The 106,768-nt window shown below is 50.7% G+C and carries 99 protein-coding genes and 2 tRNA genes; 47 read left to right on the top strand and 54 right to left on the bottom strand.

Annotated elements, in window-relative coordinates:
- From VMX96_03070 to VMX96_03050, 5 genes are all read left to right on the top strand, one after another.
- A partial coding sequence (locus VMX96_03070; GenBank protein ID HUU62890.1) for a hydantoinase/oxoprolinase family protein occupies positions 1–874 on the top strand: 874 nt, incomplete at its 5' end.
- 37 nt (positions 875–911) lie between these two features.
- Complete coding sequence (locus tag VMX96_03065) at positions 912–3,110, top strand: hydantoinase B/oxoprolinase family protein (GenBank protein ID HUU62889.1); 2,199 nt, start codon at positions 912–914, stop codon at positions 3,108–3,110.
- Positions 3,111–3,119: 9 nt separating this feature from the next.
- Positions 3,120–3,668, top strand: a complete 549-nt coding sequence (locus VMX96_03060; protein ID HUU62888.1) for an acetone carboxylase subunit gamma — start codon at positions 3,120–3,122, stop codon at positions 3,666–3,668.
- Positions 3,669–3,845: 177 nt separating this feature from the next.
- Positions 3,846–5,087, top strand: a complete 1,242-nt coding sequence (locus VMX96_03055; protein ID HUU62887.1) for a CoA transferase — start codon at positions 3,846–3,848, stop codon at positions 5,085–5,087.
- Between the two features lie 21 nt (positions 5,088–5,108).
- Entirely contained in the window at positions 5,109–6,326 is a 1,218-nt protein-coding gene (locus VMX96_03050; GenBank protein HUU62886.1) for a CoA transferase, read from the top strand.
- Between the two features lie 406 nt (positions 6,327–6,732).
- On the opposite strand, the gene VMX96_03045 is transcribed toward VMX96_03050, so the two are convergent.
- The 3 genes from VMX96_03045 to VMX96_03035 all read right to left on the bottom strand — a co-directional run bounded on the left by VMX96_03045 (position 6,733) and on the right by VMX96_03035 (position 9,230).
- Complete coding sequence (locus VMX96_03045) at positions 6,733–7,566, bottom strand: hypothetical protein (protein HUU62885.1); 834 nt, start codon at positions 7,564–7,566, stop codon at positions 6,733–6,735.
- A gap of 403 nt (positions 7,567–7,969) precedes the next feature.
- Positions 7,970–9,019, bottom strand: a complete 1,050-nt coding sequence (locus VMX96_03040; protein ID HUU62884.1) for a tyrosine-type recombinase/integrase — start codon at positions 9,017–9,019, stop codon at positions 7,970–7,972.
- Between the two features lie 40 nt (positions 9,020–9,059).
- The gene (locus VMX96_03035) at positions 9,060–9,230 is read right to left on the bottom strand and encodes a MerR family transcriptional regulator (GenBank protein ID HUU62883.1); all 171 of its coding nucleotides are present in this window, start codon (positions 9,228–9,230) and stop codon (positions 9,060–9,062) included.
- A gap of 88 nt (positions 9,231–9,318) precedes the next feature.
- On the opposite strand from VMX96_03035, the gene VMX96_03030 reads away from it, so the two are divergent.
- Complete coding sequence (locus VMX96_03030; GenBank protein HUU62882.1) at positions 9,319–9,984, top strand: hypothetical protein; 666 nt, start codon at positions 9,319–9,321, stop codon at positions 9,982–9,984.
- Positions 9,985–10,068: 84 nt separating this feature from the next.
- Here VMX96_03030 and VMX96_03025 read toward each other — a convergent pair whose 3' ends face one another.
- The 6 genes from VMX96_03025 to mtaB form a co-directional block, all read right to left on the bottom strand.
- A complete protein-coding gene (locus VMX96_03025; protein HUU62881.1) occupies positions 10,069–11,082 on the bottom strand; it encodes a tyrosine-type recombinase/integrase in 1,014 nt (337 codons plus the stop codon).
- 102 nt (positions 11,083–11,184) lie between these two features.
- Positions 11,185–11,260, bottom strand: a tRNA-Arg gene (locus VMX96_03020).
- Between the two features lie 128 nt (positions 11,261–11,388).
- Positions 11,389–11,943 (bottom strand): O-acetyl-ADP-ribose deacetylase, encoded by a 555-nt coding sequence (locus VMX96_03015; GenBank protein HUU62880.1) that lies wholly within the window; start codon positions 11,941–11,943, stop codon positions 11,389–11,391.
- A 76-nt stretch (positions 11,944–12,019) separates the two neighbouring features.
- Complete coding sequence (locus VMX96_03010) at positions 12,020–13,201, bottom strand: acetyl-CoA acetyltransferase (protein HUU62879.1); 1,182 nt, start codon at positions 13,199–13,201, stop codon at positions 12,020–12,022.
- 17 nt (positions 13,202–13,218) lie between these two features.
- Complete coding sequence (locus tag VMX96_03005) at positions 13,219–14,658, bottom strand: OB-fold domain-containing protein (GenBank protein ID HUU62878.1); 1,440 nt, start codon at positions 14,656–14,658, stop codon at positions 13,219–13,221.
- Positions 14,659–15,083: 425 nt separating this feature from the next.
- Positions 15,084–16,343, bottom strand: a complete 1,260-nt coding sequence (mtaB, locus tag VMX96_03000) for a tRNA (N(6)-L-threonylcarbamoyladenosine(37)-C(2))-methylthiotransferase MtaB (GenBank protein HUU62877.1) — start codon at positions 16,341–16,343, stop codon at positions 15,084–15,086.
- Between the two features lie 479 nt (positions 16,344–16,822).
- Here mtaB and fabF point away from each other — a divergent pair, with 479 nt between their 5' ends.
- Both fabF and recJ read left to right on the top strand, forming a co-directional pair.
- Complete coding sequence (gene fabF, locus VMX96_02995) at positions 16,823–18,064, top strand: beta-ketoacyl-ACP synthase II (GenBank protein HUU62876.1); 1,242 nt, start codon at positions 16,823–16,825, stop codon at positions 18,062–18,064.
- Positions 18,065–18,066: 2 nt separating this feature from the next.
- Positions 18,067–19,758: a single-stranded-DNA-specific exonuclease RecJ gene (gene recJ / locus VMX96_02990; GenBank protein ID HUU62875.1), complete on the top strand. Its 1,692-nt coding sequence runs from the start codon at positions 18,067–18,069 to the stop codon at positions 19,756–19,758.
- A 319-nt stretch (positions 19,759–20,077) separates the two neighbouring features.
- Here recJ and lgt read toward each other — a convergent pair whose 3' ends face one another.
- Positions 20,078–20,941 (bottom strand): prolipoprotein diacylglyceryl transferase, encoded by an 864-nt coding sequence (gene lgt, locus VMX96_02985; GenBank protein HUU62874.1) that lies wholly within the window; start codon positions 20,939–20,941, stop codon positions 20,078–20,080.
- Positions 20,942–21,366: 425 nt separating this feature from the next.
- Between lgt and xerD the strand changes: the two genes are divergently transcribed.
- From xerD to uvrC, 4 genes are all read left to right on the top strand, one after another.
- Positions 21,367–22,278, top strand: a complete 912-nt coding sequence (gene xerD / locus VMX96_02980; GenBank protein ID HUU62873.1) for a site-specific tyrosine recombinase XerD — start codon at positions 21,367–21,369, stop codon at positions 22,276–22,278.
- Positions 22,279–22,552: 274 nt separating this feature from the next.
- A complete protein-coding gene (locus VMX96_02975) occupies positions 22,553–22,744 on the top strand; it encodes a hypothetical protein (GenBank protein ID HUU62872.1) in 192 nt (63 codons plus the stop codon).
- A 3-nt stretch (positions 22,745–22,747) separates the two neighbouring features.
- A complete protein-coding gene (locus VMX96_02970; protein ID HUU62871.1) occupies positions 22,748–23,080 on the top strand; it encodes a hypothetical protein in 333 nt (110 codons plus the stop codon).
- 6 nt (positions 23,081–23,086) lie between these two features.
- On the top strand, positions 23,087–24,925 hold the full coding sequence (gene uvrC / locus VMX96_02965; protein ID HUU62870.1) for an excinuclease ABC subunit UvrC: 1,839 nt from the start codon (positions 23,087–23,089) through the stop codon (positions 24,923–24,925).
- Between the two features lie 161 nt (positions 24,926–25,086).
- Here the strand turns inward: uvrC and VMX96_02960 are convergent, their stop codons facing one another.
- Positions 25,087–26,076: a nitronate monooxygenase gene (locus VMX96_02960; GenBank protein ID HUU62869.1), complete on the bottom strand. Its 990-nt coding sequence runs from the start codon at positions 26,074–26,076 to the stop codon at positions 25,087–25,089.
- A 326-nt stretch (positions 26,077–26,402) separates the two neighbouring features.
- The gene (locus VMX96_02955) at positions 26,403–27,164 is read right to left on the bottom strand and encodes a DUF72 domain-containing protein (GenBank protein ID HUU62868.1); all 762 of its coding nucleotides are present in this window, start codon (positions 27,162–27,164) and stop codon (positions 26,403–26,405) included.
- A gap of 72 nt (positions 27,165–27,236) precedes the next feature.
- On the opposite strand from VMX96_02955, the gene VMX96_02950 reads away from it, so the two are divergent.
- On the top strand, positions 27,237–27,878 hold the full coding sequence (locus tag VMX96_02950; GenBank protein HUU62867.1) for a protein-L-isoaspartate(D-aspartate) O-methyltransferase: 642 nt from the start codon (positions 27,237–27,239) through the stop codon (positions 27,876–27,878).
- A 53-nt stretch (positions 27,879–27,931) separates the two neighbouring features.
- On the top strand, positions 27,932–28,090 hold the full coding sequence (locus tag VMX96_02945; GenBank protein ID HUU62866.1) for a hypothetical protein: 159 nt from the start codon (positions 27,932–27,934) through the stop codon (positions 28,088–28,090).
- Between the two features lie 591 nt (positions 28,091–28,681).
- On the opposite strand, the gene VMX96_02940 is transcribed toward VMX96_02945, so the two are convergent.
- The gene (locus tag VMX96_02940; protein HUU62865.1) at positions 28,682–29,254 is read right to left on the bottom strand and encodes a YIP1 family protein; all 573 of its coding nucleotides are present in this window, start codon (positions 29,252–29,254) and stop codon (positions 28,682–28,684) included.
- 439 nt (positions 29,255–29,693) lie between these two features.
- Here VMX96_02940 and gatB point away from each other — a divergent pair, with 439 nt between their 5' ends.
- The 4 genes from gatB to VMX96_02920 are packed head-to-tail and all read left to right on the top strand — an operon-like array spanning position 29,694 to position 33,183.
- A complete protein-coding gene (gene gatB, locus VMX96_02935; protein ID HUU62864.1) occupies positions 29,694–31,172 on the top strand; it encodes an Asp-tRNA(Asn)/Glu-tRNA(Gln) amidotransferase subunit GatB in 1,479 nt (492 codons plus the stop codon).
- A 2-nt stretch (positions 31,173–31,174) separates the two neighbouring features.
- Positions 31,175–31,396: a preprotein translocase subunit SecG gene (secG, locus tag VMX96_02930; protein HUU62863.1), complete on the top strand. Its 222-nt coding sequence runs from the start codon at positions 31,175–31,177 to the stop codon at positions 31,394–31,396.
- A 4-nt stretch (positions 31,397–31,400) separates the two neighbouring features.
- On the top strand, positions 31,401–32,207 hold the full coding sequence (locus VMX96_02925) for an SAM-dependent chlorinase/fluorinase (protein ID HUU62862.1): 807 nt from the start codon (positions 31,401–31,403) through the stop codon (positions 32,205–32,207).
- 34 nt (positions 32,208–32,241) lie between these two features.
- Positions 32,242–33,183: a prenyltransferase gene (locus tag VMX96_02920; protein ID HUU62861.1), complete on the top strand. Its 942-nt coding sequence runs from the start codon at positions 32,242–32,244 to the stop codon at positions 33,181–33,183.
- Positions 33,184–33,274: 91 nt separating this feature from the next.
- Here the strand turns inward: VMX96_02920 and VMX96_02915 are convergent, their stop codons facing one another.
- The 16 genes from VMX96_02915 to VMX96_02840 form a co-directional block, all read right to left on the bottom strand.
- Positions 33,275–33,676 (bottom strand): FHA domain-containing protein, encoded by a 402-nt coding sequence (locus VMX96_02915; protein HUU62860.1) that lies wholly within the window; start codon positions 33,674–33,676, stop codon positions 33,275–33,277.
- A complete protein-coding gene (locus VMX96_02910) occupies positions 33,673–34,758 on the bottom strand; it encodes a serine/threonine-protein kinase (protein HUU62859.1) in 1,086 nt (361 codons plus the stop codon). Before VMX96_02910 ends, VMX96_02915 begins: the two co-directional genes overlap by 4 nt.
- Before the next feature lie 139 nt (positions 34,759–34,897).
- Positions 34,898–37,333: an FHA domain-containing protein gene (locus tag VMX96_02905; GenBank protein ID HUU62858.1), complete on the bottom strand. Its 2,436-nt coding sequence runs from the start codon at positions 37,331–37,333 to the stop codon at positions 34,898–34,900.
- Between the two features lie 80 nt (positions 37,334–37,413).
- Entirely contained in the window at positions 37,414–39,147 is a 1,734-nt protein-coding gene (locus tag VMX96_02900) for a hypothetical protein (protein HUU62857.1), read from the bottom strand.
- 536 nt (positions 39,148–39,683) lie between these two features.
- Positions 39,684–40,658 carry a lipocalin-like domain-containing protein gene (locus VMX96_02895; GenBank protein ID HUU62856.1) on the bottom strand — a complete coding sequence of 325 codons (975 nt, stop codon included), beginning with the start codon at positions 40,656–40,658 and terminating at the stop codon, positions 39,684–39,686.
- Between the two features lie 255 nt (positions 40,659–40,913).
- Complete coding sequence (locus VMX96_02890; protein ID HUU62855.1) at positions 40,914–41,135, bottom strand: hypothetical protein; 222 nt, start codon at positions 41,133–41,135, stop codon at positions 40,914–40,916.
- 637 nt (positions 41,136–41,772) lie between these two features.
- Positions 41,773–42,087: a YbjQ family protein gene (locus tag VMX96_02885; protein ID HUU62854.1), complete on the bottom strand. Its 315-nt coding sequence runs from the start codon at positions 42,085–42,087 to the stop codon at positions 41,773–41,775.
- Positions 42,084–42,311: a hypothetical protein gene (locus VMX96_02880; GenBank protein HUU62853.1), complete on the bottom strand. Its 228-nt coding sequence runs from the start codon at positions 42,309–42,311 to the stop codon at positions 42,084–42,086. The genes VMX96_02885 and VMX96_02880 overlap by 4 nt, the downstream gene beginning before the upstream one ends.
- 71 nt (positions 42,312–42,382) lie before the next feature.
- Positions 42,383–43,801, bottom strand: a complete 1,419-nt coding sequence (gene cysS, locus VMX96_02875; GenBank protein HUU62852.1) for a cysteine--tRNA ligase — start codon at positions 43,799–43,801, stop codon at positions 42,383–42,385.
- Positions 43,798–44,271 (bottom strand): 2-C-methyl-D-erythritol 2,4-cyclodiphosphate synthase, encoded by a 474-nt coding sequence (ispF, locus tag VMX96_02870; protein HUU62851.1) that lies wholly within the window; start codon positions 44,269–44,271, stop codon positions 43,798–43,800. The genes cysS and ispF overlap by 4 nt, the downstream gene beginning before the upstream one ends.
- A gap of 8 nt (positions 44,272–44,279) precedes the next feature.
- Entirely contained in the window at positions 44,280–44,954 is a 675-nt protein-coding gene (gene ispD / locus VMX96_02865) for a 2-C-methyl-D-erythritol 4-phosphate cytidylyltransferase (protein HUU62850.1), read from the bottom strand.
- Positions 44,955–44,957: 3 nt separating this feature from the next.
- Positions 44,958–45,842: a PIN domain-containing protein gene (locus VMX96_02860; protein HUU62849.1), complete on the bottom strand. Its 885-nt coding sequence runs from the start codon at positions 45,840–45,842 to the stop codon at positions 44,958–44,960.
- Positions 45,843–46,458: 616 nt separating this feature from the next.
- A complete protein-coding gene (locus VMX96_02855) occupies positions 46,459–47,079 on the bottom strand; it encodes a VTT domain-containing protein (protein ID HUU62848.1) in 621 nt (206 codons plus the stop codon).
- A gap of 332 nt (positions 47,080–47,411) precedes the next feature.
- On the bottom strand, positions 47,412–49,841 hold the full coding sequence (locus VMX96_02850) for an AAA family ATPase (protein ID HUU62847.1): 2,430 nt from the start codon (positions 49,839–49,841) through the stop codon (positions 47,412–47,414).
- Between the two features lie 22 nt (positions 49,842–49,863).
- Positions 49,864–50,241, bottom strand: coding sequence for a MerR family transcriptional regulator (locus VMX96_02845; protein HUU62846.1), 378 nt, complete (start codon positions 50,239–50,241; stop codon positions 49,864–49,866).
- Between the two features lie 86 nt (positions 50,242–50,327).
- Entirely contained in the window at positions 50,328–51,248 is a 921-nt protein-coding gene (locus VMX96_02840; protein HUU62845.1) for a DnaJ C-terminal domain-containing protein, read from the bottom strand.
- Between the two features lie 145 nt (positions 51,249–51,393).
- Between VMX96_02840 and VMX96_02835 the strand changes: the two genes are divergently transcribed.
- Positions 51,394–51,873, top strand: coding sequence for an Hsp20/alpha crystallin family protein (locus tag VMX96_02835; GenBank protein ID HUU62844.1), 480 nt, complete (start codon positions 51,394–51,396; stop codon positions 51,871–51,873).
- Between the two features lie 151 nt (positions 51,874–52,024).
- Here VMX96_02835 and VMX96_02830 read toward each other — a convergent pair whose 3' ends face one another.
- Genes VMX96_02830 through coaE form a run of 3 tightly spaced genes read right to left on the bottom strand, consistent with a single transcriptional unit; the run spans position 52,025 to position 54,631 of the window.
- A complete protein-coding gene (locus VMX96_02830; protein ID HUU62843.1) occupies positions 52,025–52,615 on the bottom strand; it encodes a CoA pyrophosphatase in 591 nt (196 codons plus the stop codon).
- Between the two features lie 25 nt (positions 52,616–52,640).
- Positions 52,641–54,026: a CoA-binding protein gene (locus VMX96_02825; protein ID HUU62842.1), complete on the bottom strand. Its 1,386-nt coding sequence runs from the start codon at positions 54,024–54,026 to the stop codon at positions 52,641–52,643.
- A complete protein-coding gene (gene coaE / locus VMX96_02820) occupies positions 54,023–54,631 on the bottom strand; it encodes a dephospho-CoA kinase (GenBank protein HUU62841.1) in 609 nt (202 codons plus the stop codon). Before coaE ends, VMX96_02825 begins: the two co-directional genes overlap by 4 nt.
- A 245-nt stretch (positions 54,632–54,876) precedes the next feature.
- On the opposite strand from coaE, the gene amrS reads away from it, so the two are divergent.
- From amrS to VMX96_02785, 7 genes are all read left to right on the top strand, one after another.
- The gene (amrS, locus tag VMX96_02815) at positions 54,877–55,911 is read left to right on the top strand and encodes an AmmeMemoRadiSam system radical SAM enzyme (protein ID HUU62840.1); all 1,035 of its coding nucleotides are present in this window, start codon (positions 54,877–54,879) and stop codon (positions 55,909–55,911) included.
- Positions 55,911–57,227, top strand: coding sequence for an AmmeMemoRadiSam system protein A (amrA, locus tag VMX96_02810; GenBank protein ID HUU62839.1), 1,317 nt, complete (start codon positions 55,911–55,913; stop codon positions 57,225–57,227). The genes amrS and amrA overlap by 1 nt, the downstream gene beginning before the upstream one ends.
- 153 nt (positions 57,228–57,380) lie before the next feature.
- The gene (locus tag VMX96_02805; GenBank protein ID HUU62838.1) at positions 57,381–57,554 is read left to right on the top strand and encodes a hypothetical protein; all 174 of its coding nucleotides are present in this window, start codon (positions 57,381–57,383) and stop codon (positions 57,552–57,554) included.
- 121 nt (positions 57,555–57,675) lie between these two features.
- On the top strand, positions 57,676–57,915 hold the full coding sequence (locus VMX96_02800) for a CopG family transcriptional regulator (protein ID HUU62837.1): 240 nt from the start codon (positions 57,676–57,678) through the stop codon (positions 57,913–57,915).
- Positions 57,902–58,171: a type II toxin-antitoxin system RelE/ParE family toxin gene (locus tag VMX96_02795; protein HUU62836.1), complete on the top strand. Its 270-nt coding sequence runs from the start codon at positions 57,902–57,904 to the stop codon at positions 58,169–58,171. Before VMX96_02800 ends, VMX96_02795 begins: the two co-directional genes overlap by 14 nt.
- A 59-nt stretch (positions 58,172–58,230) precedes the next feature.
- Entirely contained in the window at positions 58,231–59,133 is a 903-nt protein-coding gene (locus VMX96_02790) for a tetratricopeptide repeat protein (protein ID HUU62835.1), read from the top strand.
- Positions 59,134–59,675: 542 nt separating this feature from the next.
- On the top strand, positions 59,676–60,980 hold the full coding sequence (locus VMX96_02785) for a replication-associated recombination protein A (GenBank protein HUU62834.1): 1,305 nt from the start codon (positions 59,676–59,678) through the stop codon (positions 60,978–60,980).
- Between the two features lie 17 nt (positions 60,981–60,997).
- Here the strand turns inward: VMX96_02785 and VMX96_02780 are convergent, their stop codons facing one another.
- Positions 60,998–61,528, bottom strand: a complete 531-nt coding sequence (locus VMX96_02780) for a GIY-YIG nuclease family protein (GenBank protein ID HUU62833.1) — start codon at positions 61,526–61,528, stop codon at positions 60,998–61,000.
- A 141-nt stretch (positions 61,529–61,669) separates the two neighbouring features.
- On the opposite strand from VMX96_02780, the gene VMX96_02775 reads away from it, so the two are divergent.
- From VMX96_02775 to VMX96_02755, 5 genes are read left to right on the top strand one after another with little or no spacing between them, the layout of a single operon-like run.
- The gene (locus tag VMX96_02775; GenBank protein ID HUU62832.1) at positions 61,670–62,437 is read left to right on the top strand and encodes a DUF72 domain-containing protein; all 768 of its coding nucleotides are present in this window, start codon (positions 61,670–61,672) and stop codon (positions 62,435–62,437) included.
- Positions 62,438–62,474: 37 nt separating this feature from the next.
- Positions 62,475–62,951 (top strand): signal peptidase II, encoded by a 477-nt coding sequence (gene lspA / locus VMX96_02770; protein HUU62831.1) that lies wholly within the window; start codon positions 62,475–62,477, stop codon positions 62,949–62,951.
- A gap of 4 nt (positions 62,952–62,955) precedes the next feature.
- Complete coding sequence (locus VMX96_02765; protein ID HUU62830.1) at positions 62,956–63,855, top strand: RluA family pseudouridine synthase; 900 nt, start codon at positions 62,956–62,958, stop codon at positions 63,853–63,855.
- A gap of 49 nt (positions 63,856–63,904) precedes the next feature.
- Entirely contained in the window at positions 63,905–64,420 is a 516-nt protein-coding gene (locus VMX96_02760; GenBank protein ID HUU62829.1) for an RDD family protein, read from the top strand.
- Between the two features lie 5 nt (positions 64,421–64,425).
- On the top strand, positions 64,426–64,611 hold the full coding sequence (locus tag VMX96_02755; GenBank protein HUU62828.1) for a glutamate--tRNA ligase family protein: 186 nt from the start codon (positions 64,426–64,428) through the stop codon (positions 64,609–64,611).
- A 111-nt stretch (positions 64,612–64,722) separates the two neighbouring features.
- Here the strand turns inward: VMX96_02755 and VMX96_02750 are convergent, their stop codons facing one another.
- On the bottom strand, positions 64,723–66,411 hold the full coding sequence (locus VMX96_02750) for a glutamine--tRNA ligase/YqeY domain fusion protein (GenBank protein ID HUU62827.1): 1,689 nt from the start codon (positions 66,409–66,411) through the stop codon (positions 64,723–64,725).
- Between the two features lie 468 nt (positions 66,412–66,879).
- On the opposite strand from VMX96_02750, the gene gltX reads away from it, so the two are divergent.
- From gltX to VMX96_02720, 6 genes are all read left to right on the top strand, one after another.
- Entirely contained in the window at positions 66,880–68,469 is a 1,590-nt protein-coding gene (gltX, locus tag VMX96_02745; protein ID HUU62826.1) for a glutamate--tRNA ligase, read from the top strand.
- A gap of 41 nt (positions 68,470–68,510) precedes the next feature.
- A complete protein-coding gene (locus tag VMX96_02740) occupies positions 68,511–68,708 on the top strand; it encodes a hypothetical protein (protein ID HUU62825.1) in 198 nt (65 codons plus the stop codon).
- A 42-nt stretch (positions 68,709–68,750) separates the two neighbouring features.
- Positions 68,751–68,824, top strand: a tRNA-Gln gene (locus tag VMX96_02735).
- 40 nt (positions 68,825–68,864) lie between these two features.
- A complete protein-coding gene (locus VMX96_02730; protein HUU62824.1) occupies positions 68,865–69,611 on the top strand; it encodes a hypothetical protein in 747 nt (248 codons plus the stop codon).
- A 135-nt stretch (positions 69,612–69,746) separates the two neighbouring features.
- A complete protein-coding gene (locus tag VMX96_02725; protein HUU62823.1) occupies positions 69,747–71,018 on the top strand; it encodes a hypothetical protein in 1,272 nt (423 codons plus the stop codon).
- Positions 71,019–71,021: 3 nt separating this feature from the next.
- Positions 71,022–71,435 carry a Zn-ribbon domain-containing OB-fold protein gene (locus VMX96_02720; protein HUU62822.1) on the top strand — a complete coding sequence of 138 codons (414 nt, stop codon included), beginning with the start codon at positions 71,022–71,024 and terminating at the stop codon, positions 71,433–71,435.
- A 290-nt stretch (positions 71,436–71,725) separates the two neighbouring features.
- Here VMX96_02720 and VMX96_02715 read toward each other — a convergent pair whose 3' ends face one another.
- Positions 71,726–72,442 (bottom strand): hypothetical protein, encoded by a 717-nt coding sequence (locus VMX96_02715; GenBank protein HUU62821.1) that lies wholly within the window; start codon positions 72,440–72,442, stop codon positions 71,726–71,728.
- A gap of 24 nt (positions 72,443–72,466) precedes the next feature.
- On the bottom strand, positions 72,467–72,853 hold the full coding sequence (locus VMX96_02710) for an FxsA family protein (GenBank protein ID HUU62820.1): 387 nt from the start codon (positions 72,851–72,853) through the stop codon (positions 72,467–72,469).
- A gap of 548 nt (positions 72,854–73,401) precedes the next feature.
- Here VMX96_02710 and VMX96_02705 point away from each other — a divergent pair.
- A complete protein-coding gene (locus VMX96_02705) occupies positions 73,402–73,962 on the top strand; it encodes a DUF6125 family protein (protein HUU62819.1) in 561 nt (186 codons plus the stop codon).
- A gap of 62 nt (positions 73,963–74,024) precedes the next feature.
- Here VMX96_02705 and VMX96_02700 read toward each other — a convergent pair whose 3' ends face one another.
- Both VMX96_02700 and VMX96_02695 read right to left on the bottom strand, forming a co-directional pair.
- Complete coding sequence (locus VMX96_02700; GenBank protein HUU62818.1) at positions 74,025–74,687, bottom strand: class I SAM-dependent methyltransferase; 663 nt, start codon at positions 74,685–74,687, stop codon at positions 74,025–74,027.
- Between the two features lie 89 nt (positions 74,688–74,776).
- Entirely contained in the window at positions 74,777–76,708 is a 1,932-nt protein-coding gene (locus VMX96_02695) for an aldehyde ferredoxin oxidoreductase N-terminal domain-containing protein (protein HUU62817.1), read from the bottom strand.
- Between the two features lie 104 nt (positions 76,709–76,812).
- Here VMX96_02695 and VMX96_02690 point away from each other — a divergent pair, with 104 nt between their 5' ends.
- Positions 76,813–77,409: a transglutaminase family protein gene (locus VMX96_02690; GenBank protein HUU62816.1), complete on the top strand. Its 597-nt coding sequence runs from the start codon at positions 76,813–76,815 to the stop codon at positions 77,407–77,409.
- Here VMX96_02690 and VMX96_02685 read toward each other — a convergent pair.
- From VMX96_02685 to VMX96_02670, 4 genes are all read right to left on the bottom strand, one after another.
- A complete protein-coding gene (locus VMX96_02685; protein ID HUU62815.1) occupies positions 77,403–79,625 on the bottom strand; it encodes a molybdopterin-dependent oxidoreductase in 2,223 nt (740 codons plus the stop codon). The two genes, VMX96_02690 and VMX96_02685, sit on opposite strands and share 7 nt — an antisense overlap.
- 13 nt (positions 79,626–79,638) lie before the next feature.
- Positions 79,639–80,196 (bottom strand): DUF6125 family protein, encoded by a 558-nt coding sequence (locus tag VMX96_02680; GenBank protein ID HUU62814.1) that lies wholly within the window; start codon positions 80,194–80,196, stop codon positions 79,639–79,641.
- A 2-nt stretch (positions 80,197–80,198) separates the two neighbouring features.
- A complete protein-coding gene (locus VMX96_02675; protein ID HUU62813.1) occupies positions 80,199–80,750 on the bottom strand; it encodes a DUF6125 family protein in 552 nt (183 codons plus the stop codon).
- A 442-nt stretch (positions 80,751–81,192) separates the two neighbouring features.
- Positions 81,193–84,729 (bottom strand): PAS domain S-box protein, encoded by a 3,537-nt coding sequence (locus tag VMX96_02670; protein HUU62812.1) that lies wholly within the window; start codon positions 84,727–84,729, stop codon positions 81,193–81,195.
- 650 nt (positions 84,730–85,379) lie between these two features.
- Between VMX96_02670 and VMX96_02665 the strand changes: the two genes are divergently transcribed.
- The 8 genes from VMX96_02665 to VMX96_02630 all read left to right on the top strand — a co-directional run bounded on the left by VMX96_02665 (position 85,380) and on the right by VMX96_02630 (position 93,817).
- Positions 85,380–85,799, top strand: a complete 420-nt coding sequence (locus VMX96_02665; protein HUU62811.1) for a zf-TFIIB domain-containing protein — start codon at positions 85,380–85,382, stop codon at positions 85,797–85,799.
- A gap of 29 nt (positions 85,800–85,828) precedes the next feature.
- Complete coding sequence (locus tag VMX96_02660; GenBank protein ID HUU62810.1) at positions 85,829–86,392, top strand: LemA family protein; 564 nt, start codon at positions 85,829–85,831, stop codon at positions 86,390–86,392.
- Between the two features lie 58 nt (positions 86,393–86,450).
- On the top strand, positions 86,451–87,677 hold the full coding sequence (locus VMX96_02655; GenBank protein HUU62809.1) for a M48 family metalloprotease: 1,227 nt from the start codon (positions 86,451–86,453) through the stop codon (positions 87,675–87,677).
- 83 nt (positions 87,678–87,760) lie between these two features.
- Positions 87,761–89,353, top strand: a complete 1,593-nt coding sequence (locus tag VMX96_02650; GenBank protein HUU62808.1) for a long-chain fatty acid--CoA ligase — start codon at positions 87,761–87,763, stop codon at positions 89,351–89,353.
- A gap of 128 nt (positions 89,354–89,481) precedes the next feature.
- Positions 89,482–90,927, top strand: a complete 1,446-nt coding sequence (locus tag VMX96_02645; protein HUU62807.1) for a hydroxymethylglutaryl-CoA synthase — start codon at positions 89,482–89,484, stop codon at positions 90,925–90,927.
- A gap of 24 nt (positions 90,928–90,951) precedes the next feature.
- On the top strand, positions 90,952–92,148 hold the full coding sequence (locus VMX96_02640) for an acetyl-CoA acetyltransferase (GenBank protein ID HUU62806.1): 1,197 nt from the start codon (positions 90,952–90,954) through the stop codon (positions 92,146–92,148).
- A gap of 61 nt (positions 92,149–92,209) precedes the next feature.
- Positions 92,210–93,367, top strand: coding sequence for an acyl-CoA dehydrogenase family protein (locus tag VMX96_02635; protein ID HUU62805.1), 1,158 nt, complete (start codon positions 92,210–92,212; stop codon positions 93,365–93,367).
- A 174-nt stretch (positions 93,368–93,541) separates the two neighbouring features.
- Positions 93,542–93,817, top strand: coding sequence for a hypothetical protein (locus tag VMX96_02630; GenBank protein ID HUU62804.1), 276 nt, complete (start codon positions 93,542–93,544; stop codon positions 93,815–93,817).
- Between the two features lie 31 nt (positions 93,818–93,848).
- Here VMX96_02630 and VMX96_02625 read toward each other — a convergent pair whose 3' ends face one another.
- The 12 genes from VMX96_02625 to VMX96_02570 form a co-directional block, all read right to left on the bottom strand.
- Positions 93,849–94,607: an SDR family oxidoreductase gene (locus tag VMX96_02625; GenBank protein ID HUU62803.1), complete on the bottom strand. Its 759-nt coding sequence runs from the start codon at positions 94,605–94,607 to the stop codon at positions 93,849–93,851.
- A 201-nt stretch (positions 94,608–94,808) separates the two neighbouring features.
- Positions 94,809–95,855, bottom strand: coding sequence for a 4Fe-4S dicluster domain-containing protein (locus VMX96_02620; protein ID HUU62802.1), 1,047 nt, complete (start codon positions 95,853–95,855; stop codon positions 94,809–94,811).
- 352 nt (positions 95,856–96,207) lie between these two features.
- Entirely contained in the window at positions 96,208–96,468 is a 261-nt protein-coding gene (locus tag VMX96_02615) for an FAD-dependent oxidoreductase (GenBank protein ID HUU62801.1), read from the bottom strand.
- 50 nt (positions 96,469–96,518) lie between these two features.
- The gene (locus tag VMX96_02610) at positions 96,519–98,072 is read right to left on the bottom strand and encodes an FGGY-family carbohydrate kinase (protein ID HUU62800.1); all 1,554 of its coding nucleotides are present in this window, start codon (positions 98,070–98,072) and stop codon (positions 96,519–96,521) included.
- 63 nt (positions 98,073–98,135) lie between these two features.
- Positions 98,136–99,209 (bottom strand): (Fe-S)-binding protein, encoded by a 1,074-nt coding sequence (locus VMX96_02605; protein HUU62799.1) that lies wholly within the window; start codon positions 99,207–99,209, stop codon positions 98,136–98,138.
- Positions 99,199–100,632, bottom strand: a complete 1,434-nt coding sequence (locus tag VMX96_02600) for an FAD-binding oxidoreductase (protein ID HUU62798.1) — start codon at positions 100,630–100,632, stop codon at positions 99,199–99,201. Before VMX96_02600 ends, VMX96_02605 begins: the two co-directional genes overlap by 11 nt.
- Before the next feature lie 88 nt (positions 100,633–100,720).
- Complete coding sequence (locus VMX96_02595) at positions 100,721–101,128, bottom strand: PaaI family thioesterase (protein ID HUU62797.1); 408 nt, start codon at positions 101,126–101,128, stop codon at positions 100,721–100,723.
- A gap of 286 nt (positions 101,129–101,414) precedes the next feature.
- Positions 101,415–102,089: a class II aldolase/adducin family protein gene (locus VMX96_02590; protein ID HUU62796.1), complete on the bottom strand. Its 675-nt coding sequence runs from the start codon at positions 102,087–102,089 to the stop codon at positions 101,415–101,417.
- Entirely contained in the window at positions 102,058–103,590 is a 1,533-nt protein-coding gene (locus tag VMX96_02585; protein ID HUU62795.1) for an FGGY family carbohydrate kinase, read from the bottom strand. The genes VMX96_02590 and VMX96_02585 overlap by 32 nt, the downstream gene beginning before the upstream one ends.
- Positions 103,580–104,578 carry a 2-hydroxyacid dehydrogenase gene (locus tag VMX96_02580; protein HUU62794.1) on the bottom strand — a complete coding sequence of 333 codons (999 nt, stop codon included), beginning with the start codon at positions 104,576–104,578 and terminating at the stop codon, positions 103,580–103,582. Before VMX96_02580 ends, VMX96_02585 begins: the two co-directional genes overlap by 11 nt.
- A gap of 114 nt (positions 104,579–104,692) precedes the next feature.
- Positions 104,693–106,231, bottom strand: coding sequence for a nicotinate phosphoribosyltransferase (locus VMX96_02575; protein HUU62793.1), 1,539 nt, complete (start codon positions 106,229–106,231; stop codon positions 104,693–104,695).
- A gap of 73 nt (positions 106,232–106,304) precedes the next feature.
- Positions 106,305–106,768 (bottom strand): glycosyltransferase family 2 protein (locus VMX96_02570; GenBank protein HUU62792.1); only part of this gene is annotated, 464 nt, incomplete at its 5' end.

Here is a 106,768-nt window from a genome sequence, read left to right as displayed (position 1 = left end):
CGATGTCCTGGGCGTCGACCCCTATTACCTCGCAGAGGGGGTGTATAAGCTCATCAACAGCACTATGAAGGAGCACATCAGGGCAGTGCTCTATGCTCGGGGATTCTCCCCGGCAGATTATCACCTTCTGGGCTATGGCGGGGCTGGCCCGATGCACCTCGCTGGCTACACCGAAGGCCTGCCCTTCAAGGGAGTGGCCACCCTGCCCTACGCAGCGGCCTTCTCTTCATTCGGTTCTGCTGCGGTGGACATCAGCCACCGATACCAGAAGTCCACCACGGTTATGATTCACTATGGCGCTGACGAAAGCTGGAAGATGATGATGGGACAGGGGATGCTCAATCCTGGGTGGGAAGAGCTGGAGAAGCTGGCACAGGCTGACTTCGCTGCCGAGGGTCTGCCATGGGAGCAGGCCAGGGTGCGTCAGATAGCCTACGTGCGCTACGGGAGCCAGATGTCCGACTTGGAGGTGCCATCACCTGTCTCTCGCATAAACAGCGCCGAGGATATGGACAAACTCATCGCTGCATTTGAGGACCTATATGAGAAGGTGTTTGCTGGCGTGGCCAAGCATCAGCGGGCAGGATATTGGATCTTCGAGCTGGGGCTCACCGCCTCTATTCCCAAGGTCAAGCCTAAAATAGTTAAGAGATCTCTGGAGGGAAAGGATCCACTACAAGAAGCTATCAAGGGGGAGAGGGAAGTGTACTTTGACGGCGAGTGGCACAGGGCCGTTATCTACGACATGGACCAGATCAGACCGGGGAACGAGATCGAGGGGATAGCTGTAGTTGAGGCTCCAGCCACCACCTTCTTCCTCCCGCCGGGGAGACGGGCCAGGATGGATGAGTGGTCGCTGCTGTGGCTCACCTGAGGATTCCCCAATTGGGAAACAGCGATCAGAGGAGGTTATGATGAGCGAGAGCAAAGGAATAGGAGAAGGCGGGAAGACCCTCAAGCAGATGATGGAGGAAAATGAGAGGCTGTACTGGGAGACTGGTTGCTATGCTGGCATCACCGAGCCTTACCTACTCAGAGAGGACCCTGTCAAGAGCGAGCTTTTTCATTCCCGGATAATGGCATCTTTGATGGCGGGCAGGGAGACTACCCGTATGATATCCGCTTCACCTTTTGTGCGAGAGGTGGCCGAACTCTGCCTCGGATTCTATACCGCTGATGGAGCCAGCATCGCCCAATCGACCGGCATCCAGGCTCACATCATGCCGATGGGTGAGTGCATACAGTGGATGATCAAACAGAACTACGAGCAGGACGTGGGCATAAATGAGGGCGACCTGTTCATAGCCAATGATCCCGTTATCGCCGGCATGCACCCTGCTGATGTCTACGATATCCTGCCGATTTTCTGGGAAGGCGAACTGGTGGGCTGGGTTTGCACGGTGATTATGGAGATGGATATTGGCGCAGTGAGCCCGGGATGCATGCCCACGGCAAATGCAGAGCGGGGCTCGGACGGATTGAGGTTCTGTTGTGAGAAATGGGGGGCCAATGATCTTCTCAGGAGAGACTTCGAGCTCAAGATCGAGCTCAGCCTGGATATGGCGGATATGTTTCTGTTAAATCGCAAGGGGGCCATAGCAGCCAATATCAGGGTGCGCGAAGAGGTCAAAAACATAATTCGTGAATTCGGACTCGACTACTACAAGAGGGCCACGAGGGAGCTCATAGAGGAAGAGCGGCGCAACCAGCTCGCCCGCGTTCGGCAGAGGACGGTTCCCGGGCGCTACCGAGATGTGGTACCTGTTGAACTTGATATGGCAAAGCAACCAATTTCCTGGCTCCCTGCCAATCGGGATACCATACGGCTAATCCCCATACAGACTGACATCTTGCCGTCCGGGCGTCTGGTGCTGGATTTCGAAGGGACTGGCGAGTGGGGATGGCACCCCTTCAACGGAACTCCCACCGGCCTGCGGGGTTGCTTCTCAACAGTCCTGACGCAGACCATCTCGTACGACGGCCGTTCCAATCTAGGAACCCTTCTCGCCTGCGAGATTAAGGAGCCAGCTGTCGATTCCTTGCTGAACCCAAGTGAGATCAAGAGGCTGGCGACCGCGGACCCATGGGCCCCAATATTTGATCTGTTCGGCCTGTGGCAAAGTATGTTAGGGATTGCCTATTATCTGCGTGGGTTCAGGGAGGAGACGTTCAACTGGCGTTCCAGTGCTGGCTGGCAGATGGCTGGCTACGACGCACTGGGTACCAAGCGCCCTCTGTTGGCTGCCGAAACAGGTACCTTCGGGCCTGGGGCTACGGGGGTTGGCGATGGGTGCGATTGTGGGGGGTGGATAGCCACCCAGCTAGTTGATATGGGCAATGCAGAAGTGTGGGAACTCTTCGTACCCCAGCTGGAGATGACACGGCGATTTGAACCCTACTCCACTGGGTACGGCAAATTCCGCTCCGGCGTGGCACTAGCCAGTGTCACGCTGCTTCACAGAGTAACACAGACTATTGCCAGTGGGGCCATTGGGACCGCTTCTGATGGCATCATCCCCAATCTCGGCCAGTTCGGTGGCTATCCCGGCGGCAAACGAAATACCCTCCTGGTTCGTTACGATAATCTACAGGAATTGATAGAGAATAGGCAACCACTTCTCCACGAGCTGGGCCATCCCGCCGAGTGGAAGGATAGAATTCAGGGCCAAGTCACCAACGTGGGCCTTATACCACCACCGATACTGGTCTATGATGGCGACGTACTTGTTACCGACACGGCTTCTGCCGGGGGACTGGGTGACCCCATTGAGAGAGAGCCGAGGAGAATTAAAGATGACCTAGATGAAGGATTTGCCACTGATTGGATGGCCAGAAATATCTACTGCGTCGACGTGATCTTCAACGAGATGACCGAGGAGTGGCAGATCGATGAGGCTGCCACCAGCAAACTGCGCGAAGCCAAGAGAAAGGAGAGATTGTCGCGCGGTGTGCCGGTAGAGCAGTGGTGGCAGAAGTCCCGTCAGAGGCTGATGGAGCGTAATCTCGACGGCAAGATTCTGGAGATGTACCAGAGTAGTATGAGGCTTAGCGAGGCCTTCACCCAGGAGTTCAAGGACTTCTGGGCGCTGCCCGATGATTTTAATCTGTGAGGTGATGAAATGCCATACAGCAAAGAGGATTTGAGAGACCTTTACGACGGCAGGCTCCCCTGGCACAAGACCTTCGAAATTATGAGCAAGCCCAAGGACGACGATAGATTCGACAAGTATGTCGAGATCCTCCAGGAGCGCGTTCCCTGGCTGGAGAGGATACTGCTGCCCCTGGGCGAGCACCTCTACGTAGTGGACAAGGCCGGAGAGCGGATCGTAAAGTGCGACTGCGGGCATGAGTTCGGGGACTGGCGGCAGAACTGGAAGCTGAACGCTTTGATCTTCGCCAGAGACGATACCGAGAAGTTGGAGGAGATTTATCCCGGCCTCAAGTGCCCCGACCCCAACCTGTGCGAAGTGCGGGAGTTCTACTGCCCGGGGTGCGGCAGTCTGCTCAAGGTGGAGGCTGTACCCGTAGGTTATCCGATCATCTTCGATGCCCTGCCCGACATAGATAGTTTCTACAGGGAGTGGCTGGTAAGGCCGCTTCCCGATGAGAAAGAGTTCCGGGATATGACTTACCAGATCACCAGGGAGTGGGGACGTGACATCGCGTAATGTGCCCTGATAGCTAGATCGAGAGAGGTAAGATTCTCTGGATGTTTAGGCCCTTTTACTCAGCGTCACTTCGTCGCTTCGCTTACCTGCTTAACAGAATTCAAGGAGATGCATGATCCCGATGATCAAGAGTCTGGTTTGCCTACTATACTTATATGAAGTGGAGGAGAGAAGGGGATGAAGAAGATGCTGGAACCATACCACGTTTTAGACCTGACAGACGAAGAAAGTATGGCTTGTGGAAAGATTCTTGCCGACATGGGAGCAGACGTTATACAGGTGGAGAAGGTAGGTGGTGCTCTGGCCAGGCACAGGGGGCCCTTTTATCATGACATTGTAGACCCAAGCAAGAGCCTCCTTTTCTGGGCATACAATACCAACAAGCGTTCCATCACCTTAGATATAGAAACCGCCCAAGGCAAGGATATGTTCAAGAGGCTGGTTAAAGGTGCTGACGTCGTCATTGAGTCATTCGAGCCCGCGTACATGGACAACATAGGTTTGGGCTATTCAGTACTGAGTGAAATAAAGCCAAGCCTGGTCATGACCTCTATCAGCGGTTTTGGTGGAACAGGTCCCTATGCACACTATAAAGCTCCTGATATAGTGGTTGCCGCTATGGGAATGATAATGGCGGTCACCGGTGAGCCCGAGGATAGTCCGTTTCGAGTGAGCGTTCCCCAGTCTTATGTGCAGGCAGCCATACAGGCTGCGCAGGGGACCATGGTGGCTCTATACCACAGCGCCGGAACTGGTGAAGGGCAACATGTTGATGTCTCAGCACGGGATACTTGGATTTTCATATCTCTGGAGTATTTGCCGCAATGGATTGCCGCCAGGCAAGTGCTAGATAAGCCGGGGCGAGGGCTAACTATTCGAAAGGGTCTGAGAATGCCAATTCTATGGGAGTGCAAAGACGGAGACGTAGCTTTTCTCTTGCTAGGGGGGCAGCCAGGGGGAAGGAATAATCGGCTACTGGTTGAGTTTATGGATAGGAAAGGGATGGCCCCGGAAGCGTTGAAAGCAAAGGACTGGTCGCAGTGGGGTATCGGGGAAACCGCCATGGAAGAATTTACCTATCTTTTTCAGGTACTGGGAGAATTCTTCAAAAGCCAGACTAAGGAAGAGCTTTGGGAGGAAGCCCTGAAGGAGAAGATTATGCTCTACCGCTTAAGTGATACCAAGGATTTGGTGGAAGACGAACAGCTTCAGGGAAGAGACTTCTTTAGGACGGTTAACCACGAGGAGTTAGACGACCAGGTTACATATCCAGGGGCCTTTGCTCTATTTTCGGAGACCCCTATTGGCGAATGGCGACGTCCTCCTCTTATTGGTGAGCATAACCAGGAGGTCTACGAGGCGGAGATGGGCTTTACCACGAAGGACCTTATTGACCTAAGAGCAGCCAGAGTAATCTAGACGTGTTGGAGGAGGTTTGAGATGCAACGGCACGTTTTTGAAGATGTCAAGATTGCTGGGTTTGTGTATGCGGGGGTGGGCACGCTTACTATGAAAACCTTCGCTGAGCACGGAGCCACGACCGTCCGCATTGAATCAATGAAGAGGCCTGATAATGTGAGACTTGCCCCACCCTGGAAGGATGACGTGGTTAACGTAAACGGCAGTTTCCTGTTTGACATTGTTAACAATGACAGGCTGAGCGTTGGCCTGAATATGAATCATCCACGAGCCCTGGAGGTCGCCCAAATGCTGGTCAGGTGGGCCGATGTGGTAGTCGATAACTTCCGCCCTGGTACAATAGCGAAATGGGGATTGAGCTACGAAGACATAAAGAAGCTGAGGCCTGACATTATTATGATCAGTACCTCGCTGTTTGGGAACACCGGGCCTCACGCCGACATGCCTGGTTACGGCCCTCAGTTACAAGCGTACGCCGGCTTTACCAATATTGCTGGAAGGCCTGATGGAAGATCGGTCATGGTAGGGCAATCTGTGCCGGATTTTATTGCCCCTACTCTAGGGGTGACGGCAGTAATAGCTGCTCTGGACTATAGAAGGAGAACAGGACAAGGGCAGTATATAGATCTCTCTGAGCTTGAGACGGCCATATTCGGTTTTACTCCAGCATTGTTGGATTACACAGTAAACGGGCGAATCCAGACCAGGGCTGGTAACAGTTGCCATTACGCCGCGCCTCATAACACCTACCCATGCCAAGGGGACGACAGGTGGTGTGCAATTGCCGTATTCACCGACCAAGAATGGAGATCTCTTTGTGAGGTCATGGGCAACCCAGAGTGGTCAAAGGAGGCAAGGTTTCAAACGCTTCTGGGAAGGAAGAAAAATGAGGCGGATTTAGACCGCTTAATAGAGGAGTGGACGGTTAACTATCCCCCTGAGGACGTTATGGCCAAGATGCAAGAAGCTGGAGTGGCGGCAGGAGTGGTGCAAAATGCCGAAGATGTATGTGAGCACGATCCTCAGGTAAAGCATCGGCATCAATTCTGGGAGTTGGATCACCCTGTGTTAGGGCGTCACTCTTATCTAGGGGGTTGCTTTACGCTATCCAAGACCCCAAGAGAGTTGAAGAGAGGGTCTCCTCTTTTGGGGGAGCACAGCGAGTATGTGTACAAAGAGCTTCTGGGTATGTCACAGGAAGAATATGATAGCTATTTATTGGATGGGGTTTTCGAATAGATCCATAGCGAGGGATACTAGTTGCTAGCATCTCTGCCCGTAGCAGACTCTGTAATCCTCATCGTGGCCAATTTATAACACTTGATGACATTCGGGCAATCGAGGATGTATATTAGGTAACAAAAGTCCAGATCGTTTAATCAATCACACAAACTTCTATTCTGTTCAGTCAATTAACCAACATCCAATTTGTCCCTGTACGTTCTCTTGGCCGCTTTCTAATAGACAAATGCAAAAGTCTTGGAAAAGGTTCTTGCTTCTAACTTAAATGGCTCTCTGAGTTAGATCCGAACCAATAACCTAAAGGTTAACAACTGCTCGCTCTATAGTAAAGCGAATGCTGATAAAATTATCTAGATTGTAGCTATTGAACATTTCATCTTTTGGTTAATTTTGGCGTGACTATCTAATCCTCCGGTTCTGCCAAATCTACCCATCGGTCACCCAAAATTAGATCACGTTTAGTTCTATAAGGCTGAGCTAATGCTTCTGAACTCTTATACTCTCGGAAGTGATGCTCACGCTTGTCACTTAGCTGGATACTGACTATTTCCCCTGTCGGCACGCGCCTCGCAAGGTTGTTCACTCTAATAATCTTTTTCTCAAGCTCAGATAACGTATATTCGAGTGAAACTAATTTGGTATTTAGCTGATTAACTGAAGCGCGATTACCTTGGACTGACTCCCGGATATGTTTGACGTTTTTCGATAGCTCATATAACTCGTTAGCTGTAGCTGTTGATTGCCCTTCTATTTTCGAAAAGCTATTCTCACACGATTCATGGCTCTCGCGTATGGCAATGGCCGACATGTTATATGTATTTGCTATCTCTTTGTGAAGGGACTCAGATTCTCCAGTTAGCTCAGCCACTATGGTCTCCATTGCCTCTCTGGAAACGTATTCAGATTTCAATTGCTCAGTCAGTTTACTAAGTTGCTCAGTAAGCTGGGCAACTCGCCCAGTAAGTGGTGTGTCAGTAATACTGAGTAGCTTCTCCAGTTCGTCCGTTTCCCCAACTCCAGTAATATGCTCCAGCCTAGCAAATCTATTCTCCAGTTGGCTCAGCCTCTGCTCAGTAGTTACTCGAGTACCTAAATTGGAACTCAGTGGCTGCTGGGCGGCTTGCTGAGCTACCGGCTGCCCAATGCTGATTCCAGTGTCGGCGTGAACGAAATTTTTGTGTCCTCTTAAGCCTTGAGTATTTTTAAATTCTTTACCGCATATATCACAGGATACCATTGTAACCTCCGTTATTTTTTGATTTGGGATTATTTTTAGGGATTGATGTTGATTGTGCTATAATCAGCCAAAACTGGCGACAGTTCAAAAAAGGTATGGATTTTTAGTTGTGGAATAGGGTCGCTAGGCCCAGCTAGCGTGCCCAGGGCAACCCATAGGTGCAGCACTTTGGGAGCATCCGTTATGGGTGAAGCAATGGTTGACAAAATCTCTGAGGAAGCCACCCTTTGCTGTTGCCTCCTGCACTACCTCTAGCTCAGAGATAAGCTTCACCGCTCCTCCTCCAAGGGAAATCTGCCCTGTCGAGCCCCACTGACCAATGGCTCCTTGGAGCGGGGCTTCAAAGGGAAAGGACTTAGACCGAGGCGGAGATATAGCTGGAGATAGACAAGCGTGTTGCCGCTCATTGCCCATCTCCAACCAGAACCGGGATTGCTATCTCAATGGGGACTCTTTTGATGTTGTGTATGGAGGCTCTGCCAGCCTTTAATTGCATGTTATCGACCGGCGAACAGCGCAAGTGGGCGGCTTGAAGGTCGGACTGCGCTAAGTTGAGATAGTTCTTAACCATATCAAGTGTGCTATGCCCTAGTATTCGTTGCAGAGAAAATACGTCCCCGCCATTCCGAAGGTAATTTATAGCAAACGTGTGCCTAAAGGTATGGGGCGAACATCTAACGCCCTCTATCCCTGCTTTCCTGCCGTAGTTTTCAATAATGGTTTCGATACGATTCGCCGTTAAGGGCTCTCCGGCTCTAGTAAGGAAAAGACGATCCGATAGCTGATTGACAGGGTTGGACCGGTATCGGTTCACATACTTTACTATTGCCCTCTGAACCGTTCCTCCAATTGGCACGACTCGCTCCTTGGCCCCTTTGCCCCAGACCTTCAGAGAGCGCTGATTTACATTTGCGTCCTTTAGTTCTATTTTGGAGAGCTCGGTCACCCGGATTCCTGTATCGAGAAGCGTGAGGATCATCGTCCAGTCTCTAAAGCCTGTAGCTGAGTGGGTATCAATGGTAGCGAGGAGAGACATTATCTGATCGTCTGTAAACGGGAGAATCACCTTATTGGGCGACTTCGGAATCTTTATCCTGTGGAAGGGATTGGTCTCAATAATTTCCTCGGAGACGAGCCAGCTCCAGAAGGCTCTAATCGCCCTGAGGTAGCAGTTTATGGTGTGCCCGGTTAGTCCCTTCTGCTGCGGCCTTGTATAAGGGTGTTCCTTATATGTTTTCGTCTGTTGTAAATATAGTATAAACCGCCGAATCTCTAGCACACCGATCTCGCCGACATCAGTGGGAAGCCCATCCTGCTTCAGGAAATTGTTAAGAATAGTGAGAGCAGTAGTGTAAATAGCAACCGTCTTCGGGCTCTTGCCCTCAATTCGGGCATTGAGACGATAGGCCTCAATCAGGGTATCCAAAGTAGTAAGGTGATCCATTAGAAGCATGATATTCGCCTATGTTCCTGCCGTCAGCTAGTGCCATCAATTACACAGTACTAGGGATGAGGAGTTCCCTGATCTTGGATATGTCCTCCTCGGTGTAGACTCGCCAGCCGTTCAGGTCCCGCCTTGCTCGGGGAATCTTTCCCTTCCGTTCCGCTTCCCTGAGCCAGTCGGTGGAACGCCCTATCTCCCTTGCCACCTCGCTTACCGTCATTAATCTCACGACAGACCTCCTTGCAATTTGTCTAGAGATAGCCTAGCATAACCCAAGGGCATAAACTGGTACATAATAGGGGTTAATCATGGGAAAACATCCCGGATCTTCAGAAGAAGAACTGGAATTCATATTTAATTGTTTCGCGAGGGGTTTAACATCACCCACGGATGTCCTGGAAGAACTGCAAGATACAGATTTCCCACTTCGGAATCCTCGCTTCATACGGGAGAGGAAGAAGCACTTTGAGGCAGCTAAGAAGGTGCTTGGCGAGTCTATTGGGAATCTTTTAATTGTCGACGCTAAAAGGAAGCATTTCGAGGATTTATGCGACGAAATTCGTCTATGGAGAGATGAATTATATGATGAAGCCTGGGACACACTTATCTCTTATGTAGACCTTGACGAATACGAGCCAAGTCCAGAATCAGAATGTGTATGGCAATGGGGACAGCCTAGCTTTCGACGGCAGACCGATAGTTCTTTGGAGGTGCGGTTCCAATTTGAGCGGCGACCCTTGTTTGAAGCATTGAAAGTCCACTTGGCAGACGAGGAATTGTGGCGATGGTGGGAAGAGGTAAAGCAAGCATTGTCACAGGGGCTAGAGCAAGAATTGAAAAAGAATCACTTACCCGTCAATCAGATAATAGTCCCCAGGACAGCCTCGGACTTAGTTCCGAAAATAGTGAAGCAGCTAGAAAAGTGGAGCCTCAAGCGGGTATTCCCAGGCAAATGCCCAATTTGTCCCGGCTAGGGGTTTGAGATAGTAAGCATCGGAAGCTCAATCCTTTGATATGTCAAAGAGAGAACGCAGCTACATAAGAGGGATCGTCAAAATCTAGCTGCGTCTCAGTTCCATGTTATCAGCAGGGCTAAACCTCCTGTGGCAGGCCTTCACATCCGCCTCCGCCAGGTTAACATAGACTCTCACTACATCGAGGCTGGAGTGCCCCAATATCTGCTGTAGCGAGAAAACATCCCCACCATTTCGCAAGTAGCTGATTGCAAAGGTATGGCGGAACGTATGAGGGGAGCACCTGATTCCCTCTAGCCCCGCCTTTCTACCATAGCTCTCAATGATAGTCTCCAGGCGATTCACAGTTATAGGCTCACCAATACTGGTCAGGAATAGGTTGTCGCAAAGGGGATTGGAAGGCTGTGTACGATAACGATGGATATACTTCCACATTGCCCTCTGAACCCTTGCCCCTATGGGAACTATCCTCTCTTTTGCCCCCTTGCCGCATAATTTGACTAAGCCGTCGTCCAGGTTAACATTATTTAGGGTGAAGCCTACAAGTTCGCTAGCCCGGAGTCCAGTATCGAGGAGCGTAAGTACCATCGTCCAGTCCCTGAAGCCGATTGGTGTAGAAGTGCGTATCACTCCCAACAGGGCCTGTATCTGGCTCTCTGAGAATGTAGGGATCACCTTCTTTGGAGGCTTGGGGATTCTTAGCTTGATGAAGGGGTTTGACAGGATAATCTCCTCACGCATCAGCCAGGACCAGAAGGCCCTTATCGCTCTAAGATAGCAATTTATGGCGTGGCCCGATAGCTGCCTATCCTGCGGTTTAGTGTAAGGGTGATGCTGGTAGGCTTTTACCTGTTGGAGGTAAAGTATAAACTCTCTCAGTTCCTGGATGCCTATATCGGCGACATCAGTGGAAAACGCCTTGGACTCAAGGAAGTCTCTAAGGGTAGTGACCGCCGTGGTGGTGATTGTTATCGTTTTCGGGCTCTTGCCCTCGGTTCGGGCGTAGAGCCTGTAGCCCTGAATCAAGTTGTCGAGATGGGTTACCCTGCTCTTCCTTTCAACAATCCGGTTTAGTTGCTCTTGGATATTCTTTGCCATCTTGTCCCCCCTTTTTTACCGAAGCAGTTGGTCTTTTTGCAAAAATCCCCGGGTTTTTACCCAGGGATCGGGGGATAAGATAGCTTTGAGCCAGCTATGGGCTGGCGTCCCTGGTGAGATTCGAACTCACGACCCACTGCTTAGAAGGCAGTTGCTCTATCCACTGAGCTACAGGGACCCTTTTATACCTATCCTTCATAATTCTAGCACCTCGCTGGGACACTGACAAGTTTAGTTTATCGAACTTTGTAGGCTTAAATGATAGGGGATGCAATCAATATTGTGAGCATATTCCTAAAAGCCAGGCTAACCCGTCGCAGGTAGTAGCTCTTCTAATGCAGGAACATATCTCTGGTAGGTGGCATCATCGAAGAGGACGAAAACTACTTCATCCAGGGACTCATCCTCTCGGAGAAAGTCAATGACCGTCTCCAGTGCTACGGCAGCAGCAAGAATCACCGGGTATCCAAAGGCACCGGTGCTTATCGAGGGAAAGGCAACCGTCTTTAAGCTGTTGGCTACCGCTAACCCCAGACTATTGCGATAGGAGCTTGAGAGAAGCTCAGGCTCACCACGGTGGCCGCCGCGCCAAACTGGCCCTACGGTGTGGATGACATACCTCGCCTTGAGGTTCCCGCCGGTGGTAATCACTGCTTCACCAGTGGGCAGGCGTCCTAGTCTAGAAACGATTTGCTTGCACTCTTCAAGGATAGAGGTGCCGCCGCAGCGGTGAATCGCACCGTCCACGCCACCGCCACCCATAAGGCCGGAGTTGGCAGCATTGACGATAGCATCGGTGCTTTGCTTGGTTATATCACCTTGAAGCAAGGAGAGCTTCGTTCTATTGATTATACTGTTCATTTTTTCTTTGTTACCTTTTTCGTTTAATAGAAATGGAGGATTCACTGAAATACCAACGAACCCTCCAATCAATACACTAGAGACCTAGGATAGCAATCCCGACCACACTCCATGGCGGATAGCCACCCATGTTGTGGGTAAGCCCAAGCTTAGGGTTCTTTATCTGACGATCCCCAGATTTACCCTGGAGCTGCTTGTACATCTCATATACCATCCGTATTCCCGAGGCGGCAATGGGATGTCCGAAGCACTTGAGACCGCCATCTGGTTGAACCGGCAGCTCGCCATCAAGGTCAAAAAACCCAGACTCAATGTCCCCACGCACCTTGCCTCGTGGGCTGAACTGGAGGTCCTCCATAGTTACCGCCTCGGTGATAGAGAAGCAGTCATGTACCTCGGCCATGCTTATTTCTTCGCGCGGGTTTTTTATCCCCGCCTCTTTGTAGGCCCTTAAGCCACACTGGTAACCCGTCTCCGCATGGGTGTAGTCGTAATCAGTGTACCACATATCCGCGCCTGAGGCGGCAGCGATCTGAAGCGACTTGATGTATACCGGGTCAGGGCGGAACTTCTTAGCATCCTCTGCGCGCACCAGAATAGCTGCTGCTGAGCCATCACTGACCCCGCAACAATCGAAGAGGCCAAGTGGCCATGCAATTATCGGGGCATTTACGATATCATCGAGCGATACCGCCTTGCGCAGGTGTGCCTTGGGGTTCTTGAAGCCGTTCTGGTGACTCTTCCATGATACCCTAGCGAGCATTCGCTTCCCCTCATCGGGCGGTATGCCGTAGCGTGAAAAATACCTGGTAGCCATCATGGCATATACGCCGGGTCCTGACATGTTGGGCATGGTGAGGAACTCCGCCGGAGTTTTAAGATCGGGAAGACCACCATAGCCAACGTCCTTTAGCTTCTCGACGCCGACAGCGAGCGCCATGTCGCAGCAATTGGAGGCAAGGGCATAGGCTGCACCCCGCAGCGCCTCTGTGCTACTGGCGCAGGCGTTCTCCACGTGGGTTACTGGCAGGTATTGCAGTTTTAACGTTTGAGATAGCTGTATACCGCTAAACCCCTGCATCGAATAGAGGGCAGCCCACCAAGCGGCATCTATATCTTTCTTATCAACTCCGGCATCCTCAATACATTCTTTATAGGCATCAACCATGAGATCCTCACTACTCATATCCCATCTCTCACCGAAACGGGTGCAACCCATTCCGATGATGGCAACTTTATCCTTTATACCTTCAGCCATGTTCAAGTTCCTCCTTCTTAAACCCTTACAGGTACTGCTTTCCACGTATAACCGGTAACACCGCGATCGTAGTACTTCCGACGGAAAGTACATTCTACTGGCATTCCTACTTCGAGTTCGTCCAGATCACAGTCGGTCAGGTTAAATTGAGAACGCCCACCACCCTCGAAATCGATCACTCCGTATAGTTCGGGCGGGTCGGGGGTATATACCAGATTGTCGCCGGTATAGGTGAAGATATGACCTCTTTTATCGGAGAAGCGGTACTCCTCCATCTCATCGACTGCGCCGCAATCGGGTTTTACACATACGCGCTGGGGGGGGAATTGGGGAGTGCCGCAGCGCCTGCAATGCGTCCCTACAAGGGCTAAAGCCTTTTTCCTGTCCCGCCATAATATCGATGATGATGACGGAACCGCCTCTTCACCTCGACCTGCGATATCTATTGCAAGAACCTGTTTGAAGGTCACATACTTTTCGTAGCTGGTCAGGTCCTTTTTATTTGCCAGGCTGTTCTTGACACCCTTTCTCCCCTTGATCTTCTTGATTTCCGGTGTTACCTCGAAAAACATGGCATCGCTTCCACTTCCATAGCTGGCGACGATTATTTTGTCCCCCGGCTTGGCATCCTCCAGCGCTGCCACCAGTAGCATCAAAGGGTTTGCCGTGCCGGTCAGGCCTAATGTGGTGAACATGTGATCCTGTAGCTGATCGGGCTCAAAGCCCAACTGCTTACCGATATTAGCATGAGCGCGGGCGTACATACAGGGATAGCAGACCTTAGCTATGTCTTTAGGATTGATGTCGTACTTCTTAATTAACCCGCTAATTGCCTCGGGGATGAATTTGCTGTATCCCACATCACGAACCCATCGATCTTCCCATATTCGGTTAAACCTCTCTTCCTCATGCCTCCAGTGATCAGCAAAATCGTACGATATGGAGTAGCTACCCTCCAGTGTCGCAATCACCTTTTTATCTCCCAACAGCAGAGCGGCAGCACCGTCACCGTACATTTCCTCTTGGAAGCTTCCAGCTGGACCAAGTCGACAATCGGAGGCACAGACAAGTATGCTGGTTTCTGAACCAGCGGCGATAGAATCGCAGCTGGAGAGAAGGGCAGTGGTTCCAGATTTAAGCGAATCGCTAAAATCTGCAATTCGAATCTGTGGCTTTAAATCTAAGGCGGTGGCAATTATTCCTGCATTGCTGCGTTCCCTATAGGGAGCTGTAGTAGTCGAATAACAAAGACTATCGACCTTGTTCCGGTCCAGGCCGGTTAAGCAATCGACTCCTGCATTTACCGCCATAGTGAGGCTGTCCTCATCATGATTACCTACTGCCTTTTCACCCGGCATTATCGTTGCTTGGTTCACGAAACCGATGGATCCGTATATAGTCATTCGGTTAATTCGGTACCGTGGTATGTAGGCACCATAAGACGTAATTCCTACCATACTTACACTCCTTTCCTTTATCCGTTGGCATTCGCTATTTAAGATAGCGCTTTTCAGTATGATCTGTCAACTGCGCTAAGGCTGTGATAGCCCATATACCAAGGGGCTGGTACCTGGTTAGACTCGGTGTGGGAGGTTACCCTTGATATGAGCCGTAACCGATTTTTCCCGGTTCCTGGAGCTCCCCTGACAGGGAGGTCGCCTATTTAGCATACTGCCTTAGCATATCCCGCCGAAAATTAAAAGGCGTGCCCAATAATCTGCTCGTTACTCTGGAGATCGTCGTAGTAGGGCATTAACGCTAATAAAACCATGTCACCACGATGACTTGCTAAGTGAAATGCGTTCATCGCCAGATTGCCATAACCGTTAAGGCTGCAGCATAGGCAAATCGAGTCCTGAGTGACATTATTTGCCTCTGATGGCTATTGGGCGACACTTGCCCCCAGGCAGTGATAATGTTCATTACCCATACCCAAGATCGCCGGCATAAGCCTATTTCTCAATGGCTCTTCGCTGCGTGCAGCTACACGGATGTAGTTATCGGTTAGTCCTACCCAGGTTCCTTCCTGAACTTCCTGTTCCCAGAGCACCATCATAGTGTATCCCACGAAGCGCTCCCTGAAGCTACGAGCGCTCTCCTCTGCCAATTTCAGCATGCGCTCGCTCCGCTCCTTCATAATACGCTCGTCAATCTTATCAGGCATCAGAGCGGCGCGGGTACCTGGCCTTTCCGAGTAGGTGAAGACATGAATATTGGAGAATGCCATACGCTGGCAGAAGCGGTAGCTCTCAGCATATTCATCGACGGTTTCTCCGGGGAAGCCAACAATAACGTCGGTTGTGATAGCCACGTCCGGTATTGCCTCACGAATCCTGGATACCGCCTGCTCATAATCCTCCGTTGAGTAGCTTCGCCCCATGCGCTGGAGAATAGCATTGCTACCGCTCTGAAGGGGGAGGTGGATATGGCGGCAGAGATGCTGGGCAAAATCCTGCCACAGGGTAAGAAGGGCAGGGGTTATATCTTGAGTCTGGAGGGAGGACAGGCGCAGTCGCTGAACGTCGGTCTCAGCCAGGATGCGCCGGATAAGGGAACACAGTCCGTTTCTGTAGGAGCCGATTTGGGTTCCGGTTAACACTACCTCTCGGTAGCCCCTTTCTACCCTTGCTATGACCTCTGCCAATGCCTCGTCGGGTGGCAAGCTGCGTTCTCGGCCTCGGACAAAGGGTACAATACAGTAGGAGCAAAATCGGTTGCATCCCTCGTGCACCTTTACCAAGCTACGGGTTCGATGTATTTGTGGTAGAAGAGCACTGCCGGGGCCAATCAGCCACCGCTCCTGTAAAACATCAAGCAAGCGGGACTTTTCTTCGTTGCCGATGATAATGTCGACCTCAGCCAACTGAGCGAGCTCACTGGTGGCGCGCTCTGCATAGCAACCGGTGGCGATGATGAAGGCACTGGGATTTCTGCGTCGCGCCAGTCTCAGGAGATGGCGTGACTTTCGGTCGGCAATGTGGGTCACGGTGCAGGTATTGAGGATATAGATATCGGCGCCATCCGAGGCAGGAACAATACTATATCCCCTCTCGGCGAGCTGCCATGCCAGTGACTCGCTCTCCGCCTGATTAAGCTTGCATCCCAGGGTTTCTAAAGCAATGCTATTTTGGATTTTTCGCATCTCTTTACCGGTTCGCAATTAGATATGCCGATTGTCGGAGGTGCCACCGAGGAAGAAAATGGGCATTTATCATTTAGTGACTGAGTTTGTTTAAAACTGGTGCTATGAGACGGATACAATTACTTTTACTTTAACAAATGCTCTCGCCGGTTAACGATCCCAAGGGTTATAAATAAATAACATAGAACCCCTTAGTTGCAGTGTAACACTGGAACTTCCCTAAACTATATTTTCGTGGAAATCATGATTATTACTGCCGGGGACCCCTGGCCTGGGACGGAACCCAAAATCTACGAAGCGGAATAACTCTAATGTTTGTGAGAAAGCCGGGGTAAACCTCTCCCTCTAACTCATTTTGACTGCGGGCTAACTTTCGCTATTATATGGGTTTTTAATTTCGAAGGTCAAGGGATATAGCCAATTTAGAACATAACGTGATATACTGTTACAATTACAGCAAAAAAGGGGGGAGTGCTTCCTTGGGTAATAGGGTCGTGGTTACCGGCATAGGGATGGTAAGCCCGGTGGGGCTAGATGTATCCTCGACATGGCAGGGGTTAATCTCAGGCACATCGGGGGTAGACTACATAACCCGGTTTGACCCTGGCCTCTTAGCAACCAAGATCGCCGCCGAGGTAAAAAATTTCGACCCAGGTCAGTATTTAGACCGCAAATTGTACCGTCACATGGATCGTTTTGCTCAATTTGCCGCAGTGGCAAGCCTTCAGGCGGTGGAGCAGGCACACATGGGAATAGATGCCACAAATGCCGGGGGCATAGGTGTGGTTATTGGTGTAGGTCTTGGGGGGCTGAGCACCCTAATAGATCAGAACAAGGTGCTCATGGAGCGGGGGCCCGATAGGGTAAGCCCCTTCCTAATTCCAATGATGATAGCTGACATGGCTTCTGGTCAGGTGGCAATATTATTGGGGGCAAAGGGTCCCAATTTCTGTATTACCTCATCCTGTGCCAGTGGCTCCGATGCTGTCGGGGAGGCATTTGAGATTGTAAGGCGCGGTGATGCCCAAGCGATGATTACAGGGGGGGCTGAGGCGGTAATAACCCCACTCGCCTTTGCTGGCTTTAACGCAGCAAGGGCTCTTTCTACCAGGAACCATGAGCCACAGAAGGCATCCCGTCCATTCGATGCCGAGCGAGATGGCTTTGTCATTGGGGAGGGGGGAGCGGTCCTAGTAATGGAAAGCCTTACCTTTGCTACGAAGCGGGGAGCCCCTATTCTGGCTGAGGTTATGGGCTATGGTGCAGCAGGGGATGCCTACCATATTACCCAGCCAGCAGAGGGGGGTGAAGGTGGGGTCAGGGCCATGAGCATCGCTCTTAGGGAAGCAGGGTTGGAACCTTGGGAGATAGATTACATAAACGCCCATGGCACATCAACTCAACTAAACGATAAGAATGAGACCATGGCGGTAAAGACTGTTTTTGGGAAGGAAGCCTACCGAATTCCCATAAGCTCCACAAAGTCGATGGTGGGGCACCTGCTGGGTGCTGCTGGAGCCATGGAGGCAGCGATATGCGTTCTCACTATCCAGCATGGGGTCATTCCACCGACAATAAATCTCACCTGCCCCGATCCAGATTGCGACCTTGATTATGTGCCCGATGTGGCTCGTCAGGCGGTGGTGAATACAGCATTATCCAATGTATTTGGTTTTGGTGGGCACAACTCTACCCTTATCTTCGGCAGGTATAGGGATTAAGCATGAGCCGTAGACGATGGCAAATACAGCCTAGCCTGCCAGAAGAGCAGCTTGCCAGAATTTCGGGAAATAGACACCACCCTTTATTGGTTCAGCTCCTCTATAATCGTGGCATCAATGACACAGCGCAGATTGAGTCCTTTCTAGCCGCAGACGAGCGCTTGCTTAATGACCCTTTTCTGCTGCCCGATATGGATAGAGCGGTAGCCAGGATTTACCGCGCACTGCTCTCCGGGGAGGCTATTGCCATATATGGGGATTTCGATGTCGATGGGATCACGGCCACAACTCTCCTCTGTGATGGGCTTTCCGCTCTTGGGGGACATGTAGTTCCCTATATTCCCCACCGCGCTGATGAGGGGTATGGTATAAACGACGCGGCATTAGCGCGCTTATCGCAACAGGGGATTGATTTAATTGTCACGGTGGATTGTGGCATCAGCGCTAATGATGAGATGGAAGTTGCGAAGCAACTGGGGCTTGATATCGTGATTACCGACCATCACACGGTTCCTCCTCAAATACCACAGGCTATCGCAGTGATCGATGCGAAGCGGGGTGACTCCCGTTACCCCTTCCCTGAGCTTGCCGGTGTGGGTGTGGCTTTCAAGCTCATGCAGGCACTTTTTAGTTCTCTGGGTAAGGACGGCGATGTGGAGGCATTATTAGACCTTGTTGCTCTGGGAACGGTGGCTGACATGGTCTCAGTCCTCGGAGAGAACCGCTACTTGGTGAAGCGTGGACTTGCAGTGCTTCAAACTACAGAGCGGCCGGGATTAAGGGAGTTGGCCAGGAGCGCTGGAGTGCCTCTTTTAGGCATTGATGCTGAAATTATTTCCTGGGTTCTAGCACCTCGCCTCAATGCAGCGGGGCGGATGGACCATGCTGGCATAGGCTATAATCTATTAACGACTAGGTCTTCGGAGGAAGCTGAGAGGCTTGCCGGTATCCTGGAGAGGAGAAATGAGGAGAGAAAAAGGCTCACCGAGGAGATGCTGCTCAGGGCAAGGGAGCAGATAAGTGCCACCGGAACCGATTTACCCCTTCTAATGGTAGGTGGTGAGGATTTTCATAGTGGGGTGGTGGGCGTGGTAGCCGGCAGATTGGTTGATGAGTTCTACCGCCCCGTAGTCGTCTTCCAGCGGGGAAGGGAGTGGAGCCGGGGGAGCGCTCGCAGCATCCTCGATTTCGACGTCATCGATGCCCTTAGCGATTGCAGCGCTCTCCTCCATCGATTTGGCGGGCATCCCAGGGCAGCAGGGTTTACTGTAGCTACCGAAAACCTGGATAAACTTCATAAACGACTGGTTGAGATTGCATCAGACCAACTGGCATCTGTGGACCTCCGCCCCCTGCTCTCCATTGATGCCGAGATGTCCCTGTCGTCTCTCAACGGGAATACCTTCAAAATGATGCAGCAGCTTGCCCCCTTTGGATATGGCAATCCCACCCCGGTATTTGCTGCACGTGATGTAAAGGTGGAGGAGTCTCGTTGCGTGGGAGGTAAAGGGGAGCACCTGAAGATGAAGCTAAGGGCGGATGGGGTAGCCTGGGATAGCATTGGCTTCAGGATGGGCCAGCTTGTGGGCAAGGTCACCCCCAGGCTGGACATCGTCTTCAAGGTTGATGTCGATCTGTGGGGTGGTGGGGAGAGGCTTCAGTTAAACATCCTCGATTTCGCTCCTGCCACATAAACTAGTGCCCGACAGCATTTTGCCCTTTATTCTTACTCCGCAAGAGTATTTAGCTTTCTGCCCGGAGAGTTTGCTAAAAGATGCGAGTCTACTGTGGGCTATCTTCAACCAAGTCCAGCATACTGCTTGCTGGCGGTATCACCGATGATGAAAATGTCGCATATTTGCACGGGCCTTGTCTGTTGATACTATGGAGGCAGGAACCCGGATACCGATGGGCCTGGATTCCCGCCTGCGCGGGAATGACATGGGCGTTGGGCTAGCATCGATATTTAAGGGCTCTATTTTCGTGATAATGACGGAGGAGGGCTGATAATTGTTAAGGTAGAGGATAGGGCAACTCTTCTGCAGGAGGGTCAGCTATGGCCTCAGCCCTCGCCTTCCTAATCCTGTAGATGAGCAGGGGGACACAAACCGACAGCACAATAAGAGTGATGAAATGGGGTGAATGTAGCAGGCCAAACACATTTATCTGATCCGGTGTCACCAAACGGGTGAACTCGATGAAGAAACGCCCAAAGGAATATAGCGAAAGGTAAAGAAGAAATAGAGAGCCATCCGGCTTTAGCCGCCCTTTAAGACGCCATAGCAAGGCGAATACTAGGATATCCCACATGATCTCATAAACCGGTGAAGGGTGGGTTGCTACAGTTGGAGAATAACCGGCCTGAGCCAGTATTTGGGGGGCAATAGCATTATCACTGGTATAAACAAAACCCCAGGGCATCGAAGTCGGTGTCCCGCAGGCATCGCCGTTTATAGTGCACCCGATCCTACCCACCGCCTGGGCAAGGAGCAGCGCTGGGGCGATGGCATCGGCGAGACGCCCAAGCGGGGGATGAGTTATCCTGGCATATATGAAAACGGCCAGCGTTCCCCCCAGGATCGCCCCGAGAATGGATAACCCGCTAAAGAATTGGGTAAATATCTGTGCGGGGTGGCTAATATAAGTGCTCCCCAGGTAGTCTATGACGTGGAACAGCCTGGCCCCGATAATACCGCCAATGATAGCCCAGGGCGCGGCGCTATAGACGGTCTCCTTTTTGATACCGACACCTTTAGCAAACCACAGGGATACTCCGACCCCTACTATGACAGCGAGGGACACCATGATCCCATGCCAGCCTATCTCGAAGGAGCCAATGCTGAAGAGTATGGTGTCGATACCTATTTCAATTGACACTTTATAGCATTCTACGGCGATTTGCCACGTAGTGTCAACAAATATGGCGCATACACTTGTCTTAGTAAGCCAAGTAGCGGTGTTGTTGCCAAGAAAATTAAGCAACATTCTCTGTCAGTCTGACCCCTGTTTAGGCCTCGGGGGAAGAATCTCAGTTAGATTCTGTTGGTGCCGTTAGCAATAGGCATGTTGGATAGCGATCGAAGCTAAGCATTATCCAGGGCGTTTCCCTCTCTTAAGATTACACCACCGCTGAGACAGCTACTATGGCAATTGATATAATATGTCCAAATCAAGTGAACTCATATTTCTGTGAAATGTTCAGGATTTGGGGAAGGGGTTGTGCAAATTTTTCGATAAGCGTGCATACTCTGTAGGATTATGTTAAAATAGGGCAATTCAAGATTGATAAAGGAGAACTAAGGATGGGGGAGGAAATTCAGAGCTTTTTAAATTATTTATTAGTAGAGAAGGGGTTCTCCGAAAATACCATCTACGCCTATAGAAATGACCTCAATCAGCTTGCTGATTTCGTAGGGGAAAGGGCAGGTGTAAAAGGACACAAAACTGAGTGGTCTGCTGTAGATCGCAATCTTCTCATCAGTTACATCCTCGATTTAAAGGATAGAAATTATGCAACGGCCACCGTGGCTCGTAAGGTTGCCGCGGTGAAGTCTTTCTTTGACTTTATGGTTAATGATGGCGCCCTACGCAATGACCCAACCGAGAACTTGAGTTCGCCGAAGGTGGGCAAATCGTTGCCCAAACCCCTCTCAGTTGCTGAGGTAGAAGCGCTGTTGTCAGCACCGGTTAGGCTTTCTTCGCCCGAGGCAAAACGTGATGTGGCGATGCTTGAACTACTCTATGCCTGTGGCATGAGAGTATCTGAGCTTGTTTCCCTTAACACGGTGGATGTGAACCTCGATGCGGGATTTGTGCGCTGCCTGGGAAAGGGATCCAAGGAGCGGATTATACCAATACATCAGCGTGCAGCCCAGTCTGTTAAAGAATACATGGTGGCGGTTCGCCCCCTTATGCTGCGTGATGAGGAAGACGACGCTTTGTTCTTAAATCGCAGAGGGGAGCGCCTCACCAGGCAGGGCTTCTGGCTCATACTTAAGAACCATGCTGAGGCAGCGGGTATAAAAAGGGAGGTTACCCCCCATACCCTGCGGCATAGCTTTGCCACTCATATCTTGAGCGGTGGAGCTGACCTGAGGGCGGTTCAGGAGCTGCTGGGGCATGCTAGCATCTCCTCAACACAGATATATACTCACCTTACCAGCGAGCATGTGCGCCAGGCTTATGAAAAGGCACACCCTAGAGCTCGAGATTAATAAGTGCTTTGTGGGGCTAAGGCGTCGCGGCAGCGGGATTCAGATATATGTAGTTATGCAGAGGGGCAAGGGCGAAGGGTTGGTTTAAAAAGGTTTAGTTTTTGAGATATCTCGATATAGAGAATTTGCTCCCTATGCCGTAATCTTGGGAGAGTATCGCAAGAGAGCTTATAAATGAGACAAACGGGATTTTCCCGTAACGGATACTATTGGGGTGTAGGATATAAAATTGACAAGTAATAATCGCTTGAATGCTTAAAATAAAAAGGTTTAAATGGTGAAAACTGAGTTTGTTAATGGGACGTTAATTGGTATAAGGGATGGACCGGCCATTGTTGTTGAGGTAATGGGGCAAGAGAAGAAGTTTCTGTTGGACTGTGAGGTGAGTATAGAGTGGGCGTTTTCTCGTATGAATACAAGGGTGACATGTGTTGTGGAGGATGGACGAGTTATCAAGGTGGAGTAATAGATGCCTAAGAAGTCACATAGTGTCGCCTCACGACAGGCGGCGTCTAGTAAAGAGAGAAAGCGGAAGAAGAAGTCGCAAGGCTCTTCGAGGCGTTCCATGCCTGCTGGTGCTACTCCTGATACATCAACTGAATTCACTGCTGAGACTCCTGCCATGCCCTCAACCGTGGCAACACCGGAGCCTCAAATTACCTCTAAGGTGACCCAGACCGCTCCTGCGGCGCAAAAGGAGGCTCCACGCTATCAATATGTCATCGCAGATTTACGAAAGATATCCCTGATTGCCGGGGCCATGATCATCATCCTCATCGTGCTCGTCTTTGTGCTGGGATAGGACGCCATGGAAGCGAGGCGCTTCGATGAGCAGCTAAAGGCATTACCCCAGAAGACAGGTGTTTATCTTTTTAAAGATACATCGGGCAATGTGATATATGTGGGAAAGGCCACCAATCTCTATTGTCGGATAAGAAGCTATTTTGGCACTCCTCATGCGCTTTCCTCAAAGATACAGTGGATGGTGGCCCGGGTAAGCAGCTTTGAATTCTTTATTACTGATTCGGAACAGGAGGCACTTATACTAGAGTGCAACCTGATCAAGAAGCACCACCCTCGCTACAATGTACGCCTCAAGGATGATAAGACCTACCCCTATCTCAAGATCAATATCCAGGACGATTGGGCCAGGGTTTATGTTACCCGGCGAGTCGATGAGGATGGCAACCGCTACTTCGGACCCTTCGCCAGTGCTGGCTCGGTGAGAAAGACACTTGACCTGTTACAAAGGCTTTTCCCTTTCCGCTCTTGTAAAAGGGCGATCAGCGGGACTGATCGCAGACCCTGTCTTGAGTATGACATGCACCGCTGTGCTGGCCCCTGCATTGGCGCTATCTCTAGGGAGGAATACCACGAGATTATTAATGAGGTGGTTATGTTTCTGGAGGGAAAGCAGGAGAGCGTGGTGAAGGAACTACGGCGAAGGATGGCTGGGGCATCGGAGCGGCTGGATTTCGAGCGGGCTGCAGTACTGCGCGACCAGATACGTGCTGTGGAAATGGTAACCGAGCGCCAGAAGATCTCTTCGACCGATAGACGTGATCAGGATGTCATCGCCCTGGCAAAGAGCGGTGATCAGGCTTATTTAGAGGTCTTCTTCATACGGGGCGGTCGGCTCATCGAGCGGGACCACTTTATGGTGCAAGGGGCTAAGGATGAGGAGCCGGGGCGGATAATGGCGGGTTTCCTGAACCAGTTTTATCACTCGGCGACCTATGTCCCACCTGTAATCATGCTTCAGCATCGCCCTGATGATATATTGTTACTGCAGAGGTGGCTGGCTAGCAAGCGGGGACAGAACAGAACGAGGGTTAGCCTTGTGGTGCCACAACGTGGTGAGAAAAGGAAGCTGGTGGACATGGTTGCGGAGAATGCTCGACAGGGTCTGGAACAGCTAAGGGTGAAGCAGCTCGCTGAACCGGGGGCTAACGCTGCTGCTATCGAGAAGCTGGGAGACGCTCTTCGTCTTCCCCGAACTCCCAGTCGAGTGGAGTGCTACGACATTTCGGATATTCGTGGGACATCGGCGGTGGGCAGCATGGTGGTATTCCAGGAGGGGCGGCCCGTGAAAGCGCACTACCGCCGATTTCGCATTAAAACGGTGGGTGGCGCCGACGACTATGCCATGATTAAGGAGGTCTTAAGGCGACGCTTTAAAAGGGCTGAAGGGTTCAAGAATACAGATACATCAGGGTGGACTATAGTCCCCGACCTGGTGCTCATCGATGGCGGTAAGGGGCATCTGAATGCGGCAGGCGAGGCTATTAGGGAAATGGGGGTGGAATTCATCCCAGTTGCCAGCATTGCCAAGGAGAACGAGGAGCTTTTTCGCCCTGGCATAGCCGATCCAATAATCCTACACCCTACGTCGTCAGCTTTATACCTGGTGCAGCGAATTCGTGATGAGGCACATCGCTTTGCCATAGGCTATCACCGCAGGGTGCGGCGCAGTGAGACGATGGCATCAGCGCTGGACAACGTCCCCGGGATTGGCCCCAAGCGCAAGCGGGCGCTTTTACAAAAGTTCGGCTCGGTGCGTGCAATCAAGGAGGCCCCGATAGATGAGATGGCCGCGGTTGTGGGCATGACCCAATCCCTGGCACAGAGGGTGAAGGAATCTCTATAATTTTCGGTATTGCCTGCTATTTGACGCTTGGTCTGAGGCTGCTCTTCACGGATTCGTGTTTCTTTGATACTTTTTTCTTCCACTTGCCATCTACTTCAACATATTCATCTTCGTAGTGACCTTAGCCATTTATCATCGGGTTTGGCGGTATCACCACATACCTAAACCATCAACTTGCCCAGGTTTCCATTAAGGCGGAGTATCTGCTCGGCATCCCGGATGATTGTATCGATTAGCTCCCTGACGCTCATAACCTTGTCTATGACACCTACCGCCAGCGAGCCACCCGCTATCTTCAGGATCACATCAAGGTCAAAGTCGCTCTCCCAGTCCCAGTCACCTACCTCGGACTGCCTGAACATGACCTGTTCCAGGTGTTGAAGCCACTGGTCCATGGGCATATCGCCCCTTTTCCCCAATATCTTTTCGTAGTCCTCGGGCTTCGGCGGGGTAAGGGCACGCTCGCGGTATTCCTTATCCCAGGGCTGGGCTTCCACCAGTTGCTGCTTGAAGCGCTCTGAGACTGGGCACTCCTCGGTAGCCAGGAAGCGCGTGCCCATATAGATGCCCTCTGCCCCCATAGACAGGGCGGCGAGAAAGCCACGGGCGTCGCCGATGCCTCCGGCTGCGACCAGTGGCACCCTCATCTGCTTTACCGAAGTGGTCACGCTAATTAACGTGGGTAGCTGGAAGATGCTCTTGAAGGCTGTGCCCTCCAGGCCTACAATGACCACGGCATCGGCCCCTTGGCGCTCTGCAGCCAGGGCATGCTGAACCGTGGCAACCTTGTGCACCCACTTAAGCCCGGCATCATGAATGCGCATGCCGTGGTTATCGGCGCGGTATGCCGACGTAAAAATCACCGGCACTCTTTCCTCGATAGCTACCTCCCGCATCTCGTCTATGCGGGGGCAGAGCCCTACCGAGAGGTTGACCCCGAAGGGCCTGTCAGTTATTGAGCGCGCCTTCTTGATGTCCTCCCTCAGCCTTTCTGGAGTGCGCCAGGCGCTGGCGGTGATGATGCCAAATCCCCCCGCTTCGGAAACGGGTGCGGCTAGGACTGAGGTGCCAAAACCACCGAATGCCCCCTGGATTATGGGGTATTTGCTGCCCAGGAGTTCAGTCACCCTGTTTTTCCAGTTAATAGCCAACCTCCGGCTGCCATTATCTCAGGCAATTCTTTCGCCGTCAATGGCGATACCCATGAGGCCTCAGAGTTGTGCCGACATTGAGAGTTAAAATCTGAAACTTTGGGTCACTGAGAAATACTTTAGTACAGATAATACTGCTATTCGATATAGCGCTAGCTACAATCTAGATGAGGGAGAACCTGTTGATAATTGGTAGGCAATAAAATAGCTAATACTTAAGCCGCATTCCGATGAACTGAGTAATTCTTGTAGTAGGTATAGTAATCGCGTGTCAGTCCTGCGATGCCCGAATTCCATCGAAGGGCTAACTCAGTTCGGAATTAACCCTAGACCAGCTTAGCTGCCATTGTCTGCGCATTACTTATAGCATAGCCCTCGGCATCGTTGTTGAAGTATATATAGACTGTGTCGAGATCCTTCGCCAGCCTAGTGATCCTCCTTGTCCATTCATCCAACTCTCCGTTGGAGTAGCAGCTAAAGTAAAGCCCGCTTGAGCCGTGAAAGCGGATGTAGGCAAAATCTGCCGTCGCTAGAGGTGGGCAGGGAAGATCGGGCATATCGAAGACGCAGAAGCCGATACCGTGCCGCCGCAGCATGTCGAACACAGCTTCATCAAGCCAGGACTGGTGGCGAAACTCGATGACATGGCGGAGCTCTTTGGGTAATAACGATAGGAAGCTTTCCAGCCGTTCATCGTTGCGGTGCATGTTTGGCGGGAGCTGGTAGAGCAGCGGGCCCAGCTTCTCATTGAGATGTCGCGCCCGCTCAATGAAGGTCTCTATCGGTTTGGCTACATCCTTGAGCCTCTTGATGTGGGTGATGAACCTGCTTACCTTGACCGCGTAGCGGAAGCCCTCTGGCGAGCTATCACGCCAGTTGGAAAATGCCTGCTCTGAGGGAAGGCGGTAGAAGCTGTTGTTGAGCTCCACGGTGGAGAAAAGTCCAGTGTAGTGCTCCAGCCACTTAGACTGGGGTAGCTTGGATGGATAGAAAACACCCCGCCAGTGCGGGTAGACCCAGCCACTTGTCCCGATATAGTACTTCGTCAACCCGATAAACTCACAATATTTAATTATATTCCCTATCAATAACCCCATCAACCTTGAAGCCCTTGCGGGTTTTGTGGTAGATTTTAGGCGAAGATAGTGAAGATAAGATCGATGTTAAATCTGGAAAAAGATCGTGAAAGGCTAATTCAACACCTGCGTCACGAGATCGATGATGAGAGGGTGCTTGATGCGATGGCGCGGGTGCCCCGCGAGATTTTCGTGCCCAGCCTGAGTCGACAATTTGCCTATGATGATAGGCCATTACCTATTGGTGAGGACCAAACCATATCCCAGCCCTTCATCGTGGCGCTGATGACCCAGGCACTGGTTCTTAGCGGGAAGGAGAAGGTTCTGGAGCTTGGCACGGGGAGCGGGTATCAGGCGGCGATCCTCGCCGAGCTGGCGGGGCAGGTAATCACTGTGGAAAGGATGCCTAAGCTTGCACGGAAAGCCAGGCAGACCTTGAAGAGTCTAGGCTATACTAACGTAGAGGTTAATATTGCCATAAAAGAACTGGGCTGGCCGGAAGAAGCACCCTATGATGCAATCGTGGTAACGGCCGCTGCACCCAGGATTCCACAAGGGCTACTGGATCAGCTTGCTATAGGCGGTCGTTTGGTAATCCCGGTTGGCTCCCGCTGGGAGCAGGACCTATTGCAGGTGATCAGGCAGAAGGAGGAGATGACTGTGAAGAACTTAACCCATTGCCGCTTCGTCCCGCTCATCGGGGAGGATGCCTGGAGCGAGGATTAGGAATCCATCCTCTCTCTATTCGGGGGCTTCATATCTTTAGGCAGGTTGGTGAGTTGGCAAGCTTCCTGCTTGGTAAGCTCAGCGGGGTGTCTGCAATAGCCTGTAGTACTGTTTTACTGTCATCCCCGGGGAAAAACCCAAACAGGCTTAAAAACAGCAGGAAAGAATTCAATGGATGGAATGGATACTGGGTTGGTAAACAGATAGACTGAGAGAGGGTAGCATTGCGATTAAAATGCCCTTAAAAGGGGCTAGAATTGCCTGTATTGTCGGTTAATTACTGGCAATGACTCACAAAGTTATGGGAATATCCTAGAGGCAGTGTTGGAGATGGAGACGCATTTTGTGATTCACATGGTTAATTTCGGGGGAGAATTCGCGGTGTATGCGCCAGCGACCATTTCTCACCATCCTAATTTAGTAAAAAATATTGATCGTTGCTCATAAGCCTAGAAGGATAAGGTTAGAGCTTGTTGTAAAAAAACGACCTTCTCATTACAGTGGGGAATCAGGCACATTGGATAGCTTATCTTAAGAACAATAGTGGAGCCATCATGCCATTTTGATAGCGATTTTATCAGCCTAGTGAGGGAATTTATTCATGCTCATGCTTTGTGTAACAGGCTCATTATCGAATTCTTATCACATACAGGAAGTACTCAATATTGATGATATGTATTCAAAGAAGGTACTCAATGGGACACAGCTATCGAAGGATATAGAACATTAAAATCCAATGCGTTAAAAGTTGGGGGGCAGATTGTAAAAATGGGGGAACTTATAGATGGGACTTGAAGCCGCAATTAGTAGGAAACCACCGAGGAGGCCACACCCAACACCAGGATAATGAGGATGGCAAAAACCAGGTGGAGAATTCCACTCACAAAGCAGGTACAAATTGATCGCCAGGTGGAGAAATCCAGCGCCTCCCTTACCGCGATGACCGTGGCGATGAACATCCACACACATGCTGCCAGCGATAAAAATATACCGATAAGGGGAATTAAGATAAATATTAGTAGTATCCCTGGTGTAGCGGCGAAACCGATGGCTCGAAGAAGCTCACCGTAGGTTGCTATAACTCGCCAGGGTGTCTGAGGTCCCTTAAATAATGTGGTGCCGATGAAGTAGGTGACAAAGGACCAAACAAACCATAAAACTAGGGCACTAAATAGCCCCACGAATAGATTTAGGACAAATTGCCCCGCATCTACATCTGGCAGGGTGAGCAGACCGGCTCCAATCCCAGCAAACGAGCTGTAGATCAGGACCACTAAGAGTGCCTGCCGTATCGCGGCAGGATCATTCATCACCTGTACATAAAAGTTTGCATCGAGCCTAGCTGCTCTAATCATTTTGTCGGCAAGATTACCCATGTGGTTCCCTTTCACCATTCGATTCGGCATGAGCAAAATAGCACATATGCCTGGCGATGTCAATCGACTTGTCGGCAGTTAAGGCATAGCCACATCTAATCTGCTTAGTCCGCCAATGGCTAGTTAACTGTCATAAGTAGGATGGGTTATGCATTAACACGGGATATGTTCTCCTTAGTAACGCTAGAGATATATGAAAATAATCGCATCGGTTTGCACCTCGAAAAGCTACTTCGGCGCGATGTAATCATTATAATTATAATAATGCTTCGGAAAATTGGCCTTGCCAGCGATGAGCGCAAGTAGATCTACCATATAGAATAAGCATGGAATTTGACATGTCCGCAATAATATGGGTGAATACAAATCCTTGCCACGGCTTGTAAAGATTGCTATACTAGCCGCAGGTTGGATTGGGTTGAGGAGGGGACTATTTAAAGTGAATTACGAGACAATTATCGGGCTTGAGGTCCATGCGCAGCTGCTGACCAAGAGCAAGATGTTCTGTCGATGTGGCACGGACTATGTGAACGCAGAACCCAATACGCGTGTCTGCCCTATATGCATGGGGATGCCTGGGGTGCTCCCCGTCATCAACCAGAAGGCTATAGAATACGTGGTGATGACCGCCTTGGCGCTGAACTGCTCCATCCCGGAATATGCCAAGTTTGACCGTAAGAACTACCCCTACCCTGACCTGCTGAAAGGCTATCAGATCTCTCAGTATGATGCACCTTTAGGTATTTACGGCTGGATGGATATAGAGGTTGGAGAGGGAGAGGATAGGGGCGAGCAAAAAAAGAGGAGAATCGCTATCACGCGGGTACATCTAGAGGAGGATGCAGCAAAGCTAATCCATCGCACCACCGCGGAGGGAGAGTCCTATAGCCTGGTAGATATCAATCGTGCCGGCATACCACTGATGGAGATCGTGAGTGAGCCTGACCTGCGCTCCCCTGAGGAGGCGCGACAGTACCTGATAAAGCTGCGTAATATCATCCAGTTCATCGGTGTGTCCAGCGGGAATATGGAGGAGGGGAGCTTTAGGTGTGACGCCAATATCAGCATGCGCACCGAAGGTGGTAACGACTCGGTAAAGGTCGAGGTCAAGAACATGAATAGCTTCAAGTCGGTCTATCGCGCTCTCAAATACGAGGAGGAGCGGCAGCGCAATGCGATAGAAGTAGGAGAGCGCCTCACCCAGGAGACCAGGGGTTGGGTTGAGGATCGGGGAGTCACAGTTTCGCAACGAAGCAAAGAGTATGCTCACGATTATCGTTATTTCCATGAGCCGGATCTACCACCCATGGTATTCAGCCCCAAATGGGTTGCAGAGGTTGGAGCGCGTCTTCCCGAGCTTCCCGAGAACAGGCGCAACAGATTTATCGCGGATTATGAGCTTCCTTACTACGATGCCAGCCTGCTAACTAACTCCAAAGCAATGTCTGACTATTTCGAAGCCTGCCTGAAACTGAATAATAAGGCCAGGGATAAAAAAAAGGCGAAAGTGGTGAGCAACTGGCTCCTGGGCGATTTCACGAGGCTTCTCCATGCCACGGATACTGAGATCGATAATGCTAAGATTACTCCCGGGCTATTGGTTGAGATGCTAGAACTCGTAGATAATGGGACGCTCAGCGGAGCTGCCGCGAAGAGGGTATTCGAGGAGATGTTTGCCAGTGGCAGGCGGGCTGGTGATATTATAGCTGAGCAGGGGCTTGCCCAGATTAGCGACGTGCAGGAGATAGAGGGAGTTGTAGCCCAAGTGATAATCAATAATACTCAGGCGGTGGCGGATTACAAGAAAGGGAAGGAGCAGGCACTAACCTTCATGGTGGGTCAGGTGATAAGGGAGACCAGGGGGCGGGCTAATCCTGCTGCGGTGAATAAACTCTTGAAAGAGAGACTGGAGGGTTAAGCATGGAGACATATCTCAATAGTGCCCAAATTATATTGGCCATTGTATTGGTAATTGTATTCCTTCTTCAGGTGAGAGGTGGAGGTCTGGGGGGTATCTTCGGGCAGCAGACTGGTATGTACCGTACCAAACGGGGGATCGAAAAAACCATATTCCGCTTCACCATTGCCTTGATGGTGATCTTTGTCATCATCTCGATATTCGCAGTCAGGGCTACAGGTTAGTATTGTGGCTATCATTACACTGACCACCGACTTTGGTAACGATGATCCCTATGTAGCAGCTATGAAAGGGGTGATACTTGACCTCAATCCCGAGGTTACAATAGTCGACATCTGTCATAACATCAAGCCCCAGAACGTTGCTCAGGCCGCCTATATTTTGAGCACAACCTATCACTACTTCACCAGGGGCACAGTTCATATTGCGGTAGTTGACCCCGGGGTAGGTACGGAGCGGCAGGCAGTACTACTCATTACTCACCAAGCATTCTTCCTTGGCCCCGACAACGGCGTGCTAAGCTATATTGTGGAGGAATCCCTCCCCGAGATTGAAGCGATTGCCTTAACCAATCCTCGCTTCTGGCTCTCACCGCTAAGTAACACCTTTCACGGTCGCGATATATTCGCCCCTGTTTCTGCCCATCTCTCCCTAGGAGTATCTCCCTACGAGTTTGGTGACCTGATTCCATCCATCGCTGCCTTCACCATACCCCGTCCTCAAATTGGAAAGGACGGGGTGCTTATTGGTAGGGTTATTCATATCGATCGCTTTGGTAATCTAATCAGCGATATTAAGCGTGAGGACCTACCCAGGGGCAGGATCTTCATAGAGGTTGGCGGCCATATAATAGATGACCTGAGCTCCTCCTATGAGGAGGAGGAAGAGCTCCTGGCGATCATGGGCTCAGGCGAGCGGCTAGAGGTATCGTTGCGGAATGGTAGTGCTGCCAGGTTTCTGAGGGCTAAGATTGGAGATGAGGTGAAGGTGGGAGCTACTAAAACGTCGCTGAAAGGGAGACTTAGCTTAGAGTAGGTGATAGCAAGTTGAGTGGTACCATTCCAGGGTAGTGGTACCATTCCAGGGTAAAGGAGGAAAAAAGTTCGTGGCTGTTTTTAAAACCTGGCTATTGGAAATAAGGCCACAGTTCCTGCTACTTGTCCCGGTCTGTGTCTTTTCTGGGGTAGCGGTTTCACTATACGAGGGTTATCCTTTTAACGCCGTGTATTTTGTCTTAGCCTTTTTCGGTGCTCTGTTTGCTCATATAAGCGTCAATGTTCTTAATGACTACTTTGACTATAAGAGTGGGATAGACCTAAAGACACATCGAACCCCCTTCAGTGGTGGTAGCGGCATCCTCCCCGCGGGCATGCTCAGACCAAGGAATGTGCTTCTCCTAGGGTTAGGAAGTTTGGCTGTCACCATTATTATTGGGATATACTTCATTTATATCATGCCGGTAATATTGCCAATAGGGCTTTTAGGGGTATTACTGGTACTTATATATACGCCTTATCTAACCAGATTACCTGGAATAACTGAGCTAGTAGGTCCCGGGTTGGGGTTCGGACTAATGGTGCTGGGCACCTATGTTGTCCAGACCGAGGCTTATAGCGCTGCAGCGATAGCTGTCGCGTTTGTTTCCGGGTTGCTTATCGCGGATTTGCTGCTGCTAAATGAGTTTCCCGATGTGGAGGCTGATAGATTTGCAGGGAGGAAGCACCTACCAATAATATTGAACAAGGGGAGGGCGGCTAATATTTATTGCTTGATATTGGTATTAGTCTATGCTCTAATCGCAGGAGCAGTCGTTGCCGAGGTACTCCCAATATTGGCGCTACTGGGACTGGCAACACTACCGCTGGGAATAAAGACAGTAAAGGGTGTGCTGAGGTCCCACAGTGATAGAGACAACCTTATTCCAGTAATGGGCATGAACGTACAGGTTGTACTTCTAACCCCTCTGTTGATGTCCACTGGCATCCTTATTTGGGCATTTACCTTCAGCTAGGGGGAATTAAGCTTGCCTCGACCTGGCATATAACGCTGCTAGTGGCGATGATGGCGATGGGGATTGGCTGGAGAAATACACATGTACCCTACTAGGGTGAGCTTCTTTGAATTTTACCCCATTCCTCCGGTGTAATGGTCTTCTCTCCCAATGCTATCCGTACTATAGTATTATATCCAAACTTAATATTGGAATTCTCTCCGATCTCAACCGGCTTACTCTCTCTTCCAGGTTGCGCTCCGGGCAAAGGATTATTGTTCAGCAGAGTCCCATTCTTGCTGCCTAGGTCCATAAGCATTAGCTTCCCCGATTCCGGATAAATGCGGGCGTGGGTTTTAGAAACGGTAGCATCAGTGACGCCCAAAGAGACTGTATCGCCCCTCGTCCTTACCACCACTGTAAAATCCTTATCACTACGACCTATCTCCAGCGGTTCTCTTAGAGGAACCGCTATGTCCCGACCATCATCACTCTTGGCTATCAGATAGCTCACACCAAAGACCTTTTTATATTCTCGAGCGCCGCCTTCATCATGGAGATATCCTTATAGCGCTCCCCCCTATCCTTTGCCAGGCATTGCGCAATGATATCGTCAAGCTCCGCGGGCAATTCAGGATTGACCTCGCTTGGTTTTACCACCTCGCTGTCCGTTATACTTATTGCTAGTTCCAAAGTACTCTGTCCCTGAAATGGGAGACGCCCCGTGACCATTTCATATAGCACAGCCCCGCACTGGTAGATATCTGTCCACCATCCAACATCGCCGAATTTTGCTGGACTTACCTGCTCCGGGCTTGAATAGTACGGGGTCCCTGTGGAACCCGACCTCATTGACAGGTCTATCATCATCTTCCCCAGACCCCAGTCTGCCAGCTTCGGGTTATTTTCCTTATCGGAGAGGATGTTTTCTGGTTTTATATCTCTATGAATAATCCCAAGATGGTGTGTATAGTAAAGAGCATCACATATTTTCAGAGCTATATCGAGAGATTCCTCTAATTTTAGATGTCCTATCCTCAATCGCAGTGAGCCTCCTTCCATGTATTCCACTGCTATCCACGGATAGGGCTTTGTCCCGTATTCGATAACCTCTACAATATTGGGGTGACTTAACCGTGACCATAACCTGGCTTCTTCCAAAAATGCTCCGGGCTCTACCGTTTCAAACTGAGCGAGCCTGGGGACCTTTATGGCAACTATTCGTCCATCCTCTTTCCTCCGGGTTCTATAAACGTCTGCAAACCCTCCAAATCCAATTAAATCCAGAATTTCATATTTCTCTGATATCTCTCCACCAAGTTCAGGTTTCGGCGGCCGGTCTGCCGTTTTTAACGGTGCAGCCAGTGTCATCCCCCCCTCGACATCCTTGGACTCTATATTTCTCTTCAGAGAATCCAGTTCTCTTGCCACTTCCTCCACGGCCTGAGGCTTCTTCAGTTTGGCCCTGATAGACTCCACCTCCGCCTCGTAGCTCTCCGTTTTCATGGCGTTCAATTCGCTCTCTAGCTGCTTTAATCTTAGAATCTTCTCCCCAAAGATTCTAAACTCTTGTACTATCTCATCCAATTTTTTCATCTAGGTCTCCCCTTTGAATGATGAGGCGTCATGACCTGCTACTTTCCACTGCCTCAATCTACGTCCACACTCCCCTACAAGCAATTGTATTTTTCCATTTTACTACACTAACACAATACGATAATACGGGCCCGTGTTGTTATCTGCGATCTTTCAACCTCAGCGATGCTATCACCAATCCAAGCATGGCAGCTATGATAGCCAAGAGTACACCCCAGTGAGCAACCACATTTACATCGAATGCTTGGCCCCAGTTTTCATCCATATTATCTATTGTGCTTTCGGCTTGAAAAATAGCCTCTTGAGCCTCTTGCTCATCCACTGGCTCAACATCAGGACGTACGCCCGGGAAATCACACTCGGTTAATATGTTGAACCCGGAACACTTTTCTTGGCTGCATATATCATCAGCCACACATTCTCCCATGCCACTGATGGTCACCATGGATTCAAAGGTCCATTTCGTTGTAGTTGCATAACCAATTGCCTCTCCTACACCACCGAAGTACTTAATAGGCATTACACCGCCAAATATTATCTGTGGCACCATAATGAGTAAAAGAAGTAACGGAGACACATTCGGGTTTGGTGACACCGCAGAAATAAATAAGCCTGTCATCATGCCCCCAACAAGTGATAACGTCAATGTTACATAGACCGCCACCACTTGACCGAGGGAGGGCCAACCGCCAGCCAATTTCATAAACAGGATAAAAATCCCGGCCGAATATAATGCAATTATCCCAGCAACCCAGACTTTGGAAAGTACATACGGCACTATCTTGAGCGTCACTATGCGCTCTCGGTGGTAGATATCCGATTCTTTGACAATCTCACGCATCGAGACGAGGCCGCCAACCAGAAAGCAGATCACGGAGACATTAAACAGGACAATTACAACCCTCATAGCATCACCACCGTCCGGTTCGAAGATGCCCCGGCTCCAGAAAGCGAAGAAGAGCAAGCCGATGAGGGGAGCTATCAACAGCATTAGCATTGCGCTAGCTTTATCTCGTCTCAATATGTTCATATTGCGGCGCGACAGGATGACGAACTGACGCCGAGCGGAGACGTGCTTCAATGTCGCTCCTGGGCTAGCGATTGGTGGAGGAGTTGGCAATTGGAGTGCTGCACCGTATTTATGGGGCAAGCGTGCGACGATGAATTTCTGATACTGTTCAGATTGGTGATACTGCTCCGCCCAGGCTTCGGGTGTTCGTTCCCTTTGAAGTTTGTCGTAAATGTCGTCGAAATCATTGACACCAAAATAACTCAACGCCTCCTGTGGAGGTCCGTAGTAAGCGAGACAGCCGCCTTTAGCAAGAAAGACGACCTGGTCACATAGCAGAACGTTCCTGGTAGCATGAGTAACAAGTACGACCGTATGGCCTTGGTCGGCGACGTCTCGCAAGAGATACATCATCTGACGTTCGCTTCCAGGATCGAGGCCCGAGGTGGCTTCATCGAGGAAGAGTAGCCCTGGCTGAGCCAGCAATTCGGCCCCGATAGAGACTCGCCTTTGCTCTCCACCACTAAGACGACGGATAACGCGGTCTTTGCATTCGGTTAGACTAAGCGCATCCAATACATCGCTAACGCGCTGATTGCGCTCGGCAGGAGCCGTGTCGGCAGGGAGCCGAAGCCGTGCCGAGTAGTCCAATGCCTCATAGACTGTTAGCTCCATGTGAATTATATTCTTCTGAGGAACATATCCAAGTTGAGTGCGGTAGACATCAAAGTTGGAATACAGGTTGTTGTTATTCACTAAGACCTGACCCTCGCTGGCAGGGCGAAAACCGCTGAGGGCATCGAGCAGTGTGGACTTGCCAGCGCCACTAACACCGACGATTGCGATAAACTCCCGGGGTTGGATAGCGAGTGTTATATCTTTCAATAGATTCTTGCCCTTGCCAACGAACCTGTTAAGACGCAATGCGTCCAAGCGCAGATTACCCGATTCATCTACCGCTTTAAGCGCCTCCGGTATATAGACAACTTTATATGGGCCAATGTAGATTATATCGTCGCGGTGTAGCTGGCGAGACCGAACCACACGCTCGCCATTGACAAACGTGCCATTAGTTGAACCAAGGTCTTCAATTACATGATCTCCGTCAGGTCTGCGCCGGGTGATACGGGCATGACTCCACGAGACCATGGGGTGAGCTATTATAAAGTCATTGTCCGTACCTCGCCCTATGGTCAGGATGTCACGTCCTGCCAGATCGGGTACCTGTAGCTCTGCTTCATGTGGCGTTTCCACCAGCATCTTATCTATGCAGCTTGCTTCGGGGGTCAAATGGAGCGTCATTATAAAGCTGCCGATGCTGATAGCGTCACCGTCTTTGAGAGGATACGGCACGTTCGGCTCAATTGTCTCGCTGTTGACCTGTGTGCTGTTGAGGCTGCCCAGGTCCGTGATATATAGGACACCTTCCATCTGCTCAAGCCTCGCGTGGTGACGCGAAACCATCTCATCGCTGAGCAATACATCATTGTCCGTGGCACGCCCAATGGAGACTGGCAGTTGGGTTAGGGCCTGTTTACGAAGCTCATTGCCGCAGCGGATTTCCAAAATGCTTGAGTCGTTAATAATCGTTATTCTCCTATCTCTAAAAATGCCCTAAAAATAATACAAGGCTTTATGCAGAGAATTTACTTAAATAGATCCTCCAACTCCGAGACGTCATAGCCCTCCTCCCTCCAGAGCTCCATCTGTGTCTTGAGCTCCCTGATCTGTGCATTGGTTGCTCTTCTTCTCTTTGTACTCTTATTTGCCCAGAAAAACCCCGGCACTGTCACGATAAGCGCACCGACCACTATTCCTGCCACTGCACCGCCGCCTAACCCACCACCATCAGGGGAAGGCGTTGGTGTAGTTATGGTCGTGCCACCATATCCAAGGGGGTATAGGTCAACGGTACCAATCCAGTCATCCTCCGAATTAGATGATGCATCGTAAAGGGCAAGTTGATAACCATATAATCCTGGATATCCTGTAGTGGCGGTGAGGTCCAGGTAGCCATACTCAGAGTCAGAACCATATATGCTCCAGCTGGTGGACTCTGAGTGAACCAACTGTGCCAATGTGTCATAGATGTTTGCGTAGACAGTGACATAAGCAGAGCTACCGGTGGTATCCACATCTATCGTTAGCGTGACGGAGTCATCATATCCATCACTATCACTATCATAGGTGCTGGGACTGACTGAGTTGAAGTATTCATTATAGTCAGATACACCACCATATCCAAGGGGGTATAAGTAGACGGAACCAGACCAGCTATCCTCCCAGTAAGCCAGGTTATCATATAGCTCAAGTTGGTAACTATAATATCCCGGGTCTCCTGAACTGGCGATTAGGTATAAGTAGCCATACTCAGAGCCAGAACCATATATGCTCCAGGTGGCAGAATCTGAGTCAACCAGGAATCCATATGAATCTTCTAAATCCCCGTAAATGGTGACATAAGCAGAGCTACCAGTGGTATCCACATCTATCGTTAGCGTGACGGAGTCATCATATCCATCACTATCACTATCGGAGGTGCTGGGACTGACTGAGTTGAAGTATTCATTATAGTCAGACGTACCACCATATCCAAGGGGGTATAAGTAGATGGAATTAGACCAGCTATCCTCCCAGTATGCCAGGTCATCATAGAGATCAAGGTAATAACTATAGTATCCCGGATCTCCTGAACTGGCGGTCAGGTATAAGTAGCCATACTCAGAGTCAGAACCATATATGCTCCAGGTGGCGGAATCTGAGTCAACCAGGAATCCATATGAATCTTCTAAATCCCCGTAAATGGTGACATCAACATAGCCACCGTCGGTATCCACATCCACCGTTAGTGTGACGGAGTCATCATATCCATCACTATCGCTATCATAGGTGCTGGGACTGACTGAATAGAAGGATTCATAGTAGTCAGATGCACCACCATATCCAAGGGGGTATAAGTAGACGGAATCAGACCAGCTATCCTCCCAGTATGCCAGGTCATCATAGAGATCAAGGTAATAACTATAGTATCCCGGGTCTCCTGAACTGGCGGTCAGGTATAAATAGCCATACTCATAGTCAGAACCATATATGCTCCAGGTGGCGGAATCTGAGTCAACCAGGAATCCATATGAATCTTCCAAATCCCCGTAAACGGTGACATCAACATAGCCACCGTCGGTATTCACATCCACCGATAGCGTGAGGGAGTCATCATATCCATCACTATCGCTATCATAGGTGTAGAGACTGACTGAGTGGAAGGATTCATAGTAGTCTACCAGTAATGCTGTTACGCTCGGCTTATCTGCTAATGCTGCCACAAGTATTATTGAGGATACAAATAATATCATAAACAATCTGATGGTTATAAATGGCACCTTATTTGCTCCTGTAATACTTCTCATTATTCCATTCATATAAACTGCCGATACTGTGACCTTTGCTTTCTCCTTAGGGTCGCTTTGATGAAAAAACAACTCAGACAAAGACCTCATTTCCCCTTAGTCACTCTCCCAATTATTCTGCCCATAATACAGGAATAACTACTAATAGTCCCTACTGCGTTCCCCTTTGCCTATTGTTATAGTTCTTGCTCTTCTATTTAAACGCACAGTAGTTAAATCCACTACGAGAGATATATCTCATAGTCAAGACTCGCCGTTGATTATGTTACAATCATTCATAGCCTGTCAATCCCTCAATGCAAGCGACACGGGAACATGCTGTGAAGAGGGGCAATAGTTAGTCGAGATTATACATCCCAAATTGACCTGGTCTGGCTCTTTTGGCTGCAGCCTTGGCTTCGAAGCATTACCAATTACAAATTGGCATTGTATTGCGCTGTACTAGGTTTAAAACAGGCGCCAGGGAGATGGAGAGCAGTTATATTTACCTGTTTACTGACGTCGGACAGTTATCGGACTTCCTCTCCTCGGCTGCTATGAGGCCGGAAGAGTTCGGTGTATCCAATCCCTGAAACGGTCCTGCCAGCTAATTGCCCTGATACAGTCGTCCTCCCTTCCCAGAATGCTGGGTAGAACCCCGGGAGGGCCACAGGTATTTTTATCTCCTGTTCCGGGTATGCCGCCTTGATCTCCAAATCCAGGGCTTGAGAATCCTCCTGAACTCGCCATAGGATTCCGTACTCACAGCCGCTATCAGGAGAAACCCACGACTGCATCCTTTGCAATAAGAAATCCTTAGTGTAGAAGACCGAGTTATCAGGGAATATTATTGTCAGGGGACGCGATACAATTGACCCATTGTTTCTGATGGCTTGCCAAAAGACGATCTCGGTATTGTTATCAAGCTGGATGGAGAACCACTCATAGCTTCGTATCACTGCTGCTGGTATAAAATCCATCCACTGATGGTCCATCCAGCCCATCCCTTCAACATCTATCGTCGCTCCCGATAGTTCGATCTGCCCCTTAACCCGAATTCTGGTTAGCGAGTAGTAGTAGGAACTCCCGAAGGGCCATCTAATGAGGCCATCGCCACTGGCCAAGAGAGGTGGTTTCTGTGAAACCAGATCTACGTTGAGGCCAATCTCTGTGCCATGGGAATGGAGGTGATAAAAGAGCGCGTCCGGGCTACTGTGAAACCAACGATCATGCGATCCCCAGCGAAGATCCAGGAACCTCTGGGCACAGTATAGCTTGGAAAGGGAAGCCTCGTGATAAAACTGCTTTTCCTTAAGGTCGGAAATCGACAACACCCTGAGAGCGGCGTTAAAATAGGCCACCATAGCCCCGTATGACCGGCTATTAGAATCCATCAGTGTGAAATTCCCGTACCACCACTCGAACAGTACCTTGGGGTGAGCGCCTTCATCTTCTGGAAGATGAACTTGAGGTGGGCCGAATGTCGTAGATTCTTCTCTTAGCAATCCCTTTTACCTTCGAGCTTTTGCAGAGTACTTTGCGTCGGTTGCAGCCAGTTAAGTACTGTGATACTCGCTGCCCTCTGCAGGTAAATAGCCCCTCTAACCGGCCAATAGCAGTTTTTCAGCAGTGTAGAAGCTCGTTTATTTTCTCGAGTTTTACAGTGAGTTGATGATGTAGCGGCAAGAGCTACATGGCCTTCACCTCATACAGGCCTGAATAAAGAGAGGGCTAACTTATACCAGCCACATAGGCCATCGCTATAATTTAACGAATAGCACTATCCTATCTCTTATGTCCTTCAAATCAGATCTTGCATCAGTTGACATGCTCATCCATTTCTCTATAAGCTTCCATCTGGATTCAACCAACATATCAGACTCGTTTTTCCAAGTCTCCAGTTGCTTCCATTTGTCATCCAAACTCTTATCAATCTGTATTAGAGCATCTCTAATCTGCATTAGCAGTTGTTGTTCTTCCATTATTTACATTCCCCCATAAATCATATGAGCAGATAATACTGCGAGGAGCTTTGCCTGTCAATGCTGTGGGCTCTACGGAAGAAGGGCTGACTACTCTGGGGTAGTCACCCGCGTGTAAGAGATTATCACAACCTACATTTTTATCTCCTAATGGCTGGTTATTTACTCTCCTCTTTATACGAATATTTTGCATAATAACCTCAGACTATATATTACAAACCTTCCGCGCCTGCCAGTCCCTCACGCCAGCGGTGCGGGAACGGTCGGCAAAGGGTGCGGGTGGGATATACGCTGGGGGCAATAGTTTGTCAGGGTCGCTCGCTACTAATTCATCTTGGTGAGCGCTCTAGTCTATTACAGCTTCTTTATAGCCTTGGCGCCTCAGTAATACGAAGCGTAAAAAGGCTGTCAGGCGCTGAGCCAGGCTTGACCAGCAATAGGAGGATAGAGATTAGCACTATCTCCTTGATTACTTTATATAGTGCATTGCCACTCTAATAGGCTACATATTCCGTGGTAGGCTGATGACTCTTTCAAAGTCTGCAATGGCGCTTGCTTTCTTGAACCATCGTTTTAAAAAGCTTTCCACAGTTATAACACGCATTCTAAAGTTGTTATTGAATTCAATGTCTTTGGTTTACTCCACCACCACCGCTGTTCCATAGACCAGGAGTTCGGACGCGCCGCTCATCACCATCGAGGTGACGAATCTGGTATCAAGGATTGCATTGGCTCCCATCTCCTCCGCCTGCTCGACCATTCTCTGGATGGCCTGCTCTCTGGCCTCAGCCATGAGCTTAGTATATTCGGAGATCTCCCCGCCAACGATGCTGCGCAGTCCTGCGGTGATATCCCTTCCAATATGCCGGGCCCTGATAGTGCTGCCCTTGACCATACCCAGGGTCTTCACTATCTTATTACCCTCTATGTGGTCCGAGGTTACTATTATCAATATTTTACCTCCTTGATCGCCTTGGGTTCCCTGCGTGCCTTCTGAATCCTGTCCCCGCTCACATATCCCAGGAGCAGGACAAACCCTACTGAAGCAATACCGGCGAGAACCCGGATACTAAGGGGGACGAGAGGATCGTTGAAGAAAGACCTGGCAGTCCAGCCGATGATTCCCAGGATACCGGTGCCGATCAGTACTAGGGCAACAAATTCCAGCGTCCTCACACTCTCACCTCCATATAGCATATGGATACCGTAATTATACATCCAATAAATGGAACTTCAAGACCTGGTGCTTATCTCTTGTAGCGCCATACTGTGCCTTGAGGGGTGTCTTCCTGGATTACCCCCAGCTTTGCCAGCCTGTCGCGAATCTCATCGGCATCTGCCCACTCTCGCCTCAACCGTTTCTCCTGCCGTTTATCGACTATCTGCTGGATGCATTCATCATCTGTTGCATCCTTTTTCAGGGTAATACCGATCTGACCTGCTAATTCTACCACTGCATTGATATCAACACTGAAGCGGTATCCCTTGAACGTCAGACCCATTACTCCAGCCAGCTCTATTAGCTCTCGCTGTGCTTTTTCAATAGAATGCCCTTCATCCGCTGCCCGGTTGATCTCTGAGGCAAGGTCGAATAGGGCGGCGATGGCCTGGGCGGTATTGAAATCATCGTCCATGGCCTGGGTGAAGCGCTGGCGGCAAGTCGCAGCCTGGGGCACTGGTGGACCATCGCCGCTCTCGCGATGCGCTGCAAGGCGGAGCCTCACTGACCCTCTATGAGCAGCTTCTAACCCATCCTCGGTATAGGTAAGGGGGCTTCGGTAGTGGGAGCTTAGGACAAAGAGCCTGATGGCATCGGCGCTATAGCGCTCCAGTGCCTCTTTAACCGTAATAAGATTGCCCAGTGATTTGCTCATCTTCTCCTCACCGAGCTGCATCAGCCCGTTGTGCATCCAGTACCGAGCAAATGGGCTAACGCCAGTGAAGGCTTCTGACTGGGCGATCTCGTTCTCGTGGTGGGGGAATACTAGGTCCTGCCCTCCGCCATGAATATCAAGTGTCTCACCCAGGTATTTTAGGGACATGGCGCTGCACTCGATGTGCCAGCCGGGCCTCCCCTGGCCCCAGGGGCTCTCCCACTGAGGCTCACCGGGCTTGGCCGCCTTCCATAGTGCGAAGTCCATCGCATGCTCTTTATTGCTTTTTTCATCGCAACTGGTGCCCGTCATCATCTCGCTCAGGCTTCGGTGGCTCAGCTTTCCGTACTGGGGAAAGCTACTCAACCGGAAATAGACATCATTCCCTGATTGATAGGCGTGTCCGCTTTCAATAAGGCCGGAGACGACCTCGATGATCTTGGGGATTTCCTCAGTAGCCCTGGGGTAGTCATCGGCCCTTTTTACATTAAGGGCATCCATGTCTGAGTGGTACTGCTCGATAAACTTCTGGGCCAGCTCCTGGGTGGAAAGACCTGATTGACTGGCGCGGGCGATAATCTTGTCATCGACATCGGTAAAGTTCTGAACGTATCTCACCCGGTATCCGCGAAACTCAAGATAACGCCTTATTACATCGAAGATGATATAGCTCATAGCGTGCCCGATGTGGCACTCGCTATAGGGGGTAACCCCGCAGACGTATATCTTTATCGGGTCGCCCCCCGGGGTAAATTCCTCTTTTCGACCAGAGAGGGTGTTATAGATTCTCATTTTCTCTCAACCAGGGCAACCGCATGTGTGGCAATTCCCCTGCTTTCTCCCAGAAAGCCCAGCCCCGCTGAGGTAGTTGCCTTCACCGAGACCTGTTCTATATCTATGGCAACGGCTGTGCAGATGTTTCGGCGCATTTCGTCGATGTGATTTGCTAGACGGGGCTGCTCACAAAGGATGGTGGCATCTATGTTTTCGATCTTGAAGCCTCTATCATGTAGCATTTCGCCGACACGATTCAGGAGGGTCATGCTGGATATATCTTTATACTGGGGGTCGGCATCGGGGAAATGGGTGCCGATATCCCTTAAAGAGATAGCGCCGAGGAGGGCATCGATGATGGCATGAGTTAGCACATCGGCATCGCTATGACCCTGGAGGCCGCTACCGAAGGTCACAGTCACGCCGCCGAGCACCAGGGGGCGCCCTGCGACCAGGGGATGAACATCATAGCCGATTCCAACGCGCATTTTTCGATCTAGCTTTGCGTCCTGATAATAGCCTCAGCTAGGTAAAGGTCCTCAGGCTTAGTCACCTTGATGTTAGTGTCAGAGCCCGGATAGACCTTGACTTTATACCCCAGGTTCTCCACCAAGGCGGCATCGTCGGTTACATCGCCACGAACCTTTCGGTAGGCCTCATTTATTATATCGCATCGAAATACCTGAGGCGTCTGCACCGACCACAGACGCTGACGAAGCGGCGTTTCCACAACGAAGGAGTCTGTGGAAACAACTTTGATAGTATCGGTAACCGGCAGGGCGGGGACGGCAGCTCCACTCTGACGGGCCTCTTTAAGCCCTTTCTCAATCAGTTCCTGGCTAAGGCAGGGGCGAGCCCCGTCGTGTATCACTATCCACTGGCAGTCAGCTAGCCTCTGCAGACCCTCCTTTACCGAATCCTGCCGCCGTGACCCGCCTGGACATATATCTGTCACCTTGGACCACTGATACCTCTTAGCAAGTTGCCACCCCAGATCCAGCCTGTCTTTTGGCAACACAATGACTATCTGGTCAATTACGGGACACCTCTGGAACACATCGACAGTGTAGGCCAGGAGAGGCTTACCGGCTAAGCTGGCGAATATCTTGTCAGCCCCACCCATTCGCCTGCCTGTGCCAGCGGCAGCCACGATGGTACCAATCTTTTCCATCGCTCACTCTGCTTTAGGGTGGGCAAAGATCATTCGCCCTGCCGCAGTTTGCAGTACCCTGGTGACAACCACTTCAATTCTGTTATTGATGTAGCGTAGCCCGTCTTCTACCACAATCATCGTTCCATCGTCAAGGAAGCCGAGTCCCTGCCCGAACTCCTTACCCTCCTGAATGATCCGAATAGCCATCTCCTCACCTGGCAGAACCACGGGCCGTACTGCATTGGCCAACTCGTTGACATTTAGTACCCGGACACCCTGGATCCTCGCAACCTGATTCAGGTTGAAATCGTTGGTTAAAATGGCACAACCGAGAGCTTTTGCCAGCTTCACAAGCTTACCGTCAGCATCGGGGACATCCTTTGCATCAATATCAGAGATCTCGATGGGGATATTGGAATCCTGCTGCAGTTTGGTAAGTATTTCTAGACCCCGGCGCCCGCGATTGCGGCGCAACGCATCGTAGGAATCTGCGATGTGGTGTAACTCACTGAGGATAAATCTGGGGATGATCAGTGACCCCGGAATAAAGCCAGCCTGACCTATATCGGCGATGCGCCCATCAATGAGTGTGCTGGTGTCCACGATGAGCGATCCATTGTGAGGTAATGGCCCACCGATACCTTTTGTTCCTTCTGGTAATGTGATGCCAAACATCCGGAATAGCTCCCTTCCTCGTGCTACTGAAATTGGTATGATAATTATGCAGAGGAAAAGGCTGACTGCAATCGGGGTGATTTGTCCCCAGAGCCCGGGGAGCATGGAAAGGGGAAATGTAAGCAGCACGGAGAGGAGCAAGGCGATAACCAAGCCTACAATGGCGGCGAGAAGAATAACTGTTGGAATCCGCAGGGTACGATGATGATCCCGCTCATAAGAGGAACTCATATAGGCACCTCCTCCACCCTACCCAGCCAACAAGAAAGCGGATCAACCTCAACTTAGCGAAAACTGCTTTATGATAAATAAAGATAATGAATTATTGTAGCCTTGCCTTGTTTGCTGGGAGGCAACTTATGCGCGTAGATTAACATAAACTAGGCGACATGTCAAAGCGGCGCTGTGCACTCTTCCAGCATGCTAGTTATAAATAAGCGCTTGCCTGTTTTCGCTGCAGTTGCGAGAAGAAATATGGTTTGGGTGGTTGGAGGTTTATATTGCAACCAGGCGTTCGATTCGATATATATCCCTTTTTATTTGTAAACAGGCGAGCACGCCAGTTAAAGTGGCTAGCCGCGATTGGTGAAACCAATGATAAACGAACTCCGTTACCAGATGACGCAAATATTTCCATCTTCTGTGGTACAGTTGCCCATCGGTATTTTGGATTGTCAGTCAAGGGGTGATTAAGCGGTATCGGTGGTGGTTGGTGTGGAGGCACAAGAAAGGGAATCATGCTGAAAGTGTTTTTTTGCGGGGATGAGCCACTAAGTGGGAGGTGAAAAAATGCATGCTGATAGTGGGTAGGCTATCACCCATTTGTGAAAGGAAAGATGTGAGTGACCTAACCGATAAATAGCTTGAGCAGTAGGTTCAACGTCCAGTAGCCGGCGAAAGCGATAATAAAGCCCTTGCCTGTCTTACCCAAAAACAAGAATATGAGGAATTTCCAAAACGGGTAGCGCATCGCCCCGCTAGTAGCGCCGGCGATATCGAAGGCAGGATTGGGCAATAAAGCAAAGAAGAAGAGAAATAGAGAAGGTCTCTTCCTTATAAACCTTGTTGGCCAACTAAGAAATCTCTTTTTCTCCCATTTTTCCATTGAAACACGACCGCCCCGGCCTGCCAAATAAGTAGGGATCTCACCGATAGGTTCACCCAGTCCAACCATAAGCGCCACTAGCCAGGGATTCAATATCATACCCATGAGAAAAACCACAGGCATGCTCGGTATAGGAACGAGGATGACAACACTGCCCAATATGGAGACCAGGAAAACCCCTAAATATCCATACGCCCAGAGATCACCTGATAGACCCCCTGTGAAATAGATGGCGGCACTAAAGGCGATGATTATTATGATGGAAACAAGACTTATCCAGTGGCGCCTTATCCAGCTACGCTTCTGTAACTGCGCGATGTCTTCCTCGGCTATGACGCCTATACTGTCGTCGTACTGGTTCATGCCAATTACCTTTAAAAGCGTAGCGGGAAGGGGGACATAAGTCAAGTGGTTATACCAGGCTGTTAGATTTTCATGCGTCTCACCCCGATCTCCTTAACCTATCACCGGCACTCCGATTTAAGTCGAGGCCGAGGCTGTATAGGGGGAGCAATTTTAAATTGATATGCGTTTCTGATGCGCATAGAAAACCAACGCCAGAGGGGAGTCTAGTCTGGACTCCCCTCTTAAGCTCCTACCCAGTTGTATTTATCGTTTAGTACCCTTTTATTGCGCTCCTCTTACTCCGAAGGTTGCTGCAATATCAAGTGAATTGAAAACTACGGTGCTTAGCATTAACTCTCTACCTTTGCTAGATCGGTGGTGAAGGTTAACCCCTCAGCTCCCGCGTCGACCAGGACATGATCACCCTGTTTAAACTCACCCTGTAGGATCTTTGTGGACAGCGGGTTCTCCACCTTACGCTGCAGGGTGCGGCGTAGCGGGCGGGCGCCAAATGCTGGATCGAAGCCCTCCTTGGCGAGCTGGTCCTTGGCCTTCTCGGTAAGTTCAAAAGTGATATTCAGCTCGGCAAGGCGTTTTTGAATATCTTTCATTAGCAGGTCGACGATCTGCTTGATCTGTTCTTTGGTAAGTGCCTGGAAGATAACAACCTCGTCGAGCCGGTTGAGGAACTCGGGGCGAAAGGTCTGTTTGAGAGCGGTCTCGATAGCATTCGTCTGCCGCTCTCGCTCGCTCTTGGTCTGCCGTGAGAAGCCTATAGCCTGGCGCTGGAACTCCTCGGTGCCGAGGTTGGAAGTCATAATAACCACCGTGTTCTTGAAATCGACGGTGCGGCCGTGGCCATCGGTGAGCCTTCCATCCTCCAATATCTGGAGGAGGATATTGAGTACGTTGGGGTGCGCCTTTTCCACTTCGTCGAGGAGGATTACCTTGAATGGCCGTCGGCGCACTGCCTCGGTGAGTTGGCCACCCTCCTCGTAGCCAATATAGCCAGGTGGTGCACCGATGAGGCGAGATACGGTATGCTTCTCCATGTACTCGGACATATCCAGTCGAACCATGGACTCCTCGTCATCAAAGAGGAACTCGGCAAGGGCACGCGCCAGCTCTGTCTTGCCGACGCCGGTTGGTCCAAGGAATATGAAGCTACCAATCGGTCTCCTAGGGTCTTTAAGACCTGCTCTAGCCCGCCTGATAGCCTCCGAGACTACTCTAACTGCATCATCCTGTCCTACGATTCTATCATGGATACGCTCCTCCATCTGAAGAAGCTTATCCGCCTCACCTTCAAGCATTCGGGAAACCGGAATGCCGGTCCACTTGGAGACGAGTTCGGCGATGCCCTCCTCGTCTACCGCGCTGTCGATCCGCTTCTCCTGGAGCCACTTAGTCTTCGCCTGGTTATACTCCTCATCGAGGCGGAGCCGCTCCGTCTTGAGCTGGGCGGCCTGCTGGTAGTCCCCTCGTTGTGATACCGCTTCTTCCTCGCGAACCAGCTTCTGTACCCTTTTTCCCAGTTCCTTCACATCAGCGGGGGCGCTCTCGGTATCGATCCTGAGCTTGGAAGCGGCCTCATCGATGAGGTCCACAGCCTTATCTGGTAGGTAGCGGTCAGATATGTACCGGTTGCTTAGACGGGCGGCAGCCTCAAGAGCGGTATCGGTTATCTGTATCTTGTGGTGAGCCTCATAGCGGGGTCGCAGACCGCGAAGTATCTCGATTGTATCCTCTACACTAGGTTCTTCGACAAAGACGGGTTGCAGCCTCCGTGCCAGTGCTGCGTCCTTCTCAATGTGCTGGCGGTACTCATCAAGCGTGGTCGCTCCGATACACCGGAGCTCGCCTCGGGCTAGTGCCGGTTTCAGCATATTGCTGGCATCGATGGCGCCCTCGGCAGCTCCGGCGCCAACCACGGTGTGCATTTCATCAATAAAGAGAACGATCTCACCTCGAGCCTGGCGGATCTCATCCATAACCGCCTTGAGCCGCTCCTCGAATTCACCGCGGAACTTAGAGCCGGCTACCAGTGCTCCCATATCGAGGGCGATAACCCGCTTCCCCTTGAGGGAATCGGGGACATCATCGACCGCGATCTTTAGAGCAAGACCCTCCGCAATGGCGGTCTTGCCCACACCGGCCTCCCCGATAATCACCGGGTTATTCTTGGTACGCCGGGTGAGGATCTGCATAACCCGCTTTATCTCGTCATCACGCCCGATAACCGGATCCAGCTTGCCCTCGCGGGCAAGCATGGTGAGATCACGGCTATACTTCTCCAGAGCGCCGTACTTGCTCTCCGCATGGGGGTCGGTAGCCCGATGCCCGCCGCGGATGGTCTGCAGGGCGGAGTACAGCTTCTCCTGGTCAACGCCGAAATCACTAAGGATGCTGGCAGCCTCGCCATCGCGCTCGGAAGCCATAGAGATGAGTATATGCTCGATACCTATGAACTCATCCTTCATCCTGTCGGCCTCTGCACCGGCGTTCTGCAGGAGGTTTGCCGCGCGGGGAGTGGTGTAAATCATAGAGGCTTCATGGGAAATTTTCGGCGTTTGCTGCAACACTTCCTCAACGCGGCGACGCATATCATCGGTTTTCACCCCAAGCTTTCCCAGTAGCTCACCGGTTAAGCCCTTCTCCTGCTGGAGCAAGGCCAACAGTATGTGCTCCACATCCCACTGGCTATGGTGGTAGCTACGAGCCAGCTGCTGGGATAGAGCCAGTGCTTCCTGAGCCTTTTCGGTAAATCGTTCCTGTTGCATCAATTGCTCCTTTTTATAGATATCAACTCTGTCGCTGCCTTCCCGGTTGTGATCGCTGCTTCGTCCCTGGCAGCATACGCCTGGGCCACAACCCGGCCTCCATGAGCTGCCTGATCTCACGTTCTATCTCCTCCATCTCCTTCTCCATAGCCTCGATACGCCCGGTAAGACGAAGGATGACCTCTACACCGGCTATATTGACTCCCAGATCGTCCATTAGCGTCCTGATATGGCGCAGCTTATCGATATCTCGATTGGAGTATAGACGCACCCTTCCCCGGGAGCGCGATGGCTCGATAATCCCCGCCTTCTCATAGTAGCGTAGGGTCTGTGCATGAACGCCGAGCATCCTGGCTACGACACTGATCACATAGCAGGGTTCCGATTCATCGAAGTTCATTTTTAACTCCCTCAATTTCCATTTTCTTACCTAACCCAACCTTCTTACAATGTCCTTCATTCTCACTATTTGGCGTGTTACCGTTTCTATTCTTTCTTGCGCAACTGCCTGAATTGACTGAATAGCTCTTTTTCCTTGTCGGTTAGCTTTTGGGGCAGCATCACATTCACTTTGGCTAAGAGGTCACCCTTTTTGTTAGCGCCTATCTTGGGCATACCCTGTCCCGCAAGTCGAAATACCTTTCCATTCTGAGTCTCCGGTGGGATTTTAAGGGAGAGCTTACCCTTCAGCGAGGACACTTCCACCTCACCGCCGAGAACAGCGTCGATAAGCGGAACCGAAACCTCAACGTAGAGGTTGCCATCCCTGCGCTGAAAGGTCTGGTGAGGCTTCACCGAGACCACTAGGTAAAGGTCTCCGCTGGGGCCGCCGCCTATGCCGGGCTCACCCTTACCAGCCACCTTTATCCGAGAGCCGTTATTTACCCCGGGGGGTATCTTAACCTCGAGGCGGTGGCCGGTCATGTCGGTAACCACCCTTGTGCTGCCACTATAGGCCTCCTCAAGGGTTACCTCGGTGGCATATTCAATATCCTGGCCGCGCCTCGGCCTGCGGGTTTTGGTCTTGGTGCCAAATCCCCTGGCAAACCCGAAGAGATCGCCCAGGTCACCCATATCGGAGGGGTCAACAAATTCGTATGTAGCACCTGGGCCGGCTTTGAAGCCAGAAAAACCACCGGATCCCCCGAAGGGTGTTCCCTGCTGAGCCTCGAACTGGTCGGCATACTGCCATTGGTCGCCGTACTTATCATATTTCTTCCTCTTTTCGGGGGCGGAGAGGACATCATAGGCGGAGTTAATCTCCTTGAATCTTGCCTCGGCCGAGTTATCGCCGGGGTTGACGTCGGGATGATGCTTACGCGCCAGCTTCCGATAGGCCTGCTTTATATCCTTATCGGTGGCACTACGGTTTAACCCGAGAATCTTATAGTAGTCCTTACCTGCCATATTTAAGTCTTCCTTCGATGATTATTATAAAGTATATTATTGATATTGTCAATAGTATATATTACTAATTGCTGTTATAAATCTTGACAATCAGTTATTAAGTTGTTATAATATTGCTAGAAAACATGGAAAGGAGGTGAATTAGATGAACCTTGTACGCTGGGAGCCCTTCAGGGACCTTATGACTATGCGCCAGGCAATGGATCGGGTCTTTGAGGAAAGCTTCGTGAGACCTTCTCGTGCTTTAGCGCTCTTTGGCGAGAGAGGACAGCCGCCTATTGATATGTATCAGACACCCAACGAAGTGGTGGTAAAAGCATCCCTTCCCGGGGTGAAGCCCGAGGATGTCGATATCAATATAGCCGATGACACTCTCACCATAAAGGGCAAGACCAATGGGTCGGAGGAGGTGAAGGGCGAGGACTACCTATACCGGGAGCATCACCATGGTAGCTTCGTTCGCTCCATAAGCATTCCTCATGCCCTCCAGACCGATAAGGCAGAGGCCACCGCTGATGATGGCATCCTCACCATTACCATTCCCAGAGCCCAGGAGGCGAAGCCAAAGACTATCGAGGTCAAGGCTAAGAAGGCTATCGAAGGGGAGAAAAAGGAGAAGAAATAATAATTTCGATGGCCTATTGAAAGGGGGCTGGCGAGTGCTCGCCCCCTTTTCTATTTTACGCTCTTTCTACAGCACTTCTCTTGGAATAACGCAGTAACTATATCCTGTGGGCTCAAATGATAGGTCAATGAAGCAGTTATAATCACTACTTTTACCTATTTTGTACATTCTGAATAATCGGAAAAAGCAGGTCGAGGAACTGTTCTAGGATCCGTGCCGTAGCACCCCAGATTACATGGCCTTGATAATCAAACATCATGGCCTTGAATTTAATTCCCTCGATAATATAGACTTCCTCCTTGTGGTTCTTTTCATCTGCCAGTGCCGATAGTGGCACCTCTACCAGCTCCTCTATCTCATCCTGGTTGACTGTGAGCTCGTAGGGGTAGGGAATAATACCGACGAAGGGGGTGACCAGGAAGTTGCTGGTAAGCGTACCCATATTGTCCAGCTCCCCCAGTATTTCAACATCCTCGGGGCGCACCCCGATCTCCTCAAAGGTCTCGCGGAGGGCGGTATCCCTGAGGCCTCGATCATGCTCGTGGCTTGCCCCTCCGGGGAAGGAGATCTGCCCCTTATGATACCCTACTTTCTGAGTTCGCCTGGTAAGCAGTATATGGTATTCTCCCTGCTTCTGATAAAGGGGGAGAAGCACTGCAGCGGGAGACAGGGGAGCATCGCAGAGAACAATATCCTTCTTCTCCCGCTGGGCGAGGATTTCTCTGATCTTTTTAGCGAGCATTTTACTATCTTGCTCTCTCAATGGGTTATCTGCCATCGTCACGATTTAGATATTCGTAATATTGGTTGAGCCTGGAGAGGACGTTTAACGCCCGATCCATGGTCGGGTAATACAGGATTTTCCCTGTTCTTTCTATCCAGCTTGTGAAGCCCTCCACATCAGTTCCATAGAGCCATATAACAGCGGGCTTTTCAAATTTGATGTCGAGCACGACCGGGTCAAAGAGGGTGGGCGCATATTGTAAGGGGAATCCAGGCATGATCATAATCACGCCATGTATGTTATCATCGGCTAAAAATGTCTCCACTGTAGTGCGGATCACCTCAGGTAAGGGGTGTCCGGAAATCATTGACGGAGGCCAGATATCGGCAGGGTTTTCGAAATCCTGCCATGGTGGGGCGATGGCATCCAATTTCCTAGAGCTCTCCGGTGAGAGCTTAGCCATATCGAGGTTATGACGCATGCAGGCATCGGTTGCCATAATGCCGCCGCCGCCGGTATTGGTGATTATGCCAATGCCTCTCCCCTTCATCAACGGCAAGTGCAGAAAGGCTCTGGAGAGATCATCGAATTCCTCAGGAGTGGTCACCCGAATCACCCCACATCGCCTGAAAGCGGCATCATAGACCTCATCTCGGCCGGCAAGGCTGCCCGAGTGAGATTGGGCAGCTTGTGCAGCTTCCTCAGACTGACCCGACTTGAGAGCGATAATTGGCTTTTTCTTCGCTACCCGGCTGGCCACATCCAAAAACCTTTTGCCGTCCCTCATACCTTCAATATAGAGGAGGATCACCTTGACCTCGGGGTCATCCTCGAAATATTCAAGCCCATCGGAAAAATCGATATCACATGCATTTCCTATATCGATGCCTTTACCCAATATGGGAAAATTGGGCAGGCCGCCAAAAAACATCCCCGTCTGGCAGATAATACCAGTAGGGACCTTCTTCATATCCATCTGAACATAAGCTGAGCTGAAGTTAATAAACGCGTTCGCTGTCCCGAAGGTGTTCGGCCCCAGTATTCTGGCTCCGCCCTCCCTGGCGATGCGCAGAAGCTCCGCCTGCAGCTCCTTGCCCTCCTCATCGCTATCGGCAAACCCCTGGCCCACTACCGTAATCGCCTTGATCCCCCTCTCGGTACACTCTTTAACCAGTCGCGGAACCGTGGAACGCGGGGTTAATATCACGGCAAGGTCGATATCGCCGGGTATTTCTTTAACACTATGGTAGCATTTCAATCCTAAAATCTCATCGGCAGCGGGGTTTACCGGATAAAGATTACCCTTAAAGCCATAGCTAAGCAAATGCTCGAGGACATTCCAGCCCATTATACCGGTAGATCTGGTGAGCCCCACAAGTGCCACCGACCTGGGTTCCATGAAGCGCCTCATCAGCTCAATGGTATTCAATGATAACCCTCCCTATTTTTAAGCGTCTCCCAGAGTTCCTCGATTCTAGCTCTGACCTCAGAGAGTTCGCAATCGGTGTCTATTATTATATCGGCGTGCTTCGCCCTTTCCTCGGTGGAAATCTGGGAGCGGATACGTGCCCGTGCCTGCTCCTCGCTAAGCCCGCCACGTTCCTCTAGGCGCTTGACCACCACCTGCTCGGGGGCAACAGCGACCCAAACCTCATCGACCAGGTCGGTCCAGCTTGCCTCGATAAGCACCGCGGCCTCCAGTACCACCACATCGACTCCCTCCACCTTCAGGCAATCGATCTCTTCCCGCATCATCTCACGCATCCGCGGATGCACAATCCTATTGAGCCGGATAAGTGTATCGGGATCAGCGAATACGATTTCACCTAGCCTCTTGCGGTCTATCTCACCGTTTTTCTTAAGGATGCCATCGCCAAAGGCATCTCGCAGCTCTTGCCAGGTCTTGGTACGGGGCTTATAGGCCTCATGCCCAATCTTATCGGCATCCATGATTACAGCCCCTTTTTCGGCGAGCATCCTCGATATGGTGCTCTTTCCGCTGAGGATTCCGCCGGTAAGACCAATAACAACCATATATTCACAACTTTGCGCTATGTTTACAAGGCTATCGAATCGGCGTTTAACTTATGGAAGTATCCCGGCGCCATATACAAATAATTTTCGGATCTATAGCGCTGAACTAGTCTATCAACGTGAGGCTGGACAGTCAAGTTTAGCAATGCGATTGCCCCAGAAGAACGGGGGGTTATTTGGTTTCATAGATGTCTTAACATCGGGTTGCACTGCATACTAAATATGTTAGAATATGGGAGGGGGAGATGGAGATGCGTGAGGCATTGCTTTATGAGAAACTCCCCGGCTCCAGGGTTAGGTGCCATACCTGCCAGTGGCGATGCACCATTAGCCCCGGCAAGCTTGGTGTTTGTCGGATGCGCCGTAACAGCGACGGCATGCTCTATGACTTGAACTATGCCGAGGTCTCTTCGGTAGCAGTAGACCCCATCGAGAAGAAGCCCCTGTTCCACTTCTTCCCAGGAAGCCAGGTCTTCTCATTGGGCACATGGGGATGCAATTTTCATTGCAGGCACTGCCAGAACTGGCAGATCTCCTGTGCCGACCCCTCCTTTTTAGAGGGATCACGCAACATCTCTCCGCAGGAGGCCATTTCCAGGGCAAAAAGAGAACGTTGCCAGGGGATTGCATGGACCTATAATGAGCCCAGTATATGGTTTGAGTATACCCTGGATTCGGCGAAGCTGGCCAAGGAGAATGACCTTTATACTGTCTATGTGACCAATGGATATATCACCCCAGAGGCTCTAGACATGATCGGCCCCTATCTTGATGGATACTGTGTCGATGTAAAAGGATTCACCGACCGCCTCTACCGGGATCTGGCAAAGGTCACTCGCTGGCAGGGAATTCTTGAGGTAACCGAGCGCGCTAAGCACAAGTGGGGGATGCATGTCGAGGTTGTGACCAATGTGATACCCACCATGAACGATGACGATGAGCAGCTCGAGGGCATCGCTACCTGGGTCCGCGATAATCTGGGGGAACTGACCCCCTGGCACGTCACCCGCTTCTACCCTCAGAACCTAATGCTTAACCTGTCCCCTACACCAGTAGCTACACTGGATCATGCCTATGATATCGGTAAAAGGGTTGGGCTTCGATTTGTTTATGCGGGTAATGTGCCCGGTCATGAGAATGAGAACACTTTCTGCTACTCCTGCGGCAACCGGATAGTCGGCAGGATGGGCTATCATATAAATATAGTTGGTCTGGATGGTTCCAGGTGCCGCTTTTGCGGCGCCGATCTCAATATGATGATCCGAGCAGGAGGTGAGTGATGGCCGGGATTACTTTTGGGTGCATTGCACCACATCCCCCTCTCCTTTTTCCCGATGTCGGTAGTGGGTCAGAGCGGGAAGTCAAGGCGACAAGTGATGCAATGGAGAAGCTCAGTGAGCAGTTGGCTCAAAATCGCCCCGAGACGGTTTTCGTGATCAGCCCCCATGGTGCCTATCATCACGATGCCATGGGGATAGCTACGGCAAGGTCCTCCTCGGGCGACATGCGGAGCTGGGGAGCAGGCGGCCCCGACTACTATTTCGAGAACGACCTCGAGGCGGTGACGGCTATTCAAGAGGAGGCAAGGGCGGACAATATCCCACTTCGGTCCATTGGCGAGAGTGGGTACGAACTGGATCACGGAGTGCTGGTGCCAATATATTTTCTGGCAAAATGTATGTCAGGTGCTAATCTCGTGCCGCTGACATTTTGCTGGCTCCCTCTGGAGAGACATTTCGCCTTTGGGCGTGCGCTACAGCGGGCGGCCGAGAGGCTGGGGAAGCGGGTGGCTATTATCGCCAGTGGCGACCTCTCCCATCGACTGATACCGAGTGCACCCGCTGGCTTTCACCCTGATGGAAAGGTATTCGATGAGAAGCTGGTCGAAGCCATTGCCTCCTACGATGTCCAGGCAATCCTGAATATGGATGAGGAGCTTATTGAGCATGCCGGTGAGTGCGGCCTTCGCTCCATCGGCATCATGTTAGGTGCTCTAGAGGGGCTACCGGTGAAAACGAGCGTTCTTTCATATGAGGGGCCGTTTGGCGTGGGCTACCTCGTGGCAGCATTACAGGTGGAGAACCCTGGCCCGATGCACCCGCTGGTAAGATTGGCGAAGCAGACCATCGAGGGCTATGTGCGGGATAGGACCATTCCCCGGCCTAAGGAGCTAACACCGGAGATGATGGAGCGTGCCGGGGTATTTGTTTCCTTGAAGGTCGGTGGCATGCTCCGGGGCTGCATCGGCACTTATGAGCCGGCGAAGGAGAATGTGGCAGAGGAAATAATCACCAATGCCATCAGTTCAGCCACCCGGGACCATCGATTCTCCCAGGTAACCCCAGGCGAGCTATCCGACCTGGAATACAGCGTAGATGTCCTCACCGCACCTGAGCCAGTGGAGAGCGAGGCTGAGCTTGACCCCAAGAGATACGGCGTAATCGTAAAGAGCGGAGGGAGAAAGGGGCTGCTGCTCCCTGACCTCGAGGGGGTTAATACGGTGCGCCATCAGATCGAGATCTGCCGCTCCAAGGCGGGCATCCAGCCCAACGAGCCGGTGCATCTCTACCGGTTTGAGGTGAAGCGGTATAGATAGTAACCTTAATCCATGAGTTCAGATTTAATAGGCCTCCCCATGGGTGATAATCCAAGCGAATCAGCTTAGCTTTCCGCTCGACTCTCTATTCATGGATTAAAGGGTCACAGATTATGGGGTCATCATCCGGCTTGACCGGATGATCCAGGAAGCATGCTGAGACAATCCCTGGATTGCCCGATCAAGTCGGGCAATGACATATACGATGGAAATCGAGCAATCTTCTCTTTCGACCCGCGGATTAAGGTAGTTAACGTGAATGAGATTGCTGAAAAAGAGATGCAGGATACTTCCTGCCGGGGGTCTGGGGGCATCCCCCAGCTTTAAAAAATCCCCCAAGATTGGGGGATTTAGGGGGTTGATTGAGACTATTTCAGCGCTCTCTAACTATTGACATATAGACATATATATGTTTTGATATATGCAAGAGCAGTGATAGGAGCGGAGAATGAAAAAGACAATGATTTATCTGCCGGAGGAGACCCATGAGGGGCTCAAACGGCTAGCATTTGAAGCCAGGACCTCCATCGCCGAGCTGATTCGAAGGGCCATCGACCAGGCTTATAAAGAGGATTTAGAAGATATCAGGGACATGGAGGAGGAGCTGGCCAAATACCGTGCCGACCCCGGCTCAGCGTTAGATCTGGAGGAGTACCTGAGGCAGAGGAAGGCGCGTGTATCGGCGTGAGCTTACCAGGCGAGCGCAGCGCGATCTGGACAAGCTCAGCGGTGATGACCTGGAGCGGGTGGTAGCGGTCATCCGAGGCTTAAGAAATACCCCAAGACCACACGGTGCTAAAAAGATTATAGGCCCCATCTATCGAATCCGGGTTGGAGACTGGCGGATTGTTTATGCTGTTTTCGATAAAGACCGACTGGTTATCGTGGGCAAGGTAGCGAAGCGCTGCGAGCGCACCTACGAAGGTGTAGAGGAGCTATTTTAAGCGCATTACTAGCTGGTGCAGTTCTATCGGTTTAAGGTGAAGAGTTACAGGTAGCGCTCATGGACTGGACAATATTCGGCATAGTAACTGGTGTCGTCGTAGGATTAATAGTTACAATAATACTAGCAATATTCAAATTCGGTTGGAAACGAATCTTGGTGCGGCTGGGATTGAAGAAACATATTCCTTCTTTAGAGACAATGCAGCAACAAACTGCCGATACGGTTGAGCGAGTTGAGCAAAAAATTGATGAGTTGGAGCAAAACCTCCGTGAAGGCTTTGGGCAAGATATAGCTACCGCTTTAGATGGTGTAGTTAGAAGAGCGGGCGAAGAGAGGCTGAAAAATCTTGAGCAAGCCGCCGTGCTCACTAAAAATAATAATTATCGTGATGCCATACCATATTTTGAGGCAAGCTTCGAGCCTAACATGTCGCCGAGCGAAAGGATGGCGCTTTACCTTCTCATTGGCAACTGCTATCACAGCCTGAGCGATTTTGAAGAAGCAGAAGGAGAATACAGAAAGGCGGAAACAGCAGCAAAAGAAGAGAATGACAAGGAAGGACTGGCAGCGGCACTAGGCAACATCGGGAATATATACCAGACCAAGGGGGAGCTGGACAAGGCCCTCGATTATCTCCAGCAGGCGTTAAAGATATTTAAAGAGATAGGGAAAAAAGAGGGGGAGGCCTCAGCGCGGGGCAACATCGGGGTTATATACCGTATAAAGGGGGAGCTGGATAAGGCCCTTGACTACCACCAGCAGTCGCTCAAGATTAATAGGGAGATAGGGATAAAAGAGGGGCAAGCCTCAGCCCTGGGCAACATCGGGAATATATACCAGACAAAGGGGGAGCTGGACAAGGCCCTCGAATTATACGAGCAGGTGTTTAAGATAGAAAAGGAAATAGGCCGTAGATGGGGAGAAGCCAATGCCTTAGGCAACAATAGGTCTTATATATAAGAATAAGGGGGAGCTGGACAAGGCACTCGACTACCACCAGCAGGCGCTCAATATAAATAGGGAGATAGGGCGAAAAACGGGGGAGGCTAGCCAACTGGGCAACATCGGGAATATATACCGTATAAAGGGGGAGCTGGATAAGGCCCTCGATTATCACCAGCAGTCGCTCAAGATTAATCGGGAGATAGGGCGAAGAGAGGGTGAAGCTAATCAACTGGGCAACATCGGGCTGATATACCGTATAAAGGGGGAGCTGGACAAGGCCCTCCATTATCACCAGCAGTCGCTCAAGGTTAATCGGGAGATAGGGCGAAGAGAGGGGGAGGCCACAGGACTGGGTAACATTGGTGTGCTATACCAAGATAAAGGTCAGTCTGATAAAGCGTTAGAGCATCTAAAGCAAGCTCTGACGCTATTTGAGGAGATTGGTGCTAATAGAGAGATAGAGCAGATAAAACAGCATATCGCAAAAATGCGGAAAAGTATAAAGAGCAGCGGAGGCCAGGACAGTGACGCTGTTTGAGGATTTCAGGCAGCAGCAGATGGAAAAGGGGGCGCCGCTGGCGGCGAGGATGAGGCCCCGCAGCTTCGAGGAGTTTGTCGGGCAGGAGCACATCGTGGGACAGAGGCGGGTACTCAGGAAGACCATCGAGGCCGACCAGCTTATGTCCATCATCTTCTGGGGGCCTCCGGGAAGCGGCAAGACCACACTGGCCCGCATCATTGCCAGCATCACTAAATCTCATTTCAGTCCCATAAGCGCCGTAAACGCCGGTGTGGCCGACCTCAGGCGCATCATCGAGGAGGCGGGAGAGCGGGGCGGTATGTATGGCCAGAGGACAATACTATTCATCGACGAGATACACCGATTTAACAAGGCGCAGCAGGACGTCATCCTCCCCCATGTGGAGGATGGTACCATCACCCTCATTGGCGCCACTACCGAGAATCCCTCCTTCGAGGTTATCTCCCCCCTCCTCTCCCGCACCCGGGTCTTCACCCTCAACACCTTAACAAACGATGAGATACGTGTAATCGTAGAGCGGGCGATAGCCGATGAGGAGCGCGGCCTGGGCAAGATGGGGGTGAAGCTCGATGAGGATGCCCTGGAGCACCTGGTAGTAATGGCCAACGGCGATGCCCGAATTGCACTCAATGCGCTGGAGATGGCAACCATCGCCACCGAGCCAGATACCAAGGGCCAACGGAAGATACCTTTGCCTACCATCGAGGATGCGCTACAGCATCGCGCCCTGCTATACGATAAGGCTGGTGACCAGCACTACGATATTATCTCGGCGCTCCATAAGTCGCTTCGCGGCTCCGATCCCGATGCCGCTCTATACTGGCTGGGGCGTATGCTGGAGGCGGGCGAAGACCCGCTCTATGTGGCGCGTCGGCTGGTGAGGTTCGCCTCCGAGGATGTGGGCATGGCTGATCCCCAGGCTCTGGTGGTGGCGATGGCGGCGCAGCAGGCGGTGCACTTCATCGGCATGCCCGAGGGGAACCTGGCCCTGGCAGAGGCGGCGGTGTATCTGGCTACGGCACCTAAGAGCAACTCGCTGTATAGCGCCTACTCCAACGTACAGCGGGACGTTGAGAAGACACGAAACGACCCTGTCCCTCTCCATCTCCGTAATCCGGTAACCGGCCTCATGAAGGAGCAGGGATATGGCAAGGGATATAAGTATGCCCATGATTTCCCCGGCCATTTTGTGAAGCAGCAGAACCTCCCCGATGCCCTCAGGGGAAAGCGCTACTATTTGCCTAGTAACCAGGGGTTCGAAAATGAGGTCGAGAGGCGGCTCAAAGGCTGGTGGCGAAATAAAAGGGAGGAAGAAAAGTAAAGGGATAGCAAACCTGACTAATCTTCCATGCGAAACATGAAATCATGGGTGGATGTTCTTATCGCCCCATAGCCTCGCTCCTCAAGTAACTGGCGAAAAAGCGCGAAGGGAGGCGGCGCGGGGAAGTAGATCAGGTGTGACGGGCAGCGGCAGTCGGAGGAGCCAAAACCCGGTATGAGAAATTGAGCTTGCGGCAGTTCCCTGGCAGCCTGGCACCATAAACACTCCAGGTTCTCTTCCCGCACTCGCCATTCACCCTGCTCCCCCTCAAGCGCATACCAGACCTCCAGCACCTGGACAAACTGGACCAGATAATCGATATGCCAGTGAAAACGCTTTTTCCGACTCCCCCCACTGCCCTTAGCCCCTTCACTCTCTAGATGGCGACTCACCCTTCCTCGGAGTCCGCCGTGAGCGCTGCCAAAATAGACGTAGCAGCCTCGAGGGAAGGTAATTTCGCTCTCTCCACTCCTCCGGCCCAGCCTACCCACGGCGATGCTGGTCTCACTTCCAAGCTCCATAATAAGGGCATAGGTTCCCTTCTTCACGCTTTAGATTCTATAATTAAACTCGAGAAAAAGCACTACGATCTTCCTTCAGTGTGGACAGGCAGAGAAAAGACCTCGAAATGTGGCGCACGGTTACGGAAATGCTTTGCTCTGTCTTGGTGGTTGTGATAGACTGACGCCATGATTTATCTGGGCACCTCCGGTTTCAGCTATAACGACTGGGTGGGGCCGTTCTATCCCTCGGGAATGCCCAAAAAAGACTGGCTTCTATACTATGCGCGTGAATTTAACGCCTGCGAGATAAATGCCACATACTACAGCTTACTCAAGCCCGCGGTGCTGGAGTCCATGGCCATGAAGACTGGCGATGACTTCCTTTTTATAGTTAAGGCGAACCGTCAGATGACACATGAGCGGGACGATAATGAGGCGGTTTTTGAGGTTTTTCGGGAAATGCTGAGGCCGCTGATAGATGGGGGAAAACTGGGCTGCGTGCTGGCTCAGTTCCCCTACAGCTTTAGATTTAGCGACCAGAACCGGGACTATATGGAGACTTTCAAGGAGCGGTTACGGGGTTTGCCTGTCGTCGTCGAATTTCGCAATGTGAGGTGGCTGAGAGAGGATGTGTTTGGCTGGCTGCGTCGCTATGGGCTGGGCTTCTGCTGCGTCGATGAGCCACCACTACCAAATCTGCTGCCGCCCATCGCTGAGGCTACGAGCAATATTGCCTATGTACGCTTTCACGGGCGCAACAAGGAGAAATGGTGGCAGCATGAACATGCCTATGAAAGATACGACTACTCCTATTCACCTGAGGAGCTCGAGGAGTGGCTGCCAAAGATCCGCTACCTGGATAATATAGCGGAGAGGACCTTCGTTTTCGCCAACAATCACTGGCGAGGACAAGCGGTATCAACCATCAGACAGCTAAGGATGATGCTGGATTAAACCCACAATATCTCCCGTATTTTCGAGGAATACTGGCATGAAAAGGCCCATCAGAGAACTTACCTTTTCCCTTGTCGCTCTATTGATAATAGCTTTAGACCAGGTAAGTAAATTTTTCATTAAAGCGAACATGACACCGGGGCAATCGATACCGGGGGAAGGGTTTTTTCGAATCACCTACAGTACCAATGAAGGTATGGTTTTCGGTCTCTTTGCCAATCAAACCTTTCTCATTACGCTCACTGCCATTGTTGGAATTGCGGCAATTATTATCTACTCGCGCTACCCCATCTTCAACCAGGTGCTGGTAAGGGTCGCTTTAGGGCTAATGCTTGGGGGTGCCGTGGGTAACCTGATAGACCGCATTCGTCTGGGGGAGGTCATTGATTTTATCGACGTCGGCGCCTGGCCGCTATTTAATCTGGCTGATTCGGCTGTGGTGGTAGGAGTGGTGCTTATTATTTACTACTTCCTGTTTGGACAGGGAAAGAGGGCCGTGAAACGAAAGGACTAGTAGGTTGAGCCACAAGCTTGATTTCATCGTCAACAGGTCAGGTGTCCGGCTGGATAGATATTTAGCCCAGGAGTGCACGGAGCTCTCCCGCTCCTATGTGCAGAGGCTGATTAGCGATGGCTACATCACCGTTAATAGTTATGCGGCTAAAGGGAGCCTGAAGCTAAATATCGGTGACAGAATCACTGCGTTGATACCCCCTCCTGGTCCACCCACTCCCCTTCCGGAGGAAATTCCTCTTGCCATTGTCTATGAGGATAAAGATCTCCTGGTAGTGGATAAGCCAGCGGGGTTAGTGGTTCATCCCGCTCCCGGTCATCCCAGCTATACCCTGGTAAATGCCATCCTGGCTCACTGCAAAGACATCGAAATCAATGGGACAATGCGGCCGGGCATCGTTCACCGACTGGACAAGAATACATCAGGGTTGATGATAGTTGCCAAGAACGATGCTGCTCAGCAAAACCTGTCCAATCAAATAAAGGCCCGCTCTGTGCTAAAACGATACCTGGTGCTGGTTCAGGGACATCTATCTCCCCAGAGGGGGGTAATAGAAGCTCCGATAGGGCGCGACCCAGGCAATCGAAAGGTAATGGCAGTGGTCACCGAGGGTAGAGAGGCTCGCACTCAGTACCGGGTAATCAGGTATATGGATAACTATACCCTCCTCGAGGTAACAACAGAGACGGGGCGTACCCATCAGATAAGGGTTCACCTTTCCGCTATCGGCTTCCCTGTAGTCGGCGATGAGGTATACGGCAGGCGGTCGCAAATCATAAAACGGCAGTTTCTCCACGCCTGCCATCTGGGTTTCAGGCTTCCCTCGAGCGGGGAGTATGTGGAGTTCAGTTCAAATCTAGCTCAGGATCTGGAGGAGGCGCTGGAACTAATCTTGTTGTTGTAGGCTATGGGGCTAGATGATAGAATGGGTATGATAAATGAGGAGTATTTAAATGGAGGAGCAAAAAGAGGGCATTGCGGTAGAGTACGCTGGGTTTTGGATTAGGCTTGTAGCATATATTATCGATTGGATGATTATCGGGATCATAGATGCTATTTTAAGCGGCATTTTCTGGATGTTCACCTTCCCCATCTGGGCCTGGGGCTGGATGGTAGACCGGGGAGAAATGGCAATTAGCTTTTGGCCCGCCAACTTCCCGGTGTTTGCTCTCGCAGCGGCCTACTTTATCTTTTTCTGGGCGAGGAGGGGCGAAACCCCTGGAATGCTGGCTCTCAAGATAAGGGCAGTACATGCCGACGGTACAGAGATGAAATGGGATTGGGGACCGGCTCTGTTGCGGTTCCTTGGCCATGTAATCTGCTGGATAACACTCGGTCTTCTCTTCCTCTGGGTCGCTTTCGATGACCGTAAACAGGGTATCCATGACAGGATTGCCGATACATATGTGGTCAAACTTCCTCAAAAGCGAGCAGTATTACCGGATAGCGGTGGCGAGGTAGGAAACTAGTTTCCATGGGCGACTCGGTTCGCATGCGCTTTGCTCCCATCCCTTACAGGCGCATAGCACATGGGGGAAACATAAGAACCGCTCTATTTAACTTGATCTTTGCAGGGCATAACAGAGGCAGCATCACCCCGCGCATCGAGGATCAGACGTTGCCCGTTTTTTTATGGTACAGAGGAATCGATCGTAGATAGCCTTGAGAGTCTGGATATAGATCGTGACCAGGACTCTGAGGCGAAGAAGGTTTACGGCCCCTACTTCCGGTGGAAGCAACCTGAATGATATAACGGGGCCGTATTGTTGCCTTAAAGCCGTTTCTCGATCTTGGCCCACGAATCGCGTAAAGAAATCGTTCTATTGAATACCAGCCGATCGGGTGAGGAATCTTTTAAGTCAACGCAGAAATAGCCCAGCCGTTCGAACTGATACCGGGTACCCGGAACTGCGCCTGACACGCTAGGTTCGATATAACCCGTTAACGTCTCCAGCGAACCGGGATTCAGAACGTCTTCAAAATTACCACCACTCGTGACATCGCCGGGATTTTCCACATTAAAGAGACGGTCGTAAAGGCGTACGTCAGCCTCCACTGCGTGGGCAGCAGAAACCCAGTGGATGGTTCCTTTGACCTTGCGCCCATTGGGCGGGTTTCCCCCACGAGATGCGAGGTCACAAGTGCAATGTAGCTCAACAACTTCGCCGGTACGCTCGTCCTTCACCGTGCCGATGCAGGTGATAAGATATGCATACCGCAGCCGTACCTCACGGCCCGGAGCCAGTCGGAAGAACTTGCCCGGCGGGTCTTCGCGGAAATCTTCCCGCTCGATATATAGTACACGTGAGAAAGGCACCTTCCGCGTACCCATATCGGGGTCCTCGGGATTGTTGACGGCATCCAGATCCTCGGTTTGGCCTTCGGGATAGTTATCAATAACCACGCGGAGGGGGCGCAACACCGACATAACCCGTGGAGCGCGCTTGTTCAAGTCATCCCTGATGCAGTGCTCAAGCAGCGCGATATCGATAACGCTATCGGTCTTGGCTACGCCCACCCGTTCGCAGAAATATCGGATGGCCTCAAGTGTGTACCCGCGCCTGCGCAGCCCCGAAATTGTCGGCATCCTGGGGTCGTCCCATCCGGTGACATGTCCCTGCTCCACCAGTTGAAGCAGCTTTCTCTTGCTCATTACGGTGTAGGTGAGGCCAAGTCGGGCGAACTCGATCTGCTGCGGATGATATATCCCCAACTGGTCAAGAAACCAGTCGTACACTGGGCGGTGGTCTTCGAACTCCAGGGTGCAGATTGAATGGGTGATCCCTTCGATGGAGTCCTCAAGCCCGTGGGCCCAGTCGTACATCGGGTAGATGCACCACTTGTTGCCTGTACGGTGATGCTCTGCATGCATGATGCGGTACATTGCCGGATCGCGCATATTCAAGTTTGGTGATGCCATGTTAATTTTGGCGCGAAGCAATCGTGAGCCATCCTCGAACTCTCCTGCCCGCATACGTTCGAATAGGTCGAGATTCTCTTCTACCGAACGGTTTCGGTGGGGACTCTCCTGACCGGGCCTGACCAGCGTGCCACGGTATTCTCTGATCTCATCCGCGCTCAGATCATCGACGTAAGCCTTGCCGTCCAGGATCAACTGGACAGCATAATCATACATTTGGTCGAAATAGTCCGACGCATAGTATAGCCTGTCCTCCCAGTTAAAACCGAGCCACCGTATGTCCTCTAGGATAGCTTGAACATACTCCTCTTCTTCCTTGGTGGGATTTGTATCGTCGAAACGCACATTGCACAGGCCCCCATACTGTGCGGCAATGCCGAAATTTAGGCAGATTGACTTGGCATGCCCGATGTGCAGATAACCGTTCGGCTCCGGCGGGAACCGCGTGTGCACCCGTCCCCCGTATTTATTATTGTTGATGTCCTTGTTGATGATATTCCGAATAAAGTCGGAGGGGGCTGCTCGTTCGGGGGTGATCATATAATTTAACCTGCAATAACCGATTCTATTATTCTGATACTCTGGAATTGGAGTAGATTTGGCCTTACTACCGATTTGAGTCTTAGCTAAAACTACAACTTCCAATTGCCTTTGTCAAGAGTCAGACTTATGGGAGACTGCTGAAATAGTCTCAATCAACCCCCTAAGTCGCCCAATCTTGGGGGACTTTTTAAAGCTGCCCCGATACATCGGGGAGACCCCCGGACCCGATACAATCGGGGCACCTCTTTTTCAGCGGTCTCTTATGATACGACAGTTATATATTTGCATTAGTAGGAAATGTTACCGAGCGGGAGTCGTTTCCTTAAAAATGGTGATTGCCGAACTGCGGTGTCTAGCTTGAATAGACTCTCACTTCTGATGATGCTAGAATAGGAAAAGACCGATAGATAGAGTTCTTATTAAGTCACATGGCTACCATAAAAACAGCTGTTTTAACGGAGAGCTATGAGTGAAGAAAGCGTTCGGGTGCGCTACGCTCCCAGCCCAACCGGATACCCGCATATTGGAAACATTAGGACTGCCCTTTTCAACTGGTTGTTCGCCAGACATACGTGCGGCCGGTTCATCCTTCGCATAGAGGACACCGATATCGCCCGCCGTGTGAAGGGCTCTGAGGATGCAATTCTGAATAGCCTCAGGTGGCTGGGCTTGGATTGGGATGAGGGGCCGGAGGTGGGGGGTGACTACGGGCCGTATATCCAATCGGAGCGACGGGACCTATATCAGAAGTGTGCGCAGCAATTGCTGGAAGGAGGCCATGCTTACAAATGCTATTGCACAGCGGAGCGGCTTTCCAGCATGCGCGCTGAAATGGCGGAGCGCAAGGAATCGATGCGCAGCTACGACCGCCACTGTCGAGATCTGAGCCTGGAGGAGCGAGCAAGGTTAGAATCTGGGGGCATCTCGCCGGTGATACGCTTCAAGGTGCCACTTATGGGGCAAACAACGTTTCATGACCTTATACGTGGCGATATAACCTTTGACAATAGCGAACTTGACGACTTGGTGTTGTTGAAGTCGGATGGCTACCCAACGTATCACCTGGCCAACATCGTCGATGATCATTTTATGAAGATTACGCACGTCATGCGGGCCGATGAATGGCTTTCGTCTACACCGAGGCATTTTCTGCTGTACAGGGCGTTTGAATGGGAACCGCCGCTGTTCGCCCATTTGCCTATGATCCTGGGGGTGGACAAGTCGAAGCTGAGCAAACGCCACGGCGCTGTCTCGCTTATCGAATACAGCGAAATGGGATATCTGCCGGAGGCGATGACGAACTTCCTGGCGCTTCTAGGCTGGGCGCTGGATGACCGTAGTGAACTCTTCAGCAGAGAGGAACTAATAAGTCATTTCTCCATTGAACGCATAAGTAAGACTGCCGCTATCTTCAACAAAGATAAACTCGATTGGATGAATGGAGTCTACATTCGCAACATGAGCATTGCGGAGCTGACGGAACAGCTACTAACATTTCTGGTGAGAGGCTTGCCTGGAGAAGTAAAGCAACCTATATCTTGGGAATATGTGCAGCAGATTGTGCCGCTGATTCGGGAGCGGGCCACTACTCTTAAAGGAGCAGCCGAGCTATACAAGTCTATCTTCAAACCTGCCACGCAAATCATATCGCCTAAAACTATACCAAGCGATGTGAAATTAGGGACGCTGACTGTTTACCTAGAAAAAGAACTGGACTATGACGCAAAGCTGCTTTATGGAAAGAATCTAACCAAGGAAGCTGTGGTGGCGGCCCTTGAAGCTGCCCTTCAGCGCCTAACCGAACTTGATACCGATTGGGACGGCACAGGTAGAGACGCAGAGAAGCTAGCTGAAGATGCCGCATCCCTGGAGGCTGTGCTCCGCACCTTAGCGTCGGAGCTGGGGCTTAAGACGGGGGAGCTTTTCGGGCTGCTGAGGGTTGCTGTAACCGGTCGCACGGCGGCCCCGCCGCTGTTTCAGACGATGGCAGTTCTGGGGAGGGAGAGGTGCCTGAGGCGGATCGAGGCAGCGTTGAGCAAATTAAGCGTGGTTTGACAACCAGAACAGACTGCTTTAATCTAAATATAGGAGCTATCATGTATTGTCAGCTATGTATCTATTTCACCGAGCAGGGAGAGTGCAGCTTGCATGGCAGGATAGACCCTGAGCAGTTAAGGGCAGGTTGTGATTCCTTTATCGAGCGCAGCTTCAGGATAGTGGGCAGCAGTGGGTGCTGTGGCCTCTCAGGGTTACCCTTAGCCGAGCCTCTAGATAGCGACGAGGCTAACAAGTAGGCTTTACCCCAGCGAGCTTCTTAGGCTATAATATTAAACCACTGGGGAATCGTCTAGCGGTAGGACGGCAGACTCTGGATCTGCAAGCCCAGGTTCGAATCCTGGTTCCCCAGCCAGCTTCTAAGGAGAGAATTTGAGCTCAACTGGAGTTATATTTTGAGCGGGGGAAGGATTCTACTTCTTATCTTCGGAATCCTCTTCATGCTAGGGTCGGTACCTCTCCTGTTAGGCGGTGGGGCCTTGCTCTGGGTGGACATTGCCCTAAAGGATGATGATGGGTTTTTCACTACTGAGTCCTACCAGCTTGAAAGAAATTCCTACGCCATAGTGACCGAGTCCGCCCATATAGATATTGACGAGGAATGGAATTGGGGTTGGGGGTGGTTTGGGAATTGGGATTTGGGCGACCTGGTCACCTTTAAGGTAGAAGGCTCAAACAGGGATACCTCGAAAGGAATCCTCATAGGGGTAGCTGAGGCTGAGGAGCCAGATTGGAGAGAATACATCAACGATGTCGAGTACGATGAGACCATTGACTTCAGAATCCACGACGACAAATTAGATGTAGAGTATAAACATCACTATGGCAGTTTGGCACCAGCAGATCCCACGTCCCAAACATTCTGGGCAGCGTCAACATATGGTACCGGAATCCAGAAACTGGAGTGGAAACTGGAGACCGGCACATATTCGATAGTGCTGATGAACCAGGACGGGTCCCGCGACGTGGATGTGGACATAGCCCTCGGCATGAAGATTCCGCTGATATTCGGTTTTGGTGTAGGACTTCTCGTTGGGTGGATAGTGGCGCTCATCATAGGGACCCTCGTGATCATTTTCTCATTACGTGGACGAAAAAGATCGCGATCCAAGAAACCAATGCACATCATCAAGAGAGTTTGAGCTGATAACGGTGGCTCTGGGTATGCCGGGTAACAGCTCAAGGATGGCGAATATTTCGAGAAGAGGCTCTATTGGTAAAATCGATAGCAGTCGCTTGACCGTCCAGGTAAGTTAGATGCCTTTTAAGGAGGGAGCATGAGCCGGAGGGAACGAAAGCTGGGAAGGGGTGTAGCCCTGGTGGGGGCGGGAATGTCGAAATTCGGCGCTTTCGCTGACAAGACCAGCCGCGATTTATTTGTTGATGCATTCAATGCAATGACCGAATCAGTGGATAAAGGGTTAGACGTCGAGGATATAGAAGCCCTCTATGTAGGCAATTACTCCAGCGACCTCTTCGAGGGGCAGGGGCATGTTGCTCCAATTATGGCAGATTGGGTGGGGCTGGTTCCAAAACCGGCTACCCGCGTGGAGGATGCCTGCGCCAGCGGTGGCGTTGCCATACGGGAGGGAATACTGGCAATAGCTTCGGGGATTTATGACATTGTTCTAGTCAGCGGAACTGAAAAAATGACCAACCTGCCGACAGAAAGGGTAACCGATACGCTGGCTTCTGCCAGCGACGCGGTCTATGAGAGTTCCTGTGGTTTTACTTTCCCAGGGCTATACGCTGCTATGGCTACTGCATACATGGAAAAATATGGCGCCAGAGTTGAACACTTTATGAAAGTGGGTATTAAAAACCATATAAACGGGGCACTGAATCCAAAAGCCCAGTTTAATAAATCCATAAGAGATATCATGAATTCGAGGATCGAAAAGGCGAAACAGAAGGGTGAACCGGTGCCCGGATGGCGTGACGAGATTGATTTCCTCAAAGACCCCAGGGCCAACCCGGTGGTTGCCTGGCCAATGAGACTGTTTGACTGCTCACCTATAACCGATGGGGCTGCCTGTCTTCTACTCGTCGCTGATGAACTGGCAAAGGACTTTTCCCTTGACCCCATATATATCGTCGGTACTGGCCAGGGAAGCGACCACGCCCTTCACGAACGGAAAGACTTGACATCCATACTGGCGGCAAGAACGGCAGCCAAGCAGGCTTACCAGATGGCGGGGGTGAAACCTGAAGATATTCAGATTGCCGAGGTCCATGATTGCTTTACCATTGCCGAACTGGTGGCACTTGAAGACCTGGGATTCTTCAAGCCTGGCGAGGCATTTGTCGCAACAGAGCAGGGTATAACGGCCCGCGATGGGGCTAAACCCATTAATACCTCCGGGGGACTCAAATCCAAGGGACACCCCGTAGGAGCCTCCGGGGTAGGGCAAGTGGTGGAGATATGGCATCAGATGAGGGGAGAAGCCGGTCCCAGGCAGGTCCCAGGAAAGGACATTACACTCGCCTTGACTCACAACGTCGGTGCTACCGGCGGCACCTGTGTAGTTCACATTTATCAGAGGAGGTAGCCCTTGGCTGAGGAGAGAGATTTTAACAGCGCCTCATTCTATCAGTTTCTCGCTGAGAGGAAACTGATGGCTTCGAGGTGCAAGGGATGTCAAGCAATGTATCTACCACCGCATTCCATCTGTGCCAAGTGCCACGGTAATGACATGGAATGGGTGGAGATGAAGGGCAAGGGCAAGCTTGCAGCCTTCACCTCCATCGCCGTGGGCCAGAGCTGGACCATAGAAGAGGGATATGATAGGGATAACCCTTATCTGGTAGGAGTTGTGGAACTGGATGAGGGTCTGAAGATAAGCGGGCGGATTCTAGGACTCGACGCCAAGAAGCCGGAGAATGTTAAAGTAGGAACCCCTCTAACGGTGGACTTCCTGGAGCAAGAAGAAGGTAAAAGATACTATGTAGCCTTCAAAGCTTGTTAGGAAACTGGCCGAATTTAAAAGGAGCGGTGGCATCATTGCCGTAATGCCAGAGACTTCACGAGGCCCATGCGCCATCTGCAATTTTCATGGAGAAAATACCCAGTTGTTCGATGTCGTAATAATCCTCCCGATTATCGTTTATAAAAGGAGACCGCTGAAAAAGAGGTGCCCCGATTGTATCGGGTCCGGGGGTCTGGGGGTATCCCCCAGCTTTAAAAAGTCCCCCAATAGTGGGGGATTAGGGGGTTGATTGAGACTATTTCAGCAGTCTCAAAAGGTATAAGCGATCTTTACTCAGCCTTCATTAGCAAGAGCTTCGAGTGATGAAGAGACAATTTCTCTATTAACATCCGCGGTTTTTTCTCTATCACTTCAAGTTGGTCGATAATTGCCGGTTGGCCAATTTGGTCAATAATTATCTGCCATATCTCGTCACGCCATTTTAGCCATCCCGACCATTGACAAAACCCTGCAGTCAGCAGGAACGTATCCCAGTCGCCAGCTTCGTGAGCTGACGTCGCAATAGATTTAAGCATCTTTACATGGCTGTCCAGATAATCTTCAAATTGTTTTGCGCTCTCCCCGTGATCTGCAGGAGAAGCTATATATTTATAGTTAGCCAATATGAATAGCCACATCCGCCACCCCAGAACCTGGCGAAAATCCCTAACCTCAAAAGATTTGGCCTCACGTGCTGCGATTTCGGAATAGGCGTCATTAACCTGTATTATATTTAGTAATCTATCGACGATACTCGACTTATCGAGTCCGTCCAGCGCGGTAATGACATCCGACTTGCTCCCCATACACCTATCAAAAATGTCGAACAGGAAAGCATAAATATTTGGAGGCAATTCTGCTTCTAAAAAATCTATGGGTAAATACCGTTGGCTCTGTTTACCTCTCGCCGACTTGGATGTATAAGGAACCACATCCTGAGACCTCGCCTGTATCTTGCCAAGTATACCCTTCATACGAAACCAGGATGCGATCATATAAGCTTTCATATCCCCCTCCGAGCACTACGTCAGTTATCGATATTGAATTTGCCTCCTCTGTATCCTACGATATATCAGGCTACGAAACAACCTTCCAATGACGTGTCTTGTCTGAGGAACCAAGACAGCGAGCCCGAAAATGTCTGTAATAATTCCCGGTGTTAGCAACAACAAACCACCGACAAGAATCAAGGCTCCATCAAAGAGCTCATTAGCGGGCAAGATGCCACGCTGAAGATTGCTGCGAATTCTAGAAAGGGTAGCCAGGCCCTGACTCCTTGTCAAAATAGCACCTAGAATACCGGTTAATACTACGATGAGTACGGTATAAAAAGCGCCTATAATGGTCCCCAGATAAACCAGAATTGCCAGCTCAACAAGTGGAATAAGCACAAATAAGAGCGTGAGTCTCAACAGCATCCTATGTCGATTGTCCCTTTATGTACTTTATCTCACTACCGCTTCAAACCTTTTCTCAAACTGATATGCTTGAGAGTGGTTGCCACTTACTGCAAATAAGGTTGATGGATATTATATCATTTGTCAAGGGGAATAGTCGCTCTCTGTTTAAGGGCACCTATTTTAATTGCACATCATATTTCCAATGGTCGCGACAGTTTTTAAGGAAGCATTACTACAGTGTGTTTACAAGGCTCACACTCTAGGTTAAAATACAGAGGGCTGGGGCAGTACCGAAGAGCGTATTGCCATATAGATGACAGACTATAATTATTAGCGAGGGATAACCGTTACTGTGAATAATTACGCTCTTCAGAGCTTGTCTCCAAAACAAGACCATCTCATTATATTAGGGAAGTAGGCCCATTGGAAAGCTTGTCTTAAGCTCAGCAGTGAAGCCGTCATGCCATTACAATAGCGATTTTGGCAGGCCTGGTGTAGGAATTTGTTCAAGCTATTGATTTGTGCAACAGGCACTCTATATATAATATAAAAAAAGGAGGTTCAAGATGGCAGAGTTAAAGGATTACAGTGGCCCGTTTAAGCAAGACGTAAAACTCGAGGATTTCTCCAAGGAGGCGCTCATAAGGTTATACGCTGCCGCGTGCAAGGACTACCTGGGAATAGATGGAATATGGCTGGCACTATTGAGGCAAAAGTATGGCGACCAGGTGGCTTTCGAGCATGATGTGGCGGTTTGGGAAGGGGGCACCAAGGGTGAGGTGCGCCGAACCCGCGAGGCCTTGAATATCTGGGGAGATGACGTAGAATCGGTTATGAAATATATTCAGACCAGCGCATCGCTTGGGGGGCTATTTCATATCGATACCGAATTGATAGATAAAAATCATGGCAGATACACTATCACCAAGTGTCATGCTCTTGACTATTTTGAGAAACACAATGCTGAGACGTTATTGAAGCAAGCGTGTGAGGGACTATGTATTCCTTATAATCAGAGGTCGGCTGACTGGTTCAATCCCAAGATAAAGTGGACGGCGGTCAAGCTGCCTCCCCGCAAGAGCAAGGACGAGCCCGCCTGTGTGTGGGATATAACGCTGGAAGAGTAGCAGTAATAGGTACACTTTTTTAAATACATTTAGGTTATTATTTTTTACCTGACCATTAAGTGTTAGGTGTTTGGCGTTGTTATTATTGCTAGTGGCCCAAGCTCGCCCCTTTTGTCCTCGTACAGGTGATTTTTACCTAGTAGTCCGTCCAATCCACCTTGCTCAATATAATCCTTGAAATACCTATTGTGTTCCCTCCCGGCAATAAGCTCTACGACTTTGGATGTATAGGAGGATGGAATCCGTGGTAAAGGGACCTTGTAATCAATAAAAACCAGGGTACCTTCTTCCTTTACCACCCTTTTCATTTCAGAGATCATTCTATCTCTCTCCACCCTTCTGTTTTCGTGAAGTGACATAGCGATGGATGCGTAATCAAAGAGGTTGTCCTCGAATGGTAAATCTAGTGCATTCGCTGTCTCGAATGAGACATTGCTCAAGCCTAGTTTTCTCCTCTTATTTTCTGCCACCTCTATTACACGAGGATCTAAATCGATTCCGGCCGCAATAACACCCATACTTGCATAATGAAGCGCCAGTGCCCCCGTACCGCAGCAGACATCCAGTGCCCTGTCCCCCGCATTCATTTCAGCTAACACCGGAGTCTGAAACCTGAGACTTCGCATTAGAGGTTCAATCATTCTGTTCAGGGCCCATGGGGCCCACCAAGGGTTCGCAACCATGATATCCCCCTTATCTTTTTCATCTCTTATACTTACTTCCAATTGCAAAGCATATTCCTGCAACTGAAAGACCTCTGGTGGAAAGCATTATTTAAACAAAGCTCACTACGAACATCTATTGGAACGTGACATCATGCTATAAGCTGCTCTCGCTCCAGATCGCCTACAATATAGCCGAGTCCGATTTCTTCCAGCGTCGCCTTTGTCTGAAGGCCGGTGGCAACATCCCATCCTCTCAGACCATAGTATTCGTCTTTCATCGTCTCAAACCTCTCCCTGTCCACCACTTCACCCTTACGTGAGATCACCTCCCCGTCCTTCCCCGGCGCCTGGCACTCGGGGTTGAGACCCACAGTTCTGAGCGGTCTGGTATAGAAAGACTCATCGAGCACGTCGCTCTCTCTACCACGATGGCCTTCCCTTGCAAGAATGGCCCTTTGCAGGTTGAATATCCTTTCACCCATCCTGTTTAGCTCCTCCTCAACCATTTCCCTTCCAGTAACCGCCAGCAGCATCTTGCTCTCGAGGGTAGGGTCACCTACATGGTCCTCCGAATACCTGACGCTTGCCGCATTATTCAGTGCGAAATCGCACAGCACGAGGCTGTCCCTTAAGCACTGGCGATCCTGTATCTTCTTTACCGCCAGGGCCTTTCCATCGTAGGTGGAGAAGTCAACAGCGAGTTCGCTTCCCCAGAACCTCTTGGCGATACGGCGAAACACATCGCTGGAGAGGTATGCCGTCTGAACCTTATTTACCCAGTCCAGCCACTGGTAAAGCGGCAGGCCCATTTCGTGTAGCTGGTTAATGGGCTGCCTCGGTTCCATGGCATACATAAGCCCGTGGGCGACGAACAAGCGGGGTTCATAAAGCGTAAGGTGTCCGGCTCTGGATACGTAGTAGGTAATAAACTCTCTGGCTTTTCCCCCCAGGGACTCGGCTGCTCTAACGGTGCCGCGGGCGAGAATATCCCCGAACCCATCCCTCATGGAAATCTTCTTCACCAGGGTCTCTATGAAATCGAGGCTGCCCATCTTTAATATGGACATACCGGTATCGGCATCGGTGAGGATACCCCCACGGTAGCACCTTCCCAGCCAGATCAGCATTGCCGCGATGGAATTGGTGTCGACCCCGTAATCGTCGCAGAGCATATTGGCGTAGAATGGCACCTCAATGCTCTCGGGCAGCCATTCTCCGTAGTACCATTTGGCCGCATCCTGGTAGAACTGGGCACCAGTGCACATGTACTTACTGCGTGTCCCGTCCTTTGCCTCGCAGTCTGCTCTGATGCAGCCCCGGATGCAGCCATAACAGGCCACCTGCCGCATCCTCGGGCCTGGCATTAGCCCTTTCTGCACCATTGGCATGCCCTTTGTCAGCTTACGGGCATATTTTGCCACCTCGCGAAGCCCTTCCGGGTCGGCCGCGGTTAGCTTGCTGCTGCCACTCACGGCAATGGCCTTTAGCTTCTTGGCACCCATCACCGCGCCGAGACCACCGGAACCTGAAGCGCCATCATCTGCGAGCACAATGGCAAAGCTGACCAGGTTCTCGCCGGCAGGTCCTATAGCCGCCACCCTTACAGAGCTTCCCAGCTCCGCCTTCAACGCCTTTCTCGCCTCGATGGCGCCCATGCCCCACAGGTGAGAAGCGTCCTTTATCTGGGTATTGCCATCTTGTATTACAAGGTAAACCGGTTTCTCCGATTTGCCCTGAATCACTATCCCATCGTAACCGGCAAACTTTAGGTGGGCACCCCAGCTTCCTCCCAGATTGCAGTAGGTGAAGCATTCAGGACTAGTGGCTGGAGATTTACCGTATATACCCCATCTGGAACCGGCAAGTCCGGTGAAACCGTTGAGCGGGCCGGTCATAAACATTAGCCGATTCTCAGCGTCGAATGCTTTTATATGGGGGCTTACCTCATCCCAATAGAGCCTGGTGCCAATGCCCCTGCCACCGAGAAAGCTATCGGCATAGTCCATTGTGGAAATCTGTGTAGTGTTTCCCGAGGACAGGTCTACCCTAAGGATCTTACCGCTATACCCGAAGGATGTCATCTAAAGCCTCCCTTTGCCTCCCATTAGCTCCCAAGCGCTCCCTCATTATACCAAATCACCGCCGCCGTATGGTATAATTTTAACAGGCCTTCTGGGGTTCAACCATGCAAAGATATTTAAATTGTACCTATACTATCGATTGTGAAGAGGAGTCGGTAAAGGAAAAAGCGCAGATCTTAACCATGGATCAGGAAACGACGGTAGATAGGGCCAAGGCCCTTTTCTATTTCGTGAGGGACGGGATCAAGTATAATCCCTACGTGCCACTTTATACTCTTGAGGACAATAGGGCAAGTATAACTTTAAAGCGAGGCGAAGGATATTGTGTCCAGAAAGCGATACTTCTGGCTGCTCTGGCCAGGGCTTCAGGCATTCCTACCAAACTGGGGTTTGCCGATATCCGCAACTACATTATTCCCAAGAAGTTAGCCGATGCAATGAGAGGGGAAAACCTATTTATCTATCATGGCTATGTTTCCTTCTATCTAGATAGAAAGTGGGTCAAGGCCACGCCGGCCTTCGATTTGAAAATGTGCAAAAAGAACCGGATTATTCCGGTTGATTTCGACGGCAGGAGCGATGCTCAGTTTCACCGCTATAATCGAGAGGGAAAATTACACATCGAATACGTTCAGGACCATGGCTACTTTGATGATCTCCCCTGGGAAGGACTGCTTGAAGCCAGAGCCGGGCGCTACTGAGCCCGATATACCTTGCATAATAGTGCCCGGTTGCACCAGCCCCCTGAAAGCTCATCGCAGGCCTCAGGCTCATCAAGGGTGAGAACATTGGCATTGGATTCCCAGACCCCGCTCAGTGACGGCTCGCCGGCTGGCATTTCTGGGAACCACCAGTTGGCCTCGCAATTGACCACGTTGGGCAGTATACCGTCGTTGTACCTTGCTTTCTGCCTGATCCTCCCTCTTCTGGTCTCGATGTAGGCCCAGTCGCCATCACCAATCCCCAGCTTGTGAGCGGTATCGGGGTGTATATCCATAAGCGGGTGGGGATGTCTTATACGGCCCAACTCCCGCTGCATGAACTCGGACTTAAACATGGGCATGAAGGTGCCTCCCGTGTTCAGAATAAGGGGGTAATCCCGGGCAACCCCGGGGGTGCTGATCGGGCTTTCCGGAGGCTCTTCATAGTGGGGCAATGGATCGTAATCCAGTTTTTCCAGGATGCTGGAGTATAGTTCAACCTTTCCCGAAGGGGTAGGAAAGCCGGTCTTCAGCCAGGGCTGGAGGTCGAACTCGTCAGGGAACAGAACCATCCTCTCTACGAACTCTTTGAAGCTTATACCGGTTGGATTGAGGCGGTATTCACTGGCCTCTTCCAGAGTCCTCCATGGCCAGTACTCCTCACTCTGCCCCACGGCGAGAGCAAGTCCGCGGAAGAGCTCATAGACGTCGCGGCGCTCCCCCAGCGGAGGTATGGGTCGCTCGCCGCCGATTACCATGCTGCCGAAGTCCATCATGTTGCTGCACATCGGACGCTCCATCCAGCTTGCGCCGGGCAGCACATAGTCGGCTATTTGGGCGGATGGGGTCATCCACAGCTCCTGGACCACATTGAGCTCCAGGTTGGGGCTTTTCATCGCCTCATAGGCCAGCTTGATATTGCCGGCCCAGGAAAGCGGGTTTGAGCCCCAGGCGATAAGCGCCTTTATGGGGTACGGCTCTCCGCTGAGGATGGAACGCCACAGCATCGGTGTATGGGCATTGGTCTGGACTCCTACCGGTGCAGGCACACCGTAAACCCGCCCGATGTACTCCGAGGTCAGGCTCCAGCCGGTGAGGCTCAAGAGACGGCACACATCGGCCCCCATCTGCTTTCGCCTTTCCTCCGGGGAGAGGCGGTCTATCATGATAAGCTCCGCCTCGGTTATGAACTTTCCGCCGTTAATCCTCTGCCCCGGTCGCGTGATCAGCTCGCCGCCCCAGACACCGAGGTCGCCGGTTATGGCCCGCATGATGACCCGGCACTGCTCGGTGCGGGTACCGTTCAACCCAAGCTGGTCGATGGCGACCGAGTAGGGTATAAAGGCCGGCTTGGTGGTAGCGTACATACGTGCAGCGTCGATGATCTTCCCCGCGGGCACGCCGGTGATTTCGGCGACTCTCTCTGGCGGGTACTGTTGAACACGCTCTTTGAGCTCATCGAAGCCCACAGTCCAATGCTTAACGAAGTCTTTATCGTAAAGCTCCTCGTTGATAATCACATTCAGCCAGGCCAGTGCGAGCGCGGTATCGGTGCCCGGCCTAAGCTGAAGCCATATGTCAGCGATCTCGGTGGTCTTGGTGCGCCTGGGGTCAATAGCGATAACCTTCACATCACGCCTCTTTTTCTGGTTGAGCATCGCTGCCCAGGCTCTGTGCCAAGCTTGCGAAGGGTCGGTACCCCAGTATACGACACAGTTGGACTTGTTGATGTTCCCTGCGAAGCCGCTGACATCGCCCATGATAGCGGCATTCATTGACATAACGTTGGCGCTGCAGATGGTGCCAGCAGCGAATATATTATGGGGATTGCCGAAAAGGCTGAGGAAGCGACCCCGGGGCCAGTAATCATTGCCGCGGGCAGTGCCCTCGAAGATACCCAGCATCTCCGGCCCGTATTTAGCCTTTAGCTCGTTTAGCTTGTCACCTATCTCGGCCAGTGCCTGCTCCCATGTTATCCTTTTCCACTTGCCCTCTCCCCGCTCACCGTCCCGCTTCAAGGGATACATTAGCTGCTCCGGGTGGTAGAGCCATTTTAGTGCCAGGCGGTTCCTTTCGCAGGCAAACCCGCGGCTAAGGGGGTGCTTCCGGTTGGGCTCGAGCTTCACTATCCTGCCATCTTCAACGTGAACGAGCATGCCGCAGTTGCCGGTACAAAAGGTGCATACCGTCTTTTTGATCTCTCCCTGCTTAGCCATATGGCTTCTTCTTTTACCTCTCCAGCATGAACTCCCACTGGCAACATATATCGCCACTGCCATCTCTGGGAGGCAGCTTCAGCGGGGTGACCCTGATATTCGGGTTGAAGTAGTGGGCAATGATACCCATGAGCTTTGGTTCTAGTTCCTGGCATATAAGCCCCTCACGTCCTTTACCCTCGTTCTCTAGGGCAAGCAGCGTAGGGCAGTTGCGGTAGGTGACTATGGCACAATCATTGCTCCTAACGTCTATATCACAGGCATAGGTCAATGTCCACGGGCTGGCCTGGAGGACCTTCATTACCGTAACCACATCATCGCCATGGATATTCAAAAGGCTACTCAGCATCTTCATTTCATATATAACCAGTCTTTCCCACACCTTAATATCGCAATCTAGGGCCTCATCGTTGCCCCACTTCTCCATCACGCTGAGATACCAGTGACCGTCTATACGGCGCATGTATTCAGCGGTGGCTCTCAGAAGCCTGGTTAGAGTTTGCTGAGCTAGTTTTTCATGGCTAAAATTGGGATCGAATGAACTGCTATAGTCCACCATTAACTCTTTCATATCTACCGGTCCACTTTCAGTTCCCACTGGCAGCATATCTCGCTATTAGGGTCTCGGGGAGGTAATTTAAGGGGCGTGACAATCATATTCGGGTTAAAGTAATGGGCCTTGAGCTCCATTAGTTTCACTTCCAATTTATTACATATAAGCATTTCCCGCCCTGACCCATCCCTCTCCAGTGCAAGTAAGGTGGGGCAGTTAATGAAGCTGATTATGGCATGGTCATTATTTATTAGATCCACTTTGATTTCATAGCTCGATGACCATGGGTTAGCCTGCAAAGCCTTAATTAAAGTGACCACATCATTACCATGAATGTTAAGCAATTTACATGTTATCTTCATAGTATATGCCTCGAGCTTCTCCCAGATCTCGGCATCGCAGGCAAAGGCTACATCGTTGCCACATTTCTGCATCACTGCTAAATACCATTGTCCATCTATCCTGCGAACGTATTCAGCATCTGAACGAATGAGCTTGAGTAATGTCTCCTTCGTCAATTTTTCATAGCTGAAATCGGGATCGAACGTGCCGCTGTAGTCTACCAATTCCATAATATCGCCCTACTTTATCTACGGCCTCTCCGTAACACTGCATGATTATAGCAGATTACTACCCAAATCAGAAAGGTCGTAATGGGCCGGTGCATTGATGAGGCATAACTACCATCACTCTGGTGATGTTAGTTTAGGAGAGTGAGCTAGCAATAAATGTGGCTATTTAGCACCCACCGTACCTGAGGTGTATGTAACATTGTGTTGCCTAGAGCACCGGCTCTGGGCGTTGTTGGAGCGGATTATCCAACCTGCCCGCCAATAACATACATAACCATTGGTCATTACGAACTTGTTTCGGAATCTCAAGAGTAATATGCAGAAACGAGTTCAGCATGACAAGGTGGAAGAAACCAGCAACTCAACCGAATAACCAACGACCAACAACCGTGAGCTATCAACTATCAGCAATGAGCCGTCCCCAATCACTAATTACTAATTACTAATCCCTAATTGGCAGAGAGACGTGGAATCTGCTTCCCTTGCCCTGCTCGGATTCGAGCCATATTTTACCGCCGTGTCGCTCGAGGATACGGCGCACGATGTTAAGCCCCAACCCTTCCCCGGGGGTGTCCATTGGGGCAAAGCGTCGAAATATCTGGAAGACCGTTTTATGGTGCTCTGGCGCAATGCCGACCCCGTTATCCTCCACGGTATATACAGCTTGCCTGTCCTCTTTTCTACCCGAAATGCGAATGATACCCGGCCGCTTGGGGTCAAGGAATTTCAACGCATTATCTATGAGGTTGGAGAAGACCTGGTCAAGCTGTGCTCTGTCGCCCCGGCATTGGGGCAGCCTCCCCACCTCCAGCTTAACCCCTGCCTCCCTTGTCTGAAATTCAAAACTGCCCACAACTTCGGCCATCAGGTCTTTCATGTTGATTTTCTCAATTGTAAGTGTCACTCGCCCCAGGCGTGAGACCTTCAGCAGCCCCGTCAGCATTGAGTCTATCTTGGAGGAGCTGCTGAGGATATAGTTAAGCGAATCGGTAATATCTTCACCGATAGGGGCAGCCAGCTTTTCTTTCAGTGCGGAGGGTATATCCTCCTCCTCCAGCGATAGGCTCAACTGTTGTAATGACTGCTCTATCTCCCTGGCAAAACCCTGGATATTAACCAGAGGCGACCGGAGGTCATGCGAGGCAATAAAAACTAGCTGTTCAAGCTCTTCTGATTTGTCCTCCAGCTTTTCGAGCAGCCTTTCCCGCTCCTGCTCTGCCCGCTTGCGCTCGGTAATATCCTGGGCAATGGCAACGAACCCGGTGGGATTTCCGTCGCTATCATGCATTGTGCCGAGGACTAGATTAGTGGTACTTGCGCTACCAATCCTGGGGGATATCTCATGCTCCATCCTTACCGGGCCGATCTCCCCTCTAACTATCTTCTTCCCTTGATCTACTACCTTATCCCGGTCTTCGCGCGGTATTAGTGCAAAGCCATCCTGACCGATCATCTCCTCCCTGCTTAGCCCGGACATGTTAGCTGCTACATCATTCACGTCCGTAATTATACCCCGCAAATCGGTAACCACTATCCCGTCGGTAATGGCTTCAAACATCGCATGCAGCTTCTCCTCGCTATCCCTAAGCGCCTTCTCCGCCCGCTTGCGCTCGGTGAAGTCGACGAAGCTCTCAATCAGATGCAAGCGCCCATTCAGTATGGTGTTAGTCACAGACTTGAGGATCGGGATGTTTTCACCACTAGCGTTTATAAGCACACGCTCTGATTTATCCACGGTCTTCCCGAGGTCGGTGATTGGGCACTTGCCCTTCTCAGTTGGACAGATAAACTTGTGGCACACGTTACCAACAATCATTTCCTTGGTGGAACCGATAGCCTCGATAGCGGCGGGGTTAGCATCTACAATCACGTGCGTTTCTGCATCGATAATTACAACTCCAGCCTGCAGGGAATCCAATATGCCACGCAGCTTCTCCTCGCTATCCCTCAGCTCCTCCTCCGCCCGCTTGCGCTCGGTGATGTCCACATAGGCAGCCTGTACAGAAGGCTGGCCTTGAAGTTCGATGCGTGTAGAGAATATTTCTACCCAACGAACTGATTTATCCTTCCTTATAGCTCGTACCTCATATTGAGTCGGTGCTGATTTCCCTTCCAAGCGATCTTGATATTTTTGAAAGAATATATTTTGATCTTCTGGGTGTACTAGTGCCCTTGTTTCTTCTGGAGAAAGAGACAAGAGTTCCTCAACTGTGTAACCCAAAATATGGGCCATGGATGAATTAGCGAAGATTAAACGAGGGGGAATGCCTTGTGCGATAACCAGGCCCTGTATAGAATGATCGATAACTGTTCGATATTTCTCCTCGCTCTCCCTAAGTGCCTCCTCTACCCGCCTGCGCTCGGAGATGTCTCGAACAACGCTGACGAATCCTACTGGATTTCCGGAGCTATCACGTAGCAGAGAGGCGCTCGCCTCACCATCATATTCTCTCCCATCCTTGTTTAGAAACGTATACTCATGTAGAGGGCCATACCCCAGTTCCGTTGCCTTCATAGCATCTTCAATCGCTCTAGTGCGGTCTTTCGCGGCAAAATAATCGAAACCATTTTGCCCTATACCCTCTTCTTTATTACTGAACCCGAATAGGCGAAGTTGCGCCTCATTCATGTCTACAATTTTGCCTTCCAAATCAGCAACGGTTACCCCATCGCTCATGGATTCAAATACATAACGCAGCTTCTCTTCGCTCTGCCTAAGCGCCTCCTCCGCCCGCTTGCGCTCGGTGATCTCATAAGAAATGTTCTGAACAGAAATAACTTTACCCCTTGTATCTTTGATAGGTTGAATATTCGAGTAAAACCATCTATTGCCGGTAGGAAGTGGAACCTCATCCTCAAATTCAAGCCCTACCCCTGACTCGAAAATACGGCGAGCCCTCTCGACGTAAATATCAGCCGTGTCAGGGAAGAAATCGTAGAGTGACTTTCCGATAACATCTTCAGGCATTGAACCAAGATTATTGGCTCCCGTAACATTTATCAATAAAATAAGGCCATTGAAGTCATATACTGTTAATGGCTCGACAAGATTATCAATTAGCAATCGGTACTTCTCCTCGCTCTCCTGCAGCGCCCGCTTGTGCTCGGTGATGTCCCTCGTAACGCTAACAAATCCAATTGGGTTTCCAGAAGCATCACGCACCAGAGAAGCTGTTGCCTCAGTATCATGTTCTATCCCGTCCTTGCTCACAAACTTAACATCCGATATGTAACCATACCCCTCTTCTGCTGCCTTCATCGCCGCCTGAATAGCCCGAGCGCGGTCTTCCTCAGCAATAAATTCAAAGCCACTTTTCCCGATAACCTCTTCCTTACTACTGTACCCTTGAATGCGAAGCGCTGCATCATTTTCATCTATAATATGGCCTTCCAAATCACTGACGACAATCGCATCCAAAATAGACTCAAATATATTGCGTATTTTCTCCTCCGACTCCCGCAGCGCCTCCTCCGCCCGCTTGCGCTCGGTGATGTCGCGTGATACTCCGACTATACCAATAGCTTGGCCATCTGCATCGCGCAGGAAGGCAATTTCTAACTCTGACCATACTGTTGAGCCATCCTTGCGGTATTGCTCCACTTCCAGCGTCCGCGGTCTGAACAGGTCCTTTTTTTCCATCTTCTCTATGGCCATTTCCTCTTCAAAAACCTTCATGGCAGCTTTAAAAGAGGAAGGAGTCAAATTTGCTTCAATGGGGCTTGCCATCGCTTCCTCAACGCTGTAGCCATACTGACGCGTGACCGAGGGGCTGATGTATGTAAACTGCAGGTTCATATCCATGGTCCAGATGACATCGGTCACGTTCTCAGCAAGCAAGCGATATCCTAGCTCACTTTTTAGCAGCTCCTTCTCTGCCTGCTTATGCACAGTGACTTCTCTGTCCAGATGAGCAATCCGTTGCCGCATTTTCTCCAGTTCGTTTGCGAGCTGTTCCCTGGTCCCGGTTTGCTTTTTCATTTCCGTGTGCCTCCCGAATAATAATCATCCCAAGAAAGGCTTTAACTGCCTTGTTCAGCATCAGCCCGGGAGTCCTAGTTGGACCTCCCAATCTTTGATCCTTAGATTTACGTCACGTTAATTATTGCGGTTTGCCTTTCTCGGAACACCGTATTCAGTTTTCCTGCGACTCTACTTGTATAATGGATATTTATAGACTATATAGGCTTATTTTTAATTATTTAGTGTTATATTATTAATATACTGGTATAATACAATATACCATATTAGGATTATTTGTCAAGTGCCCCGAAGTGCCAATGTATGAACCAGAATGTATTAACTGTGATTTGCCATATTAACTGCCGTAGGTATGTCAAAAGCCCTGCAGCTGGAGTAAATGGACGGGTGGGCTTGCATCTGCTAAACCGACCTCGCCCGGATACGCCGCTCCAAAACAAGGAGAGGCATACACAAAGCTGGTATTGAACTGTAGAAACCCCGTGCTACGTAAGGAATTCATGTTGGATGGCCAACCCTAACTGTCTATTGACAGTTCCATATACTGCTTGCTATTATGCTGTTGATTTCTATAAAAAGCGAAAACACAAGTGCCATTCGATCTCAAAGAGTAATACAAATAATATCTGTTCGAAGGAGGCCAAAGAGTAGTGCGCTGCCCGGTATGCAAAGAGCCCATGATCATAGTGGAACACGAGCAAATCGAGCTCGATTACTGTACTACATGCCTCGGTGTCTGGTTCGATGCGGGGGAGCTGGCACTCCTGCTGGAATCGCTGGACATGGAGGTGGGCGAGCTCAATATAGCAGACATAATGACCATGCCGGAAAAGGCTATAGCAGAGAAGAAACGCAGGTGCCCTGTCTGTGCAAAGAAAATGCGAAAAGCTGCCATAGGCCACGAGCCTGAGGTAGTTATCGATGTGTGCCCACAGGGAGAGGGCCTGTGGTTCGATGGGGGTGAATTGGGCCAGGTAATAAAACAGCGCGTGGATAAATCCTTAGCGGAGTCAGGCATATCCGATAGGGTGGTCACCTTCCTGGGAGAAGTATTCCAGGCAAGAGAATAAAAGAAGAATTTACTTTTGGAGGTGTAAAGATGATAGCGGTGTATGTAATCATTGGGGTTGTTGTGGTGCTGGGGATCATACTCTTCATGCAGTACAACTCGCTGGTGGGGCTGAGGAACCAGGTGAAAAACTCCTGGTCTCAGATCGATGTCCAGCTCAAGCGGAGGCACGACCTGATACCCAACCTGGTGGAGACGGCCAAGGGCTATATGAAACATGAGCGGGAAACGATGGAGGCGGTAACCAAGGCCAGGACCTCGGCAGTAGAGGCCAGCGGTCACGGTGTGGGCCAGCAGGCGAAGGCGGAAGGCGAGCTGAGCGGTATCCTGACGCGGTTCTTCGCTGTTGCGGAAAACTACCCCGACCTTAAGGCAAATCAAAACTTCCTCGCCCTTCAGGAAGAGCTTACCACCACCGAGAACAAGATAAGCTTCGCCCGGCAGTTCTATAATGACGGGGTAATGAACCTGAACAACAAGGTCCAGATGTTTCCATCCAATTTGGTGGCTGGTATAACCGGTTTCAAGGCGGGGGAATTCTTTGAGCTGGAAGCGCCCGTAGAGCGAGAGGTTCCAAAGGTAAGCTTCACCTAATAAATATGTTTGATAAGCACGTCTTACCGTTTATCGGCGTTAAGCATACTGGTCAGTTATGTGGGAACAGATTAGGTCGAACAAGATTAAATCCGTTTGGCTGGTAGCGGGCATAGGAGCCCTGCTACTCGGCTTCGGTTACTTGATCGGGGAAATATTTTTTGAAAGCGGCATCGCCGGCATTGTTTTAGCCTCTATAGTATGGCTGATAATGAACCTCATCGCCTTTTTCCAGGGAGACCAGGTATTCCTCTCCGTTTCCAAGGCAAAGAAGCTGGAACGCAAAGATCACCCCCAGCTGTTTAATATAGTGGAGGAGATGAAGATAGCATCAGGGCTTCCCAAGATGCCTGATATATATATCATCGATGATCCTGCCCCCAATGCCTTTGCTACAGGAAGAGACCCCAATAAGGCCGCCATAGCCGTTACCTCGGGGCTGTTACAGAGGCTCAACCGCGATGAGCTCCAGGGCGTGATCGCGCACGAGATAGGGCACATCGTGAACCGTGATGTCCTTCTCATGGTAATTAGCGGCATCACGATGGGCGCTATAGTATTGCTTGCCGACTTGGCGCTAATATACCTGATACTTGGAGGGGCAGGCGGCGGGCGTAGGAGCTCCTCCTCCGGTGGCGGAGGACAGGCGCAGATAATCATCCTTGTGGTGGGGATAGCGCTCATCATCCTCGCCCCAATAATTGCCAGGCTGCTCTACTTCGCCATGTCGCGGAGGCGAGAGTACCTGGCCGATGCATCATCAGCACTTTATACCAGATACCCTGAGGGGCTGGCTTCAGCGCTGGAAAAGATATCCTCATCTACCAAGAAGCTATCTTCGGCAAACCGGGTAACCGCCCCAATGTATATCATCAACCCGCTGCACAAGCCGGGGGTTAAGGCCAGTGACCTTACCAGCACCCACCCGCCCACCTCTGAGAGGATCAGGGTGCTGAGAAGCATGGGGGGTGGCGCCTCGTTTGCTGATTATGACCGGGTATTCCGTGAGGTTCATAAGGGGGGAGGGGGGATTATCCCCAGCGCTACGCTGGCAGGAGCCGCCGGTCTGGTGGAGGCCCGGGGGGCGCCGGTTGAGGAAAAGAGGCCAGAAAAGGTAGAAAGGCTGGAGCGGACGAGGGAGGTCTCTGACCTGTTGGAGAATCTCAACCAGTACACCGCTCTTGCCTGTAACTGTGGGGCGAAATTCAGGGTTCCGCCCGATTTTAAGGGAAAGAGCATCAGGTGTCCCCGTTGCGGGATAATAAATTCCATCCCCGGCAGGTAAAATATCGGTGTCAAAATAAATTGACGTGGGTAGTTAGCATTTAGTATTCCAATATGGCCTTGTGAGAATATTGGAGGATAACCATGAAAGACAAACAGGCAATAGAGGAAACCCTGGGAAGAAGGCTTCTTCTGGGGGAAATGATTGCCCGTGACGCGCGCAAGTTCCCCGACAAGGAGGCGCTGATATATGGAAAAGTGCGCCTGACCTACAGGCAGTTTAATGCTCGCGTGAACCGGCTGGCCCACGCCCTGCTGGATCTTGGAATAAATAAGGGGTCCAAGGTAGCCATACTGGCCTTCAACTGCAACCAGTTTATGGAGGCCTACTTTGCACTAGCGAAGATCGGTGGGGTGGCTGTCCCCCTCAACTTCCGACTCCATGGAGAAGAGCTAAAATACATTTTAAATCACTCTGAGGCCGAGGCCTTCATCATGGGGGAGGCTTTTACGGAAATGGTAAGTGGCATACAAAAGGACCTGCCCAAGGTGAAGAACTATGTTTCCATCACTGATAAGCCGGTGGAGGGCATGCTGCACTACGAAACCTGGATTGCAAAGTATACCGACGATGAGCCGCTCATTCTGGTCGAAGAAGATGACCCTGTATTCATCATGTATACCGCTGGAACAACCGGTAGGCCCAAGGGTGCTGTATTAACCCACAAGAATGAAGTAGTGATGTGCATGCTGGAAAGCATGTTCGTGGCCTCTGAACCGGGAATGCCCGATATTACCAACGCCACTGCTTTTGCTGCTCCTCCCGTATTCCATCTGGCGGCCTTCGCTTTCTGCCAGATCAGTTTTTTCCTGGGTGCCACCATGGTATTGCCGGTGGAGGTTTTCAACCCTGAATATATCATGCAGACCATCGAGAAGGAAAAGATCAATGCCATTCTCCTGATACCAGCAATGGCCTTCTTCCTGCTACAGCTTCCTGATCTGGAGAAATACGATACCAGTTCCCTCCAACTTTGGGTGACGGGAGCGGCGATTTTGCCCACAGAGACTCGGAAGCAAATCATTAAGCACTTCCCTAATGTCAAGATCTTCGACATGTTCGGGCAGACCGAGATGAGCCCGGTGGTTTCAGGTCTTGTTCCCAGCGAATATGAGGGGCGTGAGACATCGGTGGGCCGAGCCCTCCCCTTTATCGAGATACGGGTGGTAGATGACAAAGACAACGATGTGCCAGTGGGAGAAATCGGGGAAGCTATTTACCGGGGACCTACCGTAATGAAAGAGTACTACAAGGACCCTGAGGTCACCGCGGAAGCCATGAGGGGAGGATGGTTTCACTCCACCGATCTGGTGAGGCAGGATGAAGAAGGGTTTTTCTATATCGTAGACCGGAAGAAGGACATGATTGTCAGCGGAGGAGAGAATATCTACCCGGCCGAGATCGAGGAAGTCCTCTTCAGTCACCCCAAGATCCTGGAATGTGCCGTCATCGGGGTTCACGATGAGGAGTGGGGCGAATCGGTCAAGGCCATTGTGGTCTGTAAGCAAGGAGAGAGCATGACCGGGGAGGAGGTCGTGGAGTACTGTAAGCAGCATCTGGCCAGCTACAAGAAGCCTAAGTCGGTGGATTTCATGGATGCCCTTCCCCGTAACCCGGCGGGTAAGGTGCTGAAGACGGTTCTCAGGGATAAGTATGGAAAGTCCGTTAAGTACTAGACAGATTATTCGGACTGTCCTTTATACAGGAAGGGGTGATATCATCGGAGTATAATCCATAGCAATTGACCCTTAAATGCAGACATGATAGACTATAGCTCACCTTAAAATAGAAAGGATGGAGTACTATGGTAGGAATTACTTCGTACGGTGCTTATATCCCTTTGTACCGCATCAACCGCATGACTATCTATGGAGCCCTGGGGTGGCTAAACCCGGCATCCCTCCTTCCCGGTGAGAAGGCAGTGGCCAACTACGACGAGGACAGCATCACGATGGCAGTAGCCTCCGCCATGGACTGTATGAACGGGCTTGAGCCGAAAAAGATCGACGGGCTTTTCTTTGCCACCACCACAACACCCTACAATGAAAGGCAGAATGCGGGGATAATAGCCACCGCCCTCGACCTCAGCCCCGCGATTCGAACGTCTGACTTCACCACATCTATCAAGGCTGGAACAGGTGCTCTCATCTCTGCCTACGATGCGGTATCATCGGGTTCAGCGAAGAACGTCATGGTATGTGCATCAGATTGCCGTCTGGGGAAACCGGGCGGCTTTCAGGAGGAGATATACGGTGATGGCGCAGCAGCCATACTTTTTGGAGATAGTGGGGTGATCGCCAGCGTCGAGGGCACCTATTCTCTCACCTATGATTTCATGGATAACTGGAGGGCAGATACCGACAGGTATAACCGTACCTGGGAGGATAGATGGGTCAGGGATGAGGGCTACGGCAAGTTTATCTCAGAGGCCATCTCAGGGCTTCTTGATAAATACAAACTTACGCCCAAGGATTTTACCAAGGTGGTTTACCCCTGCCTCTATGTGAGAGCCCATGCAGACATAGGCAAGAAACTGGGGTTTGAAGCGGATCAAATACAGGACCACATGTTTACCGCCATAGGTAATACCGGCACTGCCTACACCCTCCAGATACTGGTAGCGGCACTGGAGGGGGCTAAGCCCGGGGACAGGATCCTAGTTGCCAGCTACGGTAACGGTAGCGACGCTCTATTCCTGGAGGTTACCGGAGAAATAGAGAAGGCTAGGGATAGAAGGGGGATCAAGGGACACCTGGCTTCCAAAAAAGACCTGGGAAGCTACGAGAAATATGTAACCTTCCGTGAGGTAATGACTATAGATACCGGCGGCCGCGGAGAGGAGGTCGCCCCAACCCAGGTATCAACGCTGTGGAGGGAAAGAAGGATGGTGCTGGGCCTCTGCGGATCGAAGTGCAAGCGCTGTGGTACCCCACAATACCCCCCACAAGAGATATGTGTCAATCCTAAATGTGGAGCTGTTGGTGAGATGGAAAGCTATCGCTTCTCCGATAAGAGGGGGCACCTGTTCACCTATACCGGAGACATTTTAGCCTTCAGTCCCAGCCCACCGGCAATCTACGGCATGGTAGACTTCCAGGGAGGGGGAAGGTGGCTATTTGATCTAATAGACTGCGAGCTTGATTCGCTTGAGGTAGGTATGCCGGTGGAGATGAGCTTCCGCAGGAAATACCACGATGTGACGCGTGGTATACACGCCTACTACTGGAAAGCAACGCCAATTCGAGTTTAGAAACAAATTCAGAAGGGAGGAATTATGGCTGAAGGGATAAAGGACAAGGTCGCCATTATCGGGATGGGATGCAGCCAGTTTGGAGAACGATGGGACAAGGGCCCTCAGGACTTAATGATCGAGGCCTTTATCGAAGCTATCGAGGATGCTGGTATAGAGAAGAAAGACATCGATGCTGCCTGGTCTGGCACATGCTATGAGGAAATCTCTGTAGGGAAATCCGCCATCCCCCTAGCTGCTACGTTAAAGCTGCCGTTCATTCCGGCAACGAGAGTCGAGAATTTCTGCGCCACTGGGTCGGAGACTTTAAGGGGTGCCTGCTATGCCGTTGCCGCCGGGGCCTATGATATATGTTTGGCACTCGGTGTGGAGAAGCTTAAGGACACAGGCTATGGTGGTCTTCCTCAAAACGATACCCAGATGGGGACATCGCTGAGGGCCGCCTTTCCCAACTTTACTCCCCCTGGTGCGTTTGCCATGATGGGTACCAGGTACTTCGCGCAGTATGGCCTCAGCCCCGACGAAGGCAAACGCGCCCTGGCCCATATATCGGTGAAGAGTCATCACAACGGGGCTATGAACCCCAAGGCGCACCTTCGCCGCGAGATTACCATCGAACAGGTAATGAACGCTCCTATCGTAGCCTGGCCTCTGGGTCTATTTGACTGCTGCGGGGTGAGCGATGGCGCCGCGGCGGCCATAGTGACCCGGGCTGAGCTGGCCAAGAAATTCAGGCCTGACCCGGTATATGTTAAGGCGCTACAGATCTCTGTGAGTTCCGGAGAGGAGTTGATGTTCACCGACTGGGACTACGCTCATGTTGAGACCACTGTCAGAGCCTCAAAGAAGGCTTACGGTGAGGCAGGGATCAAGAGCCCCCGGGAGGAGCTAAGCATGATGGAGGTCCACGACTGTTTCTCTATCACAGAGCTTACCGTGTACGAAGATCTGGGGATCTCGCCACGTGGGCGAGCTAAGGAGGATATCGAGGCAGGATTCTACGATATAGATGGCAAAATCCCCTGTCAGCCTGATGGGGGCCTCAAGTGCTTCGGTCATCCCATCGGCGCTTCGGGGCTGCGGATGATGTATGAGATGTACAAGCAGCTTCAGGGAAAGGCCGGGCCGCGGCAGATAAAGGATCCCAAATTTGGCCTGACCCATAACATGGGGGGTATTCCCCCGGTAAATGTTGTTAGCGTTTTCTTAGTGGGGCTTTAGTTCCAGGTGAAGAAACCACCTTCGATCTCCAGTTCGCTCCATTTGTCAGAAGGATGATGATATGGACTTCGATCTGACTGAAGAGCAACAGATGCTGAAGACCAACGTCCGCAAATTCCTTGATAAGGAGATTGTGCCTATAGTTGATGAGCAGGAGAAGAAAGGCCCGCTTGATAAGGAAACCGCCGTCTCCCTTATTCAACAGTTGATGCCCTTCGGCTATCTGGTGGGCTTTCTGCCCGAACAGTACGGCGGTTCGGTATTGGACCACAAGACAAACGGCATCCTGGTCGAAGAGTTAGCCAGGGCCTGGGCGAGCCTTGCCGGAACACTTTTCATTGCCGCAGCCTTCTGGTGGCTCTTGAACGAAGCGGGCAACCCGGAGCAGAAGGAGAGATTGCTACCTCTCGCTGCTTCTGGTGACTACATAGGTTGCCTGGCGATAACAGAGCCTAATGTCGGCTCCGACGTCGCCGGTGTGGAGACAACTGCAATCTTGGACGGGGAAAACTACATCATCAACGGGACAAAGACGTGGATTTCAAACGGCAGTATAGCCGACGCCGCTTTTATCCTCACCACCACAGACAAGTCACTCGGGCCTTTAGGGATGTCCTTTTTCCTTGTTGAGAGGAATGTGTCTCCTTTCGCCACCAGAGAACTGCACAAGCTGGGGCTACGTTCCTTCCCTACCTCGGAGCTTTCTTTTGATGACTGTCCTGTTCCCAAGGCGAATCTTTTAGACCCGGGCTCAGGCTACGAGCGGACAATGGCCTTTTTCGATGTGTCACGGGCGATGGTGGGAGCTAACTCGACAGGTATCGCTCAGGCTGCTATAGATGCTTCGATAAAATACGCGCAGGACAGGACACAGTTTGGCCGACAACTGGGTAGCTTCCAGATGATACAGGAGATGGTCGTAGATATGATAGCTGAGACCGAAGCCGGGCGGCTTCTATCGTTCCGCGCCCTAGACATGCTGGATAAGGGGGAGAAATGCCGCTGGCAGGCATCACTGGCAAAGGCCTACGCCACCGAAGCAGCGGTGAGGACGACCTCAAAGGCCATCCAGATACACGGGGCTATGGGGCTTTCCGAAGAGTATCCGATAGAGCGATACTTCAGGGATGCTAGGACTCTAACCATACCCGACGGAACTACGCAGATGCAGAAACTTATCGTGGGAAGGAGAGTTCTGGGGATTAGAGCCTTCGTCTAGCGAGGTGGTAAAGCGGCTGATAACATCTACCTATCCACTACTTTAATATAGAAATGGTGTACCCGTTCACAATGTAGCCAATAGTTTACTGAAGATATGGCTCTAAGCGTTTTTCGAAGCAGGCTAGTCAGCCTAGAAGTAATGTATAAAAGATTAACAATAGAGAGGGGCACTATGTCACAAGAAGGAAATGTTGATAAGAAAAAACCTGCGGAACAGTTTGGTGAAATGATTAAATCATTTGGAGATGCCATGAGCCAAATATTTAACGACCCTGATCTGAAGGAAAAGGCCAAGGCTTTCGGGGAAAGTGTTGTTGAGTCAGCTAAGATTTTATCAAGCAATGTCAAAGATGACGAAACCAAAGCCAAGTTTAGAGAGGTGGGAAAAGAGGCTGAAAACCTAGGGAAAAGTATACAAGACTATTTTAAAGAAAAAATACACAAATAGTTAATTCAGTTCTTCGCTTATGTAATTAAGTCTATTGAGCCACCACACCACCATCTACCGATAAGGGGTGCCCGGTTATAAACGAGGCTGCATCTGAGCATAACCAAATAACTGCCTGGGCAACCTCTTCTGGTATACCTATACGTGCCATGGGGTTCATGCCGGTTACAACCTTCTCCATATCCGGGTAGGTGTCCATAAGTTTCTTCACTAACGGTGTGTAGATGACACCTGGGCATACAGCGTTTATACGGATGCCTCTCTTGGCATATTTAAGTGCCGCTGCTTTTGTAAGGCCTACCACACCGTGTTTACTTGCGACATAGGCGGGGTTGGGTCCAACGCCAATAAGTCCGGCAGTGGATGATGTATTAACGATGGCACCACCACCTTGCTTGAGCATTTGCGGGATCTCGTATTTCATACAAAGCCACACACCCTTGAGGTTTATGTTTATTACTTGGTCCCAGTTCTCTTCAGTGTACCTGGTAACGGATGCGACATCGCCATCAATGCCAGCATTATTAAAGGCAAAATCGAGTCGCCCGTAGATCTCAACTACTTTGTCAACCATTTCCTCGACCTCGTCTGCTCGGGTAACGTCAGTCTTGACAAAAATGGCCTGGCCGCTACTCTCCTTGATCATCTGGACTGTTTCCTTGCCTCCGCGGACTGAGATATCGGCCACGATAACCCTTGTACCCTCTGCAGCAAAGGCCAGCGCGGTGCTCCGTCCTATTCCGGAGCCCCCTCCCGTTACCACAGAGACCTTGCCTTCTAACCCCGTCACTATTCGGTACCCCCTGAGCCACGGCGTATATGCTGACGATTAGCACTGCCTAGAAGTAGTCACGTATATATTCAGAGATTGCTGAAATAGTGTCAATCAACCCCCAGACCCCCGGTCCCGATTATATCGGGGCACCTCTTTTTCAGCAGTCTCTATTAAACTGTCACCAGTTTACGCTACGATGCTGCGGCGTAAATGTCATCATCCAACACGCTGCTTAACCTCATCTGGCATCTCGACTTGCTTGTCTTCGGGCCTCCTCTTCAGGGCGAGAGCCTCCATAAGACAGTGAGTGACGCACACGCCGCAACCGACGCATGTGTCTGCATCAACTTCGGCTATTTTATCAACCTTCATCGCGTTTACGGGGCAAATATCCTCACAATCCCCGCAGGCATTGCACTCCTCCTCCTTTACCTGCGGGATAAACGGCGACGCGACCATCGTTTTAGTATTTAGCTGGTGAAAACCTATGAACAAGGGGCAGCAGTCGGTGCAGCAATTGCATATGAAGCCCTCGATGTTGATGGTGTGAACCAGGCCATCCGCATTTGCCTTGTTCAGCAGCTCAAGGGCCTCATCCAAGGTGAGCTCGCGGCCCAGACCATGCTCCACACACCATCGGCCGGTATCCCCTGCATGGAGGCATGTCTCAAGCATGTGTTCACAATGGTTTTCGGGGTCAACGAGCCAATGTGAGAGACGGCAGGGGCAGGTTGACACACTGAAGTAATCTTGTCCCTTTAGAAAATCGGCGAGGTTCTCCTCGGGACGGGCGTCATCGGGCAGCACGTTCGGATGAGCCCAGACCGGTGCAAAAGGGAACCCTAATGTGCAGAGCCTATCCCTGGCCCACTCGTATTGGACTTGGTGCAGTGCTTTACCTAATTCTACATCATATGGAAATCTGATGCCTCCAAAGAGGCCAGTCTCGGTAAGGCCTGGCGCACAACTCCCTAGGACCCGGTATATCGGGTCCTCCTTGCCCGGGTCGATCCACATTGTGCCTTTATTAGCCATAGTGTGGAGCATTTGCTTAAGTTTGTCCTTGTTCATGCCCACCTTTGCTGAAAGCTCGTCCAGTGTCCCACCCGTGAGACCTATTTGGAGAGCCAGTTGAGCCTCCTCGGGAGTGAACTGAAGGCTAAGGAGCTTCAATAATGCAGGTGTCACCGATAGGCCAACCACATGCGGGTCTTCCCTGTTTATCATCTCTGCCAGCTCTTTGTACATGTCCTCTTTGACCATTAGTCTACCTCCTAATAATATCCATACGGTACGTGTGACCTGGAGTCTACTTGCTCGAAATTAGTGAGTGTTAGTGAGTGGATTTTGCATACGCGCAGGGGATCAAGTTATCAACGCTTGGGCTCGCGACCTATGTCATTATAATGCTTAGCGTGAGGTTTATCAAAGGTTTGGTGAGGACGTGATGTCAGCTTGATACCAGAAAAAGTAATTTAAACCATTACCCCTCTCTTCAAATCAATCATATACACCTTATCAACCCGGTCCATACCCCGAAGAAGTGTCAACCGAACCTTACATTAGCCAAACTCAGGCGGAATATAACCCGACACTCCGGGCGTCACCTTTATATTCAGATGAGCATAGTATTCAATGTGTAGCGAACGTCTGTTTTCTCTAGCTCTTTAGTAAGGTGCTCCGCATACTCGGGACCGGTGTAGTCTTCCTTAAATTGTTCCCGACCAAAGCCATTGTGTATGCACTGTTTCAAGATGCCACCCAACTCCTCCCCCCTTTCAAGAAGAATAACATTCCCAGCGCCACTTTTCTCAGTATGTAGTGCGGCAACAAGCCCGGCAGGTCCACTGCCGATTATGGTTACATCAGCTTCCATTCGTATTGCTTATGGACCTTCCAAAGATAATAGACTCTCCATTTACTCTGTCATCTTATCTTCGGGTATCCGGTGATTTCTGCAATTTTATTGTGTAGTGGTGACAGTGCAGGATAAATCTCTTTATATACTTCATTAAACAATCTGTTATAAATTAATGCATTCTCCTCGCGGGGAGTGAAGGTCCGGGTAACTCTTACCATATTATCCACAGCGTCATTAAAGTTGTTATATACCCTCAAGGTAACAGCGGCATCTATGGCGGCACCCAATGCTGAAAGATTGCTGGTATGCAACCTGCTTGTGGGAAGGTTGAAAATGTCGGCGGTTATTTGCATGACTTCGTCGCTTTTTGAGCCTCCACCACCGACCCTGATCTCCTTTATTTTACATCCCGAATGCTTCTCAATTATTTCCCCCAATCTTCGCAACTCGTATGCAATACCTTCGATAATCGCCCTGTAAATATGCGGCCTCGTATGCTCACCGGAGAAGCCTATTATTGCACCTTTGGAAAGGGGGTCATTCTCAAGCGGATGCCAGTAAGGCTGAAGAACCAAGCCCATAGAACCGGGAGGTATATCCTCCAGTTTTTTATCCAACAGCCCCTCTGGCTCTGTCCCAAGTTTCTTAGCCTCTTCCTCCTCGTATTTGGCAAACTCCCTTCTGAACCAGGATACCATCCAGTATCCTCTCCCCACAAAGCCTTCGAGTGCCCAGTGATCGGGAATTGCTGCTCCCCAGGTAAAGAAATCCATCTGAGGATGCTCTACATATTTGTTGGAGAGTAGTTCAATGACCGCAGCCGTTCCGTAGCTGATTTCAGCGACATCGTTACTTATTGCGCCAGCGCCCAGCAGTTCGGATTGTTTATCCCCCGCTCCGATGATTACGGGGAGACCTTGCGGTATGCCGAAATCTCTTGCGCCTTCCTCTGAAACCGTCCCTGCAATCTCGGCTGGTGAAACCAGTGGAGGTAACTTTTCTCGCTCAACCCCGAAAATCTGGTATACAACTTCCTTGGGATGCCACTTAAGCCCCTTAAGGTCGACGGGGAAAAGCCCTACTATCATGGAGGAACAATCTTTGAACTGGCTTGTTAGTGCGTGAAAGATATAAGATGAGACAGTGAGGAATATGTGCGTCTTATCATAATTTTCCGGCTCGTACTTTCTGAGCCAGTTAAACTTGGACCTTCTCTGATACTCCTTTAGCTTCGGTGTCATTCGAGAAATCCTGAAACCCAGTGATAGTAAGGCTCCACCGGGGAGCTTAAGCCCCTCTGTTTTGCGCTCATCAAGCCAGGTGATAGCGGGACGAACCGGTCTGCCAGCTGCATTGACAGGCACAATGGTGCTTCTGTGTGTTGTGATGGCAACGGCAGCGAGCTCATCTCTGGGAACACTGGAATTTTCCACCACACTCCTGGTTACTTTCTGGGTAATTCTCAGATACTCCTCAGCATCCTGCTCGGCAAAATTAGGTTGTGGAGCAAAGTAGGGGGTCACCGGATATGCATCGCCATATACCTCATTCCCTTTTTCATCGAAGATGAATGCCTTTATATTCTGCGTTCCCCCATCGATGACAACAAAATATTTCATCTTTTTGCCTTTTTACCAGTCGCTTTTTCCATCTCGCCTTTTATGTTCCGTGTCAACTTCCCTTCATTCATCGATAATTTGCTCCGCAACAAGTTCGGCTATATACTTCATGTCCACATCGGACAAGACAGCTTTACAGGTGGGGCACGCTGAAAGATAGACATCGGCGGCGGTTTGCTTAAGTTCACTAATGCGCATCAACCTTAATCTATCGCTGAGTCTGCAGTCTCCAATTCTCGCTCCGCATAATCCGCCGCAGCAGTGTGTATCCTCTCTTGAGTGAACTGGCTCTATTATCTCAAACCCCAGTGCTCCGAGGATCTCTCTGGGAGCAGTGGTAATACCCATATCGTTTGCCAGGATACAAGGGTCGTGAAAGGTTGCTGTATTATTTGCCCCCCTAACACTTATCTTCCCTTTCCTGAGTAAATCGCTGAGGAATTCGGTGGTGTGAACAAACTCCACACCTAAATCAACGCCGACATCTTTATACACCCCTGTCATCATTTTCATGCATGTGGGGCAGTCCAAAACGACCCTGCTCAGTTTCCTGTTTTGAATCTCCCCTTTCACTTTTTCTGCTGCCTTCTTGAAACCTTCCATATCTCCAGCGTGGTAAAGGGGTGCACCACAGCATATATCGGCACCACCGAATTGCTGAACGGATTCCTTGCTCACCGTGATTATTCTGTCCATAGCCTTCAGTAAATGTTGATCCCTGTATGCAGAACAGGAAACGAAATAACCTATATCTCCACTACCTTTTTGAAGAGCTTGACGCTCACCGTGGGGATTACCGAATCTGGTGAACGTCTCTATTATTTTTCTGGTCTCATGAGGAAGCATGCCCTCTTTGAAGGCCTTGCTTCGCTCTCCCTGAATGAATTTCCTCAGGTCATAATTATCGTAGATACAGTGTGCCTTGCATGCCCCGCACATGGCACACTGGAACATAACGTCAAAGAAGTCTGGTTTGTCTTCAATAAGTGCTTTCTCCTCATACAGAATGAGACGCGCCATTTTCTGAGGGGTAATTGTTTCCTTTCCCGTAGCCAGATACGTTGGGCAACTGTACTTACACATATTGGCGCACAGTGCACAATTTGTGATCTGTGCCGTTTCTTTTTTATCTTCCATCTTCTACGAGTTTTCCCCTGTTCATAATACCATTTGGGTCTAATGCAAGCTTAATTCTCTTTAGCAGCTCGACCCCGTGAGCACCCAACTCTTGCTGCATAAACTGCCTTCGCCAGTATCCAATTCCGTGGTGATGGCTAATAGAGCCGTTGTTCCTTAAAGTGGCTTCCATGGCAGCCGTCCATGTATCCTGATAGTAACAAAGCGGGTCTTTGGGGAAGCCGGCGAATGTTATATACAGGCAGGCCCCTTCCGGGTAAAAATGGGAGAAATGCCCCGAAACCGATAGTGCACCATCCACTGCCTTCATTGATGCGATCATATCACTGTAGAGATTTGCGGCATCTGTAAATAGAGAAACAACCTCAATTGTATCGACAATTGCCCCCTGTTGCATTATTATTGGACCTAAACCAATATCGAAACGTTTCTTAAGCCATATATTAACCGGCTCCTCTCCCAGAGGCTCCCCTCCATTTTCCTCGGAAATTCTTTTAATGACGCTGCTTTCGAGTGCCACGTAATCTGAATCGCCTTCTGAGATGAAGATAACCGTTACCTTGTCTTTTATTTCCCCGAAATACCTTTCAGTTTCAGCTTCATCGAATATTCTCACCACTGCTGGCCTTGCATCGCCTCTCAGGATTCTTCGCACCGCACCCAACGCCGCCTCGATGTAGTGGAAAACAAACGATTGTTTTACCGTCCCTTCTGGCAAAGGGTGCACCGATACGACTGCCTGGGTCACTATACCAAGGCTTCCTTCACCGCCGAGGAACAGGTCTTTCAGTGAAGGTCCGGTGGAGCGTCTAGGAACCGGTTTGATATCGAGCAGATTTCCATCGGGAAGGACTACCTCCATTCCCAGAACCATGTCCTCGATCTTCCCGTATTTGGTGGAGAACTGCCCCACAGCGCGGGTTGAGATCCACCCACCGAGGGTGGAGCAGTGGAGAGACTGGGGAATATTTCCCATTGAATAGCCCCTGTAGTTCAACTCCCGCTCCAGATTTGTACCGATAATTCCAGCTTCGAACTCAGCGACCAGTGATATTTCATCCAGGGAAATAAATCTATTCATTCTCTGAAGGTTCAGGATAGCGCCCCCTTCTGTGGGAATGGTCCCACCAAGAACACCGGAACCGCCACCAAATGGCGTGATGGGAACCTTATATTCATTGGCGTATTTTAGGACACCCTGTATTTCATCGCGATTCTGTGGAGAGATAACTACACCGGGAAGCGACGGTAAATTGCCATACTGAGAAAGGAATACCCCATACAGCCAGTAGTCAAGACTGTAAGAAATGAGGTCGCATTCCTTCTCTGAGACATTTTCCTCTCCTACAGTATTTTTCACTTTTTCGATAAACTGGGAAGGCACCCCCTGTATTCTTGACATAAATGTTTTTACCTTCATCATTGCACCACACATTCGAATATCGTAAATATATCACCACATCTGGCTACATTTGCAGTTGTTTGTGAGAAGCCTTCGCTACATAAGGAAATCAATCCATCTTTTCCTTGTATATAGACCAGGTTCCGAGAGCCTTGGCGACAAGATGACCTTCGTGTTTTATCTCTGATTCCAAAGTGGCAATTCTTTTACTTTTACTTATAACCTTTGTATCGCAGGTAAGAGTGCCCGAATCCACCGATTTGAAATAGACTATTTTAATCTCTATGGTTGCACATAGTTCATCCTGCTCTATGCAAGAAAGAAGGGCTGCACCCATGCCGGTATCTGCCATAGTATACGTGGCTCCGCCATGCAAAATTCGGAAGGGGTTTAGCAGCTTTGCATTAACTTCAAGCACACACTGACTATTTCCCTTCTCTGCCCTGGTAAAGGTCAGACCCATAAGATCACCGAACGGGTTAAACCCTTCCACGTATTGAGGCATTTTCTTTGGCATAGCAGTTTCTCCACATCAGGCCATATTGCCACTACGTTAAACAACTGACTTCCTATAAGAAACCTACTGTCTGGTAGTATAGCTATCGCATTAAAATGATACAAGCCCTGTGTGATTTGCTAGTTGGGAAAGGGCTTAGTAGACAGGTTTAGAAGAGGTAGTTCTACGGGAAACGAAGCGGTTTTTATTATGATGGGAGGATCGTAACTAGCTATTTATAGCCTGGGCACTGCTCGGGTAAATTATTTAACCCCTTAAGTGCTAGGTAAAGCGTGTTGGCCCGCTATTATTCACTCTCGCCATAGAGAAAATTAAAGAAGGCCTTCTCCACCTCAGCTGCCTTGGCAGGAACAGGGTTAATACTCCCCAGGCTCAGCGCATACACATATATCTTCGCTGTCTTCTCCAACATCTCGCAGATGGTAAAGGCCTCTCTCATATCCCTCCCCACACTCAAGGCACCGTGATTTGCCAGTAGAACTCCGTTCCTGGGCCCCAGCGCTGAAAGCACATTCTCCACCAGCTCCGGAGTGCCGGGAAGGGCATATTCGGCCACCTTTATCTCCCCGCCAATATAGGTAATCTGGTCATCAAGAAAAGCAGGGATCTCCAGGCCGGTAACAGAAATGGCACTGCCGAAAACGGGGTGAGTGTGAACGATTGCATTTACCTTCCTGCGCGCTTTGTAAATACCGATATGCAGCAGCTTCTCTATGGATATTTTTAGCTCTCCCTCGACGTTCTCTCCCTCGAAATCGGCAACTACTATGTCATCGACATCGATTGTATCGTAGTAGCGCGCATTGGGAGTGATTGCCATCAGTTCCCTGCCGTTGTGCACTCCGAGGCGCATGCTCACATTTCCCGAGGTGCCCACCACCAGTTCCTTCTGCGCCATCTTCTGAGCCGCCTCGAGGACAGTTTTCTTTTCAGCATCCCATTTGCTCATACCATTTTTCATTTAAATCCTCCAGCCACTTAGCAGTAGAAATCCATCTCCCGTAGTACTGGGCATATTCCTTGGCCCTCTCATTATCTGGCTCGACCATTCTGGGTACAGGTCGCATGGCCTCCATAGCTTGACCAAGGTTGTCATAGATGCCAGAGCCAACTGCAGCGCACATAGCCGTTCCTAGTGACGAGACCTGGGGCATCTCGAAGGAAGCCACCTCCAGGCCAACCAAATCGGAGAGAATCTGAACCAGGCATCGGCTCTGTGCCAAACCACCCCCGATGCTTATCCCCTTCGTCCTGAGTCCGGAGACCTCCTCCAACTGGGCGCAGTTGGCTTTGAAGGCGAAACAGAGGTTCTCTATTGTTGCCCTGACGAGGTGTTTCCTCTCGATATTTGTCACGGTAGGGGTAGTTGGGAAAATAAAGCCACCCAGGCTCGGTCTAAGCCGGCTCATATCCATCACCATTGGACCGGTAAAGGCAAGCACCCCCCCAGCCCCAGGCGGTGCCTCTTGTGCCAACCCATCCATTAAATCGTACATGTCTCTATTTGACTGTCCAAAGATAAGCCCATTTAACCAGCGATAGGCACCACCCGATTCACCAGCGTTACTTTCCAGTACCCACCTCCCCGTAATAGCATGACACCCGCTCCAAAGCCTGCATTGCGAATCGATAATTGGCTGGGAGGTCACCATTTGTATAGAGCCACTCCAGCCTGCTACAACACCCACCTGCCCTTCATCTTTTACCCCCATGCCAAGCAAGCCACACTGGGTATCTGCACCACCGGTAACGACCGATGTGCCAGGTACCAGGCCTGCCTGCTCGGCAGCCGCTTCTGAAACCGTGCCAACTCTGGTACCAGCGGTTGTGATTTCGGGATAAATCCCCTTGGGTAGCTCCAGCATTTCCATCAATAGGCCAGACCACTTCAATTCACGGATGTCAACCAGGCCTATATCGCAATCACTGGAAAGCTCGCCAACTCGCTCACCAGAGAGCCGGTAAATGATCCAGTCGCTGATGGAAAGCACTGTGGCTATCTGCTCATATATATGTGGATGATTAGCCTTGAACCATCTAAGCTTGGCCGGAGTAAACATAAATGAAGGGGCATGACCGGTGATCCGGTAAATCTCATTGCCAAACTCGCTATCGATGGAGAAGCCTTCGGATAGGGCTCTGAGATCAAGGTTGGGGCCGGCATACAGCTCGTGCCCATCCTTATCCAGAAATACTACACCCTGCCTCTGGCTGGCAGCACCAACCGCGATGATTTCATTGGGGGTTATCGCGGATTTCTTAATGGATTCTCCAATAAGTTGGCAGATGATACCCCAAAACTTAGCGGGATCGAATTCCCGCCCCAGCGGGGCAACCTCAGCAGGTATATCGTAGTCCCATTCCTGATGCACATGAGAAACCGGGTGGCCCTGGAGGTCGGTAATTAGGACGTGGACACCTGAAGAACCGGCATCAATGGCTAGCACGTACTTAATTGACAACTCTATTCCACGCCTGTGGATTGAGCAGATTCCTGGGGCGCTCTCCCTTTATAAATCTCTCGATGTCTTCAGCTATCATCAGGGAATGGCGCTCTATCGTCTCATCTGTCGATCCACCAATATGGGGGGTAAGGATTACGTTGTCCAGCTTCAGAAGGGGGTTATCGGGCTTCACCGGCCAGGTCTCGTAGACATCGAAGGCGGCCCCGGCAATGTGTCCTTCTCTCAAAGCCTGGACAGTTGCTCCCTGATCGACCACGGTTGAGCCAGCGGTATTCACCAAATAGGCGGTAGGCTTCATAGAAGCAATTCTCTGTGCATTGATGAGCCCCAGGGTCTCTGGAATAGTTGGGCAGTGGAGTGTAACGAAATCCGATTGCGCTACCAGTTCGTCAAGCCCCAGAGTACTGGCTCCCACCCTTTCTATTTCCTCGTTGTTGACATAGGGGTCATACACCAGGATAGAGGCATCAAAGGCGCTTAGTCTCCTCACCACCTGTTGCCCGATAGACCCAAAACCCACTATGCCTATGGTCTTCCCGGCAAGCTCAGTGCCGCGAAATGAAGAATAGCAAGCAGTGGGGTCAACCCACCCACCCGAGCTTACCATTTGGTGCGCTTTGGGGATATCTCGCGCCAGAGCCAGCATCAAACCCACCGTCAGCTCTGCCACTGCAGTGGCGTTCCTGGCGGGGGTGTTAACTACTAGCACACCACGCTCCGTGGCCGCTTCTATATCAACATGTGTCACATTACCCCTGCAAGCCCCCACGAGCTTCAGTTTTCTACCCCTCTCGAAAACCTCGCGAAAAATGAAGTCAGCCTCGATTATGACTATTTCTATATCCTGCCCTTGAATGCGGTCGATAAGCTCATCTGCGGGCACCAGCCTCCTGGTATCCATCCAGCTCTCATAGATAACTTCCAGGCTTTTACTCAACCTTTCTAGGACAGATGGACTATAAGGAGCTAAAATGAGTGCTTTCATAACGTACCTAACGCGGAGATTATAGCACAGGTACTGCTATATGTATAAATATCCTCGTTCGCTGATATATTTCAAATCACACGTTTGTGAGGCATCGAGTACCTGCAGACGAGCTTACATAACGCGCTTGAGGTTTGGGTTGGGGTTGATGCCAGGAAGACGGCCGCGTTTGGCAATTTGTCTCCCCTCTATTTCGTGGAGGTCGGCTGTGAAGTCGATAGGTTTAGCGCCACTGATGTAGCTTCCCACGCCAAAGGCATCTACGGGGGCACCATTTTCTAGAAAGTATCTGATCCGCTCCGGGTCAAGCCCCCCGCTGACGAAGATGCTTACTTCATTGAAGCCGGCCAGGTCGAGATGGGCTCTAACCTCCCTGACCAGATCAGCGGTGACGCCACCCCTTTCCGATGGGGTATCGAGGCGCACCCCCTGAAGGCGACCTTCAAGCGCCCTAGCAACGATGACGCTTTCCTCAACCTCATCCTTGAAGGTATCGACCAGAGAGATGCGAGGCACCTCAGGTGGCATATGCTCATCGAAGGCTAAAGTCGCCCGGGCGGTATCGCCTATGATAAGTATCAGGGCGTGAGGCATAGTCCCCGAGGGCTCGATATCGGCAATCTTGGCGCCGGCGACGGAGGAGCAGCCGGTGCAACCGCCGATGATGGCGGAGTAGTCCATTACGCCAGCCACAGAGGGATGTATATGGCGAACGCCGAAGCTGATTACGGGGATCCCGTGAGCAGCATCGACACACTCTCTGGACGCCGTTGCCCAGCCACTACAGTGGGACAGGATGCCCAATATAGTAGTCTCATGCAAGCCGTAGCTCAGGTATGGCGCGGTTATCCTAAGTACAACCTCTTTTCTTTGAAAGGATTCCCCTTCATCAAGCGCCCATATCTCACTACCCGAGGGTAGTAACCTGGAAAGCAGTGCCTTGACCTCCTCGATGCCGCAGAGGACCCCTGCCTTTGATGGAAAAACCTCCATTGTTGCCGTGGGGTTTAGGCCCTCTCTTCGTAAAATCTCAACGGTTCGGGCGAAGTAGATATCCGCGGTTTCCCCGGAGAGGATAGCATCGGAGGTCACAAATCTAGCTTGGTCGCCCTTAATTGCCTTTTGGGGGCCAACCAGCCTTGCCCCCAGGACTTTCTCCATGTGCTGCAGGGCGAAATGGTGGGCTCTCTCGTCGAAGGCGGCAACGCAATCCAGGGGTACATCTACCTCGTAGTCTCGACCCCTGGCATCGAATACGGTATGAAGGACACAGATATCTGTTACCACACCGCAGACTATCAGCTTATCTGGGGAAAATGCCTTTAGCTTCTCATCCAGGTCTGTTTCTAAGAAGCAACTGAAGCGCCTCTTGGGAATAATCTCTCCAGGACTTTTTGAAAAATGGGCAAGTTCGGGGATGACCTCTGCCTCTGCGGTCCCCATGATACAGTGAGAGGGAAACATGGCGAACTCCGGGTCATCGGGGACATGATTGTCACAGAGGAAGAATACCCTTGAGCCTTTCTCTATCTCGTGCTTAAGAAGCCTCTGGATGTTCGGTATAATGCGGCGTGCCCGCTCACCTAGGTAGAGGGGATTTCCCTCCTCAAAAAAGCCACGCACCATATCGATTACCAGAATGGCATTAGACATAGCACTTAAGCTCCTCCATTTTAGCTAAATATAATCTTAATAACTAGGAGAAAAAGTCAATCCAACGTATTTTCTAAGGTTCCCCAGAGCGAAACCTCAGCCTCAGCAACCCCTTTAGATCCTCGGAGACGGTACTGGCAATGGCGACCCTGGTGTCGGGATCCTCGATCCAGGCTACAGGTATCTCTCTTATGCGATAGCCTTTTTTTTCGGCCAGGATAAGCAGCTCGGTGTCGAAGAACCACTCTTGATCCTGTATCAGGGGCACCAGTTCCTGGGCCGCTTTACCACTAAGTGCCTTAAAGCCACACTGTGCATCAGAGAATCTTGTTCTGAACATCGACTTAATAATGAGATTATAGCTTCTGGAGGTTAATTCGCGCTTAAAGGAGCGCTTAACCGATGAGCCTGGAAGGAGCCGGGAGCCGATGGCTATGCTATAGCCCTCCTCAATAGCCTGGATGAGGTGGGGAAAGGCCGCCAGGTCGGTTGAAAGATCGACATCCATATAGCTAACGATGTCGGCAGCGCTCTCCA

The organism is Dehalococcoidia bacterium, from assembly GCA_035528575.1.
Classification (GTDB): Bacteria; Chloroflexota; Dehalococcoidia; order E44-bin15; family E44-bin15; genus DATKYK01.
The sequence above is the reverse complement of the archived record's forward strand: the minus strand, read 5'-3'. Positions and strand labels throughout refer to the sequence as shown.

Excerpts from the sequence above, each read along its gene's own strand:
- VMX96_03060 (HUU62888.1), top strand. The coding sequence starts at position 3,120 with ATGCCATACAGCAAAGAGGATTTGAGAGACCTTTACGACGGCAGGCTC.
- VMX96_02595 (HUU62797.1), bottom strand. The coding sequence starts at position 101,128 with ATGCCAAAGAAAATGCCTCAATACGTGGAAGGGTTTAACCCGTTCGGT.
- coaE (HUU62841.1), bottom strand. The coding sequence starts at position 54,631 with ATGGTTGTTATTGGTCTTACCGGCGGAATCCTCAGCGGAAAGAGCACC.
- VMX96_02615 (HUU62801.1), bottom strand. The coding sequence starts at position 96,468 with ATGGAAGCTGATGTAACCATAATCGGCAGTGGACCTGCCGGGCTTGTT.
- VMX96_02910 (HUU62859.1), bottom strand. The coding sequence starts at position 34,758 with ATGAAAAAATTGGATGAGATAGTACAAGAGTTTAGAATCTTTGGGGAG.
- VMX96_02830 (HUU62843.1), bottom strand. The coding sequence starts at position 52,615 with ATGCTCGCTAAAAAGATCAGAGAAATCCTCGCCCAGCGGGAGAAGAAG.
- VMX96_02890 (HUU62855.1), bottom strand. The coding sequence starts at position 41,135 with ATGGAAGAACAACAACTGCTAATGCAGATTAGAGATGCTCTAATACAG.
- VMX96_02800 (HUU62837.1), top strand. The coding sequence starts at position 57,676 with ATGAAAAAGACAATGATTTATCTGCCGGAGGAGACCCATGAGGGGCTC.
- VMX96_02690 (HUU62816.1), top strand. The coding sequence starts at position 76,813 with ATGCAAAGATATTTAAATTGTACCTATACTATCGATTGTGAAGAGGAG.
- VMX96_02580 (HUU62794.1), bottom strand. The coding sequence starts at position 104,578 with ATGAAAGCACTCATTTTAGCTCCTTATAGTCCATCTGTCCTAGAAAGG.
- VMX96_03040 (HUU62884.1), bottom strand. The coding sequence starts at position 9,019 with ATGCTTCTAATGGATCACCTTACTACTTTGGATACCCTGATTGAGGCC.
- VMX96_02660 (HUU62810.1), top strand. The coding sequence starts at position 85,829 with ATGATAGCGGTGTATGTAATCATTGGGGTTGTTGTGGTGCTGGGGATC.
- gltX (HUU62826.1), top strand. The coding sequence starts at position 66,880 with ATGAGTGAAGAAAGCGTTCGGGTGCGCTACGCTCCCAGCCCAACCGGA.
- amrS (HUU62840.1), top strand. The coding sequence starts at position 54,877 with ATGGAGATGCGTGAGGCATTGCTTTATGAGAAACTCCCCGGCTCCAGG.
- VMX96_02650 (HUU62808.1), top strand. The coding sequence starts at position 87,761 with ATGAAAGACAAACAGGCAATAGAGGAAACCCTGGGAAGAAGGCTTCTT.
- VMX96_03065 (HUU62889.1), top strand. The coding sequence starts at position 912 with ATGATGAGCGAGAGCAAAGGAATAGGAGAAGGCGGGAAGACCCTCAAG.
- VMX96_03015 (HUU62880.1), bottom strand. The coding sequence starts at position 11,943 with ATGAACAGTATAATCAATAGAACGAAGCTCTCCTTGCTTCAAGGTGAT.
- VMX96_02840 (HUU62845.1), bottom strand. The coding sequence starts at position 51,248 with ATGGCAGGTAAGGACTACTATAAGATTCTCGGGTTAAACCGTAGTGCC.
- VMX96_03055 (HUU62887.1), top strand. The coding sequence starts at position 3,846 with ATGAAGAAGATGCTGGAACCATACCACGTTTTAGACCTGACAGACGAA.
- VMX96_02575 (HUU62793.1), bottom strand. The coding sequence starts at position 106,231 with ATGTCTAATGCCATTCTGGTAATCGATATGGTGCGTGGCTTTTTTGAG.
- VMX96_02725 (HUU62823.1), top strand. The coding sequence starts at position 69,747 with ATGAGCCGGAGGGAACGAAAGCTGGGAAGGGGTGTAGCCCTGGTGGGG.
- uvrC (HUU62870.1), top strand. The coding sequence starts at position 23,087 with ATGGAAGCGAGGCGCTTCGATGAGCAGCTAAAGGCATTACCCCAGAAG.
- VMX96_02760 (HUU62829.1), top strand. The coding sequence starts at position 63,905 with ATGGAGGAGCAAAAAGAGGGCATTGCGGTAGAGTACGCTGGGTTTTGG.
- VMX96_02600 (HUU62798.1), bottom strand. The coding sequence starts at position 100,632 with ATGATGAAGGTAAAAACATTTATGTCAAGAATACAGGGGGTGCCTTCC.
- VMX96_02630 (HUU62804.1), top strand. The coding sequence starts at position 93,542 with ATGTCACAAGAAGGAAATGTTGATAAGAAAAAACCTGCGGAACAGTTT.
- ispF (HUU62851.1), bottom strand. The coding sequence starts at position 44,271 with ATGCGCGTTGGAATCGGCTATGATGTTCATCCCCTGGTCGCAGGGCGC.
- VMX96_02655 (HUU62809.1), top strand. The coding sequence starts at position 86,451 with ATGTGGGAACAGATTAGGTCGAACAAGATTAAATCCGTTTGGCTGGTA.
- VMX96_02805 (HUU62838.1), top strand. The coding sequence starts at position 57,381 with ATGCTGAGACAATCCCTGGATTGCCCGATCAAGTCGGGCAATGACATA.
- VMX96_03035 (HUU62883.1), bottom strand. The coding sequence starts at position 9,230 with ATGACGGTAAGCGAGGTGGCAAGGGAGATAGGGCGTTCCACCGACTGG.
- VMX96_02640 (HUU62806.1), top strand. The coding sequence starts at position 90,952 with ATGGCTGAAGGGATAAAGGACAAGGTCGCCATTATCGGGATGGGATGC.
- VMX96_02775 (HUU62832.1), top strand. The coding sequence starts at position 61,670 with ATGATTTATCTGGGCACCTCCGGTTTCAGCTATAACGACTGGGTGGGG.
- VMX96_02685 (HUU62815.1), bottom strand. The coding sequence starts at position 79,625 with ATGGCTAAGCAGGGAGAGATCAAAAAGACGGTATGCACCTTTTGTACC.
- VMX96_02670 (HUU62812.1), bottom strand. The coding sequence starts at position 84,729 with ATGAAAAAGCAAACCGGGACCAGGGAACAGCTCGCAAACGAACTGGAG.
- VMX96_02785 (HUU62834.1), top strand. The coding sequence starts at position 59,676 with ATGGAAAAGGGGGCGCCGCTGGCGGCGAGGATGAGGCCCCGCAGCTTC.
- lspA (HUU62831.1), top strand. The coding sequence starts at position 62,475 with ATGAAAAGGCCCATCAGAGAACTTACCTTTTCCCTTGTCGCTCTATTG.
- recJ (HUU62875.1), top strand. The coding sequence starts at position 18,067 with ATGAGCCGTAGACGATGGCAAATACAGCCTAGCCTGCCAGAAGAGCAG.
- VMX96_03010 (HUU62879.1), bottom strand. The coding sequence starts at position 13,201 with ATGGCTGAAGGTATAAAGGATAAAGTTGCCATCATCGGAATGGGTTGC.
- VMX96_03005 (HUU62878.1), bottom strand. The coding sequence starts at position 14,658 with ATGGTAGGAATTACGTCTTATGGTGCCTACATACCACGGTACCGAATT.
- VMX96_02975 (HUU62872.1), top strand. The coding sequence starts at position 22,553 with ATGGTGAAAACTGAGTTTGTTAATGGGACGTTAATTGGTATAAGGGAT.
- VMX96_02680 (HUU62814.1), bottom strand. The coding sequence starts at position 80,196 with ATGAAAGAGTTAATGGTGGACTATAGCAGTTCATTCGATCCCAATTTT.
- ispD (HUU62850.1), bottom strand. The coding sequence starts at position 44,954 with ATGGAAAAGATTGGTACCATCGTGGCTGCCGCTGGCACAGGCAGGCGA.
- VMX96_03025 (HUU62881.1), bottom strand. The coding sequence starts at position 11,082 with ATGGCAAAGAATATCCAAGAGCAACTAAACCGGATTGTTGAAAGGAAG.
- VMX96_02635 (HUU62805.1), top strand. The coding sequence starts at position 92,210 with ATGGACTTCGATCTGACTGAAGAGCAACAGATGCTGAAGACCAACGTC.
- VMX96_02835 (HUU62844.1), top strand. The coding sequence starts at position 51,394 with ATGAACCTTGTACGCTGGGAGCCCTTCAGGGACCTTATGACTATGCGC.
- VMX96_02605 (HUU62799.1), bottom strand. The coding sequence starts at position 99,209 with ATGGAAGATAAAAAAGAAACGGCACAGATCACAAATTGTGCACTGTGC.
- VMX96_02645 (HUU62807.1), top strand. The coding sequence starts at position 89,482 with ATGGTAGGAATTACTTCGTACGGTGCTTATATCCCTTTGTACCGCATC.
- VMX96_02620 (HUU62802.1), bottom strand. The coding sequence starts at position 95,855 with ATGGTCAAAGAGGACATGTACAAAGAGCTGGCAGAGATGATAAACAGG.
- VMX96_03045 (HUU62885.1), bottom strand. The coding sequence starts at position 7,566 with ATGGTATCCTGTGATATATGCGGTAAAGAATTTAAAAATACTCAAGGC.
- VMX96_03050 (HUU62886.1), top strand. The coding sequence starts at position 5,109 with ATGCAACGGCACGTTTTTGAAGATGTCAAGATTGCTGGGTTTGTGTAT.
- VMX96_02940 (HUU62865.1), bottom strand. The coding sequence starts at position 29,254 with ATGGGTAATCTTGCCGACAAAATGATTAGAGCAGCTAGGCTCGATGCA.
- VMX96_02695 (HUU62817.1), bottom strand. The coding sequence starts at position 76,708 with ATGACATCCTTCGGGTATAGCGGTAAGATCCTTAGGGTAGACCTGTCC.
- VMX96_02715 (HUU62821.1), bottom strand. The coding sequence starts at position 72,442 with ATGAAAGCTTATATGATCGCATCCTGGTTTCGTATGAAGGGTATACTT.
- VMX96_02790 (HUU62835.1), top strand. The coding sequence starts at position 58,231 with ATGGACTGGACAATATTCGGCATAGTAACTGGTGTCGTCGTAGGATTA.
- VMX96_02710 (HUU62820.1), bottom strand. The coding sequence starts at position 72,853 with ATGCTGTTGAGACTCACGCTCTTATTTGTGCTTATTCCACTTGTTGAG.
- VMX96_02740 (HUU62825.1), top strand. The coding sequence starts at position 68,511 with ATGTATTGTCAGCTATGTATCTATTTCACCGAGCAGGGAGAGTGCAGC.
- VMX96_02860 (HUU62849.1), bottom strand. The coding sequence starts at position 45,842 with ATGAGTTCCTCTTATGAGCGGGATCATCATCGTACCCTGCGGATTCCA.
- VMX96_02950 (HUU62867.1), top strand. The coding sequence starts at position 27,237 with ATGTTAAATCTGGAAAAAGATCGTGAAAGGCTAATTCAACACCTGCGT.
- VMX96_02750 (HUU62827.1), bottom strand. The coding sequence starts at position 66,411 with ATGATCACCCCCGAACGAGCAGCCCCCTCCGACTTTATTCGGAATATC.
- VMX96_02855 (HUU62848.1), bottom strand. The coding sequence starts at position 47,079 with ATGAACCAGTACGACGACAGTATAGGCGTCATAGCCGAGGAAGACATC.
- VMX96_02610 (HUU62800.1), bottom strand. The coding sequence starts at position 98,072 with ATGAAATATTTTGTTGTCATCGATGGGGGAACGCAGAATATAAAGGCA.
- mtaB (HUU62877.1), bottom strand. The coding sequence starts at position 16,343 with ATGCGAAAAATCCAAAATAGCATTGCTTTAGAAACCCTGGGATGCAAG.
- VMX96_02845 (HUU62846.1), bottom strand. The coding sequence starts at position 50,241 with ATGAACTTCGATGAATCGGAACCCTGCTATGTGATCAGTGTCGTAGCC.
- VMX96_02970 (HUU62871.1), top strand. The coding sequence starts at position 22,748 with ATGCCTAAGAAGTCACATAGTGTCGCCTCACGACAGGCGGCGTCTAGT.
- amrA (HUU62839.1), top strand. The coding sequence starts at position 55,911 with ATGGCCGGGATTACTTTTGGGTGCATTGCACCACATCCCCCTCTCCTT.
- VMX96_02590 (HUU62796.1), bottom strand. The coding sequence starts at position 102,089 with ATGAAAAATGGTATGAGCAAATGGGATGCTGAAAAGAAAACTGTCCTC.
- VMX96_02675 (HUU62813.1), bottom strand. The coding sequence starts at position 80,750 with ATGGAATTGGTAGACTACAGCGGCACGTTCGATCCCGATTTCAGCTAT.
- cysS (HUU62852.1), bottom strand. The coding sequence starts at position 43,801 with ATGAGAATCTATAACACCCTCTCTGGTCGAAAAGAGGAATTTACCCCG.
- VMX96_03030 (HUU62882.1), top strand. The coding sequence starts at position 9,319 with ATGGGAAAACATCCCGGATCTTCAGAAGAAGAACTGGAATTCATATTT.
- secG (HUU62863.1), top strand. The coding sequence starts at position 31,175 with ATGGAGACATATCTCAATAGTGCCCAAATTATATTGGCCATTGTATTG.
- VMX96_02705 (HUU62819.1), top strand. The coding sequence starts at position 73,402 with ATGGCAGAGTTAAAGGATTACAGTGGCCCGTTTAAGCAAGACGTAAAA.
- VMX96_02755 (HUU62828.1), top strand. The coding sequence starts at position 64,426 with ATGGGCGACTCGGTTCGCATGCGCTTTGCTCCCATCCCTTACAGGCGC.
- xerD (HUU62873.1), top strand. The coding sequence starts at position 21,367 with ATGGGGGAGGAAATTCAGAGCTTTTTAAATTATTTATTAGTAGAGAAG.
- VMX96_02850 (HUU62847.1), bottom strand. The coding sequence starts at position 49,841 with ATGCAACAGGAACGATTTACCGAAAAGGCTCAGGAAGCACTGGCTCTA.